99 protein-coding genes, 1 tRNA gene, 1 other RNA gene, 1 pseudogene and 1 riboswitch are annotated in these 82,345 nt (G+C 69.3%); of the genes and pseudogenes, 19 read left to right on the forward strand and 83 right to left on the reverse strand.

The genetic code is table 11. The features are described from left to right. Positions 1-97: 97 nt before the first annotated feature. Positions 98-661, reverse strand: a complete 564-nt coding sequence (locus GCU69_RS12715) for a rhodanese-like domain-containing protein (RefSeq protein ID WP_098750302.1) — start codon at positions 659-661, stop codon at positions 98-100. Between the two features lie 76 nt (positions 662-737). On the opposite strand from GCU69_RS12715, the gene GCU69_RS12720 reads away from it, so the two are divergent. Continuing rightward, the gene (locus GCU69_RS12720) at positions 738-1,019 is read left to right on the forward strand and encodes a metal-sensitive transcriptional regulator (protein WP_156206078.1); all 282 of its coding nucleotides are present in this window, start codon (positions 738-740) and stop codon (positions 1,017-1,019) included. A gap of 37 nt (positions 1,020-1,056) precedes the next feature. On the opposite strand, the gene GCU69_RS12725 is transcribed toward GCU69_RS12720, so the two are convergent. Genes GCU69_RS12725 through GCU69_RS12735 form a run of 3 tightly spaced genes read right to left on the reverse strand, consistent with a single transcriptional unit; the run spans position 1,057 to position 3,596 of the window. Next, on the reverse strand, positions 1,057-1,809 hold the full coding sequence (locus tag GCU69_RS12725) for a sulfite exporter TauE/SafE family protein (protein WP_156206079.1): 753 nt from the start codon (positions 1,807-1,809) through the stop codon (positions 1,057-1,059). Beyond that, positions 1,806-2,180 carry a rhodanese-like domain-containing protein gene (locus GCU69_RS12730; protein WP_156206080.1) on the reverse strand — a complete coding sequence of 125 codons (375 nt, stop codon included), beginning with the start codon at positions 2,178-2,180 and terminating at the stop codon, positions 1,806-1,808. Before GCU69_RS12730 ends, GCU69_RS12725 begins: the two co-directional genes overlap by 4 nt. Positions 2,181-2,219: 39 nt before the next feature. Then, the gene (locus tag GCU69_RS12735; RefSeq protein ID WP_156206081.1) at positions 2,220-3,596 is read right to left on the reverse strand and encodes an MBL fold metallo-hydrolase; all 1,377 of its coding nucleotides are present in this window, start codon (positions 3,594-3,596) and stop codon (positions 2,220-2,222) included. Between the two features lie 616 nt (positions 3,597-4,212). Between GCU69_RS12735 and GCU69_RS12740 the strand changes: the two genes are divergently transcribed. From GCU69_RS12740 to GCU69_RS12750, 3 genes are all read left to right on the forward strand, one after another. Next, positions 4,213-5,058, forward strand: coding sequence for a HipA family kinase (locus GCU69_RS12740; protein WP_156206082.1), 846 nt, complete (start codon positions 4,213-4,215; stop codon positions 5,056-5,058). Positions 5,059-5,184: 126 nt separating this feature from the next. Next, the gene (locus GCU69_RS12745) at positions 5,185-6,171 is read left to right on the forward strand and encodes an acetylxylan esterase (RefSeq protein WP_098752607.1); all 987 of its coding nucleotides are present in this window, start codon (positions 5,185-5,187) and stop codon (positions 6,169-6,171) included. Positions 6,172-6,261: 90 nt separating this feature from the next. Then, on the forward strand, positions 6,262-6,660 hold the full coding sequence (locus GCU69_RS12750) for a VOC family protein (RefSeq protein WP_098752606.1): 399 nt from the start codon (positions 6,262-6,264) through the stop codon (positions 6,658-6,660). Positions 6,661-7,010: 350 nt separating this feature from the next. On the opposite strand, the gene GCU69_RS12755 is transcribed toward GCU69_RS12750, so the two are convergent. Further along, entirely contained in the window at positions 7,011-7,703 is a 693-nt protein-coding gene (locus tag GCU69_RS12755) for a helix-turn-helix transcriptional regulator (RefSeq protein ID WP_156206083.1), read from the reverse strand. A 255-nt stretch (positions 7,704-7,958) separates the two neighbouring features. On the opposite strand from GCU69_RS12755, the gene GCU69_RS12760 reads away from it, so the two are divergent. Together GCU69_RS12760 and GCU69_RS12765 are read left to right on the forward strand one after the other, a co-directional pair. Then, positions 7,959-8,459 (forward strand): hypothetical protein, encoded by a 501-nt coding sequence (locus GCU69_RS12760; protein WP_156206084.1) that lies wholly within the window; start codon positions 7,959-7,961, stop codon positions 8,457-8,459. Between the two features lie 241 nt (positions 8,460-8,700). Beyond that, on the forward strand, positions 8,701-9,423 hold the full coding sequence (locus GCU69_RS12765) for a M23 family metallopeptidase (RefSeq protein ID WP_218037917.1): 723 nt from the start codon (positions 8,701-8,703) through the stop codon (positions 9,421-9,423). Between the two features lie 246 nt (positions 9,424-9,669). On the opposite strand, the gene GCU69_RS12770 is transcribed toward GCU69_RS12765, so the two are convergent. Then, a complete protein-coding gene (locus GCU69_RS12770) occupies positions 9,670-10,095 on the reverse strand; it encodes an OsmC family protein (protein ID WP_098752602.1) in 426 nt (141 codons plus the stop codon). A 422-nt stretch (positions 10,096-10,517) separates the two neighbouring features. Further along, positions 10,518-10,895 carry an ATP-binding protein gene (locus tag GCU69_RS12775; RefSeq protein WP_156206086.1) on the reverse strand — a complete coding sequence of 126 codons (378 nt, stop codon included), beginning with the start codon at positions 10,893-10,895 and terminating at the stop codon, positions 10,518-10,520. Between the two features lie 225 nt (positions 10,896-11,120). On the opposite strand from GCU69_RS12775, the gene GCU69_RS12780 reads away from it, so the two are divergent. The 3 genes from GCU69_RS12780 (at position 11,121) to GCU69_RS12790 (ending at position 16,158) form a co-directional block, all read left to right on the forward strand. Then, positions 11,121-12,566, forward strand: a complete 1,446-nt coding sequence (locus GCU69_RS12780) for an LCP family protein (protein WP_156206087.1) — start codon at positions 11,121-11,123, stop codon at positions 12,564-12,566. Positions 12,567-12,744: 178 nt separating this feature from the next. Further along, complete coding sequence (locus tag GCU69_RS12785; RefSeq protein ID WP_098752598.1) at positions 12,745-13,779, forward strand: cation diffusion facilitator family transporter; 1,035 nt, start codon at positions 12,745-12,747, stop codon at positions 13,777-13,779. A 216-nt stretch (positions 13,780-13,995) separates the two neighbouring features. Beyond that, positions 13,996-16,158 (forward strand): phosphoketolase family protein, encoded by a 2,163-nt coding sequence (locus GCU69_RS12790; protein ID WP_235978441.1) that lies wholly within the window; start codon positions 13,996-13,998, stop codon positions 16,156-16,158. Positions 16,159-16,331: 173 nt separating this feature from the next. Here GCU69_RS12790 and GCU69_RS12795 read toward each other — a convergent pair whose 3' ends face one another. Together GCU69_RS12795 and GCU69_RS12800 are read right to left on the reverse strand one after the other, a co-directional pair. After that, positions 16,332-16,658 carry a winged helix-turn-helix domain-containing protein gene (locus tag GCU69_RS12795; protein ID WP_156206088.1) on the reverse strand — a complete coding sequence of 109 codons (327 nt, stop codon included), beginning with the start codon at positions 16,656-16,658 and terminating at the stop codon, positions 16,332-16,334. Between the two features lie 196 nt (positions 16,659-16,854). Next, complete coding sequence (locus GCU69_RS12800) at positions 16,855-17,040, reverse strand: hypothetical protein (protein WP_156206089.1); 186 nt, start codon at positions 17,038-17,040, stop codon at positions 16,855-16,857. A 292-nt stretch (positions 17,041-17,332) separates the two neighbouring features. Between GCU69_RS12800 and GCU69_RS12805 the strand changes: the two genes are divergently transcribed. Then, positions 17,333-17,566, forward strand: a complete 234-nt coding sequence (locus GCU69_RS12805; protein WP_156206090.1) for a GntR family transcriptional regulator — start codon at positions 17,333-17,335, stop codon at positions 17,564-17,566. A 25-nt stretch (positions 17,567-17,591) separates the two neighbouring features. On the opposite strand, the gene GCU69_RS12810 is transcribed toward GCU69_RS12805, so the two are convergent. The 67 genes from GCU69_RS12810 to GCU69_RS13135 all read right to left on the reverse strand — a co-directional run bounded on the left by GCU69_RS12810 (position 17,592) and on the right by GCU69_RS13135 (position 62,783). After that, positions 17,592-17,933, reverse strand: a complete 342-nt coding sequence (locus GCU69_RS12810; RefSeq protein WP_156206091.1) for a hypothetical protein — start codon at positions 17,931-17,933, stop codon at positions 17,592-17,594. Positions 17,934-18,137: 204 nt separating this feature from the next. Then, the gene (locus GCU69_RS12815) at positions 18,138-18,347 is read right to left on the reverse strand and encodes a hypothetical protein (protein ID WP_156206092.1); all 210 of its coding nucleotides are present in this window, start codon (positions 18,345-18,347) and stop codon (positions 18,138-18,140) included. A 57-nt stretch (positions 18,348-18,404) separates the two neighbouring features. Next, positions 18,405-18,584 (reverse strand): hypothetical protein, encoded by a 180-nt coding sequence (locus tag GCU69_RS12820; protein ID WP_156206093.1) that lies wholly within the window; start codon positions 18,582-18,584, stop codon positions 18,405-18,407. Positions 18,585-18,659: 75 nt separating this feature from the next. Next, positions 18,660-18,827, reverse strand: coding sequence for a hypothetical protein (locus tag GCU69_RS12825; protein ID WP_156206094.1), 168 nt, complete (start codon positions 18,825-18,827; stop codon positions 18,660-18,662). 21 nt (positions 18,828-18,848) lie between these two features. Next, positions 18,849-19,046, reverse strand: coding sequence for a hypothetical protein (locus GCU69_RS12830; RefSeq protein WP_156206095.1), 198 nt, complete (start codon positions 19,044-19,046; stop codon positions 18,849-18,851). Between the two features lie 13 nt (positions 19,047-19,059). Next, complete coding sequence (locus tag GCU69_RS12835) at positions 19,060-19,527, reverse strand: deoxycytidylate deaminase (protein WP_328629993.1); 468 nt, start codon at positions 19,525-19,527, stop codon at positions 19,060-19,062. Beyond that, positions 19,449-19,985 (reverse strand): hypothetical protein, encoded by a 537-nt coding sequence (locus tag GCU69_RS12840; RefSeq protein WP_156206097.1) that lies wholly within the window; start codon positions 19,983-19,985, stop codon positions 19,449-19,451. The genes GCU69_RS12835 and GCU69_RS12840 overlap by 79 nt, the downstream gene beginning before the upstream one ends. A 78-nt stretch (positions 19,986-20,063) precedes the next feature. Next, the gene (locus tag GCU69_RS12845; RefSeq protein ID WP_156206098.1) at positions 20,064-20,219 is read right to left on the reverse strand and encodes a hypothetical protein; all 156 of its coding nucleotides are present in this window, start codon (positions 20,217-20,219) and stop codon (positions 20,064-20,066) included. Between the two features lie 303 nt (positions 20,220-20,522). Next, positions 20,523-21,350: a DUF2637 domain-containing protein gene (locus GCU69_RS12850; protein ID WP_156206099.1), complete on the reverse strand. Its 828-nt coding sequence runs from the start codon at positions 21,348-21,350 to the stop codon at positions 20,523-20,525. A 33-nt stretch (positions 21,351-21,383) separates the two neighbouring features. Further along, positions 21,384-21,659 (reverse strand): hypothetical protein, encoded by a 276-nt coding sequence (locus GCU69_RS12855; protein WP_156206100.1) that lies wholly within the window; start codon positions 21,657-21,659, stop codon positions 21,384-21,386. After that, the gene (locus GCU69_RS12860; RefSeq protein WP_156206101.1) at positions 21,649-21,894 is read right to left on the reverse strand and encodes a hypothetical protein; all 246 of its coding nucleotides are present in this window, start codon (positions 21,892-21,894) and stop codon (positions 21,649-21,651) included. The genes GCU69_RS12855 and GCU69_RS12860 overlap by 11 nt, the downstream gene beginning before the upstream one ends. Next, positions 21,887-22,501: a DNA cytosine methyltransferase gene (locus GCU69_RS33645; protein WP_235978442.1), complete on the reverse strand. Its 615-nt coding sequence runs from the start codon at positions 22,499-22,501 to the stop codon at positions 21,887-21,889. The genes GCU69_RS12860 and GCU69_RS33645 overlap by 8 nt, the downstream gene beginning before the upstream one ends. Further along, entirely contained in the window at positions 22,440-22,940 is a 501-nt protein-coding gene (locus GCU69_RS12870) for a DNA cytosine methyltransferase (protein ID WP_156206102.1), read from the reverse strand. The genes GCU69_RS33645 and GCU69_RS12870 overlap by 62 nt, the downstream gene beginning before the upstream one ends. Continuing rightward, positions 22,927-23,133 carry a hypothetical protein gene (locus GCU69_RS12875; protein ID WP_156206103.1) on the reverse strand — a complete coding sequence of 69 codons (207 nt, stop codon included), beginning with the start codon at positions 23,131-23,133 and terminating at the stop codon, positions 22,927-22,929. Before GCU69_RS12875 ends, GCU69_RS12870 begins: the two co-directional genes overlap by 14 nt. Beyond that, positions 23,134-23,463 (reverse strand): hypothetical protein, encoded by a 330-nt coding sequence (locus GCU69_RS12880; RefSeq protein WP_156206104.1) that lies wholly within the window; start codon positions 23,461-23,463, stop codon positions 23,134-23,136. Between the two features lie 94 nt (positions 23,464-23,557). Further along, on the reverse strand, positions 23,558-24,010 hold the full coding sequence (locus tag GCU69_RS12885; RefSeq protein WP_156206105.1) for a DUF1918 domain-containing protein: 453 nt from the start codon (positions 24,008-24,010) through the stop codon (positions 23,558-23,560). Next, a complete protein-coding gene (locus GCU69_RS12890) occupies positions 24,007-24,174 on the reverse strand; it encodes a hypothetical protein (protein ID WP_156206106.1) in 168 nt (55 codons plus the stop codon). Before GCU69_RS12890 ends, GCU69_RS12885 begins: the two co-directional genes overlap by 4 nt. A 55-nt stretch (positions 24,175-24,229) precedes the next feature. Beyond that, positions 24,230-24,667: a GIY-YIG nuclease family protein gene (locus tag GCU69_RS12895; protein ID WP_156206107.1), complete on the reverse strand. Its 438-nt coding sequence runs from the start codon at positions 24,665-24,667 to the stop codon at positions 24,230-24,232. A gap of 399 nt (positions 24,668-25,066) precedes the next feature. Further along, entirely contained in the window at positions 25,067-26,224 is a 1,158-nt protein-coding gene (locus GCU69_RS12900) for a sigma-70 family RNA polymerase sigma factor (protein ID WP_156206108.1), read from the reverse strand. A 285-nt stretch (positions 26,225-26,509) separates the two neighbouring features. Next, positions 26,510-28,456 (reverse strand): DNA polymerase, encoded by a 1,947-nt coding sequence (locus GCU69_RS12905; protein WP_156206109.1) that lies wholly within the window; start codon positions 28,454-28,456, stop codon positions 26,510-26,512. Positions 28,457-28,539: 83 nt separating this feature from the next. Then, a complete protein-coding gene (locus GCU69_RS12910; RefSeq protein WP_156206110.1) occupies positions 28,540-30,951 on the reverse strand; it encodes a phage/plasmid primase, P4 family in 2,412 nt (803 codons plus the stop codon). A gap of 122 nt (positions 30,952-31,073) precedes the next feature. Continuing rightward, positions 31,074-31,457 carry an HNH endonuclease gene (locus GCU69_RS12915; RefSeq protein WP_156206111.1) on the reverse strand — a complete coding sequence of 128 codons (384 nt, stop codon included), beginning with the start codon at positions 31,455-31,457 and terminating at the stop codon, positions 31,074-31,076. A gap of 44 nt (positions 31,458-31,501) precedes the next feature. After that, positions 31,502-31,687, reverse strand: coding sequence for a hypothetical protein (locus tag GCU69_RS12920; RefSeq protein ID WP_156206112.1), 186 nt, complete (start codon positions 31,685-31,687; stop codon positions 31,502-31,504). Between the two features lie 12 nt (positions 31,688-31,699). Next, positions 31,700-32,224, reverse strand: coding sequence for a hypothetical protein (locus tag GCU69_RS12925; protein ID WP_156206113.1), 525 nt, complete (start codon positions 32,222-32,224; stop codon positions 31,700-31,702). Then, entirely contained in the window at positions 32,224-32,511 is a 288-nt protein-coding gene (locus GCU69_RS12930) for a hypothetical protein (RefSeq protein ID WP_156206114.1), read from the reverse strand. The genes GCU69_RS12925 and GCU69_RS12930 overlap by 1 nt, the downstream gene beginning before the upstream one ends. A 259-nt stretch (positions 32,512-32,770) precedes the next feature. Beyond that, positions 32,771-32,998, reverse strand: a complete 228-nt coding sequence (locus tag GCU69_RS12935; RefSeq protein WP_156206115.1) for a hypothetical protein — start codon at positions 32,996-32,998, stop codon at positions 32,771-32,773. A 68-nt stretch (positions 32,999-33,066) separates the two neighbouring features. Further along, entirely contained in the window at positions 33,067-33,597 is a 531-nt protein-coding gene (locus GCU69_RS12940) for a phiSA1p31-related protein (protein ID WP_156206116.1), read from the reverse strand. Between the two features lie 163 nt (positions 33,598-33,760). Further along, entirely contained in the window at positions 33,761-34,453 is a 693-nt protein-coding gene (locus GCU69_RS12945) for a recombination directionality factor (protein WP_156206117.1), read from the reverse strand. Positions 34,454-34,652: 199 nt separating this feature from the next. Continuing rightward, positions 34,653-34,811 (reverse strand): hypothetical protein, encoded by a 159-nt coding sequence (locus GCU69_RS12950; protein WP_156206118.1) that lies wholly within the window; start codon positions 34,809-34,811, stop codon positions 34,653-34,655. A 169-nt stretch (positions 34,812-34,980) separates the two neighbouring features. Beyond that, a complete protein-coding gene (locus tag GCU69_RS12955) occupies positions 34,981-35,187 on the reverse strand; it encodes a hypothetical protein (RefSeq protein WP_156206119.1) in 207 nt (68 codons plus the stop codon). Further along, the gene (locus GCU69_RS12960; protein WP_156206120.1) at positions 35,184-35,498 is read right to left on the reverse strand and encodes a hypothetical protein; all 315 of its coding nucleotides are present in this window, start codon (positions 35,496-35,498) and stop codon (positions 35,184-35,186) included. The genes GCU69_RS12955 and GCU69_RS12960 overlap by 4 nt, the downstream gene beginning before the upstream one ends. Further along, entirely contained in the window at positions 35,498-36,025 is a 528-nt protein-coding gene (locus GCU69_RS12965; protein ID WP_156206121.1) for a hypothetical protein, read from the reverse strand. Before GCU69_RS12965 ends, GCU69_RS12960 begins: the two co-directional genes overlap by 1 nt. Continuing rightward, positions 36,022-36,855, reverse strand: coding sequence for a hypothetical protein (locus GCU69_RS12970; protein WP_156206122.1), 834 nt, complete (start codon positions 36,853-36,855; stop codon positions 36,022-36,024). Before GCU69_RS12970 ends, GCU69_RS12965 begins: the two co-directional genes overlap by 4 nt. Positions 36,856-37,093: 238 nt before the next feature. Continuing rightward, complete coding sequence (locus tag GCU69_RS12975; RefSeq protein ID WP_156206123.1) at positions 37,094-37,291, reverse strand: hypothetical protein; 198 nt, start codon at positions 37,289-37,291, stop codon at positions 37,094-37,096. Further along, positions 37,288-37,512, reverse strand: a complete 225-nt coding sequence (locus GCU69_RS12980) for a hypothetical protein (protein WP_156206124.1) — start codon at positions 37,510-37,512, stop codon at positions 37,288-37,290. Before GCU69_RS12980 ends, GCU69_RS12975 begins: the two co-directional genes overlap by 4 nt. Positions 37,513-37,575: 63 nt before the next feature. Beyond that, positions 37,576-38,463 carry a hypothetical protein gene (locus GCU69_RS12985; RefSeq protein WP_156206125.1) on the reverse strand — a complete coding sequence of 296 codons (888 nt, stop codon included), beginning with the start codon at positions 38,461-38,463 and terminating at the stop codon, positions 37,576-37,578. A 188-nt stretch (positions 38,464-38,651) separates the two neighbouring features. Further along, positions 38,652-39,065: a hypothetical protein gene (locus GCU69_RS12990; RefSeq protein ID WP_156206126.1), complete on the reverse strand. Its 414-nt coding sequence runs from the start codon at positions 39,063-39,065 to the stop codon at positions 38,652-38,654. A 226-nt stretch (positions 39,066-39,291) separates the two neighbouring features. Further along, entirely contained in the window at positions 39,292-39,543 is a 252-nt protein-coding gene (locus tag GCU69_RS13000; protein WP_156206128.1) for a hypothetical protein, read from the reverse strand. Continuing rightward, complete coding sequence (locus GCU69_RS13005) at positions 39,540-39,788, reverse strand: hypothetical protein (protein WP_156206129.1); 249 nt, start codon at positions 39,786-39,788, stop codon at positions 39,540-39,542. The genes GCU69_RS13000 and GCU69_RS13005 overlap by 4 nt, the downstream gene beginning before the upstream one ends. Before the next feature lie 70 nt (positions 39,789-39,858). Beyond that, complete coding sequence (locus GCU69_RS13010; RefSeq protein WP_156206130.1) at positions 39,859-40,410, reverse strand: deoxynucleotide monophosphate kinase family protein; 552 nt, start codon at positions 40,408-40,410, stop codon at positions 39,859-39,861. 53 nt (positions 40,411-40,463) lie between these two features. Continuing rightward, a complete protein-coding gene (locus tag GCU69_RS13015; protein ID WP_156206131.1) occupies positions 40,464-40,664 on the reverse strand; it encodes a hypothetical protein in 201 nt (66 codons plus the stop codon). Further along, positions 40,661-40,891 carry a hypothetical protein gene (locus GCU69_RS13020; RefSeq protein ID WP_156206132.1) on the reverse strand — a complete coding sequence of 77 codons (231 nt, stop codon included), beginning with the start codon at positions 40,889-40,891 and terminating at the stop codon, positions 40,661-40,663. The genes GCU69_RS13015 and GCU69_RS13020 overlap by 4 nt, the downstream gene beginning before the upstream one ends. Further along, entirely contained in the window at positions 40,888-41,970 is a 1,083-nt protein-coding gene (locus GCU69_RS34545) for a peptidoglycan-binding protein (protein WP_328629994.1), read from the reverse strand. Before GCU69_RS34545 ends, GCU69_RS13020 begins: the two co-directional genes overlap by 4 nt. 119 nt (positions 41,971-42,089) lie before the next feature. Further along, on the reverse strand, positions 42,090-42,290 hold the full coding sequence (locus GCU69_RS34935; protein WP_456243376.1) for an Acb2/Tad1 domain-containing protein: 201 nt from the start codon (positions 42,288-42,290) through the stop codon (positions 42,090-42,092). A 12-nt stretch (positions 42,291-42,302) separates the two neighbouring features. Then, positions 42,303-44,060: a glycerophosphodiester phosphodiesterase gene (locus GCU69_RS13030; RefSeq protein WP_156206133.1), complete on the reverse strand. Its 1,758-nt coding sequence runs from the start codon at positions 44,058-44,060 to the stop codon at positions 42,303-42,305. Between the two features lie 10 nt (positions 44,061-44,070). Then, complete coding sequence (locus tag GCU69_RS13035; protein WP_156206134.1) at positions 44,071-44,988, reverse strand: hypothetical protein; 918 nt, start codon at positions 44,986-44,988, stop codon at positions 44,071-44,073. Then, positions 44,989-46,149: a Gp37-like protein gene (locus tag GCU69_RS13040; protein WP_156206135.1), complete on the reverse strand. Its 1,161-nt coding sequence runs from the start codon at positions 46,147-46,149 to the stop codon at positions 44,989-44,991. It abuts the gene before it with no gap. Continuing rightward, entirely contained in the window at positions 46,146-47,102 is a 957-nt protein-coding gene (locus GCU69_RS13045; RefSeq protein WP_156206136.1) for a phage tail family protein, read from the reverse strand. The genes GCU69_RS13040 and GCU69_RS13045 overlap by 4 nt, the downstream gene beginning before the upstream one ends. Next, on the reverse strand, positions 47,102-49,792 hold the full coding sequence (locus GCU69_RS13050) for a hypothetical protein (RefSeq protein ID WP_156206137.1): 2,691 nt from the start codon (positions 49,790-49,792) through the stop codon (positions 47,102-47,104). Before GCU69_RS13050 ends, GCU69_RS13045 begins: the two co-directional genes overlap by 1 nt. Before the next feature lie 143 nt (positions 49,793-49,935). After that, entirely contained in the window at positions 49,936-50,331 is a 396-nt protein-coding gene (locus GCU69_RS13055; protein WP_156206138.1) for a hypothetical protein, read from the reverse strand. A gap of 15 nt (positions 50,332-50,346) precedes the next feature. Next, positions 50,347-50,715, reverse strand: a complete 369-nt coding sequence (locus GCU69_RS13060) for a hypothetical protein (RefSeq protein WP_235978443.1) — start codon at positions 50,713-50,715, stop codon at positions 50,347-50,349. 137 nt (positions 50,716-50,852) lie between these two features. Beyond that, a complete protein-coding gene (locus tag GCU69_RS13065; RefSeq protein ID WP_156206140.1) occupies positions 50,853-51,341 on the reverse strand; it encodes a phage tail tube protein in 489 nt (162 codons plus the stop codon). Between the two features lie 145 nt (positions 51,342-51,486). Next, a complete protein-coding gene (locus GCU69_RS13070; protein ID WP_156206141.1) occupies positions 51,487-51,933 on the reverse strand; it encodes a hypothetical protein in 447 nt (148 codons plus the stop codon). Continuing rightward, the gene (locus GCU69_RS13075) at positions 51,933-52,709 is read right to left on the reverse strand and encodes a phage head-tail connector protein (protein ID WP_156206142.1); all 777 of its coding nucleotides are present in this window, start codon (positions 52,707-52,709) and stop codon (positions 51,933-51,935) included. The genes GCU69_RS13070 and GCU69_RS13075 overlap by 1 nt, the downstream gene beginning before the upstream one ends. A 316-nt stretch (positions 52,710-53,025) precedes the next feature. Then, positions 53,026-54,525, reverse strand: a complete 1,500-nt coding sequence (locus GCU69_RS13080; RefSeq protein WP_156206143.1) for a phage major capsid protein — start codon at positions 54,523-54,525, stop codon at positions 53,026-53,028. Beyond that, positions 54,525-55,433: an HK97 family phage prohead protease gene (locus GCU69_RS13085; RefSeq protein ID WP_156206144.1), complete on the reverse strand. Its 909-nt coding sequence runs from the start codon at positions 55,431-55,433 to the stop codon at positions 54,525-54,527. Before GCU69_RS13085 ends, GCU69_RS13080 begins: the two co-directional genes overlap by 1 nt. After that, on the reverse strand, positions 55,426-56,763 hold the full coding sequence (locus tag GCU69_RS13090; RefSeq protein WP_156206145.1) for a phage portal protein: 1,338 nt from the start codon (positions 56,761-56,763) through the stop codon (positions 55,426-55,428). Before GCU69_RS13090 ends, GCU69_RS13085 begins: the two co-directional genes overlap by 8 nt. Further along, positions 56,756-56,911 (reverse strand): hypothetical protein, encoded by a 156-nt coding sequence (locus GCU69_RS13095; protein ID WP_156206146.1) that lies wholly within the window; start codon positions 56,909-56,911, stop codon positions 56,756-56,758. The genes GCU69_RS13090 and GCU69_RS13095 overlap by 8 nt, the downstream gene beginning before the upstream one ends. Further along, a complete protein-coding gene (locus tag GCU69_RS13100; protein ID WP_235978444.1) occupies positions 56,893-58,344 on the reverse strand; it encodes a terminase large subunit in 1,452 nt (483 codons plus the stop codon). Before GCU69_RS13100 ends, GCU69_RS13095 begins: the two co-directional genes overlap by 19 nt. Further along, a complete protein-coding gene (locus GCU69_RS13105) occupies positions 58,328-58,600 on the reverse strand; it encodes a hypothetical protein (RefSeq protein WP_156206147.1) in 273 nt (90 codons plus the stop codon). Before GCU69_RS13105 ends, GCU69_RS13100 begins: the two co-directional genes overlap by 17 nt. Before the next feature lie 644 nt (positions 58,601-59,244). Then, positions 59,245-59,694, reverse strand: coding sequence for an AAA family ATPase (locus GCU69_RS13110; protein WP_156206148.1), 450 nt, complete (start codon positions 59,692-59,694; stop codon positions 59,245-59,247). Further along, positions 59,679-59,876, reverse strand: coding sequence for a hypothetical protein (locus GCU69_RS13115; RefSeq protein WP_156206149.1), 198 nt, complete (start codon positions 59,874-59,876; stop codon positions 59,679-59,681). Before GCU69_RS13115 ends, GCU69_RS13110 begins: the two co-directional genes overlap by 16 nt. Further along, the gene (locus tag GCU69_RS13120) at positions 59,873-60,163 is read right to left on the reverse strand and encodes an HNH endonuclease signature motif containing protein (RefSeq protein ID WP_156206150.1); all 291 of its coding nucleotides are present in this window, start codon (positions 60,161-60,163) and stop codon (positions 59,873-59,875) included. The genes GCU69_RS13115 and GCU69_RS13120 overlap by 4 nt, the downstream gene beginning before the upstream one ends. 8 nt (positions 60,164-60,171) lie before the next feature. After that, positions 60,172-60,474, reverse strand: a complete 303-nt coding sequence (locus GCU69_RS13125; protein WP_156206151.1) for an HNH endonuclease — start codon at positions 60,472-60,474, stop codon at positions 60,172-60,174. A 130-nt stretch (positions 60,475-60,604) separates the two neighbouring features. Then, positions 60,605-60,676 (reverse strand) — tRNA-Trp (locus GCU69_RS13130). 144 nt (positions 60,677-60,820) lie between these two features. Beyond that, positions 60,821-60,901: a transfer-messenger RNA gene (gene ssrA, locus GCU69_RS34550) on the reverse strand. 265 nt (positions 60,902-61,166) lie between these two features. After that, positions 61,167-62,783, reverse strand: a complete 1,617-nt coding sequence (locus tag GCU69_RS13135; RefSeq protein WP_156206152.1) for a recombinase family protein — start codon at positions 62,781-62,783, stop codon at positions 61,167-61,169. Between the two features lie 52 nt (positions 62,784-62,835). On the opposite strand from GCU69_RS13135, the pseudogene GCU69_RS13140 reads away from it, so the two are divergent. The 5 genes and pseudogenes from GCU69_RS13140 to GCU69_RS13160 form a co-directional block, all read left to right on the forward strand. Next, positions 62,836-63,054 (forward strand): annotated as a pseudogene (locus tag GCU69_RS13140) (phosphoketolase family protein); the annotation flags it as partial. An 80-nt stretch (positions 63,055-63,134) separates the two neighbouring features. Next, a complete protein-coding gene (gndA, locus tag GCU69_RS13145) occupies positions 63,135-64,592 on the forward strand; it encodes an NADP-dependent phosphogluconate dehydrogenase (protein WP_156206154.1) in 1,458 nt (485 codons plus the stop codon). 155 nt (positions 64,593-64,747) lie between these two features. Then, entirely contained in the window at positions 64,748-65,791 is a 1,044-nt protein-coding gene (locus GCU69_RS13150; protein WP_156206155.1) for a rod shape-determining protein, read from the forward strand. A 354-nt stretch (positions 65,792-66,145) separates the two neighbouring features. Continuing rightward, positions 66,146-66,325: riboswitch (cyclic di-AMP (ydaO/yuaA leader) on the forward strand. Positions 66,326-66,329: 4 nt separating this feature from the next. Next, the gene (locus GCU69_RS13155; protein ID WP_156206156.1) at positions 66,330-67,520 is read left to right on the forward strand and encodes a transglycosylase family protein; all 1,191 of its coding nucleotides are present in this window, start codon (positions 66,330-66,332) and stop codon (positions 67,518-67,520) included. A 342-nt stretch (positions 67,521-67,862) separates the two neighbouring features. Beyond that, positions 67,863-68,921: a M23 family metallopeptidase gene (locus GCU69_RS13160; RefSeq protein ID WP_156206157.1), complete on the forward strand. Its 1,059-nt coding sequence runs from the start codon at positions 67,863-67,865 to the stop codon at positions 68,919-68,921. 369 nt (positions 68,922-69,290) lie between these two features. On the opposite strand, the gene GCU69_RS13165 is transcribed toward GCU69_RS13160, so the two are convergent. The 4 genes from GCU69_RS13165 to GCU69_RS13180 form a co-directional block, all read right to left on the reverse strand. After that, positions 69,291-71,411 carry a xanthine dehydrogenase family protein molybdopterin-binding subunit gene (locus GCU69_RS13165; protein WP_098752531.1) on the reverse strand — a complete coding sequence of 707 codons (2,121 nt, stop codon included), beginning with the start codon at positions 71,409-71,411 and terminating at the stop codon, positions 69,291-69,293. After that, positions 71,408-72,427, reverse strand: a complete 1,020-nt coding sequence (locus tag GCU69_RS13170; protein ID WP_098752530.1) for an FAD binding domain-containing protein — start codon at positions 72,425-72,427, stop codon at positions 71,408-71,410. Before GCU69_RS13170 ends, GCU69_RS13165 begins: the two co-directional genes overlap by 4 nt. Further along, positions 72,424-72,996, reverse strand: a complete 573-nt coding sequence (locus GCU69_RS13175) for a 2Fe-2S iron-sulfur cluster-binding protein (protein ID WP_098752609.1) — start codon at positions 72,994-72,996, stop codon at positions 72,424-72,426. The genes GCU69_RS13170 and GCU69_RS13175 overlap by 4 nt, the downstream gene beginning before the upstream one ends. 73 nt (positions 72,997-73,069) lie before the next feature. Then, a complete protein-coding gene (locus GCU69_RS13180; RefSeq protein ID WP_098752529.1) occupies positions 73,070-74,095 on the reverse strand; it encodes a PHP domain-containing protein in 1,026 nt (341 codons plus the stop codon). 151 nt (positions 74,096-74,246) lie between these two features. Here GCU69_RS13180 and GCU69_RS13185 point away from each other — a divergent pair, with 151 nt between their 5' ends. Then, entirely contained in the window at positions 74,247-74,783 is a 537-nt protein-coding gene (locus GCU69_RS13185) for a cysteine hydrolase family protein (RefSeq protein WP_156206158.1), read from the forward strand. A gap of 43 nt (positions 74,784-74,826) precedes the next feature. Then, positions 74,827-75,741 (forward strand): SDR family oxidoreductase, encoded by a 915-nt coding sequence (locus tag GCU69_RS13190; protein ID WP_235978446.1) that lies wholly within the window; start codon positions 74,827-74,829, stop codon positions 75,739-75,741. A gap of 45 nt (positions 75,742-75,786) precedes the next feature. On the opposite strand, the gene GCU69_RS13195 is transcribed toward GCU69_RS13190, so the two are convergent. Then, positions 75,787-76,563 (reverse strand): VOC family protein, encoded by a 777-nt coding sequence (locus tag GCU69_RS13195; protein WP_098752527.1) that lies wholly within the window; start codon positions 76,561-76,563, stop codon positions 75,787-75,789. A gap of 168 nt (positions 76,564-76,731) precedes the next feature. Beyond that, positions 76,732-77,736 (reverse strand): non-homologous end-joining DNA ligase, encoded by a 1,005-nt coding sequence (ligD, locus tag GCU69_RS13200; RefSeq protein ID WP_098752526.1) that lies wholly within the window; start codon positions 77,734-77,736, stop codon positions 76,732-76,734. A 78-nt stretch (positions 77,737-77,814) separates the two neighbouring features. On the opposite strand from ligD, the gene GCU69_RS13205 reads away from it, so the two are divergent. Beyond that, positions 77,815-78,876: an ATP-dependent DNA ligase gene (locus GCU69_RS13205; protein WP_098752525.1), complete on the forward strand. Its 1,062-nt coding sequence runs from the start codon at positions 77,815-77,817 to the stop codon at positions 78,874-78,876. A gap of 267 nt (positions 78,877-79,143) precedes the next feature. On the opposite strand, the gene GCU69_RS13210 is transcribed toward GCU69_RS13205, so the two are convergent. After that, on the reverse strand, positions 79,144-80,184 hold the full coding sequence (locus GCU69_RS13210) for a YihY/virulence factor BrkB family protein (protein ID WP_098752524.1): 1,041 nt from the start codon (positions 80,182-80,184) through the stop codon (positions 79,144-79,146). Between the two features lie 412 nt (positions 80,185-80,596). On the opposite strand from GCU69_RS13210, the gene GCU69_RS13215 reads away from it, so the two are divergent. Continuing rightward, the gene (locus tag GCU69_RS13215; protein WP_156206159.1) at positions 80,597-82,036 is read left to right on the forward strand and encodes an MFS transporter; all 1,440 of its coding nucleotides are present in this window, start codon (positions 80,597-80,599) and stop codon (positions 82,034-82,036) included. The last annotated feature ends 309 nt before the right edge of the window (positions 82,037-82,345 follow it).

Below are 82,345 nucleotides of genomic sequence, written 5' to 3' on the forward strand. Positions count from 1 at the left end.
GCGGCGTTGTCCGCGCGCCGACGGGACCGACGAGGACGGCGCGCACCGCCGGCCGCTCAGGTGCCGCCGTGGGCGACGCCCCGTGGGCCGGGTGGTGTCAGCCGGTCAGGGCGGCGAGGGTGTCGTCCAGGTCGGTGGCCCCGGGCCGGTTGTGGGGGAGCTTCGCGAGGATTCTCGCCATGCCGCAGGTGTTGGTGAGGGCGGAGAGGACCAGGCCGCCGGCGACGCCCGCGGACAGCAGGCGGGCCACGTTCCGGCGTTGACCCGCGAGGAGGCCGGTCAGGACCAGCGTTCCGGCGGCGAGGCGGACCTGCCGGTCCATGGCCCAGGGGGTGCGGGTGCCGGCGGGTCGGTGGGTGGGGTGACCGAGCTGCGTCCAGGCGGTGGTGCCGCCCGTGAGGGTGGCGGCGGTGATGCCCTGATCGGCCAGGCGCCGGCAGGCGGTCGCGGAGCGGACGCCGGAGGCGCACACGATGAGAAGGCCGCCGAGGCCGGCGGCGGCCCTCAGGGCGGGCAGGGCCTTGTCGAGGTGGTCGAGGGGGATGTTGTGCGCACCGGGCAGGTGGCCGGAGGCGTATTCGCCGGGGGTGCGCACGTCGATGACGCTCAGCTCGTGCAGGCGGGCGTTGGCCTGGTCGGCGGTCAGGCTGGTGGGTGCCATGGGGATTTTCCTTTGCTCGGTTGGCGTTACCCCTTCGGTAAGGTACCCGCGGGGGTATCTCGAAGGAGTGTGGGTCGTGGAACTGGCGATGGCGGCTGAGGAACTGAAGACGGTGGTCAACCGGCTGCGCCGGGCGCAGGGCCAGATCGCCGGTGTGATCAAGATGATCGAGGAGGGGCGGGACTGCGAGGACGTGGTCACGCAGCTCGCGGCGGCGTCCCGGGCTCTGGACAAGGCGGGCTTCGCGGTCATCGCGACCGGCTTGCAGCACTGCCTGACCGATGAGGACATGGCCGCTTCGGGTGACCGGGAGCAGATGCGTGCCCGGCTGGAGAAGTTGTTCCTCTCTCTGGCCTGACCCGTGGTCCGCCGCATCCGGTCAGCTGCCTTGCCTGTCAGGTGAGGGCGTCGGTGAGCATGAAGGCCGCCACGGCCAGCAGCACGGCGGCGAAGACGCGCTGCAGCACGGTGCCGGTGGCCTTGGCGGCCAGGCGTTTGCCGTCCCGGGCGCCCAGGAGCGCCGCCCCGGTGAAGGGGCCGATCACCGCCCAGTCGATGCCCGCGGTGGTGGCGCCGCGGGTGGCCAGGGAGGCCAGCGAGTTCGCCGAGATGACCAACAGGCTCGTGCCGACGGCGGCCTGCATTTCGAACGCCAGCAGGGTGACCAGGGCAGGGACGGCGAGGAAGCCTCCCCCGACACCGAGCAGACCGGTCAGCGCCCCCAGTCCGGCGCCGCTGCCTGCTGCCTTGGTGAGCCGTGCCCCGCCGGCCGCCGGGCCGGTGGCGGCACGGCCGGGGCGGAGCATGGTGACGGCGGCGAGTGCGGCGATGGCCGCGAACGCCCCGGTCAGCACGGTCTGGGGCAGACGGGATGCGGCGGCTCCGGCCGCCGCGGCGGGCAGGAGCCCGGTCGCGGCGAACAGCGCGCCGGTCTTCCAGCGGACGCCGCCGGTGCGCGCGTGGGCGTACAGGGCGGTGAGCGAGGTGGCCGTGACGATGATCAGGCCGGCGGTGGTGGCGGCGGCCGGGGTGAAGCCGAGCAGGTAGATCAGTGCGGGTACCGCCAAGACGCTGCCGCCCCCGCCGAGCGCGCCGAGCGCGAGTCCGACCACGGCCCCCGCGATCAGGGCCAGGATCAGCGGACTCACGCCACGACACCGCCCCTGCCCACCCGACCGGTGACCGGCAGGCCCGCACGGGCCCGGGCGGCCATGCCGCCGGTGACGTCCGCGGCCTCGGCGTCGCGTCCGGCCGGGAGCCCGGCCGCCTGCTGGGAGTGGCGGCCGGAGCGGCGGCCGGAGCGGCAGACCGCAGCCACCGGCTTGCCCCGCGCGGCTGCCCGGAGCGGCGGCCCGGCCGTCGGGCGGGAAAGCGGCAGGTGTGGCGGGCCGGGCGCGTACCGGGCTTTCCGCTCCGGTGACTCGCGGACGTCCAGCAGTACGGCCCCGCCGTCGCCGGTGCGCTGGCGGGCCTGCTGGGAGGTGGGGCGGCCGGGGCCGCGGCGAAGAGGCGAGAACATCGTTTGACCACTTTCGTGCAGATGGCGCGAGAGGACGTGTCAGTCGGTGCTGCCGGGGCGGGTGAGGGCCAGCCCCGCCTCGGCGGCCGCGTGGAAGCCGTCGTCGACGGCGACCACGTCGCGGCCGGCGGCATCGATCAGGGAGGCTGCGATCGCGGCGCGCATCCCGCCGGCGCAGTGCACCCATACCGTCCCGTCCGGTACTTCGCCGATACGGCCGTGCAGCTCGTGGACCGGGATGTGGACCGAGCCGTCGATGTGGCCGCTCGCACGCTCCGAGTCCCGGCGCACATCCAGGACGACCACGTCGTCACCTCGCCGACGGGCCCCGGCGAGGTCGGCGAAGCGGGCGCGGGGGAAGGAAGCGAGCTGCTCGCCCTCACGGACCCAGCCCGCCGGATCGCCGGTGGCGGCGGCGGCCGGGCGGTCGATGCCCACCCGCACCAGCTCCCGCTGCGCCTCGGCGATCCGGCCGGGCGTCTCGGCGAGCAGGGTGACGGGCTTGCCCCAGGGGATCAGCCAGGGCAGGTAGGTCGCGAGCTTGCCCTCGCCCTCGAAGTTGAACGAGCCGGCCACATGCCCCTCGGCGAAAGCCGTGCGGCTGCGCAGGTCCACCACCCACTCGCCCGCGGCCAGCCGGGAGGCGATCTCGCCTGCGTCCGCACGCCTCGGCGGGGTGAGGTCGACCGGTGCGGGGCCTGCGGCGTTGGCCGGCCCCATGTGCGCGTAGTAGGCGGGCACGTCGTCCAGCCCGGCGAGCACCTGGGTGACGAAGGTGTCCACGTCCAGGGTCAGGGCGTCGTTGGTCCTGCGCTCCTGGCCGATCGTGGTCGCGTCCCCCTCGGCCCGGGACGAGGCGCAGAAGCTGCCGAACCCGTGGGTGGGCAGCACCGGCACCTCGTCGTCCAGCTCGTCGGCCAACCGGTGGGCGGAGGCGTGCTGGGCGCGGGCCAGCTGCTCGGTCAGCCGCGGCTCGACCAGGTCCGGGCGGCCCACGGTGCCGATCAGCATCGACCCGCCGGTGAACGCCGCGACACCGCGTCCGTCCTCGGCGAGGGCGTAGGAGGTGTGGTGCGGGGTGTGCCCGGGGGTGGCGATGGCGCGCAGCACCAGGCCCTCGTCCACCGTCATCGTGTCGCCGTCGGCGACGGGGGTGCGGGCGAACGACACGTGGGCCCCGGCCGGCACCAGGTACTCGGCGCCGGTGACGCGGGCCAGTTCCAGGCCTCCGGTGACGTAGTCGTTGTGCACATGGGTCTCGGCCACGAAGGCGATGCGTACCCCGCGGCGGGCCGCTGCGGCTATGACCTGGTCGATGTCGCGCGGCGGGTCGATGGCCACCGCGGCACCGGGCCCGCCGGCCAGGTAGCTGCGGTTTCCCAGGCCGTCGAATGCCAGGGTGTCGACGAAGAACACGACTTACGACTCCTCTCGGGCGGTGTACCCCAGGGGGTATCTGACATCCACCCTAACAGTCATACCCAGGGGGGTATTCCGGAGGGCTGCGGGCCCCGCTCAGGGGCACCGCCCGACATCACGTGGATACGGGGCAGGGGACAGGGAAATCAGCCGTTCCGCGCTGGCGGGAGTCCGTGCCGCCTCGAGGCCGCGCGGGAGTGTCCGTGCCCTGCGACCGCGCCGCCTCGAGGCCGCCTTCATTCCGTCGCGCGCGGTGGGCGCGGAGGACCGGCGGCGGGAGGCTGCACCGAGGGGCGGCTTCCCCGTGCCGCGGCGCGTCCGCGCCCCGGTCGTGCCGGAGGCGCGGGGCCGGCGGCCACCCCGGCGCGACGGCTCGGGCAGTCGGCCCGGCTGTGACGCTTGGTTACTATGGACACTTCATGCCGGAGGCCGGAGGCCGGAGGCCGGAGACAGGGGCCGTACCGCCCTTGACGGACTCCCGGGGGAGGGACACGACTGTGCCGGCCAGGACTCCCCGGATTCTCCCCAAGGCTGATCCGGGGCATCTCCCCGGGTTGTGCCGCACGGAGTCCGCCGTGGAGTCCGAGGCACGCGAGCCGCGAGGTCCTGGAAGATGCTGACAAACGTCACCGCAACCCGCTATATCGAGCCCCTGCGGGTCGGCGGCTCCGTGCCCGGTGTCACCGAGGCCGACGACCTGGGAACGTACGTCGTGAAGTTCACCGGCGCCGCCCAGGGCCGCAAGGCGCTCGTCGCCGAAGTCGTCACCGGTGAGCTGGCCCGCCGGCTCGGTCTGCGCGTGCCGCGGCTGGTCGGGGTCCGCTTCGACCCCGCGGTCGCAGCCGGCGAGCCCGACCCGGAGATCCAGCATCTGCTGCGGGCCAGCGCCGGGCTCAACCTCGGCATGGACCTGCTGCCCGGTGCCCGGGACTGGGCCCCGGGGGACCCGCTGCCCGGACCGGCCGAGGCGGGCCGCGTGGTCTGGTTCGACGCGCTGACCGGCAATGTCGACCGGACCTGGACCAACCCCAACCTCATGCTGTGGCACGGCCGGCTGTGGCTCATCGACCACGGCGCCGCCCTCGTCTTCCACCACCGCTGGCCGCAGGCGGCGGCCGCCGTGGGCAAGCGGTACGACATGTCCGGCCACGCCCTCGCGGCCGCCGCCCCCGACGTCACCGCGGCCGACGCCGCACTCGCCCCGCTCGTCACCGAGGAACTGCTCCGGGAGGTCACCGCCCTCGTGCCCGACGCGTGGCTGGCGGACGAGCCCGGCTTCGACTCGCCCGGGCAGCTCCGCGAGGCGTACGCCGGACACCTCGCCGAGCGGGCCGCCCGGTCCGCCGAGTGGCTGCCGCGGGACTTCGCCGGCCCCGAGGAACTGCGGCGCGCCGAGGCCGCCCGTGCCGCCGCCGCCCGCGCCGGCCGCCCGTCCTGGCTCCAGCACCTCCCCGGCTGACCCCGGCCGGGCCCGCTTCGCGGGGTGCCGCCCGGCGGGACAGTGGTGCGATCATGCCGGAGAGGCCCGCCCCGCGCGGACCGGAGACCATGGAAGCGCCCGCACCGGGCGCCGGAGGAGGGGACCATGCCGCTCACCGATCTGCCGCTGGAGCAACTGCGCGACTACCGCGCCGCGATCTCCGAGCCGGAGGACTTCGACGCCTTCTGGGCCAAGACCCTCGCCGAGGCCCGCGACGCCGCCGACGGAGCCACGACCGGGTGGCGGCCCGTCGACGACCCGCTGCTCGCCACCGTCGACACGTACGACGTCCGCTTCCCCGGCTGGGGCGGCCAGCCCGTCGCCGCCTGGCTGCTGCTGCCGCGCGGCGCCGCCGGGCCGCTGCCGGGCGTGGTCAGCTACATCGGCTACGGCGGCGGCCGCGGGCTCTCCGTCGAGCACCTGCTGTTCAGCGCCGCCGGTTACGCCCATCTCGTCGTCGACAGCCGGGGCCAGGGACACGACACCCCCGACCCGGACCCGGTGCCCGGCACCCAGTGGGTCAGGGGCTACATGACCCGGGGCATCGACAGCCCCGAGCACCACTACTACCGGCGGCTCATGACGGACTGCGTGCGCGCCGTGGACGCGCTGCGGGAACACCCGGCCGTCGACCCGGCCCGGGTCGTCGTCGCCGGCGCCAGCCAGGGCGGCGGGCTGGCCCTGGCCACCGCGGGGCTGGCGGGTGACGCGGTCGCCGGGGCGCTGGTGGACGTACCGTTCCTCTGCCACTACCGGCGGGGCGCGGAGATCGCCTCCCTCGGGCCCTACCCCGAACTCGCCGAATACCTGGGCAGGCACAAGCGCGTCGACCCCGAGCGGGTCTTCGGCACCCTCGACTACTTCGACGGCGTCCACTTCGCCCGCCGCGCCACCGCGCCCGCCCTGTTCAGCGTCGCCATGATGGACCCCATCTGCCCGCCCTCGACGGTCTACGCGGCGCACAACGCGTACGCGGGGGAGGCCTCGATGAAGGTGTGGCACTTCGCCGACCACGCGGGCGGCCAGGCCGCCCAGGCCGAGGAACAGCTCCGCTGGCTCCGCGGCCGCGGGCTGGCCCCGTCGCGGACCTGACCGGCGGCACCGCGGGCCCGGTGCCGCCCGGGCCCGCGGAAGTCCGATTCGTTCAAGACCACCCGGCCGCGGCCCGCCTACGGTGACCGCATGACTCCTCGATTCGACGCCGTGGGCCTGGTCACCGACGACATGGCCGCCTCCCTCGCCTTCTACCGCCGCCTCGGCCTGGACCTCCCCGCCGAGGCCGACGGGCAGCCGCACGCGGAGGCCGAGCTGCCCGGCGGGACCCGGATGCTCTGGGACACCGCCGACTCCGTCCGGTCCTTCGACCCCGGGTGGACACCGCCGAAGGGCGGGCACCGCATCGGGCTCGCGTTCCTCTGCGACAGTCCGGCGGCGGTCGACGCGGCCTACGCCGAGTTCGCCGCGACCGGACACGGCGGCCTCGAACCCTGGGACGCGCCCTGGGGACAGCGCTACGCCTGCCTGACCGACCCCGACGGCAACGGCGTCGACCTGTTCGCGCCGCTCCCGACGACGGGCTGAGCTGTCCGGCGCGACGGACGCGCCGAGCACGGCGGACGCTGCCGAGCCCGACGACACACCGAGCAGCAGGAACGATCACAACGAACGCCCGGGCACAGCGACTCCCCGGGCACCATGACGCCCGGGCCGCACGAACGCGGTGAGGGGACGCCCCCAGCACACCGAACGAAGCGAGGAGACGCACCGAGCGACACGAACGCACCGAGCGGCACCGGGCCACCGAGCCGTGCCGGGCCACCGAGCCGTGCCGGGCCACCGAGCCGTGCCGGGCCACCGAGCCGTGCCGGGCCACCGAGCCGTTCCGAGCCACCGAACGGCGGCAGCGCGCCGAGCGGCCGTGGGCGGTCTCCTCACCCCGCCGGCGGGTGGAGCAGGGCGCCCGGGGCCACCCCGGCCAGCGCCTTCACGTCGCGGCTGAGATGCGCCTGGTCGGCGAAGCCCGCCCGCACGGCCACCTCCGCGAGCGGCCGCCCGGCGCGCGCCAGGTCCAGCGCCCGGTTCATCCGCAGCACCCGGGCCAGGGTCTTCGGCCCGTAGCCGAAGGCGGCCAGCGCGCGCCGGTGCAACTGCCGCGCGCCGAGCCCGGTCTCCCCGGCGACCGCGGACACCGCCCGGCCGGCTCGCAGCCCGGCGACGACCGCCGTGACCCACGGATCGGCCGGGCCCGCCGCGCGCAGCCGCTCGGCCGCCAGTTCCTCCAGCACCGCCGCCGGGTCCGCGGCCTCGTACAGCCGCTCGGCGAGCCGCCGCACCTGCCCGCCGGGCCACAGCGCGGCCAGCTCCACCCGCCGGTCCCGCAGTTCCCGGGCGGGCACACCCAGCACCCGCGGTCCGTTGCCGGGGAGGAGGCGGACCGCGCCGAGGCGTGTCCCGGGGCGGGTGACCGGCAGCTGGGCCCGGGTGTCGGGCCCGGCCACCAGCAGGCCGCCGCCGTCCCAGATGATGTCCATGCAGCCGTCGGGCAGCACCCGTTTCGGGCCGCCGTCCGCCGTCAGGGTCCACACCACGGCGCCCGCCCGGGCCGAGGGTCGTTCCGCGTACATGCCTCCAGGGTCTCGCGCGGACGGAGGAGTGCGTCACCCACCCGGCGGCGCGGAGCGCACACGCGCTGCGGCTCTCCGTAACCACCCCGTCGACCTGCGGCGTTGCGGCATACGCGGGACCGCCTGATGCTCCGTTCGCGGGACCGTGTGGGCGCGTCGGTCGCGCGCGCACCGCGGTTTGTCCGACTTGCATGGTGCCGACGGCGCGGAGCCGCAGCGGACGAGGGTCCGCCTCCCGCCGCAAGGAGCACCCCCATGCGCATCACGACGCGCGTCCTCGCCGCGACCGCCCCGGCCGGCCCCGCGCTCGGCGGTCCCGGCACCCCGGCGCAGGCCGGGCCGCGGCCGGACATGAGGACCGGCCGCTCGTTGCCGATGCCCGGTGACAACCGGGTGGTCGCAACCGTCGCGGGCGGCTGCGGGACCGAGGAGGCGACAGCCGCCTCCCGCGGCCCGGCCGGTGAGATCACGCCGACCGGCCGGGGTCCCGGCAGTGGCCGGGGCGCCGGACGTGTCGCGGAACGGGCCGAGCCCGGCGGCACCCACCGGGTCCGCCCCCACTGCCTCTCCGGCGGCAGCTCCGTGGTGGGTCGCCTCGTCGCAAGCCACGGCGCCGAACACGGCTCGGACGCGGCCACCGGGAGCCCGGCGGGCGCCGCGGCCCCCGGGTCGGTCACGGCGGACGGCACCCCGGCGGCGCCGGCCGCCGGAGGCACGGCGCCCGGCCACGGGAGCCGCGGACACGGCGGCGCCTGACCACCCGTCACGCCGCGGGCCCCCTCGCCGCGCGGCGCACCTCCCGCCCACCGCGGGCCCGGGGGCCGGGGGCCACGGGGGACGGCGGACGAACTCGGCGCAACAGCTCGGGGAACGGCTCGGCAGCTCGGGGAACAGCTCGGCGGAAACTCGGCAGAAGGGAACGTCCATGACTTCGGCACGCACACCTCGCGGACACCGGCAGGCCGACGGCTCGGCGGCGGCACGGAGGATCCGCCGCATGCCCAGGCTGCTGCGCGGCGGCGCCGCGGGAATAGCGGGTGTGCTGCTGACCGCGACCCCGACCTGGGGTGTCGGTCTGGACGCCGCGTACCGGAACCCGCACCTCCCCGACGGTGACGGCGCCCGGGAACGGACCGTGCGGCAAGCCCGCGCCGAGACGGTGGAGCGGCACCAGGAGGGCCGCTCGGGCACCCCGCGCGAGGAGCAGCTGTCCGTTCTGGAGGCGCTGGAGATCTCCGCGGACGTCGGCGCCTGGACGAGTTCGGCGCGAGCCGTCCCGGAGGGCGCCCGGACCGCCGCGCGTCAGGGCACGCCGGGCGGCTGGGCGCACCCCGTCGCCGCGTCCGACGTGTCCGCGGCCTACGGCATCCCGGGCAGCTGGATCGCGGGCCACCACACGGGTGTCGACTTCGCCGTACCCGTCGGCACCCCGGTGCGGTCGATCGGCCCCGGCGAGGTGATCCAGGCGGGTCCGGCCGGCGACTACGGACTGACCGTGACGGTGCGGCTGGAGGACGGCCACCACGTACTCTTCGCGCATCTGTCGAAGATCGTGGTCCGGCAGGGCAGCAAGGTCGGCCCCAACGAACTCCTCGGCTACTCCGGCAACACCGGCCGGTCGAGCGGGCCGCACCTCCACTTCGAGGTGCGGAAGGGCCCGGGCTACGGAACCGACATCGACCCGGTCCCCTATCTGGCGGGCAAGGGCGTCGAGCTCTGACCCGGAGCCCGTGTCCCGGAGCCCAGAGCCCGGAGCCCGTGTCCCGGACCCGCGACCGCGACCGGGGCCCGGACCCGCGACCCGGGCCGGAGCCGAGACCGGACTCCGGCCCCTTCCCGGCCCAGGTCCGGCCCATGGCCCGAGGACCGGCCCGGAAACCGGAACCGGAGAAACCGGAACCGGAAACCGGAGGACCGGGGCCGCGCAGGCCGCCGCCCGCATCCCGGGCGGCGGCCTGCGCGTGGTTCAGGCCAGCGACGAGGCGAGCGTGATCGTCGTGCCCGTCAGGGCCTGGCTCACCGGGCAGTTGGCCTTGGCGTCCTCGGCGGCGGCGGAGAACGCGTCCGCGTCGATGCCGGGCACCTCGCCCCGCACCGTCAGATGGATGCCGGTGATGCCCGTGCCGGGCTGGAACGTCACCTCCGCCGAGGTCGTGAGGCGGGTCGGCGGCGTACCGGCCTTGGTGAGGCCGTTGGAGAGGGCCATCGAGAAGCAGCTCGAATGGGCGGCGGCGATCAGCTCCTCCGGGCTGGTGCGTCCGTCGGGCTGTTCGGCGCGGGACGGCCAGGAGACCGCCTGCTCGCCGATGCCGGAGGAGTCGAAGGTCACGGTCCCCCTGCCCTCGAGCAGGTTGCCCTCCCAGACCGTGTGCGCGTTGCGTGTGGTGGCCACGATGGATCCCTCCTGTTGCGGTGGCGTCATGCCGATGGTCCGCCCCGGGCGGCGGCTCGGGGCTCCGACGCGCCGTGCGGGCGGTCCCGTCTGCCGGAACCCGGTTCCGGGTCCGGCCACGGGGGTCGCCGCACCAGTGTGGACCACTCCTCGTCGGCCGCGCCGGGCACCGCCCGGCCCGCGGCGGACCAGCGTTCGGCCAGCGCCCTGTAGAGGGGCGTCTCCCCGGACGAGGACTCCCCGTCCCCGTCCGCCGGGGGAGCGGCCGCGGCGTTCTCGCGCCGGGCGGCCGGGCGCAGTTGCGTCGTCGTCACAGTGGGCCAACGCGCCGTGCGGCCACCGGGTCACTGCCGGGCCGCGCGCTCACCCGCAACGGCGAGCGTCTCGCACGGATCGCCGAACGGGGTGGGTCCCGCAGCCCGTCAGGCGGCAGCGGAGACCGCCAGGTTCCAGGTGGCACGGACGGTCTTGCCGTCCGGCCGGCCGAGGACCTCGAGCCCGTTCGCCAGCCGGTCGACCAGGATCAGCCCGAGGCCGCCGGCCCCGGAGAGACTCTTCGACGGCCTGACGGCCGGGGCCTGCGTGCTCCGGTCGTCCACGTCCACGACCAACCGGTCCCGGTACGCCCGGATCCTGAGCCGCCACCATCCCGCCGTGTGCCGGGAGGCGTTGGCCACCAGTTCGGAGACGACGAGCACCACGGCCTCGACGTCCACCCGCGCACCGAGGGCGGAGAGGAATTCCGCCGTCGCGTGACGTGCGTCCGCTGTGTCGGCCCGGTTCGACTCCACCACGACCATGCGGCTGCACCTCCTCGCTGCTCGCTCACCTTCCGCCTGCCCCGTCCCTCCCCAATCATGGGATACGTCCCGGAACTCTCCGGTTCACAGGGGGCGCGGGGGAGCGGAGCACCGCGGGACGATGCGCCCTCCGGGTGGTGAGGGGGCCTCACGCGGCGCGCGTCACACGGCCGGCCCGCGGCGGATGCCTAGCCTGCGGGCGACCGTCAATCCGGAGGTGCCCCCATGCCCCGTCCCGACCGAGCGCCGCGCCACGCCCGGCAGTGGTTCCGTCCGGCCGCGGCCGGGGTGCTCTGCACGCTCCTGGCCGTCGGCGGCTGCACCCAGGCCCCGGAGCCCCGCCCGGGGAACCCGGGACCGCCCGACACCTCCCGGGTCGCGCCCTTCGACGGGCTGACGGACCGCCCGGCACCCGGCCCGGGCACCAACTACCTGCTCGTCGGGCTGGACCGGCGCACCGGCATGTCGAAGCAGGAGAAGCAGCGGCTGCACGTCGGCGGCGAGGGCTGCAACTGCACCGATGTGATGATGCTGCTGCACGTCTCCGAGGACCGCCGCCGCGTCGGCGTCATCAGCATCCCGCGCGACTCCTATGTCGAGTTCGCGCCGCACCCGGAAGCCGGCGCCCCGGCCCGGACCCTGGTCCGGCACCGGGGAAAGATCAACGCCGCGTACAAGCACGGCGGCCCCGCCCTGGCCGTCGCCACCGTCGAACGTGCGACGGGGCTGCGGATCGACCACTATCTGCAGGCGGACTTCACCGGCTTCGTCGACGCCGTGGACCGGCTCGGCGGCGGCACGGTCTGCACCGACAAGGCCCTCAGGGACCCGGGGTCGGGACTGGACCTGCCACCGGGCACCCACCACGTGGACGGGCGCGGTGCCCTGCAGTACGTACGGGCCCGCAAGCTCGACCCGCCCGGTGACCTGGGCCGGGTCCGGCGCCAGCAGCGGTTCCTCGTCGGGGTGGCGCAAAGTCTCTTCGGCGGCCGGCCGGCCGGCCGCGACCGGGCCGTGTCCGCCCGGGCGGCCCGCGACCTGCTCACGACACTGCGCACCGACAAGGGGCTGACCACCGACGGCTTCTCCGAACTCGCCCGGGCGCTGCGCCGGCTGCCGACCCGCGCGGCCGAGTTCGCCACCGTCCCGATCTCCGAGTTCGACCACCGGGTGCCGGAGTGGGGCTCCACCCTCGTGTGGGACAGGAACCGGGCGGCCGCGCTGTTCCGGGCGGTCCGCGAGGACCGCTCCATCATTCCGGAGCGGCGGCCCGGCGAGCGGCCGAAGGTCCCGGTCGCCATGGCGCCCGCGTCCGTACGGGTGCGCGTCGCGGAGGGGCCGGGGGCGGAACCGGGCAGCGCCGGACGCCTGGCGCGGCAGCTGCGGAAGAACGGCTTCACCGTGCTCGGCGGCCGGCCCGCGGCCCCGCCCTCCGCGACCCCGGCGGCGGTGAAGAGCGCCACCGAGATCCGCTACGACCCGAAGTGGCACCGCTATCTGTCCACCCTCGCCTCGGCCCTTCCGGACGCCCGCCCGGTTCCCGAGAAGGGGCACGGCCGGGTCTTCGAGATCACCACGGGCGCGGTGTCGGGGCGCTACGCCGAGGTCGTCCACGACCGCAGCAGCGTCGAGGGAGCCCCGGTCACGGGGAAGGAACTGAGCTGCGACTGACCGCATCCCCGCCACCGGCCGCGCGCCCCCGGTGGCCCGGGCGGGGACAGGGACCCGGCGGCCCCCGCCGGCTCCGGAACGCGCGACCGCCCGGACCCCCGCCGCCCGGACCGCCACGCGTCACCGCTCCGAGCCCGGGTAAGCGCCCAGCCAGCCAAGACGGAAGCGGGGCGAAGCGATGAGCGTGGTGCGGAAGCAGCGGGAGGAGCGCGCCGACGGCCGGCGCCGGGAGGACCGGAGGACGCGGGCGACCGTCCTCGTGGCGCTCGCCGCGAATCTGGTGATCGCGGTGGCCAAGGCCGTCGGAGGGCTGTTCGCCGGCTCGCCCGCGCTGCTCTCCGAGGCCGCGCACTCGGTGGCCGACAGCCTCAACGAGGTCTTCCTGCTGGCCTCCCTGCGCCGCAGCCGCCGGGCTCCCGACGCCGAGCACCCCTTCGGCTACGGCAAGGAGCGCTTCTTCTGGTCGCTGCTCGCCGCCGTCGGCATCTTCGTGATGGGCGGCTGCTTCTCCTTCTACCAGGGGATCTCCGCGCTCAGCTCCGGCGGCTCGGAGAGCCGTGCCGGTTACGTCGCGGGCCTGGTCGTCCTCGGCGTCGCGCTGCTCGCGGAGGGCTCCTCACTGCTGAAGGCCCTGCACCAGGTCCGCGGCCACGCGCGCCGGAGCGGCCGCGGGATGCTCCGGGAACTGCGGCGCAGCGAGGATCCGGCGCTGCGGACCGTGCTCGCCGAGGACAGCAGCGCCTGCCTCGGAGTGCTCCTGGCGATGGCGGGCATGGCGCTGCACATGCTCACCGGCCGGATCGTGTACGAGGCGGTCGCCTCGCTGCTCATCGGCTTCCTACTGGTGTACGTCGCCTACCGGCTCGGCCGTGAGACGCGGGACCAGCTGATCGGGGAGGCGCTGGACCCGGCGCTGCGGCAGGAGATCCACGAGTTCCTCGACCGGCAGCCGGAGATCGACACCGTGACCGCGCTGCTGACCATGCGTCTCGGGATGGACTCCACCCTCGTCGCCGTCCGCCTCGACCTGTACGGCGGGCTGGACAGCGAGGAGGTGGAGGACGTCTCGGAGCGCGTCAAGGCGGCGATGGAGGAGCACTGGCCGGTGGTCGACCAGGTCTTCCTGGACATCACGGACGCGTCGGCCGAGGACCGTCGCCGCGCCCGCCGCGCGCGGCGGGAACTCGACCGTGTCGTCGACGAGTCCCGCTGACGCCCGGACGCCCGGACGCCCGGACGCCCGGACGCCCGGTCCCGGTCCGGGGCCCGGCCCGGGGAGTATCGAAGGCCGAGCCGAGGGCACCCGGGGACCGCCGGGGGCGCCCGGTCCGTACCGGGCCCCGGGTGTCCGACGCGTACGGCCGCCCGGTCCGGCGCTTCCGCCCGGTTCCGCCCGGCGGCACACCCCCGAAGACGAGAGGCGAACGGCATGGCCGAGCCCACGGCACCGCGACTGTCCGACGACGACCTCGCCACCCTCGACCGCTACTGGCGGGCCGCGAACTACCTCGCCGTCGGCCAGATCTACCTGCTGGACAATCCGCTGCCCGCCGGGCCGCTGACCGCCGAGCACGTCAAGCCGCGGCTGCTGGGCCACTGGGGCACCACCCCGGGCCTCAACCTGATCTACGCCCATCTCAACCGGGCCGTCTCCGCCCGCGGGCTGGACGCCGTGCACATCACCGGGCCGGGCCACGGCGGACCGGCGACGCTGGCCTGCTGCTGGCTCGACGGCAGCTATTCGGAGATCTACCCGGACGTCTCCCGGGACGCCGAGGGCATGGCCCGGCTCTTCCGGCAGTTCTCCTTCCCCGGCGGCGTACCGAGCCATGTCGCGCCCGAGACCCCCGGATCGATCCACGAGGGCGGCGAGCTGGGCTACGCCCTGAGCCACGCCTACGGTGCCGCGTTCGACAATCCGGACCTGCTCGTCGCCGCGATCGTCGGCGACGGGGAGGCCGAGACCGGCCCGCTGGCGGCCGGCTGGCACGGCAACAAGTATCTCGACCCGGTCCACGACGGGGCCGTGCTGCCGATCCTCCATCTCAACGGCTACAAGATCGCCAATCCGACGGTGCTCGCCCGGATCCCCGAGGAGGAGCTCGACCAGCTGCTGCGCGGCTACGGCCACGAGCCCGTGCACGTGGCGGGCGACGACCCGGCCGAAGTGCACCACGCGATGGCCGCCGCCCTCGACCACTGCCTCGACCGGATCGCGGAACACCAGCGGGCGGCCCGCGTGGACGGCGTCACCGAACGCCCCCGCTGGCCCGTGATCGTGCTGCGCACCCCGAAGGGCTGGACGGGTCCCGGCAGCGTCGACGGCAAGCCGGTCGAGAACACCTGGCGCTCGCACCAGGTGCCGCTCTCCGCCGTCCGGGAGGACCCCCGCCATCTCGCGCAGCTGGAGGAGTGGCTGCGCTCGTACCGCCCCGAAGAACTGTTCGACGGCGAGGGCAGGCCCCGCCCCGAGGTGCTCCGGCAGGTGCCCGAGGGCGACCGCCGGCTCGGCTCCACCCCGCACGCCAACGGCGGCCGTCTGCTGCGCAGCCTGCCCGTGCCGGAGATCCGCGACTACGCCGTCGACGTACCCCGTCCGGGCACGTCCCTGCACGAGCCGACCCGGGTCCTCGGCGGGCTGCTGCGGGACCTGATGCGGGCCACCGCACGCAGCCGCGACTTCCGGCTGTTCGGGCCGGACGAGACCGCCTCCAACCGGCTCCAGGACGTCTACGAGGCCACGGGCAAGGGCTGGCAGGCGGGGATCCTCGGCACCGACGAGCACCTGGCGCGGGACGGGCGGGTGCTGGAGATGCTCTCCGAGCACAACTGCCAGGGCTGGCTGGAGGGGTACCTGCTGACCGGGCGGCACGGCCTGTTCGCGTCGTACGAGGCGTTCATCCACATCGTCACCTCGATGGCCAACCAGCACGCCAAGTGGCTCAAGGTCTCCCGCCGGCTGCCGTGGCGGATGCCGATCGCCTCGCTGAACTACCTGCTGACCTCGCACGTCTGGCGCCAGGACCACAACGGCTTCTCGCACCAGGACCCCGGTTTCATCGACCACATGGTCAACAAGGACCCGCAGACCATCCGGGTCTATCTGCCGGCCGACGCCAACACCCTCCTCGCCGTGGCCGACCGGACCCTGAACAGCCGGGACCTGATCAACATCGTCGCCGCCGGGAAACAGCCCTGCTTCGACTGGCTGCCGGTCGAGGACGCCGTCCACCACGTCCAGCGCGGCGTCAGCGTCTGGGACTGGGCGGGCACCGACACCGGCCGTGAGCCGGACGTCGTGCTGGCCGCCGCGGGCGACGTACCCACCCAGGAGGTGATGGCCGCCGCGCGGCTGCTGCGCGACCGGCTGCCGGATCTGGCGGTGCGGGTGGTGAACGTCGTCGACCTGATGCGGCTGCTGCCCGCCGGCCAGCACCCGCACGGGCTGAACGACCACGGCTTCGACGCCGTATTCACCGCCGACAAGCCCGTCATCTTCGCCTACCACGGCTACCCGTGGCTGATCCACCGGCTCACCTACAAACGGAACGGCCACGACAACATCCACGTCCGCGGCTACAAGGAACGTTGAGCACTCCCCCAACCCAGGGAGAGACCATGGTCTACCTACTCGCGCTCGTCCCGTCCGTGCTGGTGCTGGCCTGCGGGATCGCTGGTGCCCGCAACGCCGCTCGCCGCGCCCGCTGAAGCTGCACGCGCGAAAGCCCCTGCCCGGGTGACGGACAGGGGCTAGGCACGGCCTTGCTAGGCGGTTGACGGGCCGGGTGCCGTGGCTCCGCATCTCGTGCAGCGCCAGCCGTACCCGTGCTGCTCCATTGAGCCCCCGCAGCCCTGCACTGGGCACGTGGCCATGGTGGGTGACGTCCGCTCGACGTACACGCCGGAGCCCTTCAGTGTGCGGACGAGACCTTCGCGCCGGAGCGCCTGCACTGCCCGCTGAACGGTGGACACCGCCATGCCGTGTTCCTCGCTGAGCGACAGCATGGATGGCAGCCTGCCAGTCAGCTCGCCGCTGGTGATCTTCCGGCGTAACTCGTCGGCCAGCGGCTTGCTCCGCGTCGGATAGGCCATCTCAGCTCCTGCATCCGCATCGGCACGGCGGGTACGCCGATGGGTTGGAGATCACAGCGGGGTCGACTACTCCCGCTGTCTCGGTTGCCGGCACGAGATCGCGCACGATTCCAGCCGGGTCCACCTGGTAGACGCGCAGCGTCATTCGGTGGTCAAGCGACATTCGCTCACGTAGTGAGTCCGCTTGGGTCATGGCTTAGTCCTTCACGTTGTAGATGGTGTGCCCTACTTGAACGCGATCCGCTCCGTTTCGCAGCTCGTTGACCGCGGCTTTTGCCTGCTGTGACAGTTCGTCGTTGCCGAGGCACCGCCAGCCCTGCACGGAGTCCTCGATTTCGTCGGCGAGTTGCTGCCGGTCGCCGTCTATCTCCCTCGGCTTCACCGGTAGAGGACTCTCGTGCCGAGACTGTCCTCGGGGTGTTCGTCAATGGGGAGGATGCCGAGCCGGTCCGTGTGCGCCTGACAGGCGATCACGGTTCCGCCTGATCCTGAGTTGGATTCCGTGATCGCCACTCGTACGGCTGGCCCGGAGCACTCGATTTCTCTGCCTACCCACCGGCAATGAACGGCCATGGGACCCCCTTTCCTGTCCCACAAGCATAGTGCAGTCTGCTACCCCTAGCCAGGCTAGCTACGGATTGCCGAGCGCGGCACGGCCAGGTTGGCTAGCTGTCATGATCAAGTTTCGTCCCGACGTGCCCCGCTGGAAGCAGGTGGCGGACGTCATCCGTGAGCGCATTGCCGGTGGCACGTATTCGCCCGGTGCACGCATCCCGTCCGTGATCGAGCTGCAAGCCGAGTTCGGCATTGCCACATCCACGGGCCAGAAGGTGCACCGGGCGCTACGTGCTGAAGGGCTTGTCTACAGCGAGCCGGGGATGGGTACCTTCGTAGTGCAGAAGGACTAGAAACCCCCGTTAAGGCTGTGCTAACTTACACGCGAAGCAGATCCGCGATCCGATCCGGCGTCAGCTCCCGGGAAGGGATGGGCACCCCCGTGTGTTTAGGGCCGTCGTTGTTCAGCGGCATGATCCACGGCTCGTCATGCGGCAGAAAGATCCCGCGGGCACGGTCGAGCAGCCAGGCATCCCGCCCGCGTATGGGTCCGTTCATGCAGAACGCGACCACATTGAAGCGATCCAGCCGGCTGCTTCGTAGGCAAGCCGCCAGCGCGCTTCCGTACGCGCGGAACACGCCCGTCAACTCGGCGTCCGACCGCGCCTCTTCGATGCCGAGCGGCTCACGCACCCACGCCCAACGCCAGCCGCTCGCCATTGGTTTGGGCAACTGAGCCCATAGTTCAACTGAGTACACAGCAACCCCCCATGTGATTCCTGTAGCGCTGCGTGCTGTGAAGGATAGGTGAAAGTCCAACCAGTGGGACAGGCGGGAGCGGAGTACATCAATCCGTTGTAATCATGTGAACTTGTGAATCAGCGGGCATGGGAAAACCCCCGGACGGCGCCGGGGGTTAAGCTCTCACTTCAAATATTCCAAGATCTCTGCGTCACTGGCTACCAGCTCGGCCAACACGGCGCGGTACTTGCGTCGGCCCTTCATGATGTCTGACAGGCAGTCGATCACGTCGTCAACCGTCTCTGCCTGCCGCTGCTGCGCTGTGGTACGGAGAGTCGTGATCACCGCGCCGATCTCGTCCTGAACGATGCGAAGAACCTGGTCTTCCGTCATGCCCCGCCCCCTCTCGCTGTGGTGTGCTTCCAACAGTAGACCTCACGAAACGTGAAGTCAATCCCCCTTGCTGATCCGATCCGCGAGCTTCACGCCGTAGCCGAACAGGATCGCGAACACGCCGACGAACACGGCGCCCACGGCGAGCCCGTTCGCCCCGCTGTCGTGAACCCAGCGAGCCAGCAGGCCGGCGACAGCGGCAGCGATGACGAGTAACGCGTATGAGACTCTGGTCATGGCGGCAGACTAGCGGGAGCGGCTGCGCCAGGCATGAGAAAGCCCCCGACGGAGTCCGCCAGGGGCCAGGCTCAGTTACTCGCTCAGTTCGATCGGAATGTGTACAGTGTCCCGGGCTACCTCGACCCTGTCCGTGACGATGTCGAAGGTCTGCGCGGTGTCCGCGTCAACGATCAGAATCGGCATTGCATCTGCCTCAAGTGGCAGGGTGTTCAGCAGTCGGCGAAGCTCTCCGAGTGTCATGCAGCTCATCCTCTCAGCGCGTCAGCGCGTGTACGTCTTCAGGAACACCGGCAGCCGTAGCGAGCTGTGGTAGTCCGCCCACTGGCCTCCCGGCTCGCGCCGACTGTATGTGAACGACACCGCGGCTTCGCCGTTGACGTCTCGCCACACGCGGGTCACCACGACCGCGGGTCCGGCGGAACGCCTGTGCCAGGTCTGGCCGATCTTGACGTTGCACATGGGTGCCGCCCCCTCACGAATTCGTGAACACAGTCCGATGAATGCCAGCCGCTGTGATCAGCGTTGAACACGCCGGGCACGGCTCGCGGGTCACATAGAGCGTGGCTCCGGGTAGCTCATGAGCCGGCGCGTGGTAGATCGCATTAGCCTCCGCGTGGACAGCGATGCAGTTCGCGTAGTCGCTGTTCGGCGCGCACGCTGACGCGTCGAGTCGTCCCCGCGGACAGTTGCCGGCGGAGGCACATCCGGGGATTCCGGCCGGGGCCCCGTTATAGCCGACGGACAGCACCCGATGAGTCCGCGACAGGATGACCGCGCCGACCTGCGAACGCGTACAGTCAGCGCGAGTGGCTACGGCTGCCGCCAGGGCAAGCGCCCACTCGTCCCAGCTCGGGCGGTCACTCATGTCCGCTGCCCTCCCGCTGTCTGCTTCCACCCGGACAGAGTCCACCGAAAGCCGGCCTCCGCGCGCTCGTGGCATACCGGATGGTGGCACTCCGGGTCTACGGCCGGGCCTCTGCACGCGTACCACCACCGAGCCGTGGCAGTTTGCACGGACGCCTCTTCAGGGTTGAGCTGGTCATCGCGCACCCTGGCAGCTTTCAGGGTGGCCGCCGTGCCGTCTCCCGCGCAGTTGTGCCGCCCCATTCGCTGTTCGAGTGTCACCGGAACGACGTCGCCGCACACCGGGCAAGCCGTAACGTACAGCCGCTCGGCACAGTTCCGGTCCCAATGCCGGCTCCATGCCACCTGACCCGGCATTGGGTAGGTCTCCGGGCTGTATCTGTCGTACTCGCCGACGGTGTCCGGTATGTCCCGCCAGTGGTGCACCAGGTCCCCGCCGTCGGTACGCAGCCGGAACACCTTGACCTCATAGGGCGTAGCGTTGAACCAGTAGCGGACGCCGTTGAAGACGCGCTCCCAGGCTTTCATGTGCATGTGGCTCCCCTCCATCAACTGTCCGGACACAGCGAAGCGGACACGGCGACGTCCGCCATGCCCGCTGCTGCGCTGGGCTCACTTGGTCAGGATGCGCAGCTTGCGCCCCGCCGGGTGAATGATCTTGCGGGCGCCATCGCTGTCATAGCAGTGGAGTCGGCCCGCGCTGTCGGCCACGTACCGCGTGCGGCTGAAGCGCTCCACACCTCCGACGTGGCCGAACGACTCGAACATCACGCCTTCCGGCGCCAGCCCTGCCAACTCGCGTGCGTCCCAGGTGGTGACACGGAACTTCCGGCCCGCCGTAGCCGTGTGGCGTCCGGTGTACGTGTCCGGACTGATGTGGTCCGGCGCTGCGTGACACTCCAGATCCCGACCGTCAAGCAGCGCAGCGAAGCACTCCTCGCAGTGGACGTTGAACCGGTTGGTCTGAGTCTCGCAGCAAGGGCACATGGTGTTCTCTCTTCCGCTCGGTGTTCCTTCAGCGTAGACCTCACGAATCGTGAAGTCAACATCCGGACACAGCGGAGCGTCCGCTTACTTGCTGTCCGCTGTCCGCAGCTTGTCCGCGTACCGCTGTCCGGTCCGAGCGGCCACGTCGAAGTAGTCCGCCAGTGTCCGGCCGGTGACCTCTGCTCCGCTGTCCGCGATGTCCGCCGCTGCCGCCTTGATGTCCGCCAGCGAGGGGGTGCGCTTGCGCGGTGTCCGGACACTGTCCGTGGGCTTCACCTGCGCGTTGTCCGCGGACTGTCCGTCGTCCTCGATCATGTGCACCTCTGTCCGGACAGGCGAAGCCATGTCCGCCATGGCCCGGTTGATCGTGTCCGCCGACGTGACTGTCTGTCCGGCGTATGCAGACAGTGTCCGCCGCTCCCGGACACCCGCGGCCGTACCCGCCGGCAGGTCGTGGATTAGGTCCATGCGCGTGTCCGCAATCCTTTGGGCTAAGCCCGTGCCCACCGCCTCCGTCCGCAGCAGCCGCGCCACCAGGTCCGAGCCGAAGAAGATCGCGCCAACCGGCAGTGCCGTCGCCAGCAGGACCAGCGGCCAGGCGAGGCCCACCGTGCCCTCCGGCTGATGCAGCTCCGGCATGATGCCGTGCAGGTGGTTCAGCCCCAGGGACGCCAGCGTGTAGGCGCCCAGCACGCGGAATGCCAGCTTCCGGGCACTCCCGTCCAGCACCATGCCGGCGACCAGGGCGACCGCCATGAGGCCGTCAACCACCAGCGGATAAAGGATCGCAGCCTGCGCGTCCGCGCCGATGGCGGTTGCTACGTCGCGCAGCGCGTTCCACGACACCCGGAAGGCCATAACAACGATCAGGCCCAGCGCCAGCAGAAGAGTGATCTTGGCCTTGCGGTTCATGTTGACCTCCCGTTTCGTGAACTCAACGTACCGCTACTCGGGCGCAGCCGCAAGACGCGCGTGCAGACGGGCGATCAGCGTTTCGCCGATCAACCCGTCCTCGCCGTTCGTGTCGATGTCAAACGAGACGATGTCCTCTGCGCTGACGCGCTCGCCGTGCCCGAACCAGTCGAAAAGATCGTCCTCGTCCACTTCGAGGAACAGGGCCACCGCATACTGCGGGAAGAGGATGGCGCTGCCGGTCTCCGCGAGCAGGATGATGATTGCGCCCAGGTGCGTACGCAGATTCTCCGCGTCGTCATTCGGCATAGTGGTCTCCCGCCAGTTGGCGCGCTGCGCGCAGTGCCTTGCTGTTCTCGTAGCGGATCGACGCCTCCGCCTTGCCTGCGCGAAGCGCCGCGTCCGGCGAGCTGAAGTCCTCGACGCACAGCCAGACATCGGCCAAGCGACGGGAGCCGATCAGTCGGCGCTTGCGGAGCTGGACGACCATAACGGTTCCGCCGAGGCGGAAAGAGACGCGGTAGAAGTGGCCGTGCTCAAGCATCGAGCAGCCTCCTGTACGCCTCGTATGCCTGCTGTGGGACGACGCCGTTGCCGATGGCGTGAAGCTGGTCCGCTCGGCTGAGCCCCGGCGTAGCCGTCACCCACCCGTCCGGGAGTCCCATCAGCCACTCAGCGAACCGGGCCGTAAGGCGACGACCACCACGCGGACCGGTCTCTGTCGGTATGGGCGCAGCCCTGCCCATCCATGCCTCTTGCCGCCGAATGGCAGGCTCGTACTTGCCCCAATCCTGAACCAGATCAGCATCCGGATCCGGCAGGGTGGTGACTGCCGTGCGCAGGTTCATCCCGCCTTTGCGATGCGGACTTGTGCCCGGCCCTCCCGTGCCGTCCGATGTGGTCGGGGTGGGCAAGAGGTAGACCACCTCGTCATCCAAGGTGGGCCCGTGCCCTCCGGCCTTTCGCTTGTCCGGGTGCTGAGCCGCGCCGTTGCGGCCGAGCTGTGCCGTGGGAGTCTTGAACAACAGCACCACTTCGCTCAGTGGGCGACTGTTCTTGCCGTGCTGGTTCGACGCCCCCGATTTCCAGTCACGCGCCGTGGGCGTGGGAAGGAGTTGCAAGTCCGAACCACCGGTTCCGGTGGTGCGCACCCCCCACGTCGGACGCTCGAAGAGTTGTCCAGCGCAGGTCATACCCGATTTCGGCCAGGTCTGCGGCGACAACGTCGAGCCCGCGGGTTCGGAGGACTGCGACGTTTTCCAGGAAGAGGTAGCGCGGTCGAAGTACCCGAGTAGCTTTGGCGACGTGCTTCCAGACTCCCGAGCGCTTCCCATGGATGCCAACCCTTCGTCCCGCGTTGCTGATGTCCTGACAGGGGAACCCCGCTGTGATGACGTCCGCCTGGCCGTCCAGTTCAGACCAGTCGTAATCCGTGATGTCCCCGATGTTCTCTGCACCGGGGAACCTCTCCTCAAGGATCTTGCACGCGTGCTTGGTGACCTCCGCAACGTGCGTCACCTTGTCGCCTACGAGCGGTTCCACGGCCAGGCCAATGCCCCCGTAGCCGGCGCACAGTTCAAGAATTGCCATCGCCGCAACCCCCACACTCGTAGCTGTCGACTTCGCTCACCAGCTCGCCCAGCAGGCCGCGCGCGTCGTCCTCGGGCATCTCAACGGTGCACACCGTGCGTCCCGCCGCGCCCCGCGTGTGCAGCAGGAAGACGTGCCCGGCGCGTTCAAGATCCACCGTGCCGCCGTCGTATGTGGAACTGCGAAGCTCCATTCAGACCAGCCCCGCAATGGCGTCGCCCCAGGTCTCGCCGTCGTCCTGTCGAATCTGCGCACGGTTGAGGCAACCCGCGGTCACGTCGCTGACGCTCAGCAGGTCACGAGCCACGTGGAGCGCCTTGTCTCCCTCGCGCTCCCGCAGCACGTCCAGCGGCACGCCGAGCCGGTGCAGTACGTGACCCACCAGGCAGCTCGGAGCGCCGTTGTTGACGTACTGGCAGCTGCCGTCCTCGTCCTGCTCGTCGTACACGTACTCCGGCCGTTCCAGCGCAACGGTGCGCAGCACGCTCCGCACCTGCTCGTCGCTGACGTTGATCTTGTCCATGGCAGCTCCCTCTTCTCGATTTCGTGAACGTGCGTGCTCCCGGTGGCCTACGACGGCCGTATCCCTGGTACAGATCCGGGAGCTGAGCTGACGCTCAGATGCGCTCTACGGCGCTGACCCACCAGGCCGCCCCGTCGATGTCGTCGCGCACCAGGTACGGCATGTCGGGGTCCGCTGCGTCGATCTCCACCAGCACACCGGTCCGGCCTGGTACGAGCGCCGACGTCTCCGGAACCCGGACCCGGTCGCCAACAGCCAGGGGCGCAGCCCGCTCCGCATCCAGCGCAACCAGCACCATGTGCGCCAGCGTTTCCGCGTGACCCCGGGCGTACAGGGTGTTTGCAACGAGCACGTCAGCCACGGTCTTGACCCGCGGGTCAGCGGCGCGCAGTTCGTCAGCGTCCACCGCGAACACGCCTCCGCCTTGCGTCCAACGCACCATGTACCGATCAGCACCGCTCGCCTCGCTGTACTCCGGCCCGTGCAGAATCTCAACTGCGCCATGCGCACCGACTTCGGCGATGTCGCCTCGCTTGAAAGTGGTCACTTCGTACCCTCCTGCGCCAGCGCCTCCGCTTCACTGCGCGTGGCCTTCACGGTCGCCGTGCTCTCGCCGTTCGCGTTCCGCAGGTGCATGTCCACCCGGTTGCCGCCCAGCGGCGTGATCGTGAGCTGCTGTCCGTCCCGCAGCTTGTAGGTTGTAGGGCGCATGGCGCCACCTCCCGAAATCGAGGACTGCTCTGTTGGCTGATAGGGGGATCGGCGGTTAGGCGCGCAGCGCGCCGTCCGCGATGTCCAGCACGGTGGCGAGGACCCTCGCCGGGTAGTACTCGCGGCCTCGGACAGGGGTTTCGCCGGCGTCGCGCAGAGCGTTGATGATGCGTCGCTCAAGGTCGGGCGCGGCCGTGCCGGGCATGTCGGTGTGCAGGCGGATCACGTCCGTCAGGCCGTCAGCGGCGTGGGTGCGCAGGCGCGGTCGCGGATCGCCGGACGTTATGCCGAACTTGACGGTGTTGGTGTCGGGATCGCGGACTACGTAGAAGGCATCCCAGGTCTGACCCGCGCAGTAGCGGCAGATGCCCTTGCCCCTCTGGACGCTGTTCGGTCGTGTCGTCGTCTCATGACCCTCCGCACAGCGGACCCGGTGAGGGGTGGGGCTGCCCAACCACATCTGCTCAAGGACTGTTCCGCCCAACTCCGTCACGCGCCGGATGAACTCTCGGTGTGCGGTCTCGGAGCCGGTGGCGCAGATGCGGCAGATGCCCCGGCCCTTTTGGACGCTGGTCGGGCGGGGCGTCGTCTCGTGGCCATTAGCGCAACGGACCCGATGGGGGGGTGCGGTTGCCCAGCCACTCCGATTCCAGGACCGTCCCGCCCAGTTCCCCCACGCGACCCAGGAACGCCCACCAGGCGTAATAGGGGTCATTCCCGGCGCACGCGCGGCAGATGCCTTGGCCCTGCTGGACCCTGTTCGGACGCGGACGTGCCAGATGCCCAACGCGACAGCGCACCAGCATCGGCGTCCTGTGGCCCTTCCACCCACTCGTAATGACCGTCCCGCCCTGCGCCTCAACAGCGGCGCGGAACGCGGCCTCTGCCGCCTTCACAGCGCACCGCGCACGCGCACGAAGCGGAGACCGATGAACCGCGCGAACTCGTTGATGTGCTCCCGCCGCCAGTCCTCCGACGTGCTGCGCAGGTAGAGCGCCGTGCGCGTGTCGGTGTCCGCGAGCCAGGCGACCCGGCGGGAGGACGGCACTTCCAGCCCGAGGGCGACGAAGTCGAACCAGTCCTGCTGCTGCTCCGCGGTCAGCTCGTGCAGCTCTTGCGCCATGGCCAGGCCGTGAACGCCCTCGCTGCTGTCAGTCGGCTCCGCGGCTTCAGCGGAGGAGGGGGTGGCCTGCTGAGCTTCCCTTTCGGCAACGGCAGTTGCCACGCGCTCGTGTACGCCGGCGGTAGCGTCGAGTGCGTCTGCGACGTCGCCGTATGTCGCTTCCCAGCGCTTGGCGAACATCTCCCGCCCCTGCCGGCGCCAGCCCTTAACCTGTGACTTGGTGCGCGCGGCGAGGTCTTCGGCAATCGAAGCGTCATCCGTGTAGACGCCACAGCCGATGCCGAAGTCAGCGCGCAGGACGGCCGCCTGCGACGGATTCAGGGTGTTCAGCACGGAGTGCACCCGCTGCGTCGTCTGCTTCCGCCGGTAGGCCGCCCGGTCCTCCGACGTCACGTAGTCAGCCGGAACGCCTGCGCTGTCAGCGATGACGTCCAGCAGCGTGCCGCCATCCTCCGTAGTGGGTGCGTCCAGCCGGGCGTAGCCTCCGGTTGCCAGGCGCGCGGCGTACGCGTTCTCGGGAGAGAGCGAACCGACAGCCTGCATCGCCTCCGAGTCCTGTGCGAGAAGCTCGGCCGCAGCCGCATCGCCCTCGCACTGCCGGAGTGCGTGCGCGAAACGCTTGGCAGTCGCCACGCTGACCCCGGGATACCGATCGGCCGCCACGCTGTTGGACACGGCGCCGGCAATGGTCTTCTTCAGCCAGCGGACCAACGTGCCCACGGTCGCGCCGCGGAACTTCGGCAGGTCAGCGAGCACCTGAACGATCGCGTCCTGCGCCAGGTCCTCGGCCAACTGCGTGTGCCCGTGCGCGTAGCTGCGACCTGCTGCTTCCGCGAACGGCTGCACGTGCTCGATGATCTTGGCGACTGCGTACGCCTTACCGGCCACCGCATCGTTGACCGTGCCTATGCTGATGTCCCACGACATGTCTGCTCCCGCTGCTCGATGTGCTCGAAAGGGGGCGCAGCGGTTACAGGCATGGCGAAGCCGGAGGCACACCAGCCAGCGGGAGGGTCCCGTGAAACCGTGGGGGGACGCTGCTGGCCGGTGCGCATCCGGCGTAGTTCAAGGGTGGACCTCACGAAACGTGAAGTCAACTCCTGAGACTCAAGCGAACCACGCAGTTCGCGTGGGGCGCCAGGGATTGGGCCGCGTTCAGCCCATGTGTGACCCCGGGATCATCCGCGGGTAGGACGGTTGTGGCGCGGGACGTTACGAAGCGCCCATCAGCTCGGCGATCAGCTCCGGACGCTCGCGGAACAGCGGATCGGACTGGGCCAACAGCCCGCGGTCAGGCTTGCCCTTCTTGGTCTTCATGTACAGCGATCCCCAAGACCGTCCGCCGATCTCCGGTTCAGCGTCGATGGGTACGCCGAACAGGTTCATGGTCATGCAGCGCTTGAACTCTGCCGCGATCTCCCGCGCATCCCCCCGCGGCACGCTGGCCAAGATCTCGTCGTGAACCGGCAGCCGCATGTACGGCAGCAGGCCGGCAGCCTCGCAGTTGTCCATGGCCTGACCGAGCACGTCCCGAGCGGTCGACTGGACCTTGTAGTTGACGACGGCGTACGCCCGCGAGCGATCCAGCGGCAGACGCCGACCCGTCGCTGACCGCGTCACGTAGCCGTCCCACCGTGCCTCGCGCTGCCAGCGGTTCGACGCCTGCCGGATCTCCGGGTAGGCCCGGTCGTAGGCGGCCATGGTTTCGCGGATCTGGGCAATCGGCGCGCCCGTCTGCTTGCTGGCAGTTTCCGCTCCGCTGCCGTAGACCTTGCCCAGCCCCACGACCTTGGCAATCTTGCGCTGTGCCTTGGTGAACCCCGGCCCGAAGACGAGTCGCGCGGTGAAATCGTGCAGATCCTCGCCTGCTGCAATTGCCGTCTTCATACGCGACACGTCCGCCATGCCCGCCAGCACGCGCAGTTCGATCGCGCTGAAGTCAATCGACACCATCACGTGACCCGGCTCCGCCAGCAGACAGCGGCGGATCGTCCAGTCGCCCGACGGCAGGGTTTGCAGCGCCGGACCAGTGACCGACATGCGCCCCGTTCGCGCTTCCAACGTGTTGATGTTGGGGTGAATCCGACCGTCCGCATCAACGTCGCCAAGGAACTGATCCACGTAGCCGGTGTTCCACTTTCCCGCCCGCTGAGCGCGGAGAATCGCGTTCGCCAGCGGGTTGGACTTGCGCGCGCCGATGGGCTCCCAGTCCCGGTCAAGGTCCGCCATGGGCAGCAGTACGTCCTTGGCCACGGAGGGCTTACCGGTGTCGGTCTTCTCGGACCAGACCTCGCCCATGCCGCGAAGCGCTTCGATGATCTGATTGTTGCTGTTGACGTTCTCCACGCCGTAGCGCGCGGCGATCTCGCCGTACTTCGCTTGTTCCTCTTCGAGCTGCCCGCCCAGCTCCGCTGTCCAGTCGGGGTCAACGATCATCCCGGCGCGAGCCATGATGGCGCACTGGCGGGACTTGTTGTGCTCGTACGGGATGAGCGCCTGGCGCACGCCGAGCCGCCTCATTTCGCGCTCATGCGCGGTGATCAGCCGGGAGCCAAGGATCACGTCCAACATGGAGTACACGACGTAGATCGGGTGGTCCCACGGGATCAGGTCCCAGCCCACGGGATTCTTCTTCGTGTGACCGACCTTGAGCCCCTTGAAGACGGCGGTAAGTCCCTCTTGTGTGTCCGGCGCAGCCGGGTCGATGAACTTCGCGGACTGTGCCTTGAGCCCGGACCCGATGCCGCCGGCGTGAGCCTCGCGCGGATCGATCTGCTTCGCCGTGATCATGGTGTCTTCGGTCTTCGGGCAGAACTCTTCCAGCGGGATGCTGAGATGACGGTCGACCGCCAACCCGTCATGCATCAGCACGTTGTGCCCGACCAGCGAGGGCAGGATGCGGAGCGCGTCAGCCGCTGCCTGGCGGAAGGCGGGACCGAGTTCCACGGGGACTACCCACGCTTCAGTCTCCGTACCGAACTGACAAAGGCGCAGGTAGTCCGGCCTGGTGAAGATCTTCAGCCCGCGGCCCTCGGTGTCGAATGCGACGCGACCGCGCTGCCGTCGGACCCACTCCATGAACGGACGCAGATCCTCCGGCCGCTCACACAGCCACCCGGCCCACGGCACACCGCCGAGCGATCCTCGGTACTCACGCATGCTGTCCCCTCCCGAGACACGGAAGCGGGCACCGCCGTTCACGAAATCGTGAAGAGCAATGCCCGCTGATGTGTGGTTGCTGATCAGTTGTCGCTGAAGATCCCCGGCCCCGCCGGCTCGTGTGAAGCCACCTCGCGCAGCCCGTAGAAGGTCATCCCGGCAGACCCCTTGCGCCGCTGACAGCCGCGCTCGTCCATCGCGCGGTAGAGCGTCGTCCGCTTCCAGACCTCTGCCTTGGACAACCCCTCTTCGTCACTCCACGCCACGTACGCCCGGTACAGATCGGAACCAAGGATCGTGTCTGCGTCGTCGCCCGTGATCTCGATGACGTCTCCGATGAACCCGTTCAGCGCGTCGGACGTCTCCTTGTAGTCCGCGGTCGCCTGGCGGATCAGCTCCGGATCATCGAGCCCCTGCCGGAACCACTGCTGCGCTCCGCGGACGGCCCACGCGATGATGCCGGCCCGTTCGCTGAGAAGCTTCGTGTCAAGGTGGTAGTCCCGCTCGTGCTTGGCGAAGTACCGCGCGAACGGCACCAGCTTGACCCGGCGCCACAGCCCTTCATCCTGGCCGCGGAAAGACGGCTTGTGGTTCGTGGACAGGATAATTTGGAACGTCGGCCGGAACTCGAAGAACTCCTGACGGAGAAACCGGGCAGACATCTTGTCCTTGCCCGTCATGCGCTTGATCAGCGCCTCGGACATGGGCTTGTTGCTCTCGCCCTCGGCAGCCATGACGAGCCGTGCCCCGCGCAGCCGAGCCACGTCATTGGGCACCCCGCCCGACTGCTTGGCCTCGAACGTCTCATAAGGCGCAGTAGTAGTGATCTCCTTGAACACCTCGGTCAGCGTGTCCGTGAATACCGACTTTCCGTTCGCGCCCTTACCGTGCAGCACGGTGAAACACTGCTCCGACGTGTGCCCGGTGATCCCGTATCCGGTGAGCCGCTGAAGGTAGTCCACCATTTCCGGGTGGCCCGGCATGATCTCGGCGAGGAACTGTTCCCAGCGCGGAGCGCGAGCCTCCGGATCGTAGTCGGCGTCGAGCATCACGGTCAGCATGTCGCCCTTGTCGTGCGGGCGCAGCTCTCCGGATTCCAGATCCACCGTGCCATTTCGGAAGCACAGCAGTTCCGGCCGCGCATCGAACTCGTCCGGATCAACGTACACGGAGGGGACCGAGCGCAGTTCCGTCAGCAGGTTGTCAATCCGCGTGGTGGAGTTGAACCCCTTCGCCGCTTCGCTGTCGCCCGAGAGCATCAGCGCCGCGCCCATGCGATGGATCTCCTGCCGCACACGGACGTCACTGCGCTGCCAGATCCGGCCGTCGAACACGTAGAAGCCGAGGCCGGGCGCGTACTTGACCCTGCCGTCCGTCCACGCCACCAGCGCGTAGGCGTTGAGAACGTCACTCGCGCTACCGTATTGCTTCACGAGATCAGCGAGGACGGCAGCCGCCTCATGCCCGTGATCAGCGGTGACAGGCTCCGCACCCGTGCGCCGCGAAACCTCCGCGCTGGGCTCGTTGCGCGGTCTGCCGATCGGCGCTGCGTGCTTCACGGCCTGATGGAACCGGTAGTCGAACGCGTCCGGATCAATCTCGCGCCAGCGCGTCAGGTCCGCGCCGTCGTGCGGAATGCGCAGCTCATAGACCGCGATGCCGTGCTCGGCCAGGCCGTCGGCAAGGGCCCTGTTGAACCTCTTGCCGGCTGCGTCGTTGTCGCCGGCTGCAATGACCTGCTGACCGCGCAGGCCGGAGGCGAGTTCCGCCAGCAGCTCGGGTGAACCCGCCAACGCGGCACCGCGGATGACAACTGCGTCATAGCCCAGCGCAACGGCTGTGAGCCCATCTCCGGGCCCCTCGGACACGACAGTCGCCCCGTAGCCACCCTGCCCGCGGAACACGCCGTAGGCCGCCCAGCGGTGCCCCTGCGGGTTCGTCAGCGACACCCAGCGGTGCGAGCACTCGCCGCTGAGATCACGGCCTTGCAAGCCCTTCGGGCGACCCGCGAAATCGTTCAGCGGCACGACCAGTCGCGGGTACTTCGTGTACGTCCTTGACGCGTGCTTGAACCCGTAGCCATCACAGTCGTCATATCCGAGGCCGAGCGCGTTGCCCAGCTCAAGGCTGACGCCGAAGCGCTTCAGCGCGTACTCATGCGCAGCGGGGGAGTGCACGAACTCCTCTCCCGCTGAGTCAAGGTACGACGCCAGCGCAGCAATGTGGGAGCCGCCGACAATCGCCGGCTTCTCGCTGGGTATGGTCGGCACGTCGCCTTCGACGTCGAACATGTCGCGCCACTCCAATCCCATCGCGCTAACGACGTCGTCGGCCGCGCAGCCGGCCCGGCAGGTAAGGCGGACCTTGCGGTTCTCGCCAACCCAGACACGAAGAGAGGGACGGGAATCCGCGTGCGCTGGGCAAGCCGCCGTGAATCCCCCGTCCGTCGATTCGCTCACCGAGTCCAGCCGAGAAAGGATCTCGGTGAACTGCATGGGGCCCCCTTAGCTCAGTGTCCGGTTGTGGAGTTCAGTGACGTGCTCGGCTATGTCCTCGGAGAGGAAGTCACAGATCCTGTCGTTCGGCTGAGCCCGCCACTTCTCGAATAGAGGCTCTGTCATGGCCCCTCCTCCCTGTTCACAACGCCCGGAAAAGTCAGGCACCACTGCCACGGGAGCAGGGCCCCCTTGCTGAGGTTGCACGGCGCACACGCCGGCAGAATGTTGTGCTCTGCATCGGCGCCACCGCGCGACAGCGGCGTGAAATGGTCAAGGTGCTCGGCGCGATCGTCGCAATAGGCGCACTTGTGCCCCCACCGGTTCATGATCTCCGTGCGCGAATACGGCTCGTGCTCTGCGCCGTAGTGCTCGACCCGCCGGCGCTGTGTCAGCTCGTGCCGCTTGTCGGTGTCCAGTCGGGCGTAATAGGTGCGCCTGTGCCGCGCCGCAGCATTCCGGCGACAGCCGGAACACCAGGACGATTCCTTGTTGCCGGTCTTCATGAACTCGTCTATCGGCCGTCGGCGCCCGCAGTTGGCACAGTTCTTCATGCCTGACATGCCCGGTTGCGCAGCCGCTCGACGTGGGAAGCAGCGCGGTCGGGGCTTCGATGCCTGCCGAACGGTACGGCCTTGTCGTTTACCACGTCCCACACGACGTACATCGGGTAGTCCATGCCGTACGACTTGGCCAAATCGCTTGGCTCTTGCGCACGGATCTCGTAATCACCCATCCCGACCCCTCCCTAGAACTGCCCCGCTATGCGCACATCCCGCAGCAGGCGAGCGAAGTCGTCCAGCGTTAGCGAGACGTACCACTTCGCCGTATCGATCCCGCGGACGGCAAAGGCCGCGCCGTAGGCGTATGCCGCTTCGCGACTTTCCGCACCGAGGATCATCCGAAGCCGAGTCCACTGGCGGACCGTCATCGCTACGCGACTCTGCCGAACGTTCGCGCGCCGCGTCTTGTGCACAGCGACCGAGAACGGGAATCCGGCGAACCGCGCTTGCCGGCCGGCTGCGCCGATCCATTTCGGCGTGCTCGGCTTCGCCACGTCCTTGCATTGCAGCACGAACGGCCAGGCGTGAATGTCGCCCACGTCGTGCTGCCGTTCCTGGTTCGGCCGGCGCACGTTGAAGCGGTCGACCGGATTGCGGAACGGGGTATCGCACTCCCGCCAATTCTCGCGGTACCGGCCTGTTGTCTCATTCAGGTAGTCCCGGACCGCGACTTCGAACCGGGACCCCTTCGCCGCGTTGTGAATGGACATCAGCGGCGCAGCCTCGCAATCGCAGCGCGAGCGCGCAGCATGATCTGCCGGTTGATCTCGGCGGATTCGCCAACGCTGTCGCGGTAGGCGTACTCGGCGTCATCCGCCAGGACTTCGAGAACACCGGCGATGATCGTTTCCGTCTCGGCGTTGACCGGCGTCAGCGGGCCGAAGTCGTCGTCAAGCTCGGCGTAGCATTCGGCGATCGGGCCGCCCGGCGTGCACGCATAGCTGCCGTCAGCGCGCTCGGTCCAAACGTCGCCCTCGTAATCGCGAAACTGCTTCATGCGGCTACCTCCCCTGCCTTACGGCGTACGCCACGCCCAGATGGAACCCGAGTGATACACAGCTGGTACCGATCGCCACTAGCGCAGCTACCGCAGCCATACGACATCCGCCCCCTTCGAAACGGCCGACGCGATCGCATCGACCAGCCGGCTCCAATCCCGACGGCGCTCGGCACCGGGGGAGAGGAAGATGGTTGAACCCGCGCTAGCGCGCCGAATGTCGCCAGCCGCAGGCGACGCCTTTTCGCTGATGCGCAGCTCAGCCGGCGTTGAAGTCATGGCAGATCACACCCCGTTCGCCGCTCTCGCGAATGCGCTTGATCTGCACGTTGCTGCCGTCCGGCTCGATGCCGTGCAGCCACGGACCTGAATCGAGGCGTTCCCGCAGCAGCGCAAGCGCATCCAAATGACTCGCTGCGCGAACGACAACCGCGTTCGTCTCATCCCACCCGACCGTGTCCGTGCGCTCAACCAGGTATAGTTTCATCGGCGATTCCTCCTAACACCACAAAGCCGGACACCCCGTGAAGGGCATCCGGCAGAGTGGTCGGGCGGCTACGCCCGAGTTAGTGGTCCGTACTTGTCAACTGCGTCGGCAAGCCGCGTGTAGCTGCTCCCGGAACAACTGACCTCGGGCATTCCGTCCGGGTGCGTGTCGCCCGTAAATCGCCAAACGTCGCCCTCGTTGTCGCGGTAATCCGCAGTCAGGTCGTAGGTGACGCCGTCGAGTGTGTACGAGTTCAGCGCAGTCGGCGCAGCCACCAGCCGCATGCTGCCGGCGTCCCACACTTCGTCCCTGCCGCCTTCCACGCTGACCGCGTACCAGGGCTTACACGCTCCGCGGAACGGACCACCCTTGACGGTTCCGCGCCCGCCGACGTAGTCGTGCTCGACGCTGTCGCCATGTGCGAAGACCCGCGCGACCGGGTCGAGGAAACTCGACATCGCCACCTGCTCGCGCCCGTCAAGCTTCTTCAACACGTAGAACTCATCCGGTCGACCCGCGTTGAACGGCCCAGCGTGAACCGCGCTTACGCTGCCAGTCACCCTGTCCTTGACCTTCTCGTTTCTGGCGTAACCCGCCATGCCCACTCCCTAAAGTGCGTCGTCGTCCCAGCCGAATCGCCTCTTACGCTGATGGATCACGGCGCGCGCCGCAGCAGGCGGGAACGTCCACATCGGAGAACGAATAGCGTCGTCATCCAACTGCGGAGCAATTCCCGCCCAATGCGCTAGCGCCGCGTCCCAGCTACTCGCCGGAAACCGCATCGTTGTACGACTTCAGCGAGTGAATCTCGCCGTGGTAATACTCCACGGTGTGCGTGTCGGTTTCGTAGTTCACGTGGTTCAGCTTCAGCGTGCCAACAGCCGGACCGCCGATCCGCTCAAGCTCCGCGACGACTGTGCGGAGGTTCAGCAGAAAATCCCACGCGTTCGACTTGACGTAGCCACGCCCAAGGTCTTCGTCTTCCGCCAGCCGGAACCAGACCTTGATTTCCGGCTTGGGACCGCGGCCCTTGCGCGCGAGCTGCTTGCGCTGCTTCAGCTCCCGCGGGCAGCCGCACGGCTTGCCGATGTCTTCCTTGTCGGGGCCCAGCATGGTGACGCCGTCGCAGATGTGGATCGGCTGCTTGTTCGGCCCCCACTGGATAAGCGGCACGTCGATCGCGTCCGGCCCGTCCAGCAGAATGGGCACCTCGACCGTGTCCGTGAACACCTGAAGGAAGTCGTCCCCGCTGGTCTCCCACTCGGTCACCGAGCCACCCATGCTCTGCGCCACGGCAGCCGCGATGTCCCGGTCATGCGTGGTCACGCGCCACTTGCTGAGCTTCTGCGGAAGGTTGTTCTCCTGATAGCCGGCCCGGAAGATGAACGCGCTATCCGGCTTCTCGAACTTCGGCTTGCGCTCGGTGTGCTCCGGGTCCGTCTCGAAGATCCCCATGGGAAGCGGCATCTGTAATCCCCTCTCGCTGTGCCCGTTGGGCTGTCAGGTAGAAGGGGGCGCGGCGGTTACATGAGAAAAGCCCCCGGCGGCTTCGCCAGGGGCCAGTCTCGTTACACAGGCTCTACGCCCACCAGTGTGCGGCGGTCGGCGTGGACCCAGATGTCTCCAGTACCGACAGCCAGATCAGCGCCGCCAGTCATTCGAACCCCGCCTTCCGCCTGTCAGGCGTAGCCGGCGCAGCAGCCAGCGACCACAGCCGCGAGGCCGTTGCTTCGGCGCGCGCCAGCGTTTCCGCGTCAGCGCCCTTGATCTGGATCTCCACGCGCTTCGCGTCGGTGGCCAGGATGATGATCATCGGCGCTGTCCCCACTTCGGACCGCGCAGCGCGACGGGCACAGCAGGCGGGAAGATGTGCGGCCGGCTGGCACGCAGCATCTCGCGACGAATGCCAGCCGCAGGATCGGGCGTTGCCGACAGGGACGCAGCCCAGTCAGCGAACAGGAGTCGTGCGGTTGCCGGGTCCATCAGTTCTCTCCTCTCGACGCAGCAGCGGGGGCGACCAGCAGGCCGGCGATCCACGCCACGATCAGCGCTTCGCCGAATCCGATGGCCGGGACAGCGGGGCGCATGCCGTGCCAGACGCCGACGAGAATCATCACTGCCCACGCGGTCACGCAGGCGATCCCGATGACCAGCGCGTACGCGGCCAGTGCGTATCCGGCGAGCTTCACCGTGTGATCCTCTCAACCCAGCGGGTAACCGTGACCTCGCGCTGTACCATCTCGGTGGCCTCGATGATCTCGCCGTGGTAGTCGAACGGCTCGACTTCCTGTTCCTCCGTCAGCCCCTGTACGTACGTCACGCGCCACGCCTTGCCGTCGTCGGGAGCGCGAAAGATCAGCTCATGTTCCGACACCCAGCGCCGCTTGCTGATCTGCTCGCGGTGAAGCTCCGTGGCGTAGCCGTCCTCCTCCTCGCTGTCGCACTCGAAGGGAACGCCGATGGCTTCCAGCTCGTCACGCGTGAACTTGCGCGTGGCCATCAGCTCTCCTTCCGCTTCAGCTCGCTCGCGAGGCCGTCCACGCAGTTGCGCACCAGGTCCAGCGCGCGGCGCACGTCCCAGGCTTCGCCGTCAGCAGCGTCTTCGAGGCGCACGCCCAGGCGGAGCAGGGCGTCAGCAAGGGGGGGCGCAGCCTCGACCAGCGGCGTCAGCGGGCTGTAGCTGCCTCGCACCCACTCCTCGGACCTGACCAGCCCGATTTCCGTGTCAGGGTCGTTGCTCGCGATCAGCTTCAGCATCCCGTCCGCCTGGCGCTCCCATGTGTCGCCGTCGCAGTCGAGGTAGTGGGCTGCCTCCTTCGGCGTGGCAGGATCACCGAGGACAACCAGCGGGCGCGGGTCTACTTGATCCGCAGCGAGGTTCAGCGCGAGCGCGAGTTCCCGCGCAGCAGCGGGGGAGAGGATCGCGTCGCTGCTGAGCCGGGGGACATCCGGGTCCTCCCAATCCAGCGTTACGTCACGGCCGGCGCCAGAGACGGTGAACACCTTGCCGAACTCAGACCTGATCATTTTCCACGCCTCTCAGTTCCCGTGACCAGCCGCGAGCTGCTGCCCGCGATGGGCTTGCCGATGACCGTCTTGCTGATCTCGCGGTCCCAGCGGAAGATCTCTCGCAGGTGCAGGAACGTCGCGAACACGTCCTCGCGATTCGTGCGCACCGGCTTCAGCGACCACTGATCGGGCGTGATGTGCAGCACCATGCCGCCGTCGATCTCAGGCACCGGGACGCTCGTGCCGTCAGCGAGGATGAGTCGATCGGCGTGCTCGTACGCGCTGTTCTGAAGCCCCACTTCGGGATACGTGGACTTGCCCGTCTTGTTGTCCAGCACGACCGTGAACGGGTCGCCAGCCTGGTCAGGCTTACCCGCCGGGTCCAGCTTCACGCGAACAATGGTGTCCGGCGAGCCGGCGTACTCGTGCGTGTCAGACCAGGCGATGTCCTCGGCGTACAGCAGCTCGGGCTGCACGGTCTGGAGAAACGCGTCGTAGTGGTCCCGGTACGGGATCAGATGCTCAGCGACGTGGCCAACGGCTTCGCCGCGGATCTGCCGTTCGAAGCAGTCATGCGCCTCGCTGCCGATCTTGCTGCGCTCCGATGTGTACCGGCGAGCGGCACCCTTGATGAGATCGATTGCGCCGTCTCGGTCGCGAGCCACCAGCGCGGGAAGGAAGTCGAGCGAATCAACCGCCATCTCAGCGGCGAGCTTCGCGTTCCACGGCGCGAGGAAGGGCTTCGCCAGCGTGCCGATAATGCTGGTTACCCCGGGTACGGTGACTCGCGTCTCCGTATCGACGTAGAACCGGCTGCCGCCCTTGTGCTCCGTTTTGATCTTGGCCATGAGGGGCCCCCTGTCTTTGTCGGACAGGTAGAAGGGGGAGCGGCGGTTACAGCGCGAGCGGAGCCGAATGACGTTTTGACGAAATGACGGAGGTCCCGGTAATCCCATAGGGTTTCCATAGGGGTTTAGATTTTTATGTAAAAACGTCAAAACGTCATAAGTGCTGGTCAGCGGCCCCCGCCTCGCTGAAGGCATGACGAAACCCCCTCACCGCTGTGGGCAAGGGGGCTCGGGTTGGTCAGGCGCTGCACGCCTCGCAGGTGCGCCGGGGCTGCTCGTCATCGCGGTGTTCCTGGCACATCTCATCCACGCTGATCAGGTCGGCGTAGTACCCGCCGTCCGCAGCTCGGTACTCCTCTGCCTTGCTGGCGGCTTCGTCCGCGGAGTCCGACACGAACACACAGCCTTCGTCGCTGAACACGCCGTACTCAGTCACTGCTGCTCATCCTCCACGATGCGGGCGATGTACTCCAGTGCCTCGCGCTTGGTCGGCTTGGACGCGTCCGCCACCTCTTCGCCCGGAGCGATGATCACCCAATTGGGGCCGGACCCGTACCCAGACCCCTTGGGCGCCGGCTTGTTCTCCACGCGGTACGTGCCATCCGGCGTGTCGACCTCGTAGTAACCGGTCCCGGTGCGCTTTGCCTTGAGCTTCATCGCCCTGCCCTCTCGCTGCTGACTTGCCCCCAGACTAGACCTCCCGAAACGGGAAGTCAACCGCTAGAGCGTAGCCTGAATCAGCGCCTTGATCCGCTCCAGCGTGTCGTCCAGCTCCCGGCGTACGGCTCGCTTCTCGTCATCCGGCAGCTCTCGCACGGCGTCAGGAGTCAAACTGCTCATGCTCATGACAGCGGCGCGCACCTGGTCGGCCGTGCCCGTCAGTTGGTTGTTCTCGCCGCGCCACTTCAGGATTGCGCGTTGGCTCCCGCCCATCTTCGGCAGTCGGATGCCCTTCGCCTCGTACAGCGCATAGACCGCCTCTGCCGGCGTCAGGTGGGGGTACTGTTCCGCGGCTGCGGGAAAGGCTTTCCGGAATTCCGCCTTCCGCCGATTGAGACCCTTGATGTACTCCACCGTCTGTGCGGACATCTGCCGGCGCACGGCACGGGCGAGCTTATCGACGGCCTCGGACACCGCCTTCGCGTCGCTGGTGTTTTTGGCGATCTGCTTGCCGGCCGCTGTGTAGATCGCGTGCGACGCCGCGCGGTATTCCATGGTTGTGCCCATGAGGTCCGGCAAGCCTTGCTTGTTGCGTACGCATTTGCGGATATCCAGCAGAACGGCGGCAAGATCCTTTGCGAGATCCGCCGCCTTGATGTACGCACCCACGCTGCTGGTGACAAGCTTGGTGCCCCGCTGCACGAGGTTCATAACGCCGGGCACGGCCGCATAGTCGATCGCTTCGAGCTTCTCGGCTCCGCCCCACGCTTTGCCTTCCACTGCGTGGCGTACTTTGATTTTCAGCAATTTCCGCTCGCTGACTGGCAGCTTCTCGATCAGGTCCCCCGTCTGCTGCGCGAGCGTGTCTCTCAGATGCTGGTCACACATCTCGCGCAGTTGTTCGATATTGCTGGCGATCTCGTCGCGGATCTCTGCCCGGGTAGCCATGGGGAGGTCTCTCCGTTAGGTGGTCAGCGGTCGGCAACCAACCTACCAAGCGTTCACGATTTCGTGAATGACGAAAGCCCCTGCCTACCGGCGCATAGCCAGCAGACAGGGGCAAAGGGGGCGCGCGCTAGCGCTGGTTGGTCATGCAGTTGTCGTCATGCCCGCACTCGTTGCAGCAGGTTCCGCAGTCACACACCGGGCTCACTCCGTTCGCCGTTCAGTGCGTCGCGCACGTCCATGAAGAACCCGGTTTCACGGTCGTTGGTGTCGGCGCGATCAACGACAGCCTTGGCAGCTTCCAGCTCAGCGCGGAGCCGGGTGATGGTCTCGCGCATCTCTGCAAGCTGCTGTGTGTCCTCGTGGTGATCCCGCTGTGCGTCTGCCAACTGCTCACGCAGCCGGGCGTTCTCGTCCGCGAGGTTGTCAGCACGATCCCGGGCGCTGTCGAACAGAAACCGCAGGTCGCTCAGCTCAGCGTCCGCAACGGCTAGGGCTGCGTCGGCGATGGTTTTCGCCTGCTCGTAGCTGAGCTGACCCGCTTCGTCCGCGTCGTGAACCGCATCCGCCCACCGCTCCCGCCGCGCTTCGCGATCCTCACTCATGCGTTCGCCCCTCCCTTGAACACGTGCGGAATGAACCAGGCCACTGCTGTGCCCACCACGACCGTCCCGGCAGCCCTGTGGACGCGGCTACCGCCAGCTCCCAGCGCAGGCCGGAGATAGGCGCACAGCGGCGCGTACGGCTGCCGCGAGCGGACAGCGATGGTCTCTGCGATGCAGAAGTAGGCGACCCAGCCGGCCCAGATGACAGCCCAGCGCGTACGCGCGTTCACCGCGCCATCACCTTGACCATGTTCGCCGCTACACGGAAGGCTCCGCCGGCGTTGGTCGTGTGTCCGCACAGCACGTCCATGTCGTCGCCCTGCTGATGCAGTCGGGCGCTGGCGCGATGGGCGAACTCCCGGCGGATCTCGTCCGCGTAGGCGTCGAGCAGCGCGTTGGCGCTCTCCTCTTCACCCGGCGCGTACTGGGACCGGTACGGCGGCATAAGCGCCTCAAACAGTTCTTCTCGCGCGCTCACGACGGCTTCGCCTCCGGGTCGACCAGGTCAGCGGCGGCGTCCATCGCGTCGCACCCTTCCAGCGCTTCATAGGCCCCGTCGTACTCACGGAACCGCGCGTCTGCCGAAGCCCGGATCTCCGCCGCAGCCTCCCGGCGGATCTCGTCTCGGTAGGCGTCGAGCAGTCGAGCCACGTCACCCCACCCGGAGGACATCTCGTGCAGGCCCGCGCCGAGGCGGTTGTATAGGTCGTCGTACGCGCTCATGACTCATCCTTCCCGGACATGCAGAATGCGACGAACAGAATGATCACGATGACGGCTAATCCCGCGTTGTTCACGCGATCACGCCCTCAATCTGCGCGTACAGCTCGGCCAGCGTTCCGCTGTTGTTGATCGTCACGTCAGCGGCGAAGCCGTCGAGTTCCGTTTCGCTGACGTGGCTGTCATCGCCGGTTCCCGGCCGCACGATGCGCACGAAGGTGAACCCGGCTTCGCGCAGCGCGTGAACCTCGTTCCAGTACCGGACGTCGGTGACGACAGTGGGGACGTGGGCGGCACCGTTGACGCAGATCGCATTCGCCACCGGGTGAATCCAGATGTACGGCGCGAGCTGTCGCATGGAGTGGCCCAGGTGCTGAAGGAAGCGGCGGACCTCGGGCACCTCTTCCTTGGCGCGCTCCCACCCGCGTACGCCGACCACTTCCTGAAGCCTGTATTCCTCGTCCCACCGGTGGTCCACGTGAACGACCGGGTCCACTTCCAGCGCAGCGGCCTTGAGCCGGTCCGCGAACGCCTCTCGCCGGTAGCCGTGCTGCGCGACCAGGTGCGCCGCTGCACTGTCCTTGCCGGCCTGCGCCTTGCCGATCAGCGCGATGTTCGGATACACGAAAACCCCCTACCTGCCGACGTGTCGTTGTCAGCAGGCAGGGGGCGCGATGGTTACTTCGTGATGTCCGTCAGATACGCGTCGACCGTCTTCCGGTTCTCCGTGCGCTGAGTGGCCTCGCCCACACCGAGAACAGCAGCGGCACCGGCAAGCAGGGCCTCAACGGGCAGCTCGACGTACTGCGAGGCAACGGCGACAGCCGCGGCAAACACGGCGTAGAGCCGTACGGCGTGGTTGCGAACGAACTCGGTCATGCTTGTCCAATCGATCGGGCCGCGGTGATGGCGGCAGATGTGATGGCGGTGACCAGTGCCGCACCGACTCCATACCGCCAACGCTCTAAGGCATTGAGCCGGGCCTCGTGCTTCTCGATGTCCGCCGCTGTCCGCTTCAACTCCTGCACGTCCGCGTGCACAGCTTCTAGCTTGTCGTAAATCTCGCGGGCGCCAATGCGGACGAAGGGCGGCTCGTCCTCGTTCATGCGGACACCTTGAACCCGTAGCGCGCGGCCAGAACGGACAGCGAGGAGTGTCCCGGGATTCCGTCCGCGTCACGTCCGCGGTAACCAAGCTTGCGCTGCCACTTGGCGTACGCGCGCACCGTGTCCGAGCCGAAGTGTCCGTCCACCCGTCCGGACGCCAGGAACCCAGCAGCGGACAGTGCGGCCTCAACTGTCCGGACACCCGAGTACGTGACCGGCGTACCGGACATGGGCGGGTTGGACTTGGCCGCGGACACCAGCTTGGCGACGGACACTGTCCGGACACCGGAGCGCTTCAGCAGCTTGCCGAGCGACGTGGCGCCGGGCACACCGTCCGCGTCCGATCCGCTGTAGCCGAGACTCCGCTGGTAGTCGGCGTAATTCTTCGTGTCCGCGTCTGTCCACTTCGGTCCGGGACCGGACTTGTAGTGACGTCCGAAGCCAGCGGACACCAGCGCGCGGCCAACAGCGGTCACGTGGGGGCCATAGGCGCCATAGCCGTAGCGCTGTCCGTTGATGGTGACTTGGTAGCGGGCAGGGTGTCCGGACACCTTCGGCGGATTCGGCTTACTGTCCGGCGCGGGAGCAGATACATCGGGCGCAGCCCCGCCCTGTCCGGACAGCCTTGCGGCCACGTTTGCCCGGAACTTGTCCATGCTGAACGTCGGATCGATCTTGCGCCGCGTGCCTTCCTTGTGTCCGATCACGCTGTCCGCCGACCAGCCATGCGCACGGCAGATGGCCGCAGCCCAACGGACAGCCGCGTCGTACTGGACAGCGGGATAGGGGTCGCGTCCGTTGCCCAGGTTCTCGATCTCGATGCCGTATGTCCGCGCGTTGGCGTCGATCGGCTCAGCGCTGTCCGGCCGCGGGTGGTTGTCCGACTCGTTTAGCATCGCGTTGAACGCGTTGGCCGCGAAGCTGCCCGCGTGGTTGGCCCGGCCGTTGCTGATCAGCGACAGCGTGCCGTCCTTCGCCAGGTGCGCGTGACACAGCGGACCGGGCAGGGACGACGTGCCGTTGTAGCAGAGGTTCAGCGAGTTACGGCCGGCTGTGTGGTGGACGACGATGCCGTTCACCGGGCCCCATGCGCCCTTGTGGTTCCGGTTGTGGGTGCGCCAGCTCCGGTACTCAACCGGACGCAGCCCTTCCGCACGGAGCGCAGATACCATCCGGCTTGCGCTGAGTGGTGTGGCCATCATGCCTCCCGAGCAAGTGCAGCGTTAGCCCAGAACATGACCTCTTCGAGCTTGGTCACGGCAAGGGACTTCTCTCGGCCGTCAGGTACCTGCTCGTTGAGTTGGTCCGCCAGCCGCCTGCACGCCTGTCGTATGGACGTATGTGCGTCGGTCGTGGCCGCGTGGAATGCAAACCGGTGCTCGATGTCGCTCGGTGTCATGAAGTCCCCCTCTTAGTAGGTGATCGTCACGTCAGACCAGAACGGGCGCTCAGCGTCGTTCACGATGCTGCCGTTGCTGATGTGCCAGTAGCGCCCGCGGTAGGTCGTGTTCGTCGTGCTGACGGAGTACGCGACGTCGGTCCTCGAGAACGTAATGGCGCCGGGCGCCACCTCGATCGTGAACGTCATCGGGACGCCGGCAACGGGTGCAGTGGCCGCTGCAATGTCCATCGTCGCGAGCTGCGTGCCGCTGGTTGATCCGCGTACGTGGCTGTAGATCTGGATCACGCCGCTGCGCCTGACCAGGCAGTGATAGCCGCCGGCGCTGGTGAACGCGCTGTACGTGTTGTTCGCGTTGAAGAACGACCACGGATCGTCCCGCTCGCGGCAGATCGCGACGTCAGCGTGAAGGTTCACATCCGAGCCGAGATCATCGAACGTCAGCGTGAAGCCGATCGTGTAGGTGCCCGCGTCCGGCGCACGCAGACCGCCCAGCAGGTTGCCAGTGTTCGGCGCGTCGTTGACGTAGGCGCGGCCGTTGGCGTCGAATTTCAGCGCGAAGATTTCGTTATACCGCTCAAGCCCGATGGTGCCAACCGGCGCAATGCCCGTTTCGAAGTGCGCGTCGAGCAGCGACGGCTGCGTGTTCAGGTACGTCCAGTTCGAACACATCAGTCCGGACACGCCCATCGATTCGAAACGCTCGACGTCGCAATGGCGGTGAACTTCCCAGATGATGACCGGCTTGCCGCGGGCGACGACTTCCGCGATTCTCGCATCCGTCGCTGTGTGCGGAACTCCCCACCAGTCGATAACTTCGTCAACCGCCGTCATGGCCGCGTCGAGCGTATCGGCGTTGATATAGCCCCACGTCACGAATCCGTTGTCCGTCGCCCACTGCATCGACGTGTGCTCGAAATACGCTTTCCACACCACGCTGCGCGCCGCGTCCGGGTAATTCAGCAGCAGCCAGTTTTGCAGCAGCGGGACGGACGGATTTGACTTCGCTTCAAGGAAAATCACGCACTTGCCGTAGAGCGCCTTCATGACGTCAGCGAGCAGCGGGATGTCCTGGTCGCGCCAGCTCTCGCCGAGCATGGGCCGCGGGTTGACCTTGATGGCCTCGCGAAGCTGCGCGTACGTGTAGTCGGCGATCGACCCGGTCAGCCCGGTCATGCGCGAAATGTCGGTGTCGTGGAAACACACGAGGACACCGTCTGCGGTGCTGTGCACGCTGACCTCGATTGCCTCCGCGCCGGCGGCCAGGGCTGATTCGTACGCGGTCAGCGTGTGCTCCGGATATTCGCCACCCGAACCGCGATGGGCGATGCGGAATGTGCCCGTCCCCGCGGCTGCTGTGAAAGCCTCGATACTCGGCGCGTAAACGTCGGACAGGTCACTCAGCTTGGTGCCGTGCGGGTTCTCCTCGCTTTCGTGCTGGGAGAGTTCGGCGTCAGCGGAGGAGAGGAGATCGCCGATATCCGTGGCGAGCGTGCGGCGACGCGGTCCGCTCCCGCTGTTGGCGTCGAGATAGACCGAGGTGATTCCGTCCGGACCGTAGAACTCGGGAACCGCGCCCGTGCTGTCCGTGACGAGTTCGCCACCTGTGATGACGGTCACACCATCGGTTTCAGTGAGATCGGTCAACTGCGAGCCGCCCACCGCCTGGTTCCAGCAGGTGACGATCACGCCAGGCTGCAATGTTGCGACGTCGTCAGTGCCGGCGGAAATGACGTAATCGGCGATACCGCCGAAGAGATGCCGAGCCATATCCGCCCCCTTACGGTATGTAGGTCATGGTGAGTTCGAGCACGCGGCCGACGGTGACGTTCTCCGTGGGATAGCGCGCCCAGATCTCGCCGTTGTTGCGGACCTCGACCCGGCATACGCCGCCCGAGGAGGTAAATCGGCCCGTAAACATCTGCCATTCGTTCGTCGGGCGCAGTTCAGCGGGAACGGTGGCGAGGAGAGAGCCGTCGCTGTCGTTCACGCTGAATGTGGAATCGACACGGCGCAGCGCCAGGCGGAGCGAGACGACGCCGTTCACCTTCCGGCCGTAACAGGCAGCGGACTGCTCCCACGTCGCGAATCCGGTGCCCAGGTTGACCTTGCCGGTGTCCTCGCTGATGGTCTGCGTCGTGCTGCCGTTGTAGCCAACCCAGCGGCCGGTATCGGTTTCGTAGTTGATCTCTCCGACGCGGCGCGCTGGGCGGACAGACGACGTTGTCGGCCGCACCCGGGTGCCGATGAACTGCGTGTAGGGAGTGACGATCACGCTCGTTGCGCCGTTGACCACGTAGACAGCGGCAAGCGGGATTTCCCATACGCCCGTGGACAGGTCTTGCCGCAGTAGCGTGGGGACGTTCGCGCCGGGCGTGCCTTCCTTGATCGCAGCGCGAACAGTCCAGTCGGCGCGGTCGAGTCGCAGGCACACCCAGTCCCAGCGGGTCAGGCCGGAGGCATTAGCCGAAATCGGCAGCGTGACATCCGTCGTGCCCGATTCCCAGGCGTGTCCGCGGACCGAGCCGTACAGCCCAGCGGGGATAACGACCGACAGGCCCGTACCGGCGGTAACAACGGTGTCACTCGGGTCGCCGTCAACCCCGTCGTCCGAGAACCGCGAGGCAATGCGCTCGTATTCGTCATCAGTGACGTTCCGCGCGTTGTGCGCCGGGGAAGGCCAGGAATTCTGAGCCATCTATCGGCCCTCCAATCTGCCCAGCCGGCGGGCGAGTTCGCGAATGGCTCGTGCTGTCTGGGACGACGTCGCTTCGTCGCTCTGGCCGATGCTCGTTGTCACCAGCTCTCCGGTATCCGGGGTGGCCTGTAGCGTGATCGCCTGTACCGTGTCCTGCACTTCGAGGCCGTGTGGCAGCGCGATAGTTACCAGGTCGCCCAGATCGAAATCCCGGCCGGCCCGGAGATTGGGGGTATCGATGGTCTCCGCGGACACGACGGTTTCGGCGTGCTCTTCGGCGAGCAGTTCGAAATTCATCCGGACCAACTCGTCACCGCGGTCCGGCACCTGAACGGTGTTGTCCGTGATCGACTGTTCCGCGAACTTCTCTATCCGCCACCAGGTGAGATGTTGGCCGCTGTTCGTCTCGCGGTAGACCCGGTCGCCCTTCTCGCCGGCCATGCCGAGCAGTGCGGTCGCGGTGGGCGCGGTAATGCTGTACTTCAGGCTGCGCAGGTTGCCGAGCCCGGTCGAGAATCGGGCTGTGCCTGTCTTGTCAGCGGGCTGGTAGACGTCGAACACGATCGTGTCGTCCACCTGCGAAGTGCGGAAACCTAGTCCGTCCTCACTCGCTGTGCGCCGGGCGAAATCAAGCAGCGGCTCAAATCGCGTCAGCGCTTGGAAGGTGGAGCCGATTCCGGTCCCGGTGCCCATGACGAGTTTCGGAATCACGCGGCTGGTCAGCGCGGCGGGTCCGCAGGTGTTGTTGACCATCGCCTTGATGTTCCCGCCGGCCGATGCCGTGATAGACGAGTAGTCGTCCGCCGCTGCGTTCTGGAGATTGAAAATCTGGTCGTCGTCCGGGTAAGTGACGTATCCGGCAATGCGTCCAAGATCATCCGTGAAATGGCAGGTGACCTTGCCAACGCCGTCTTCCTGGCCTACGGACCATTCGTAGTCCTGCGCCACTTCCAGTGGACCGGCGCACCAGATCTCGCCATCGCGCACGACGACTAGCCGATTGCCGGGTTGCAACTGCGCCATAACGTCGGGCGTGGCTACGAACGTCGCCTTGCCGGACGCCGGAGCGTTGAAGCGGCGCGTGACGTCGAGATCCTGCCAGTGAGTCAGCGGGTCACCCTGAATGACGAGATCTTCGTCTGTAACGAGGAAATAGATCACGGCGTCTCGTACCTCGGGTAGTAGACGAGATCGACCCGGCTGCCCGCGGACGCGCCGTCGAGCTGGAAGGTGACCGGGGTCTCGCCAGGCGGCAGCGGCCAGAGCTGCGCAGACGGCCAGTTGAGGCTGGCGACCCAGTTGCTGCCGTCCTGGTAGCGCACGCTCGGCGGATCAGTTGACACGGTGACGGACTCGCCGGCAAGCAGAGCACCATGGGCTACGCCGGTCGCGTTCGGGTCGAGGACGAAGGATTCGCCGCTGTCGCTGTTCGTGAACGTGACCAGGCTCGCCGGACCCGTGATCGCCCACTCGGGCCAGACTTGGACGTCGCCCGGGTTGGTAACCGTCGTCGCGCCAAGCACTTGCCCGCTGGACACTGATGGGTACGGGACGAAGAAATCTTCACCGGCACCGCCGTACTCACGGACCACGCTGACCGGGTTGACGTCCTCCCAATACGGGTCCTCGCACCACAGCGTGATCACCGCGCTGTCCCAGGTGATGCCCGTGGCGTGCTGTCCGCGACCGTCGAAGCCCTCGGCGTAGTAGACCTCGATGCGCCGGCGGGTGCCGTCAGGTCGAGCCACTTCAAGCACGCCCGGACCATCACGAAGCGTCCTCGTGAAGGCTTTCGCCATTGCCCGCCAATTGGCCGTGAACTCCGTGTGATTGGAGCCGCGGACCAGCAGCGGCCAGACGATCGTCCGCGCCTGGGGCTGCGCATGCCGAAGGCGGGAACCTCCCCGCGGGTGCGGGTCTGTCGTCAGCGTGTAAGGGGCTGCGCCCAGACCCGAAACGCCTTCGGCAAGCGCGAATTGCGCCGCGCTTGTGTCCGTCATCGACCAGGCGCGGCCGGACGGGTCGTAGTACGTGATGGACGCATAGCCGACCTCGGGAATTTGGGTAGGCGGGGGAGTGGTCCCGCCACCACCACCCTTAATGACGATCGGCATTAGTGCGGCCTCCGAACTCGCAGCTTGGCGTCTTCCTGTCGCTGGATCAGTCGGAAGTCGTCAGCGTCGATTACCGACTTGCGCGGATAGATGTTGTACGTGCTGCCGGCAGGCGCAGAGTCCGTTACCGCAGCACCGGACAGACGAGCAGACGTGGGCCGGGTGCCGACTGGGAGTCGCATGTCATTCAGCGCCTCGAAGAGATCGGCACCGTAATGCCGAACAGCCTTGGCCTTGATCATGAACTCGTTGTTTGATGCCCAGATCGGGATACTGTCCGACGTGCCCGTTCCCGGACCGCGGAGCATTCCACCGCCGCCGTTGATCCCGCCGCCCGTGGCGTAGCCGATCAGACCGCCGCTGGCGTACTTCAGCGAGGAACCGGCCGACTTGCCGATTCGCGCATGGGCCCCCGACACCACATAGTGCGCGCGAATCGTGACCGTCTTGCCGTGCACCGAAGCGATATCCGCTTTCGCCCGGCTGATCTTCCGCTGAAGGTCGTCAATCCGGGCCAGCAGATCGGACCGCTTGGATTTCGGAACCGACTTGAGCTGACCCTTGGCGTTCTCGACCTTGACGCGCAGATCGTTGAGGTTACCCAGCAGCTTGGACAGCTTGGACGGCGGAACGGATTTGATATCCCGTGTCGCCTTGCCAACCTTGGCTTCGAGGTCGTCAAGGTTTCCCTTGAACACGACGTTCTTGTCCGGCACCTTCAGGATTTCAGCGGCAAGAGCCGTGGCCTCGGACTTGGTCAGACCCATCTGCATGGCGTACTTGACCAGGTTGCTACGGCCTCGGGTATAGATGCCGTTGACGGTTTCCCACGAAGCGCCGGATTCGCGAGCAGATGCAGCCGCTTCATCGGTCTTGGTGCCGAGATCGCTCAGCGCGGTAGCCGCGTTGCGCGCGCCTTCACTGTTCAGGTTCAACTTGCCGTTGACCATGTCCAGCGCGCCAGCGTTTTCCTTCGCCGCTTTAGCCGCATTGTCGATCGCCGCTTCGAACCCGATCATGCCACCGAGCCCAGCGCGGTTGACGTCGTTCAGCGCCTGAATAGCCTGGCGCAGGCCGTCGGCCGATGCCTTCTGCTCATCGAGCTTGGACTTCGTTGCAATCGCCTGGTCACCGAAAAGGCCCATGGCGTCCGCGGCGAGCTGCTGTTCAAATGCCTGGTCAGCAAGGGCCGACTTGTAATCGTCAAGCTTGCTGCGAAGCTCACCTGTCGTCAGGCCCTGCTCACGCATTCCGGCAGCGAGTCGCTTGAAAGCGGATTCGGCGAGATCGGCGTTACCGCCCTTGACCAAATTCGACAGCGCCTTGTCCGCGCCGTCCAGTCGTTCCTTCCATTCCTTGACCGGCGTCGAGTCCATGCCGATCAGCGAGGTGAGGAACTGCTGAGTCTTCTCAAGGTTGCTCGGTCGGGCCAGCCCGCGCAGCGCCTCGGCCATTGCGCCGAGATCCTTGCCGAGCACGCGGGCAGCCTCGCCGGTGACCTTGCCGGTGTCGCCCAGCTTGGCCATGCTGCGGGTCATGCGGTCGATGTTCGGCGGAGCTTCCTGGCCTATGTTGGACAGCTTCGTCAGGCCGATGACCAGCAGCGCAATACCGGCGACCACGACGGATGCCTTGGCCGTGGCGCTCATGGCGAGGAACGCGGCTCGGAGACCGAGCATTGCCCCGCCGGCGCCTGTGGCAGCGAGCTGCATGCCGAACAGGGACACGCCCAGCGTTCGGGCAGCAGCGCCCAGCGCGACTACTCCGGCCGCCACTGTGGACAGCAGGCGAAACGTCGCGTAGAGCTGAATCAGTGTACCGAGAACGCCAGGCGGGATAGCCGCAACGATCTTGGCCAGGGCGTTAGCCACCGTCAGCAGGACGGACCCCACCTCGCTGGCGCCAAGCATGAGATTGATCAGCGCACGGGCGATATTCTGCATCGCCTCACTGACAAGCGGACCGTTCTCCCTGGCTATCTGCATGAACTGGCCGAACGCGCCGCCGGACGGGTCGAAACTGCCCAGCGTGCGCGCGAAGTGGATCAGCGCGTCATTGGCCTTGCGCAGCGTGCCGACAGCGAATTCGGTGAACTGCCCGGTGAGTTTCCCGAAGCCGTCCGACGCAACCCCGCCGGCGACGATCGTCATCAGCCGGTCAAGCTCAGCGGACGTACCGCGAACCAGCGGAGTCAGTTTCGGCAATATCCCGCCGAATACCGCGAAGCTCTTCGTCAGCACGGGCATGGTGTCTGCCGCTGTGCTGTCCGACCATTCCTGGTAGGCGTCGTTCAGCACCATCAGCGCGGCGGACGCTTCGCGCGTAGCCGGCGGCAGTTTGGCAGCGGCGCGCGAATAGGCGAGCTGAGCTTCCGCGGCTTTCGAGGAGGTCCGCCCGGATTCCTCAACAGCGTCTGCGTACTTCTTCTGTGCCTGACTGACCTCCCCCATGGCTTTCGCCTGCGGGATGACGGCAGCGCCGAACACGCCTACAGCGACCGCGGCAGCGCCGAATGCGGCACCGAGCGATCCGACAGCGGCAGCGCCGGTAACGGCCGTGCTGACCGCGGATGCCGCGCCGAGAAGCTTCAGATCCTTTGAGAGCCGATTCGCGTTCACGCCGGCTTCGCGGAATGCGCGAGACAGGTTGTCGCGACCGACCAGGGTGAAAGTCATTCTCTGATCGGCCACGACGTCCCCTTACTGCTGCTTCTCAAGCTGGTCGATGAAGCCCATAAGGGCGATCACTTCGTCCGCGGCCATCAGGTCCCATTCCCACGGGCGAATGCCAAGGTGGTAGGCGAACAGGCCCAAATATTCGAGCTGCCTCGCTGCTAGGCGGTTTCGGCTTTTGGGGCGTCAGCCTCCGGCTCGTCTTCAAGTTCGAGCATCTTCAGCGTCGCGGCACGCTCCGGCTCCGACAGACTCGGATCCGTGAGAATGTGCTCACGCATGAACTGCTTTTCCGCAGGGCTGTGCTCAACGGCGACAGCGCCAAGCGGGAGGTCTTCGAGATCGGCGAACTTCAGCGTGGGCTCTTCGCGCTTACGGAGAATCCAGAGCGCAGCCTGAAGCACGGCGAGATTGCCTTCGCCGAGTTCCTGCCCGAGCCGAACCCACGAGAAGTTGGCGACGGCCTCAGCAGCCTTGGCCTCGGCGAACGTGGCCTTGACGTTGTCCAGATCCCAGCGCTGGGCTTCGCCGGTTTCCGGCTTGTAGACGAGAATCATGTTTGGGTTCCCTCCCTATTCGAGCGAGTTGCGAACGTCGTTCAGTACGCGCTCGATTTCTGCGGCCATGCGTGGTTCGTTCTTGGTGACCGTCCGGCCCCACCAATTTGAAGGCGAGGCGTACTGCCACACCCATCGGTGCTTGTTGCCGAACACCGGATGCCGCCATGAGCCGTCATTCAGGCGGTCGGGCATCCACTCAAGATCAATCGGCAGTGAGCCGCGGTCAATCCAGATCCGGGCGCCAGGACTGCTGCCTGCACGAACGCTGATGCGGACGGCGCGCGCGATCGTGGCGCGCAGCGGACGGGTCTGGTGCGACGGGCCACCGGTAGTCCTGCGCCCGGTTCCGGCAATGCGGAGCGACGTGACCGCGGTTCGCATGTCCCGGTGCGTGGGCTCGGCAGCGCGGCGGACACGGCGCGAGAAGTTCTGCGCGAGTCTCGGTCCGCCGGCGGCCTTGAGCCTGCGCTGTAGTTCTACGAGTTGGCCCGTACCCGTGATCCGTACGAGCCCGGCCATCAGACAGTCGGCGGGATCGCGACGTTCTCGGCAGGCTCGCTGGTGACGGCGAACTGCACCTGAATTTTCGCCGCGTCATCGAGTGACCGGATCTTGCCCTGGCTCAGCACGCGGACGGGGAAGACGTCCATCAGGTTGGCCGCGACGTCGCCTTCATCCATCCACACGACATAGCCGTCCGTGCCCCGGGTGAGCAGCGTGCGGACGTCGTCGCCCTGCTTGCTGGCGTACATGGTCAGTGAGCTGTCATCGGCGGTGATCGGGCCGTCGATCTTGGACGTGAACCGGGAGCCCAGCGACGGAGTCTCGGTAACCTCGCTGGTGACCTGCCAGCCGTCTACCTCGCCGACTTCCACGGACAGCTCAGTGCCGGCGTCCAGCTCAGCGCGGGTGGGGGCGGACTTGTCAGCGATCGTGGGGACCCAACTGACCTTGGTGGTGCCGCGCCGGTAATACCGGACAGCGGCAGTGATGGGCGTAGCAGCCATCAGGCATCATCCTTCTGTGTCCGGCGACGTCTGGCCGGGGGAGTGGTGGACTCGAGAACCCAGCCGGAGCGCTCGTAATGAGCTACAGCGCGGGGGTCAACTTCGAGAACCCGGCCCTCAAGGCGCGGGTGAGTGAGGCGAATGATCATGGGATCTCGCAGAGCAGGGAGAGGGTGAGCCGTGCTGTCGCGCCCTGGTCCGTCTGTGGCTGCTGAAGCGTGCTGGACTGCACCGCGCACTGAGCAGAGTTCAGGCCGAGCGAAGGATCATCGGCGAGCACCTGGCGAACGGCGGCAGCCATCTGGAATACGCGGTTCCGCACGGTGCGAACATCCGTATCCCCGCTGGAAGCAATCAGCGTGATGGGGACCGAGATCCGCTCGCTGCGACCGAGACCGAGACTCGACCAATCCTCATCAGCGGTAGCCGCTTCGAAGGCGCCCTCGGCGTCACCGTCAAATCCCACCAGGACCCAGTCAGGGGCGCGCGAGTCGGACACCAGCGGGCCGTCAGTGACCGTGACCTCCGACAGCGCGGGAGCTGCGGCCAGGCGCCCGTACAAGGCGTCCAGCACGGCGGGTATCTGGGACATCAGGCGACTCCGGGCGGCAGGCGGAAGGGCTCCATGAGCTGCAAGGCGCGGTTGGGGATCGCGTAGCCAAAGCCCTGCACCGGCTCAGTGACGCTGTAATCCGTCGAGCCGGCGACACCTCCGCGGGCGGGGCCTCGCTGTGTGCGCCAGATGTGCTGAAGAATGATCAGCGCGGCATCGGTCAGCGCGGAAGGAACGATCTCGCGGCCCGCGGTATACGTGAACGTAGTCGGGCCGTAGTAGTCGCCCGTTACCACACCCGTGTCAGGGTCGAAAACCGCGTCAACCGGCGTCTCCACGCTGATCACAGGAGTGTGCCGCAGCGCGACCGAGCGAACGCCCAGCGACGACAGGTGCCGGACTTCCGTGAATGTGCGGCGAGCAACGATCCCGCAGAATCCTTCAACACCGGACGTAACCGTTTCGATCATCCGGCGCAGCTCGGCATCCTCACGGGTGCTCGTGATATTCAGATGCGCCTTGGCATCCGCCAGCGAGACGATCAGCGGTGGAGCAGCCGGGCGAACGTCGAACTGATCCGTGTAAGCGCAGGCGGGATCGGACCAGACCCAGCGCACCAGGTGCCGGCCCGGGACTGCGCTCACGAAATCGTGAACGTACTGCCCGGCACTGGCGGGGGTGGCGACAGCCGGTGTCTCGGTTGTCCCGTCAGGGAGCGTGACAGTCAGCGCGACCGCGGAAGCCGTCGCCGGATTGCCGTCCGGGTCCGTGCACTCAGCGGCCAGCCTGACCGTGTCGCCCAGGTCGAACGGCATCAGCGCCTCCCGGCTACTTGCTGGACGTGCGGCGAGGACGAGCAGCCGGCTTGGACGCGGGCTTGGTCTCGGGATCAGGCTCCGCGGGAACGTAGTCAGGGAACCTGCGAGCGACATAGGCCGAGACAGGCTCGAACATGCTCGGGAACCGCTTAACCAGCGGGTGAGCAGCCGGATAAAGGCCACCCTCGTTGCCACCGACACCCGCGGACCGGAACGACTTGGTACAGCGAACGATCTCCACTTGAAACCTCCTAAGAGAGAACGGGGCCCCCAGCGCGGGAGGGGTTACGCCAGAGGCCCCGTAAGCGGGTCGTTACGCCTTGAGCTGACGGAAGGCGCCGGCGTTGGTCACACCGGCACCGACGCGGTAGTACGTGTACCAGCCGCGCTGACCGGTTGGACGCTGCGCAGCGCCGAACAGGTGGTTGATGAACTCGACCTGCATACCGACGCGGTCAGCGATCACGTAGTGATGGAAGTCACCGAAGACCAGGACCGAGTCACTGCGCTGACCCTCAAGGCCCGTGGTGCCGTCCGTGGTCGTGGTGGTGCCGACCGCCATAGCCTCGGCCTCGTAGGCCGGACGGCCCAGAAGCTGGGAGGGCATGCCGTTGCCGATCCGCTCCCACATGTCCGAGCCGCCACCCTCGCCGAGTGCGCGAACCTCGTTGTAGGTGGACCGGTTGGCAAGGAACGACGCGTTCCCCCGGAAGCGGGCAGGCAGGTCACTGTCCAGCGCGTACACGTCCGCAGCAGCAACGGCGTTGGCCGCAGTGCTGTTCACGACCACGCCGGCACCCGCAGCGTCAAGGGCGGTGATCAGGCCCTGCGGCTGTCCGGTACCCGTACCGCTGATGAACGCGTTCGCCTCAAGGCTGTCCTTGCCGAACGCCAGCAGACGGCCGACCTCGGCAGTCACGTTGGCCGCGTCCTCAAGCGCCTCGATGGAGATCGGGACGAACCCGTGGGCCTTGTGGATGTTGATGCTCGGCTGCGCAAAGGTCGGGCTGTCGTCCGTCGCCTGAGCAGCTTCAGCGGCCCAGCTCCACGTCACAGCGCCCGCGCTGACGCCATTCCAGACATCGCCGGACGCGACAACGCTGCGCGCCGCCTGGCGGATCTGGTTGGCAGAGCCATCGCTGGTGATAACGACAGTCGGATCAAGCTGGAAAGGCACCAGGTACCCACCAGCGGAGTCCGTCAGCGACAGGGCGCGCTCAAGGGCACGCTGCTCGTCGGGAGAGACCATGTGGCCGCGACCAGACGCCAGCTTGGACCAGGCGCGCAGGTACTCCGGGCTAGACGTCGCCAGCGCCATACGGGCGATGCTGCCGGACGCGTCGTCGTGCCGCTCGATGATCTTGGTCGCGGCAGAACGGACACCGTCGCTGGCACCCGTCATCTTCTCGACAGCGGACAGCGCGCGGGCACGGTACTCGGCGCCCAGCTCGTCACGGGACCGGCCGAACTGCCGGATCTCGGAGACGTCCCACGGGTTGCGGAAACGGCACTCCTCAACAGAGTCCGGGTTGAGAATCGGGTCCGCGTCGTAGGTGTCAGCGGACGGAGCGCCCCGCTCAACGCGCAGGCTCGACGGCCCGCGGTCGGTAGCCTTGACAGCGCTGCGAACCTTCTCAAGAGCGGACTTGCGCTCAAGCTGCCGGCGGTGCTGGTCGACCTCGGCGAACTCGCGAGTCAGCTCGTCAAACGACTGCTCGTCCTCGCCGGTCAGTTCGTCGCGCGACTCAAGGTCTTCGAGCGCAGCGCGGATGTCCTTCAGACGGATGACCGCCTGGCCGTGAGTGAGATCCATCAGGATTCCTTGTCTTCGAGAGCGGCGATGGTGTCGCCCATGAGTGCGGTGATTTCGCGGATATGAGCGCGGAGCTTCTGCGTGCGCTCGTTCGGCGGGTGGCTCACGGCCGGCGCGCCATCGCTGCTGGAATCCGGGTGGTCATCGACCGGCGCGTCATCAGCAGCAGGGGAGGGAGTCGCATTGCGGAGCAGCAGCGCGGTTGCAACTTCGCGCCGAAGCTCCGGGTCTTCGGGGACCTCGTCCATGGCCGCGCTGTCCTGTGCGAGCGAGCGGCGAATTTCGCGGACAAGGTCGGGAGTTGTGATCAGGTTGTGCGCCATGCCGGCGGCACGAACGCCAACCTCGGTTTGGTCGTACGCAGGGAAGACAACAGGCCCCAGCTCGCGCACCTTCAGTTCGATCAGCTCACGGCGCAGCGGTTCGGCGTCAGGGCCGGACATCCACATGCGCTCGTAAGCCTGCTGCGGAGTCAGCTTCTTGCCGCCCTCGTCGTACCACTGCTCGCGCACGACTTCGAAGCGGAAGGACATTCCGGACACGCTGCGCTCAGCAATCGCGTCGCGAATCGGCTGGACAAGCCAGTTATCGCTTAGCGTCGCCTCGGTGTAGAGCCCGTGGTCGTCCTCGCGGACATCCTCGATACGGCCGATCGGAATGGAGCCAATCAGCGGGTGACGGCCGTGGTCGAACTGCATAACCGGAGTGCGCTCGCGAAGGGACTTGCGGAACGCGCCCTTGCGAATGAACTCCGTGAACCGGCCTTCCCAAGAATCGATCTCGGTCTCAGCGCCGAACACGGCGGCATAGCCGGTCAGATTGCGGCCGGTACTCTCGTCGTCAGCGGTAGCGGGCTCGAAGTCGACCGAGCGGCACAGATCCCGCGCTATGTAGTGGGAATCACCCATCGGGGGAATCCTCCGGTTCGGTGGAAGGCTGAAGCTTGTCCGGCGGCAAAAGCTGCACGGAGAAGAGCCCGGAATGCTGAAGCAAGGACAGATCGTCCGACTCGATGGCCAGAACCACGGAATCCGCGGTGAAACCAGCGTCCGTGAGCTGCCGGATAGCGCTCGCGCGGTTCTGAAGGATCTCGCTCGCCTCGCGCTGGTCTTCGCGGAGGAATGGAACGTTCCGCGAGTCGTACCAGAGACGTACGCCGCTGGGCTGCGCCACGGACGGCCTGACCAGGGTTTCCAGCGTGCCTGCGGCGTTCTGCCACAGCGGGTGAATAGTGCCGTCAGCGAATCGCCTGCGGGCTTGTCCGTAGTTGCTGTACGTCGCGGCCTTGAGCCCTTCGGACAGACCCACGATGATCGGCGGGACACCAGCGGCAGCAGCGATGCGGGTTTCGCCGGCTCCCTGCACCTCGCTGAAGTCCAGACCCTTGAAATCGGACCCGACAACCGTGACGTCAGCACCGCCGCCGATATACAGCGTTTTGCCGGCGTTCTCGGTACCCTTGTGCGAAGAGTCCATGCGAGAGACAAACTTTTCGAATGCCTCCGGCGAGACCTCGCGCGCCAGGCTGACGACCATGTTGGGTGTCGCCGCGTTTTCGAGGTAGCGCCGCTTGTGGCCCGACATCAGGTTGTCGTTCTGCGTCTCGCGAATGGTCGGCGTGAGCCACGACATACCGCGGAACGTGGCCAGCGGGTCGGGCTTGGGCGCGAAATGCGCGACCTCATGAGCCAGCAGCGGGACGGGGTCGATTCCGCCTCCGCGACCGCCCTCGCTGTAGATGTAGCCGGCCAGCTTGTAGCCGACGATGCCGCCATTCACGAAGCGCGGCTCCACGACGATGTCAACCCAGTCCGGGCGAAGCCGGATCAGCTCACCGTCGCTGAGCGTCCAGTACGAGTTGCCGCACAGGTCCGCGTCCTGAATCATCCGGGCGAGCAGATCCTGAGTGGTTCCGCCAGGCCACGGGCGTTCCAGAACAGCGAGATCGGGAGTCCCGAACATCGTGCTCGGTGAGCCGTTGTTCAGCCGCTGCCATTGGAAGCGCGTTGCGCTGAATACGGACTGACGGACCGACATGCACGCGTCGACCACGCCGTTGGTCCGCGCGAGATTCGCGAATCCCACGAAATCAGCGGGAGCGCGCTCTACCTTCTCGCCGGGCATCGTCGTCTGAACCGACTCGGGAAAGGTGTAGGTGTTGCCGTTGAACTGCATGGCGAAGTCGTTAACGCTCGTTATCGCGCGTTCGCCGCGAATTTGACGCCAGAGATTAGCCACCGGCGTTCACCACGAACAGCGAGAAGAGCGTCAGCAGGATACCGCCGGCCATGAGCGCGACAGCAGGGCCAAAGGCCAGCACAAGACCGAGAGAGAAGAGAACTCCTCCGGCCGCAGTGCCCGCCTTGTTCAGCGGAATACGATCCACGGTTCCGGTTCCTCCGTCTCTACATAGGTCTGAGAGCCCCACAGGGCGAGCGTCACGGCGACAAGCGGGGAAATGTCAGTGCCAGTGCCGCGACGGGCCCAGGCCCAGGCATCGCCCAGCGGACGGCGGTCGGCAGCGGCAAGAGCCGTGCGCAGCGGAGCCTGATTGCGATGGGCTATCGACTGGTCTGCTACCGCGTCAAAGAACATGCCGCACGCCTGCGCGATGTCCCGGACCCGCGGCGTGATGACGTTCAGTCCCGCCTTCTCGAATTCGGGAACGAGGCTGCCAGCCGGTGAGCCTGCGTCGATGACGAAACCGATCGGCTTCCAGCGCTCTTGCAGCTCAAGTGCACGCTTCAGCACCCACGACGTGCCCGTGCGATGGTCGATGACCTCGACAGCGCGGCGATCACCAAACGGTCCGGCAACTCCGATGGCTGCGTGTGTGCGCTCCGGGGTGACCTCGATAGCGAACGTCAGCGGCGCAGCAGGTGCAGCCGTGTCATCCGTGATCGCGTTCCACGCCGCCTCGCTGATCACCGGCCAGGCGGCGGCAGCGTCAGACGGGTAGTTGCCTACGCCGAGCCGTTCCGTAGCGAAGATCTCGTCCGACATGGACAGGCGCTCGCGTCCGATGTGCTCAGCGCTGATGCGGATGCCGAGCGAGGGGTTGGCTTTCGCCCATGAGGCTTCGTCGTCCGGTGAGTCATGCTCAGCGCAGTCCGGAGGGCACTCGTCGCGGCACGTGTCCGCTGACCACTCCATATAGGCGAGCGCCGCGTCACCACCAGCGAGAGCGCGAGCGCGGAGCCGGCCGAGCTGCTTGGACGGCGCACCGATGCCGGCGGAACCGAGGTACCAGAGCTGCGGGTTCGGGCGAGCGGACATCGTCGGCATCAGCGCGCCCATGGCGTCATCGCCGAGGATCATGGCCTCATCGAGGATGTTGCAGTCACCCGTGAAGCCACGACCGGAGCCACCGGAGCGCGCGAGGAACCGCAGCCGCTGACCGGTGAGGAGTTCTATCGCCTCTTCGCCGGTCGTACGGCGGACGCGGTGAACCCGCTTGCGCAGCATGTCGCAGTTGGAGATCAGCGACTCGACACGGCGGAATGCCTCGATCGACGTCTTGAACTCGTGAGCCGAGTGCAAGATCAACTGTTCGTTCAGCAGGAAGAGACCCGCGAGCTGTCGGGCCTCGATGATGGCGCCCTTACCGTTCTGCCGGGGCACGTTCACGCAGACCTCGAAGGCGGACCACTTGCCGTCAGCGCGCTCGCCCAGACCTTGCGTGAGCACGAGTTGCTGCCAGGGGTCGAGGATCAGGCCGGCCTCTGCGGCAAGCTCAATCGCTTCCTGCCCGGTGGTCGACGCGTACTCGGGAGCCGTGAAGATCCGCGGACGCTGAGCACCGTTAGGCAGACTGGTCACGCTTGCGCCTTTCGGCTCGCCGCTGGTTCAGCTCGTCAAGCCGGTCGTTGTGAGCGCGGACCGGAGCGACAGCGCGCAGCGTCTCCATGATCATGCGCAGCTCGCGGGCAGCGTTGGACAGCGCGGTCGCGTTGCCGGTGCTGTCGATGGCGCGGGCGAGGGCAAGGGCAGAGGCGCACTGGCCGGGGGACACCGACTCGACAGCGAGCAGGTCCAGTTCAGCGGCAGTGGCGTCGTACACGCTCAGCGGCTCCATGGGGTTCCCTCCCTCGGGCACCGAGTGGTAGCGTGGTCGGTCAACGGGCTTCGCGCGTCACGCAGAGTGAGACAGCGGAGAGTGAGCGGCGGCCGGCGTCGGGAGTGATCACCGAGCGGCGCGCACGCAGAGTGACGGAGAGGGGGTGACGGTCAGTGACAGCCGCTAATGACGCCGAACGAAGTTCGGGGTGGATAGCTGCATATCGAGTGCATAAGGATCTTGGAAGGATATGCAAGATCACGAATGGATATGCAGTCACAGAGCGTGATGATTACGCTGAGTTCAAGATCGTCACGCTGAGTATCCGTCACGCGCAAACGAGGGACAAAAGAGCGAAGCGGGTGGCGACCTGCGACGATGCGCGATCGGGCCCCCTCCCCCCGCCTGCCGGCCGGATGTCAAGGGGTTGGGCCATGATCCTTTGAGTTGATCATGGATTGAGCGATGCATGACCATGCAGTACGTCTATGCAGTGGTGTGTATGGCTATGCAGTGCAGCATGCAGGCACGTGACCAGACCAGCAGGCACAGGCAGTGACCTACCGTGCTGGCCGGCAGGGGCAGTCACCTACCGTGAGGGGCGCTAGCCCACTACCCTCCGCGCCCATGTGCCGGCTACCCAGCGTGGCGGACACAGGCTGTCACCAGTCGCGCGACGGGGCACCTGATACCGGCGTGGTACCACTGGCTCGCTGCTGCCGGTACCACCGGGTCACCACGCCGTCCATGCCGGGACCACGCAGCGCACGCACGCGTTGGCGCACGACAGCTTCGCCAGGGTCCACCGTGACCAGCTTGGCGCCGTGATGCCGGTACCGAGCCAGGTGCTTCGCGGCCGGCATGGAGTGGATCAGGTAGACGTCCGTCCCCCGCATTCGAGGCAGCCGGTCCAGCGCCTTGTTGATCGCGGCACTGCGCGCGCTGTACGCCACCTCGCGGACCTCGCGGCCGTAGCCGTGGTCATCGGTGCCCGGTCCGCTCAGCGCAACAGCGAGAGCGTCAAGGTCGATGACGATGTCCTCGGGCTTGGCGTGCGCGCGTACCCATGTCGTCTTGCCGCTGGCCGGCGGGCCCATCACGACGTAGAGCAAGGCACCGCAGCCATGTCGATGTCTTCAGCGAACAGGACCACTTGGGTGTCCGGGAGCAGATCGCGAAGAAGCCCGCCAAGCAGACTCACCTGCTCCGCATCCACATCCCCGACGTTGCCGAACACCAGGACGTCACCGGGCTTAACGAGCACCACGCGGGTACCTGAATCCGACACGCTCACCAGTCCCTTGACTTGTTCGGCACCAACTGCGCCGGCCGGTTGCCCTTGCTGCGGTTGCACCGCATGTGCGCTGTCCGGGCGTTCAGCGGGTCGAGCAGGCTGCCGCCTTTGGACAGAGGGACGACGTGGTCCAGCGAGAAGGCCCAGGGATGGGAGCGAGCGGCTACACCCTTGACGCTGTAGTCCACGGGGCGACCGCACAGCCAGCAGGGGAGACCAAGTGCCCGTTGCTGATCGCGCAGTTGCCGATAGGCGTAGGTGTTGCGGCCTTCGCGTGGGCTGGCCATGGGGTCTCCTAGAACGGCGGAGAGGTGCAGCCGAGATCCCGCCGTGTCTTCGCACGGTGGCAGACAGCGCGGCACAGGTACTGGACATTGCCGTCAACGTCGGCACCACCAGCGCACAGCGGGACAATGTGATCGACATCCACAGCGGAGGCGAGGTACCGGAGTCCGCAGGACTCACAGCGCACGTAGCCAGCTCGGCGAGCCGCCTTGCGCATGCGAGCTGCTGCGCCTGTGCCCGCGGCTATGACGCTGGCGCGTGAGTAGGGCATAGCGCCTCCGGCGGAGAAGAGGAAGGCCAGGCAGGCGGACATCAGCGGGAGAGCGCGAGTCAACGCCTACCTGGCAAGCTAGAGCCGATGGCTCCGCAAGAGCAGACAGGTCGCTACTCCTGCTCCATGCCGGGCACGTGGGGTACCTGGTATGCGCCGCTTGGCTCCGCAGCAGGAACGGCGAGGCTCGAACTCGCAACCGCCGGTTTTGGAGACCGGTGCTCTTCCAGTTGAGCTACGTCCCAAAAATCGCCGAAGCGATCTACCACGCTCGTGGGCGTGGACGTTGTTGCTGACCGGGTCCCGCCGTCGGTCAGCGTGGGTTGCGTCCGGTTGCCCGGGGCCCACCTGCTGAGCGCGCACTGCGCAGTTGCACACGGGACGCCCCATGTGGAGTTGCGGAGAATCGAACTCCGTTCCGTCCCGGCTCCGCGTGCGGCTTTCCGAAACGTCGAATCCTTCCAACCCCGATACGGTGCCGATCTCCGCTACGGCGTAGGGCCCTCGGTCCGCCATGTCTGTAGTTGATCGCGCGGGAGTCCCTACTAGTAAGGGATCTCGTCGGTTACAGCGGGGGAGGGAGGGTAAGATCATCCTGACGTTTTGACGATTTTACGAGAGAATCTGGTTACCCTATATGCGTGGGGAGTTAATTGGAATCTTATGTAAAATCGTCAAAACGTCATACCTGCTGGTCAGCGCCTTGATCTTTCCCGCTGTTATGACGTTTTCGCTTAGCCCTCCTCCGCTGGCTCCGTTTCGCCACCCACCCACGTGAATTCTGTGCGCTTCCAGCCGTCGAACGGGCACCCGCGGTACGGCGCCTTGAACACGCGCACACGCTCCAACGTGATCCGCAACAGCTCCCGCCGCTTCGCCAGGTCCGCCGACTCCCATACGTCCCCGCAACTCTCCGGGTCCAGCAGGAACGTGACGTCTACGCGCCGCTTGCCGCCCGCAGCGTCAGCCGCCTTCCGCGCTTCCACGACAGCGGCGTTCGCCTCCGCCAGCGCTGGTGCGAAGAACGACTCTGACGGCCCGTCGTAGAGACCCGCCTTGCGATCCGCCCAGACCCGCGCCAGATCGCTCTCAGCGGCTGCCAGAGCCTTCCGCGCCCGCGCTGCGTCCTCTGTCCCGTCCGGGTCCTGCTGGGCCGCCCAGCGCTCTGCTACGGCCGCCACGAAGGGATCGGTCACCTCGCTGTTGTTCAGCCGCTCGTGCCATCGGTAGTGCACCCATTCCTCAATGGACTTGCGCGCGACCGATACGCAGCCGCTGCCGCACCGGTAGCCGTTCCCCGTGAACGACATGGCCCCGCCGCAGACTCCGCACCTCACCAAGCCCGTCAGCAGGTGCCTGGGGCGCGTGTCGTGCTTGCTGCCGTCCCGCGGGACCCCACGGCCCTGTTCGCCCCGCAGAGCGGCTTGTGCGGCTCTCAGTTCGTCGTCAGTCAGCAGCGACGGCCCCTGCATCACGCTGACACGCTCTCCCGCCGGGTTTCGGTACAGCATCCGCCTCGTGCCCCCTTCCTGCCGTCCTGATATCTGCCAGCCGGCATAGGCAGGGTTGTGTGCCATCCCGTGGATTGTTGAGTACGCCCACCGCCTCCCGCGTAGTCCGGAGATACCGATTTCCTCCAACCGGTTAATCACGCCGTACCCGGACAACCCTTCTTGCACCAGCATCCGGACGAGAATGTCCCGCGCGACGTCTGCCTTGCTCCGGCCGGCGCCTGCTGGCGAATCGTCAATTTCAAGTTTCCGCTCAGTGACAATGTCGCCGTCTTCGTCCTCGACATCCACCAGCACGACGCGCAGCCCATACGGGGCATGGGCACTCACCCATTCGCCGTTCTCCCGCTGATGCGCCTTGGTGCTGCGTACACGCTCCGACAGGATCTCGGTTTCCTCCCTCGCTGCTTCAGCGCGCCGGATGAGTTCGGACCTGTCCCGCGGGTTGGAGCTGTCGAGCCCGATACCGGGGCTCTCCGGATCGCCGTTGTCGAACAGCAGGCGACGCGGTCGGCCGTCCTCCGGTTCCACGATGCGCAGGATTGCACCCGCTCCGCGCCGGTCCCAGCGGTCGAGCCGGTAGACCCACAGCGCGCCGATCTCGCCCCGCTCAAGCGCGGCCAGCGCCTTGTCCTGGTCGGTCCGCGCACTCTTTTTCCGCCGGAACCGACTAGCGCTGCCGACCTCCCGCCAGACGTGCCGCACAGTGAGCCCGAGTTGTGCGGCTACCGCGCGACCGCGCGTCTCCTGCGCGCTGATGCTGATCTCCCGCTTACCCTTGCCCGCCTTGGTCCGCGACTTCCGGCAGAACAGGTCGATAAGGGTTGTGGTGTCCGTCATAGCAAGCTAATGTACCTGATCAGAAGCCGCCTCCGGTAGTGCTCATCTCTCCAAGGAACAGGGAACGACCACGACCCCCTTCGACATGGTCGTGCTGAACGACATGGACCGCTACCGGCTGGTCATGGACGTCATCGACCGGGTGCCGGGGCTGGCGCTGCGCGCGATCGGCGTCCGGCAGGAGATGAAGGACAAGCGCAACGAGCACCGGGCGTACATCAGGAAGCACGGCCAGGACATGCCCGAGGTCCGCGACTGGTCCTGGGCCTGACCACACCCCCCGGCCGGACCCGGTCGCGGCCCGCGACCGGGACCGGGCGGCACACGAGCACCGACCGAGGAGTCGCAACGATGGGGATCAAGGCGAGCACGGAGACGAAGGCCCGGATCGGGGTGGCCGGGCTGGCGGTGATGGGCCGCAACCTGGCCCGCAATCTCGCCCGGCACGGCCATACGGTCGCGCTCTACAACCGCACCCCGACCCGGACCCGCGCGCTGGTCGAGGAGTACGGCCACGAGGGCGCCTTCGTCCCGGCCGACGACCCGGCGGCCTTCGTCGCCTCGCTGGAGCGGCCACGCCGGGTCGTGATCATGGTGAAGGCGGGGCAGTCCACCGACGCCGTGATCGAGGAGTTCGCCGCGCTGCTGGACCAGGGCGACATGATCGTCGACGGCGGTAACGCGCACTTCGAGGACACCCGCCGCCGCGAGGCCGCGCTGCGGGAACGCGGCATCCACTTCGTCGGCGCGGGCATCTCCGGCGGCGAGGAGGGCGCCCTGAACGGCCCCAGCATCATGCCCGGCGGCTCCGCCGAGTCCTACGTCTTCCTCGGCCCGCTGCTGGAGGACATCGCGGCCAAGGCCGCCGACGGCAGCCCCTGCTGCGCGCACATCGGCCCCGACGGTGCCGGGCACTTCGTGAAGATGGTGCACAACGGCATCGAGTACGCCGACATGCAGCTCATCGCCGAGGCGTACGACCTGCTGCGGCACGTCGCCGGCTACCGCCCCGACGAGATCGCCGGGATCTTCCGCACCTGGAACACCGGGCGGCTCGACTCCTATCTCATCGAGATCACCGCCGAGGTGCTCGCGCACACCGACGCCGCCACCGGGCAGCCCTTCGTCGACGTCGTCGCCGACCGGGCCGAGCAGAAGGGCACGGGCCGCTGGACCGTGCAGACCGCGCTCGACCTGGGCGTCCCCGTGTCGGGGATCGCCGAGGCGGTCTTCGCCCGGTCCCTCTCCGGCCACGCCGGGCTGCGGCAGGCCGCCCGCTCGTTGCCCGGACCCTCGGGCGGCGCGCTGCCGCCGGAGTCCGGAGGGTTCGCCGCCCAGGTGGAACAGGCGCTGTACGCCTCCAAGGTGGTCTCGTACGCCCAGGGCTGGAACATGATCGACGCGGCGGCCGTCGAGTACGGCTGGGACATCGACCCGGGGGCCGTGGCCGCGATCTGGCGCGGCGGCTGCATCATCCGGGCGGCCTTCCTGGACCGTATCCGGGCCGCGTTCGCCGCCGACCCCGCGCTGCCCACGCTGCTGGCCGACAAGGAGTTCGCCGCCGAGGTCGGCGGCGCGCAGGAGGACTGGCGCGCGGTGGTGGGCACGGCCGTCGCGCGCGGTGTTCCCGCTCCGGGGTTCTCCGCGGCGCTCGCGTACTACGACGCGCTGCGCGCCGAGCGGCTTCCGGCGGCCCTCACCCAGGGCCAGCGCGACTACTTCGGCGCGCACACCTACCGGCGGACCGACCGCGAGGGCAGCTTCCACACACTCTGGGGCGGCGGGCGGGAGGAGCGGCCGACGGGCTGATCCGGGACCGTCCGGCGGAGCGGCCCGGCGGCCGACCGTCCGGGCTGATCATCACACTCGTTCGAGGGAGAGGGCCGGGCGCGCCGCCCCGCGCGGCCCCGCGCCGGGGCGAGGCTGGTGGGTGGAATCGCCGTCGCCGGTGAAAGGACCCCCTCATGCCCTGGTCTCGTGCCTCTGGCGGAATCCCGCTCGCCGTCGACCTGGGAACCGCGCGGACCCGTGTCCGGGGGCCGCGGGCCGGGGTCCTGCACGACGTGGCGACCGTCATCGCGGTGGACGCCCGGACCCGGAGCGTGGTGGCGGTCGGCGACCAGGCCGCCCGGCTGCTGGGCCGCACCCCGCCGGACATCGAGGCGGTCTCCCCGCTCAGCCACGGCGTGGTCACCGAGTTCGACGCCGCCGCCCTGCTGGTCCGGCACGCGCTCGGCGGCGGCCCGCGGCGGACCCGCGTACACCGGCGCACCTGGCTGCCGCCGAACGTGGTGGCCGGGGTGCCGGCCTCCGCGACGGGGGTGCAGCGGCGGGCCGCGGAGGAGGTGCTCCAGCAGGCCGGGGCCCGTACGGTACGGATCCTCCCCAAGGGCATGCTCGCGGCCCTCGGCACCGGGCTGCCGGTCTGGGACGCCGACGGCAGCATGGTCGTCGACATCGGGGCGGGCACCACCGAGGTCGCCGCCTTCGCCTTCGGCACGCTGGTCGCCGCCAACTCCACGCACACCGCGGGCGACGCCATCACCTCCGCGCTCAGCACCCATCTCCAGCGGGTGCACCTGCTGGCGCTGAGCACCGGGGCGGCCGAAGCGCTCAAGACCGGGCTCGCCCGCGTCGCCGAGAGCGCGCCCGGCACCCGCCTGCCGGTCCGGGGCCGGGACCGGGTGACCGATCTGCCGAAGACGGTGTCGGTCTCGGCGGGCGAACTGCGGGATCTGGCCGAGCCGGAGATCCAGCGCATCGCCAGGACGGTGGTGTCCACCATCGGCAACTGCCCGGCCGGGGTGGCCGACGACATCGTGGAGCGCGGACTGGTGCTGACCGGGGGCGGCGCGCTCTTCGAGGGACTGCCGGAACGCCTCGGCCGGACGACCGGACTGTCGGTCCATGTCGCCGACTCGCCGCGCACGGCGGTGCTCGACGGTGCGGCGCGCTGGATGACCGATGTGGCGCCGGCCGCGCGCCAGCAGATGCTCTCACCGCTCTGACCAAACAACCCGACGCCACGTCAAAAACCGACAATGCACGCTTTTCGGTCACTGGTGACACGCTTCACAAGTCGCTCCGGAAATCGGTGACTCGGTGCGCTCGCACAGCCCGATTGCGTCAGTTCTGTCACTCTCCGCTGTCTTCGGGCGCCGATCGGCGAGAAATTCCCTGGCGCTGTGGAATTGACCGGCAGCACAGGGTCACTCCGGCGCCCGGGATACCGCCGGTAAACCCGAGGTGAATCCATTGCTCCTTGCCCCGGGGATTTGGCTGCGTTTAGTTTTGCCGCTGCCGCCGAACGACGGGCGGTCATCCTTCCCGCCGGAGCGCCGAATCCTGCCGCCGGAGGGGGAAACACCACAACGCATCACGGCAGGAGCGGGGGAACCAAGGTAAGTGCCGGACCGTGTGATCCACACGGCACGGCTTGGGGTGAAGACGCACGCCGCGGCGGTACACGCCACCGCACCCGCGTCCGGGCAACTCCAGCCCGAACCCGACAGCTCACCTCGTAGGCGTAGGAGAGGAAATACCCCTATGTCTCGTGGACGTCATCGCCGTTCCCGTACGAGCCGGATCTCCGTGGCCACGCTGGCCGTCACCACCGGTGGCGCGGGCATCGTCCTGCCGCTGCTCGGTGCGTCCGGCGCCAGTGCCGCCCCGGTGAGCACGTGGGACAAGGTCGCCGAGTGCGAGAGCTCCGGCGACTGGAGCATCAACAACGGAAACGGCTTCTACGGCGGCCTGCAGTTCACCCAGTCCACCTGGGAGGGCTACGGCGGCACCGAGTACGCCTCGCGTGCCGACCTGGCCACCAAGGACCAGCAGATCGCCGTCGCCGAGAAGGTGCTCGAGGGCCAGGGCCCCGGCGCCTGGCCGGTGTGCTCCGTCAAGGCCGGTCTCACCCGCGGTGGCGAGGCCCCGCAGGTCGACACCGGTGACCGGGCCCAGGGATCGGCCGAGAAGCAGGCCGAGCCCAAGGCTGAGCCCAAGGCCGAGAAGAAGGCCGAGACCAAGCCGTCCCCGGCCGACTCGGACTCCGCCAAGACCTCCTCGTACACCGTCGTCAGCGGTGACACCCTCTTCAAGATCGCCGACGCCCGCGGCGTCGACGGCTGGGAGAGCATCTACGAGGGCAACCGCGAGGTCATCGGCGACAACCCGGACCTGATCCTCCCGGGCCAGAAGCTGTCCCTCGACGGCGACAAGGCCGAGGCCGCCCCGAAGGCCGAGAAGTCGGCCGAGAAGAAGGCGCCCGAGCAGAAGCAGGCTCCGAAGCAGGAGACGAAGGCCCAGCCGGCCGCCCAGGCCGAGACCGGCGCCTCCGGCTTCACCGCCCCGGTGGACTCCGCCACCAGCACCGCCTACCGCGCGGCCGGCGGCAGCTGGTCCAGCGGCTACCACACCGGCGTGGACTTCTCCGCCGCCACCGGCACCACGGTCAAGGCCGTCGGTGCGGGCGAGGTCGTCTCCGCGGGCTGGGGCGGCTCGTACGGCAACCAGGTCGTCATCAAGCACGAGGACGGCAAGTACAGCCAGTACGCCCACCTGTCCTCGCTGAGCGTCTCCGCGGGCCAGCAGGTCTCCGGCGGCGACCAGATCGGTCTGTCCGGTTCGACCGGCAACAGCACCGGGCCGCACCTGCACTTCGAGATCCGCACCGGCCCGGACTACGGCTCCGACGTCGACCCGATCGCCTACCTGCGGTCGCACGGCGTCAGCCTCTGAGCCACGGCCCGGCAGGGCCACACGCGGCAACCACCGCACCGAGGTGCCCGTCCCCGCCACCGGCGGAGGCGGGCACCCCGCCGTTTCCGTGCATTCCGCCGAGGGCGCCGCCGGCGCATTTCCATGATTCACTTCCCGGTTTCCATGATTCACCGGGAGCCCGCTCTTCCGATAACGCCGGGTGAGTTACCGGAATCGGTTGTACGGCCGAATAACCGCCTCTATCTTGGGCAGCGCCCGCCGGCTCCCCAGTGCGGGCGCTTTCACCGGCGCACGTACAGGAGAGGACGGAAGTCCGTGAACCCGATCCGTGGACGACACCGCCGCCCCCGGCCCCGCCGCATGGCGCGGACTTCGCTGACCGTGACCGCTTCGGGAGCGGGTTTAGCCCTGCCGCTGGCCGGCTCCGGAAATGCGAACGCGGCGCCCGCCGAGACATGGGAACGGGTCGCGGAGACCGAGCGGGCCGGTCTCGCCCGGCTCGGGGAGATTCCGGACGCCGCGGCGGCGCGCGCCGCCGCGGAGGCCGCCGAACGGCAGCGGACCGCGGCGCCCGCGACGGGCACCCCCGGGACCCGCACCACCGACTCGTACCGTGTGGTGAGCGGCGACAGCCTCTCCCGCATCGCCCTCAGCCAGGACGTGGACGGCGGCTGGCAGCAGCTCTACGCGGCGAACCGCGAGGTCATCGGCGACGACCCGGACCTGATCCTCCCCGGCCAGCGGCTCACCACGGCGACGGGTGACAGGACCGCGGCGCCGCCCGAGCGGAAGCGGGGCGGGGACGGCCGGAGCGGTGAGGACGGCGGCAAGGCCGGAAAGAGCACCGCGGAGAAGCCGGACAAGACAGAGAAGACAGAAAAGTCAGGGAAGTCAGGGAAAACGGACAAGGCGGAGAAGTCGGAGAGGGCGGGGAGCAAGGCCGGGGGCGGGAAAACGGCCGACCGGAAAGCCGGCGAGCGTGACGACGAGCGGGCCTCCAGGTCGTCCTCAGGCGGCTTCTCCGCACCTGTCCCCGGCGTCGCCCCCAGCACCGCCTACCGGGCGTCCGGCGGCAGCTGGTCCAGCGGATACCACACGGGTGTCGATTTCCCCGTGGCCACCGGCACCTCCGTGAAGGCCGTCAGCGCCGGGAAGGTCGTCTCGGCGGGCTGGGCGGGCGCGTACGGCTACGAGGTGGTGCTGCGGCATGCCGACGGCAGGTACAGCCAGTACGCCCATCTGTCCCAGCTGTCCGTGCGCTCCGGGCAGCAGGTGGGGGCGGGCGCCCAGGTCGGCCGCTCCGGTTCGACCGGCAACAGCACCGGGCCGCACCTGCACTTCGAGATCCGCACCGGTCCCGGCTACGGCTCCGACATCGACCCGCTCGGCTATCTGCGGTCGAACGGCGTCGGCGTCTGAGCGGCGGGCCCCGGGCACCGGCGGGCGCTCCCGGACGCCGCGGGCCGACCCGCGTGCGCCCGGCCACGGACACGCGCGGAGCCTCCCGGACCGACCGCGCTGTCCCGGGTCCCCGCGCTGTCCCGGGTCCCCGCGGTGTCCCGGGCGGCGGCCGTGTCCGAATGGCAGCCCCGCTCCGGACGACAGCCCTGTCCCGGACGGCAGCCGTGTCCGAATGGCAGCGGTGTCCCGGACGACAGCGGTGTCCCCGAACGACAGCCGTGTCCCGGACGAAATCGGTGCACGACGACGGTGCTCAGGCCGACGGCGCTCAGGACGACGACGGTGCTGCCCAGGATCCCCGCGGCCCCGCGGCGTGCCCGAGGCTCCTCACACCACCGCCGGGCGCCGCCACTCCGCCAGCCCCGGCAGCAGCGACTCCGGCAGCACGGGCAGCTCGCGCACCCGGACCCCCGTCGCGTGGTGGACGGCACTGGTGACGGCTGCCGCCGTGCCGACGATGCCGATCTCCCCGATGCCCTTCGAGCCCATCGGGTTGAGTTCCTGGTCCTCCTCGTCCAGCCAGTACGCCTGGACGTCGGGCACGTCGGCGTTCACGGCGACGTGGTACATCGCGAGATCGCGCTCGGCGAAGTCTCCGAACTCCGCGTCCATCGTGCTGTGCTCCGTCAGGGCCATCGACACGCCCATCGTCATACCCCCGATGAACTGGGAGCGGGCCGTACGGGCGTTGAGGACGCGCCCCGCCGCGAACACCCCCAGCAACCGCCGCAGCCGGGTCTCGCCGGTGTCCATGTCCACCTGGACCTCGGCGAACTGGGCGCCGAAGGCACGCCGGGCATACGCGTCGGACCGGGCCGCCACGTCGTCGGAGGTGTCGGCGTGCGCCGACAGCCCTTCCTCCGGCAGCGGTCCGCTGTGCTCGGCGAGCGTGCGCAGCAGCGCCCGGCACGCCTTGTGCACGGCCCAGCCCCAGGACGCCGTCCCCATCGAGCCGCCCGCCACCGGGCCCTTGGGCAGGTCGCTGTTGCCGATACCGATCCGGATCCGGTCGAGCGGGGCGGCCAGCGCCTCGGCGGCGATCTGCGCGAGCACGGTGCGCGCCCCGGTGCCGATGTCCGTGGCGTCGACCTCGATCCGGTAGCCGCCGGCGGCCTCCGCGCGCGCCGTGGCGCGCGCCGGCGCCACGTACACCGGATAGCCGGAGGCCGCGACCCCGGTGCCGATGAGCAGCCGCCCCTCGGCGCGCGTGCCCGGCCGCGGGTCCCGGCCCTCCCAGCCGAAGCGGCGGGCCCCCTCGCGCAGGCAGTCCGCGAGCCGTCTGCTGCTGAACGGGTGCCCCGAGTCGGGCTCCTTGGCCGTGTCGTTGCGCAGCCGGATCTCGACGGGGTCGATGCCGGTGGTGACGGCCAGCTCGTCCATGGCCGACTCCAGGGCGAACATGCCCGGGCACTCGCCCGGCGCGCGCATCCAGGAGGGCGTCGGCACGTCGAGCCGGGTGACCCGGTGGGTGGTCCGGCTGTGCGGGCTGGCGTACATGGTGCGCGACGGGGTCGCCGCCTGCTCGGTGAACTCCCGGACGGTGGAGCTGTACGTGACCACCTCGTGGGCGAGCGCCGAGATCTGCCCGGCTCCGTCGGCGCCGATCCGGACGCGCTGCTCGGTGGCGGCCCGGTGGCCCACGATCTGGGCCATCTGGTGCCGCGGCACCGCGAGTTTGACGGGGCGGCCGGTCTCGCGGGCCGCCAGGCAGGCCAGGACGACCTGTGGCCGGGGAGTGCCCTTGGACCCGAAGCCGCCGCCGACGTGCTCGGAGACGACCGTGATCCGCTCCGGTTCCAGTCCGAACAGGGCGGCCAGCTCGGACTGTACGGCGTGCGCGCCCTGGGCCGAGTCGTACACGCGCAGCCGGGGCCCTTCCCAGACGGCGGTCGACGCGTGCGGTTCCATCGGGTGGTTGTGCAGCGGCGGGATGCGGTAGCGGGTGTCGAGCCGGAACTCCGACGCCGCGAAGGCCATGTCGAAGTCGCCGCGTTCCCGGTCGGTGGGATAGCCGCCGTTGACGGTCTCCGGCGCGTACAGGCCGGGATGGCCGCCGGTGAGGGTGACGTCGTGCGGCTCCGCGGCGTACTCCAGGCGGACGGCGGCGGCCGCCGCGCGGGCGGCCTGCGGGGTCTCGGCGACGGCCAGCGCCACGTACTGCCCGCGGTACGCGACCCGTGGCGACTGGAGGACGAACAGTTCGGGGTCCTCCGGCTCGCCGAGCCGGGGCGCGTTCTCATGGCTGAGCACGGCCACCGTGCCGGGCTCGGCGAGCGCGCGTTCCGTGTCAATCGCGGTGATCCGGCCCCGGGCGATGCCGGCGGGCACCGGCCAGGCGTGCAGGCAGCCGTCGAGGGGGTGTTCGACGGCGTAGCGCGCGGCGCCGGTCACCTTGGCCCGGCCCTCCAGGCGCACCACCCCCTCGCCGGTGCGGTCGGCGGTGTTCATCGGGCCTCCGGGAGTCGGGCGGTGCCGTCGGACTGCCGGGCCGCCAGGTCGGACAGCGCGCTCACGGCGACGTTGCGGACCAGCGGGACCTTGAAGGCGTTGTCGCGCAGCGGCTCGGCCGGCGCCAGCTCCGCGTCCACGGCGTGGGCGAACGCCTCGGCGGTCGCGGGCTCCCCGAGCAGCCGTTCCTCGGCGGTGCGGGCGCGCCACGGGCGGTGCGCGACCCCGCCGAGGGCCAGCCGCACCCGGCGCACGACGCCGCCCTCGGTCTCCAGGGCCGCGGCGACCGAGACGAGCGCGAAGGAGTACGACGCCCGGTCCCGGACCTTGCGGTAGAGCGAGTGCGCCGCCTCCGGGACGGCGCTCAGCTCGACATGGGTGATGAGGTCGCCGTGGCGCAGCACCGAGTCCCGTTCCGGTTCGTCACCGGGCAGCCGCAGCAGCTCGGTCACGGGAATCGTCCGGGTCGCGGCACCGGACAGCACGTGCACCCCGGCGTCCAGCGCGGCGAGCGCCACGGCCATGTCGGAGGGATGGGTGGCCACGCAGTGCTCGGAGGCGCCGAGCACCGCGAGATTGCGGTGCACCCCCTCGCGCGCGGGACAGCCCGTGCCCGGCTGCCGCTTGTTGCACGGCTTGCCCGGGTCCTGGAAGTACGGGCAGCGGGTGCGCTGGAGCAGATTGCCGCCGACCGTCGCCGCGTTCCGCAGCTGCCCGGAGGCGCCCGCCAGCAGGGCCTGGGAGAGCACCGGATAGCGGGTGCGCACGGTGTGGTCGGCGGCCAGGTCGCTGTTGCTGAGCGCGGCGCCGATGAGCAGCCCGCCCGGCCCGGTGTGCTCGACGGAGGTGTGCGGCAGCCGGCTGACGTCCACCAGGACGTCGGGGCTCTCCACGCCGAGCTTCATCAGGTCGACCAGGTTCGTGCCGCCGCCGAGATAGCGGGCCCCGGGCGAGGCGGCCATCGCGGCGACGGCCGCCTCGTCGCCGCTCGCGCGTTCGTAGCGGAAGGTCCTCACCAGGCACCGCCTTCCGAGCCGCCGTGACCGGCGCCGGCCTGCGCGCCCGCGGCGTCGTCGACGGCCCGGACGATGTTGACGTAACAGCCGCAGCGGCAGAGGTTGCCGCTCATCCGCTCGCGGATCTCCGTGTCCCCCGCCGGGACCGCCTGGCCGGAGGGGTGCTCCGGGGCGGTCACCGCGCTCGGCCGCCCGGCGGCCATCTCCTCCAGCACGCCGACGGCCGAGCAGAGCTGGCCCGGGGTGCAGTAGCCGCACTGGTACGCGTCGCGTTCCAGGAACGCCTCCTGGAGCGGATGCAGCTCCGGGCCGTCCGCCAGCCCCTCGACGGTCGTGATCCGGGCGCCGTCCCGGGCGACCGCGAACAGCAGGCAGCTGTTCATCCGGAGTCCGTCGACGAGTACGGTGCACGCCCCGCACTGCCCGTGGTCGCAGCCCTTCTTGGCGCCCGTCAGGTCCAGCTGCTCGCGCAGGGCGTCCAGCACGGTGGTGCGGTTGTCGACCACCAGCTCCCGGGCCGTCCCGTTGACGTACAGGGTGACGGGTGACGCGTGCACCGGTGCTTCCATGGATTCCTCCCAGCCGGACGACACGTGTCTCGGTAACCCGTTCCGTCCCGGCCGAAACAGCGGACGCCCGGTGTCACCCGCGGGGCGGCCGCCGGGTACGGGTCCATTCGAGGAGCCCGTCGGCGCTCCAGGTGTTGACCACCCGCCCGGGCTCCACGCCGCACTCCTCGGCCCGCGCGCAGCCGTTGATCTGCCAGTCCAGCTGCCCCGGGGCGTGCGCGTCGGTGTCCACCGCGAAGAGGACACCGGCGTCCACCGCCCGGCGCAGCAGCCGGCGCGGCGGGTCCAGCCGCTCGGGGCGGCTGTTGACCTCCACGGCCGTGCCCGATTCGGCGCAGGCCGCGAACACCGCGTCCGCGTCGAACTCCGACTCCGGGCGGCCGCGGCCCGACAGCAGCCGGCCGGTGCAGTGCCCCAGGACGTCCACCAGGGGGCTGCGTACCGCCCGGACCATGCGCCGGGTCATCGCCGCGGCGTCCATCCGCAGCTTGGAGTGGACGGAGGCCACCACCAGGTCCAGTTCGTCCAGCAGGTCCGGGTCCTGGTCGAGGGAGCCGTCCTGCAGGATGTCGCACTCGATGCCGGTCAGCAGCCGGAACGGAGCCAGCCGCTCGTTCACCTCGGCCACCACCTCCAACTGCTCGCGCAGCCGCTCCGCCGTCAGCCCGCGCGCGACCGTCAGCCGCGGGGAGTGGTCGGTGAGCACCGTCCACTCGTGGCCCAGGGCCGCCGCCGTCCGCGCCATCTCCTCGATCGGGCTGCCGCCGTCGGACCAGTCCGAGTGCGTGTGGCAGTCCCCGCGCAGCGCCGCGAGCAGTGCCGTGCCGGCGCCGGCGGGCCGCTCACCGGCCTCCTCCTCGAGCCGGCGCAGATATCCGGGCACCTCGCCGTCCAGCGCCTCCCGCACCACCTTCGCGGTCTTCGGGCCGACGCCCTTCACCGACTCCAGCGAACCGTCCGCGGCGCGCCGGGCCGCCTCGCCCGCCGCCATCGCGCCGACGGCCGCCGACGCCGTACGGAACGCGCGCACCCGGTAGGTGGGGGCCTGCGCGCGTTCCAGCAGGAAGGCGATCCGGTCCAGCGCCTCGACAGGTTCCATGCCGCGCCTCCTCCCGGCCGTCTCCAGGGACCGTGTCCCGTCTGCCCTGCCCACCCTCGCGCACTCCGCGTCCCCGCGCGCGTCGGAGCGCCACGGGTGGGAACGCGTGCCTACGGTGAACCGACCTGAGCAGAACGGACAAGGAAAAACCATGCCGAACACCGCCCTCGTCGTCGTCGACATGGTCAACACCTACGACCACGAGGACGCCGAGCTGCTCGTCCCGTCCGTCCGCGCGGCCCTGCCCGCGATGGCCGGGCTGATCGACCGGGCCCGCGCGGAGGGCGTGGACATCATCTACGTCAACGACAACTTCGGCCGCTGGCGCTCGCACCACGACGAGATCCTGCGGACGGCGCTCGACGGCCCGTACGGCGAACTGGTGGAGCCGATCCGGCCCGACGGCACATCGATGTTCGTCGTCAAGGCCCGGCACTCGATCTTCTACGAGACCCCGCTGGAGTACCTGCTGACCCAGCGGGACACCCCGCACATCGTGCTCTGCGGCCAGGTGACCGAGCAGTGCATCCTCTACTCCGCGCTGGACGCGCACATCCGGCGGCTGCGGGTGACGGTCGCCCGGGACGCCGTGGCCCACATCCATCCCGACCTGGCCGAGGCCGCGCTGCGCATGATGGAGCGCAACATGAACGCCGAGATCCGCCCCGCCGGGCAGATCACGTTCTGAGCGGTCCGCCCGGGGTACCCGGCCGGCCACTCAGGAGGCAGGAATGACCATGCACCAGGACCCGAACGGGCAGGAACAGCAGGACGGGCAGAAGCAGCAGGAGCAGCAGGAGCAGCAGGACCGGCAGGAACAGCAGGACCGGTACCGACGGCAGGACGGGCCAGGCGGCACCGGCCGGGTCGCCGTCGTCACCGGATCCGACTCCGGCATCGGCCGGGCGACCGCCGTACACCTGGCCCGGCAGGGCATGGACATCGGCATCACCTGGCACGAGGACGAGCAGGGCGCCCGCGACACGGAGGCCGAGGTCCGGGATCTCGGCCGCCGGGCCGCGGTGGCCCGGCTGGACCTCACCCGGCTGCCGGAGGCCGCGGACGTCGTCGACCGGCTCGCCGGCGAACTCGGGCGGCTGGACGTGCTGGTGAACAACGCGGGCACGGGCACCGGCACGCCGTTCCTCGACATCGACTACGAGACGGTGCGCGGTGTGCTCGACGTCGACCTGGTCGGGCCGTTCCTGTGCGGCCAGCGCGCGGCCCGGCGGATGATCCGGCAGGGCGGCGGCGGGAGGATCGTCAACGTCACCAGCGTCCACGAGCACCAGCCGCGCGTCGGCGCCGCCCCCTACTGCGCCGCGAAGGGCGGCCTCGGGCTGCTGACCCAGGTCATGGCGCTGGAACTGGCCGAACACGGCATCACCGTCAACGCCGTCGCGCCCGGTGAGATCGCCACCCCCATGACCGGCCAGGAGGGCACCGACGTGCACACCGAACGGCGGCCGGGGGTGCCGCTGGGCCGGCCCGGTGACGCGCGGGAGGTCGCCGCGGTCATCGCCTTCCTCGCCGGTCCCGACGCGGGCTACGTCACCGGGGCCTCGTGGGCCGTCGACGGCGGCATGCTGCGCATGGGCCCGCAGGCGGGCTCGCACCTGGAAAGCGACGCCTGGCGCAGGCCCTGACACCCGGCCGGCCGGTCCTGAGGCGGCGGGGCGGCCCGGGGCCGGTCACTCGGCCGTGGTGATCACCGTGAACAGCCCGCCCTGGGTGTCCCGCAGGGTCGCCTCCCGCCCGTGCCGGGAGTTGCCCGGCGGCGTCACGATCCCGCCCCCGGCCGCGGCCGCCCGAGCGGCGGTGTCGTCGGCGTCCTCGACGCAGAAGTAGATGTGCCAGCGCGGCCGGACCTTCGGGTCGGGTGCCGCCTCCAGCGCGCCGCCGAGCAGCCCGGCCACCGGCCGGTTGTCGATGTGCACGAGGACCTGGTCGTGTTCGAAGTACACGTCGCAGTGCGGCTCGGTGTCCCAGCCGAGCGCCTCGCTGTAGAAGATCGCCGCCTCGAACATGTCGCGGGTGCGGAGCTCCAGCCAGGCCGTGGTGCCGGCGCCCGCGCCGACGCGCCACTTGGGGTCGATGGCCCCCTCCCAGATGCCGAACGCCGCCCCTGCCGGGTCCGCCGCCCACGCGACACGCCCCGGGCCGAACTCGATCGGGCCGACCGCGACGGTCGCGCTGCGCTCCCTGATGCGGGCCGCGGCCTTGTCTGCGCTGTCGACGGCGAAGTACGCCGACCAGGCCACGGGGAAGCCCATGGCCTGCGCGAGCGCGCCGATCCCGGCGACGGGCACCCCGTTCGCGTACGCCACCACGTACTCGTCGCGGCCGAACCCCGGCCGGTACTCCCAGCCGAGCACGGCGGCGTAGAAGCGCTGGGCCGCTTCGAGGTCATGGGTGATCAGGCTGACCCAGCACGGCGCGCCGCGCGGGGGCTGTGCAGAGGTCGACATCCGGCTCGCCTCGCTCTCGGGGAATGGGGGCCGCTGCAAGGGGCCTGCCCGTTCGCCACTGTGCCACTCACGGCCGGAGGAGGGCGGCGCGACTCACCCGTGCGGTCGTGCGCCGATCGGGTGGGGCGCACTCCCGCGGGGCGGCGGGGGCGGGCCGGCCACCGGCGGTCAGTGCCTCGCGCGGCTGGGCTGCACCCGTTTCGGCTCGCCCTTCATCTTCGGGTGCTCCGGCGGGTACGGCAGGTCCTCCAGGCCGTGTTCCCGCTCGTCCCGGTCGGCCAGTTCCAGGGCCGTCTCCAGCCGGCAGGGGTGCTCGTCCATGCCGGCGTGCACATCGCCCTTCTCGGCGAACCGGACCGGCATCGTGGCCAGGTCGAAGTCCTCCGGCCGGGCGTCCGGCAGCTCCTCCCAGAGCAGCGGCGCGGACACCGGGGCGTGCGGCCGGGGGCGGACCGAGTAGGCGCTGGCGATGGTGCGGTCGCGGGCCGTCTGGTTGTAGTCGACGAAGATCTTCTCGCCGCGCTCCTCCTTCCACCAGGCGGTGGTGATCCGGTCCGGGGCGCGGCGCTCCAGCTCCCGGGCGACGGCGATCGCGGCACGGCGGACCTGGGTGAAGGTCCACAGCGGTTCGATCGGTACGAAGACGTGCAGGCCGCGGCCGCCGGAGGTCTTCGGCCAGCCGCGCAGCCCCAGCCCGTCGAGGACGTCCCGCAGCTCCAGCGCTGCCCGCAGGGCGTCCCCGTAGCCGGTGCCCGGTTGCGGGTCGAGGTCGATGCGCAGTTCGTCGGGGTGCTCGGTGTCGCCGCGCCGGACCGGCCAGGGATGGAAGGTCAGGCAGCCGAGGTTGGCCGCCCACAGCACCGCCGCGGGCTCGGTCGGGCAGATCTCGTCGGCGTACCGTCCGCTGGGGAAGGAGATCCGGCCGGTGGGGATCCAGTCCGGCAGGTTCTTCGGCGCCCGCTTCTGGAAGAACGACTCGCCCGTGACGCCGTCCGGGTACCGCTCCAGGGTCGTCGGCCGGTTCCGCAGGGCACGCGTGATGCCCTCGCCGACCGCCAGGTAGTAGCGGGCGACGTCGAGCTTGGTGAAGCCGCGCTCGGGAAAATACACCTTGTCCGGGTGCGACAGCCGCACGGTCCGCCCGCCGGCCGTCAACTCCGCCGTCTCTGCCATGGGCGCAACGCTAGGCCCCACCCGCGTACGGCGCCTCCCGGCGGGCACGTCCCCGACGCCGGCAGCAGACTGGCGGGCATGGACCTTCCGGTGATGCCGCCCGTGCGACCGATGCTGGCCAAGTCCGTCGCCCGCATCCCGCCGGGCATGAGCTACGAGGCCAAATGGGACGGCTTCCGGGCGATCGTGTTCCGCGATGGCGCCGAGGTGGAGCTGGGCAGCCGCTCCGGCAAGCCGCTGACCCGCTACTTCCCGGAACTGGTGGACGCCTTCCGGGAGCGGCTGCCGCGGCGCTGCGTCCTGGACGGGGAGATCGTCATCGCGCGGGAGGGACGGCTCGACTTCGACGCGCTGCTGGAGCGCATCCATCCGGCGGACTCGCGCGTGCGGATGCTCGCCGGGAGCACCCCGGCGTCCTTCGTCGCCTTCGACCTGCTCGCTCTGGACGACCGTTCGCTGATGGACGCCCCGCAGCGGGAGCGCCGCGAGGCCCTGCTGGACGCGCTGGGCGGGGCGGGCGACCCCGTCTTCACCGCTCCCGCGACACGGGACACGGAGCTGGCGCGGCAGTGGTTCGAGCGTTACGAGGGCGCCGGCCTGGACGGTGTCGTGGGCAAGGACCCGGAGCTGGGCTACCGGCCGGGGGAGCGGGTGATGGTCAAGGTCAAGCACGAACGCACCGCCGACTGCGTGGTCGCCGGGCTCCGTCACCACAAGAGCGGCCCCGTCGTCGGCTCGCTGCTGCTCGGGCTCTACGACGACAGCGGCCGGCTCCAGCACGTCGGCGTCAGCGCGTCCTTCCCGATGCGGCGCCGCGAGGAGCTGATGGCGGAGCTGGAGCCGCTGCGCATGCCGTCCGCCGAGGGGCACCCGTGGGCGGCGTGGGCGGACGAGGAGGCGCACGAGAGCAGCCGGATGCCGGGCGGCCCGAGCCGCTGGACGGGCAACCGGGACCTGTCCTGGGTGCCGCTGCGGCCCGAACGGGTGTGCGAGGTGGCGTACGACCACATGCAGGGCGACCGCTTCCGGCACACGGCCCAGTTCCGGCGCTGGCGCCCCGACCGGGAGCCGGAGTCCTGCACCTACGCGCAGCTGGAGGAGCCGGTGCGCTACGACCTGGCGGAGGTCCTCGGCGACTGACGGGGCGCGGAGGGCCGGTGACCGGGCCCGGGCGGGAACGGAACGGCCGGTGACCGGGCCGGGAGTGGGCGGCCGGTGACCGCCCCGGAGCGTGGAAGGCCGGTGACCGCGCCCGGGGCGTGGGCGGCCGGTGACGGCCCTGGGGCTTGGAAGGCCGGGGGGACGACCGGCCGGGGAGTCCCCGTCCGGTCGCCGGATCCGGGGGCGCACGGGGCGGCAGGCCGCCGGTGTCCGCGGGCGCGCCGGGCGCAGCGTGCGGCGGTGTGCTCAGTGCGCGCGCCGTTCCTCGCGCCGCTGCTGCCGCTCCCGGCGCCCGCGCGACCACTTCCTGGTGTCCCGCGGTTCGGCGTACGGCTCCTCGTGCGCCGGGTGGCCGGCGACCAGCGCCCGCTCCCGCGCCAGCTCCGCGTCGAACTCCAGGCCGAGCAGGATCGCCAGGTTCGACAACCACAGCCAGACGAGGAAGATGATGACGCCCGCCAGCGTCCCGTACGTCTTGTTGTACGAGCCGAAGTTGGCCACGTACAGCGCGAAGCCCGCCGAGGCCGCCAGCCACACCAGCACGGCGATCAGACTCCCCGGCGTCACCCAGCGGAATCCCCGCCCCCGGACATTGGGCGCCGCCCAGTACAGCAGTGCGATCATCAGCACCACCAGCAGCACCAGCACCGGCCATTTCGCGATCGACCAGATGGTGATCGCCTGGTCGCCGAGGCCGAACATCTGCCCGGCGCGCCGGGCGAGCGGGCCGGTGAAGACCACGATCACGGCGCTCACCGCGAGCATCACCATCAGGACGACCGTCAGGACGAGACGGAGCGGTGTCACCTTCCAGCCGGGACGGCCCTCGGGGGTGTCGTAGACCGCGTTGGAGGTGCGGATGAACGCGGCGATGTAGCCGGAGGCCGACCACAGCGCGCCCAGCAGACCGGCGATCGCCAGCACCCCGCCGGTGCCGCTGCTGCCCTGGAGCTGGGTGACCGCGTCACCGATGATGTCGCGCACGGCCCCCGGAGCGAGCTGCTGCAGATTCTCCAGGATCTTGTCGGTGGTCGATTTGCCCAGCACACCGAGCAGCGCGACCAGGACCAGTAGCGCTGGGAAGATCGACAGGACGCCGTAGTAGGTGAGGGCCGCGGCCCGGTCGGTGAGTTCGTCCTCCTTGAACTCCTTGACCGTGCGGCGCAGCACCGACTTCCAGGAGCGGGGGCGCAGCTCCCCGGGCTGGTCGGGGGGCGCGCCCGTGCCGCCGGGAGCGCCCGCCGAGGAGCCTCCGCCGCCGTTGGTGTGTCGCTTGTCGTCGTTCATGTGGTCCGGGTCACCCGTATGGGCCGGGTGAATCACCCGCCGCCGGATTGCCGGTGCGGGCCGGTGCGGCCGGTGCCGGTGCGCGGTGCGGGGCGCCCGGGGCACGGGTCCGCCGGTGTGGCCCGCGTCATCCCGGCCGAGGGGCCTCGGGGCGGCCCCGCGGTGCCTGTGAGCAAGGCCACCGGGGCGGGCGGCGGGCGTTGTGCGTACGGGAGTTGGCGCCCGGCGCGGCGAGGTGGTTCCGGCGCGGGTTTCTCCTGGCGGGAAGCAGATGTGAGCATGGATCGCCGTTGAGCCCGAAGCGCCGTGCAGCGCCGCCGGAGCAGGGCTCGGAAACCCCCGGCCGGAGGCCTCGTGCCGCCGCGCCCGGGAGGTTCCGCCCCCGGCTCCGATCTTGAGGCCCACGTTTCCCATGCCTTCCCTCTCACTCCCGCGCCGCCGCCCCGCCGGCGACCGGGCCGACCGCTCCCCGTGGCGCTGTCTGCGCACCCCCAGCATGCGCTGGTGGTCGGTGGCGAACCTGGTGTCGAACACGGGCACCTGGATGCAGCTGACCGTGCAGAACCTCCTCGTGCTCCAGATCACCGGGTCCGCCGCGGCCACCGGCCTCTCGCTGGCCGTCCAGGCCGCCCCCGGCCTGCTGCTCGGTCTCGCGGGCGGCGCGGTCGTCGACGCCTGGCCACGCAAGGTCACGGCGGCCGTCAGCCAGGCCGTCCTGGGCGTCGTGGCCTTCACCACCGCCGCCCTGGTCGCCTTCGACCTGCTCGGCATGGGCGTGCTGATGACGCTGTCCGCGGTGACGGGGCTGATCGCCACCGTCGACGGGCCGGCGACGTCGCTGCTGGGCAACGACCTGGTCCCGGCGAAGGACGTGCCCTCGGCCATCGCGCTGGGTTCGGTGGTGCACAGCGTGGGACGGCTGTGCGGTACGGCGCTGGCCGCCGTCGCCGTCGGCGTGTTCGGCACCGCCGTGGCCTATCTGGCCAACGGCGTGTCGTTCCTGTTCGTGACCGCGGTGATCCCGTTCCTGAAACTGGTCGTCCGCGAGCCCGCGGAGGCCCACGCGCCCGCCCGGCCCGCCGTACCGGCACAGCGCGCCACCGCCGTGGAAGCCGTTCCGGACCCGCGTGGCCCGGCGCGCCGGGCCCTCGCGCGGCTGCCGCTGCCGTCCCGCCCGTCCCGCCCGGCGGCCGCGTCCGGCGGTGCCCGTGACGGGCTGGCGTTCTTCCTGCGCCGGCCGCGGCTCGTCGCGCTGGCCGCGATCACCGGGCTCAGCGCCGTCTTCGGCCGCAACTACCAGCTGACCCTGGCCGTGCTCGTCACCGGCCCGCTGCACGGCAGCGAGAGCGACTTCGGCACGGTTTCCACGGTCCTGGCCGTCGGCGGCATCATCGGAGCGGTCCTCGCCGGCCGGCTGCAGAATCCGTCCGTACGCCTGGTCGGGGCGCTCGCGGCGACCGGCGCGCTGCTCCAGGTCGCCGCCGGCCTGTCCCCGGGCCTGCTGGTGCTGGTGCTGCTGGTCGCGCCGATGGCCGTCGTCGAGTCCGTCTCGGACACCGCCGGCACCACCGTCCTGCAGACCGACCCGCCGCCGCACATGCGCGGCCGGGTGCTCGGTGTCTGGCGCAGCGCGAGCACCGGATGGGGCCTGGCCGGGCCGCCGCTGCTCGGCCTGCTCATGGAGACGGCGGGCGCGCGGGGCGCGCTGGTCGCCGGCGGCCTGATCATCGCGGGCGCGATCACCACCGGTGCCCTCGGCCGCGCCCGCTTCACTTCCCGGCCGGCCGCGCCCGCCCCCGTGGCGGCGCGGACGGCCGGGGCCCAGCTGCCGGACCTCTCCCCGGCAGCCTGACCCGGGGCCCGGGCACGCGGCGGCCCGGGCCCCGGTCAGGAGTCAGCGCCCGGACCGGCCGCTGCTGCCGTTCCGGAGCCGGAGCCGTAGCCGCAGCCGCTGTCGTTCCGTAGCCGTAGCCGTAGCCGTAGCCGTAGCCGTGGCCGTAGCCGCCGCCGCTCCCCGTTCCGCGGCCGCCCGGGACGCGCCGCCCGGGACGCGCCGGGCGGGGCCTCCGCGCGGCGGCGGGCCGTGGTCCGGCCGGTCCCGTTTCCCCTGCCGCCTTCGCGCTTTCCCCCGCCCGGCCGGTCCCGTTTCCCCCTGCCCGCC

It is taken from the genome of Streptomyces lycii (genome assembly GCF_009735685.1).
In the GTDB taxonomy this organism is placed as follows: Bacteria; Actinomycetota; Actinomycetes; order Streptomycetales; family Streptomycetaceae; genus Streptomyces; species Streptomyces lycii.

Coding starts and splice junctions, on each gene's coding strand:
- GCU69_RS13035 (WP_156206134.1), bottom strand. CDS start 44,988: ATGGCTCAGAATTCCTGGCCTTCCCCGGCGCACAACGCGCGGAACGTC.
- GCU69_RS12785 (WP_098752598.1), top strand. CDS start 12,745: ATGAGCGTGGTGCGGAAGCAGCGGGAGGAGCGCGCCGACGGCCGGCGC.
- GCU69_RS12870 (WP_156206102.1), bottom strand. CDS start 22,940: ATGGCAATTCTTGAACTGTGCGCCGGCTACGGGGGCATTGGCCTGGCC.
- GCU69_RS13070 (WP_156206141.1), bottom strand. CDS start 51,933: ATGTCCCAGATACCCGCCGTGCTGGACGCCTTGTACGGGCGCCTGGCC.
- GCU69_RS12890 (WP_156206106.1), bottom strand. CDS start 24,174: ATGCGCCCTACAACCTACAAGCTGCGGGACGGACAGCAGCTCACGATC.
- GCU69_RS12845 (WP_156206098.1), bottom strand. CDS start 20,219: ATGTTCGAGTCGTTCGGCCACGTCGGAGGTGTGGAGCGCTTCAGCCGC.
- GCU69_RS13085 (WP_156206144.1), bottom strand. CDS start 55,433: ATGGGTGATTCCCACTACATAGCGCGGGATCTGTGCCGCTCGGTCGAC.
- GCU69_RS13105 (WP_156206147.1), bottom strand. CDS start 58,600: ATGGAGCCGCTGAGCGTGTACGACGCCACTGCCGCTGAACTGGACCTG.
- GCU69_RS12910 (WP_156206110.1), bottom strand. CDS start 30,951: ATGCAGTTCACCGAGATCCTTTCTCGGCTGGACTCGGTGAGCGAATCG.
- GCU69_RS12840 (WP_156206097.1), bottom strand. CDS start 19,985: ATGCACATGAAAGCCTGGGAGCGCGTCTTCAACGGCGTCCGCTACTGG.
- GCU69_RS12985 (WP_156206125.1), bottom strand. CDS start 38,463: ATGGCTACCCGGGCAGAGATCCGCGACGAGATCGCCAGCAATATCGAA.
- GCU69_RS12830 (WP_156206095.1), bottom strand. CDS start 19,046: ATGTGCAACGTCAAGATCGGCCAGACCTGGCACAGGCGTTCCGCCGGA.
- GCU69_RS13065 (WP_156206140.1), bottom strand. CDS start 51,341: ATGGCTGCTACGCCCATCACTGCCGCTGTCCGGTATTACCGGCGCGGC.
- GCU69_RS34935 (WP_456243376.1), bottom strand. CDS start 42,290: ATGACACCGAGCGACATCGAGCACCGGTTTGCATTCCACGCGGCCACG.
- GCU69_RS13045 (WP_156206136.1), bottom strand. CDS start 47,102: ATGCCGATCGTCATTAAGGGTGGTGGTGGCGGGACCACTCCCCCGCCT.
- GCU69_RS12805 (WP_156206090.1), top strand. CDS start 17,333: ATGATCAAGTTTCGTCCCGACGTGCCCCGCTGGAAGCAGGTGGCGGAC.
- GCU69_RS12965 (WP_156206121.1), bottom strand. CDS start 36,025: ATGATCAGGTCTGAGTTCGGCAAGGTGTTCACCGTCTCTGGCGCCGGC.
- GCU69_RS13175 (WP_098752609.1), bottom strand. CDS start 72,996: ATGGAAGCACCGGTGCACGCGTCACCCGTCACCCTGTACGTCAACGGG.
- GCU69_RS12765 (WP_218037917.1), top strand. CDS start 8,701: ATGCCCAGGCTGCTGCGCGGCGGCGCCGCGGGAATAGCGGGTGTGCTG.
- GCU69_RS12950 (WP_156206118.1), bottom strand. CDS start 34,811: ATGATCATCATCCTGGCCACCGACGCGAAGCGCGTGGAGATCCAGATC.
- GCU69_RS13135 (WP_156206152.1), bottom strand. CDS start 62,783: ATGACGGACACCACAACCCTTATCGACCTGTTCTGCCGGAAGTCGCGG.
- GCU69_RS13125 (WP_156206151.1), bottom strand. CDS start 60,474: ATGTCCGCCTGCCTGGCCTTCCTCTTCTCCGCCGGAGGCGCTATGCCC.
- GCU69_RS13030 (WP_156206133.1), bottom strand. CDS start 44,060: ATGGCTCGGCATCTCTTCGGCGGTATCGCCGATTACGTCATTTCCGCC.
- GCU69_RS12920 (WP_156206112.1), bottom strand. CDS start 31,687: ATGGGTGATTACGAGATCCGTGCGCAAGAGCCAAGCGATTTGGCCAAG.
- GCU69_RS13150 (WP_156206155.1), top strand. CDS start 64,748: ATGCCCTGGTCTCGTGCCTCTGGCGGAATCCCGCTCGCCGTCGACCTG.
- GCU69_RS13205 (WP_098752525.1), top strand. CDS start 77,815: ATGGACCTTCCGGTGATGCCGCCCGTGCGACCGATGCTGGCCAAGTCC.
- GCU69_RS13155 (WP_156206156.1), top strand. CDS start 66,330: ATGTCTCGTGGACGTCATCGCCGTTCCCGTACGAGCCGGATCTCCGTG.
- GCU69_RS12715 (WP_098750302.1), bottom strand. CDS start 661: ATGGCACCCACCAGCCTGACCGCCGACCAGGCCAACGCCCGCCTGCAC.
- GCU69_RS13120 (WP_156206150.1), bottom strand. CDS start 60,163: ATGGCCAGCCCACGCGAAGGCCGCAACACCTACGCCTATCGGCAACTG.
- ligD (WP_098752526.1), bottom strand. CDS start 77,736: ATGGCAGAGACGGCGGAGTTGACGGCCGGCGGGCGGACCGTGCGGCTG.
- GCU69_RS13210 (WP_098752524.1), bottom strand. CDS start 80,184: ATGAACGACGACAAGCGACACACCAACGGCGGCGGAGGCTCCTCGGCG.
- GCU69_RS12740 (WP_156206082.1), top strand. CDS start 4,213: ATGCTGACAAACGTCACCGCAACCCGCTATATCGAGCCCCTGCGGGTC.
- GCU69_RS12935 (WP_156206115.1), bottom strand. CDS start 32,998: ATGAAACTATACCTGGTTGAGCGCACGGACACGGTCGGGTGGGATGAG.
- GCU69_RS12915 (WP_156206111.1), bottom strand. CDS start 31,457: ATGAAGACCGGCAACAAGGAATCGTCCTGGTGTTCCGGCTGTCGCCGG.
- GCU69_RS13160 (WP_156206157.1), top strand. CDS start 67,863: ATGGCGCGGACTTCGCTGACCGTGACCGCTTCGGGAGCGGGTTTAGCC.
- GCU69_RS12730 (WP_156206080.1), bottom strand. CDS start 2,180: ATGTTCTCGCCTCTTCGCCGCGGCCCCGGCCGCCCCACCTCCCAGCAG.
- GCU69_RS12835 (WP_328629993.1), bottom strand. CDS start 19,527: ATGCCACGAGCGCGCGGAGGCCGGCTTTCGGTGGACTCTGTCCGGGTG.
- gndA (WP_156206154.1), top strand. CDS start 63,135: ATGGGGATCAAGGCGAGCACGGAGACGAAGGCCCGGATCGGGGTGGCC.
- GCU69_RS12900 (WP_156206108.1), bottom strand. CDS start 26,224: ATGTCGTGGGACATCAGCATAGGCACGGTCAACGATGCGGTGGCCGGT.
- GCU69_RS12855 (WP_156206100.1), bottom strand. CDS start 21,659: ATGCCGAATGACGACGCGGAGAATCTGCGTACGCACCTGGGCGCAATC.
- GCU69_RS12750 (WP_098752606.1), top strand. CDS start 6,262: ATGACTCCTCGATTCGACGCCGTGGGCCTGGTCACCGACGACATGGCC.
- GCU69_RS12960 (WP_156206120.1), bottom strand. CDS start 35,498: ATGGCCACGCGCAAGTTCACGCGTGACGAGCTGGAAGCCATCGGCGTT.
- GCU69_RS12790 (WP_235978441.1), top strand. CDS start 13,996: ATGGCCGAGCCCACGGCACCGCGACTGTCCGACGACGACCTCGCCACC.
- GCU69_RS12875 (WP_156206103.1), bottom strand. CDS start 23,133: ATGGAGCTTCGCAGTTCCACATACGACGGCGGCACGGTGGATCTTGAA.
- GCU69_RS12795 (WP_156206088.1), bottom strand. CDS start 16,658: ATGGCCTATCCGACGCGGAGCAAGCCGCTGGCCGACGAGTTACGCCGG.
- GCU69_RS12905 (WP_156206109.1), bottom strand. CDS start 28,456: ATGCGTGAGTACCGAGGATCGCTCGGCGGTGTGCCGTGGGCCGGGTGG.
- GCU69_RS12925 (WP_156206113.1), bottom strand. CDS start 32,224: ATGTCCATTCACAACGCGGCGAAGGGGTCCCGGTTCGAAGTCGCGGTC.
- GCU69_RS12970 (WP_156206122.1), bottom strand. CDS start 36,855: ATGGCCAAGATCAAAACGGAGCACAAGGGCGGCAGCCGGTTCTACGTC.
- GCU69_RS12860 (WP_156206101.1), bottom strand. CDS start 21,894: ATGCTTGAGCACGGCCACTTCTACCGCGTCTCTTTCCGCCTCGGCGGA.
- GCU69_RS12775 (WP_156206086.1), bottom strand. CDS start 10,895: ATGGTCGTGGTGGAGTCGAACCGGGCCGACACAGCGGACGCACGTCAC.
- GCU69_RS13215 (WP_156206159.1), top strand. CDS start 80,597: ATGCCTTCCCTCTCACTCCCGCGCCGCCGCCCCGCCGGCGACCGGGCC.
- GCU69_RS13075 (WP_156206142.1), bottom strand. CDS start 52,709: ATGCCGTTCGACCTGGGCGACACGGTCAGGCTGGCCGCTGAGTGCACG.
- GCU69_RS13080 (WP_156206143.1), bottom strand. CDS start 54,525: ATGGATCTCACTCACGGCCAGGCGGTCATCCGTCTGAAGGACATCCGC.
- GCU69_RS12815 (WP_156206092.1), bottom strand. CDS start 18,347: ATGACGGAAGACCAGGTTCTTCGCATCGTTCAGGACGAGATCGGCGCG.
- GCU69_RS13005 (WP_156206129.1), bottom strand. CDS start 39,788: ATGAGCGCGTACGACGACCTATACAACCGCCTCGGCGCGGGCCTGCAC.
- GCU69_RS13190 (WP_235978446.1), top strand. CDS start 74,827: ATGACCATGCACCAGGACCCGAACGGGCAGGAACAGCAGGACGGGCAG.
- GCU69_RS13165 (WP_098752531.1), bottom strand. CDS start 71,411: ATGAACACCGCCGACCGCACCGGCGAGGGGGTGGTGCGCCTGGAGGGC.
- GCU69_RS12880 (WP_156206104.1), bottom strand. CDS start 23,463: ATGGACAAGATCAACGTCAGCGACGAGCAGGTGCGGAGCGTGCTGCGC.
- GCU69_RS12825 (WP_156206094.1), bottom strand. CDS start 18,827: ATGACACTCGGAGAGCTTCGCCGACTGCTGAACACCCTGCCACTTGAG.
- GCU69_RS12810 (WP_156206091.1), bottom strand. CDS start 17,933: ATGGCGAGCGGCTGGCGTTGGGCGTGGGTGCGTGAGCCGCTCGGCATC.
- GCU69_RS13180 (WP_098752529.1), bottom strand. CDS start 74,095: ATGGAACCTGTCGAGGCGCTGGACCGGATCGCCTTCCTGCTGGAACGC.
- GCU69_RS12820 (WP_156206093.1), bottom strand. CDS start 18,584: ATGACCAGAGTCTCATACGCGTTACTCGTCATCGCTGCCGCTGTCGCC.
- GCU69_RS12850 (WP_156206099.1), bottom strand. CDS start 21,350: ATGAACCGCAAGGCCAAGATCACTCTTCTGCTGGCGCTGGGCCTGATC.
- GCU69_RS13060 (WP_235978443.1), bottom strand. CDS start 50,715: ATGCGAACCGCGGTCACGTCGCTCCGCATTGCCGGAACCGGGCGCAGG.
- GCU69_RS13015 (WP_156206131.1), bottom strand. CDS start 40,664: ATGACCGAGTTCGTTCGCAACCACGCCGTACGGCTCTACGCCGTGTTT.
- GCU69_RS13185 (WP_156206158.1), top strand. CDS start 74,247: ATGCCGAACACCGCCCTCGTCGTCGTCGACATGGTCAACACCTACGAC.
- GCU69_RS13195 (WP_098752527.1), bottom strand. CDS start 76,563: ATGTCGACCTCTGCACAGCCCCCGCGCGGCGCGCCGTGCTGGGTCAGC.
- GCU69_RS12755 (WP_156206083.1), bottom strand. CDS start 7,703: ATGTACGCGGAACGACCCTCGGCCCGGGCGGGCGCCGTGGTGTGGACC.
- GCU69_RS12945 (WP_156206117.1), bottom strand. CDS start 34,453: ATGGGGATCTTCGAGACGGACCCGGAGCACACCGAGCGCAAGCCGAAG.
- GCU69_RS13055 (WP_156206138.1), bottom strand. CDS start 50,331: ATGATTCTCGTCTACAAGCCGGAAACCGGCGAAGCCCAGCGCTGGGAT.
- GCU69_RS12780 (WP_156206087.1), top strand. CDS start 11,121: ATGCCCCGTCCCGACCGAGCGCCGCGCCACGCCCGGCAGTGGTTCCGT.
- GCU69_RS12980 (WP_156206124.1), bottom strand. CDS start 37,512: ATGAAGCTCAAGGCAAAGCGCACCGGGACCGGTTACTACGAGGTCGAC.
- GCU69_RS12760 (WP_156206084.1), top strand. CDS start 7,959: ATGCGCATCACGACGCGCGTCCTCGCCGCGACCGCCCCGGCCGGCCCC.
- GCU69_RS12940 (WP_156206116.1), bottom strand. CDS start 33,597: ATGGCGGGTTACGCCAGAAACGAGAAGGTCAAGGACAGGGTGACTGGC.
- GCU69_RS12930 (WP_156206114.1), bottom strand. CDS start 32,511: ATGAAGCAGTTTCGCGATTACGAGGGCGACGTTTGGACCGAGCGCGCT.
- GCU69_RS12990 (WP_156206126.1), bottom strand. CDS start 39,065: ATGAGTGAGGATCGCGAAGCGCGGCGGGAGCGGTGGGCGGATGCGGTT.
- GCU69_RS13020 (WP_156206132.1), bottom strand. CDS start 40,891: ATGAACGAGGACGAGCCGCCCTTCGTCCGCATTGGCGCCCGCGAGATT.
- GCU69_RS12745 (WP_098752607.1), top strand. CDS start 5,185: ATGCCGCTCACCGATCTGCCGCTGGAGCAACTGCGCGACTACCGCGCC.